This window comes from Patescibacteria group bacterium (assembly GCA_041659765.1).
Classification (GTDB): Bacteria; Patescibacteriota; Patescibacteriia; order UBA9934; family UBA9934; genus JAGORL01.
Map to the genome: position 1 here is coordinate 54,974 of JBAZXR010000001.1, position 115,343 is coordinate 170,316.

The window sequence follows — 115,343 nt, forward strand, 5'->3', positions numbered from 1 at the left end:
AAGTGGCGGACATTGCTATTCTAGTTGTCGCAGCGGACGACGGCGTACAGCCCCAGACCAAAGAAGCGGTAGATATTATTAAGGCCGCCAAGCTGCCGTTCATTGTTGCGATTAACAAGATCGATAAAGACAACGCGAACATGGAGCTCGTGAAGAGCCAGTTGGCAGAACTCGGCCTGGTCCCAGAAGATTGGGGAGGGAAGACGGTTTGTGTTCCTATTTCTGCAAAAAAGAATTTGCACATTGATCAGCTCCTCGACGTCTTGCTTCTCGTCACAGACATGGAGAAGGACAACATTGTTGCCAACCCAGAACGTAAGGCACTCGGAACGATTATCGAGTCCAGAATCGACAAAGGCCAGGGACCGGTGGCGACCATCATCGTTCAGACGGGAACATTGCGTGTCGGCGACGTGCTGTCTGTCGGCGGATATTTGTACGGCAAGGTTCGTGCTTTGACCACCTATGACGGCAAGACGATTAAAGAAGCTTTGCCTTCTACACCGGTGAAGATTCTTGGCTTCAAAGCTGCACCGTCCGTTGGCGATATTCTCGAGGTCCCTGAAAATCCAGCTGAACTTGAAGACGTGCGTGAAGACGTAAAGCGTTCTAAGAGCGGTGCGCAGGATATTGGTACAAAGACCGCTAAGCCTGCTGAAGGTGCTGAAGAGGGCAAGACTGACAAGGTCTTTTTGAACCTCATGGTGAAAGCCGACGTACTTGGTTCCCTTGAAGCGCTCGTGGGTATGATTGAAAAGATTGAGAACCCGCACGTTGGGGTGAAGATTTCATCTAAGGGTCTTGGTAATATTACGGATGTAGACGTGGCCAAGGCAGAAGCGACGAACTCCGTTATCTACGGTTTCAACGTGAAGTCCAGCACTACTGCCGCTGATGCTGCTCGCACAAAGAACATTGATCTCGAGTTACATACGGTCATTTATCGAATCTTCGAGAATGTCGTCGAGCGTCTCAAGAAACTCATTCCGTCTGAGAACATTTATACGGAACTTGGTACGGGTGAAGTCCTCGCACTCTTCAAGAAGACAGAAAAAGGACAGATTGTGGGCGCTAAGGTGAAGAAGGGCAAGTTTGTTCCTGGCGCTGTTGTCCGCGTGCTCCGTGCCGGCCAGATTATGGGCGAGGGACGCATTGAAGCCCTCCAGAGCGGCAAATCCACCGTCAAAGACGTTCTTGCTGGCCAGGATTGTGGACTTTCTTTCCAGGGCAAGACGAAGATTGAAGTTGGTGATACACTCGAAGCCTACAAAGAAGAACTGCAGGCCAGAACGCTTGCGGTATAAACTCTATGGAGCTCACTACAGCGAACTTTGATTCACAGATCACGCAGTCTACAACCCCAGTTGTCGTTGATTTCTGGGCCGTTTGGTGCGGACCATGCAAAGTCATGGGTCCACTCATTGATGAACTCGCCGCAGAAATGCCCGAGGTCTCCTATGCCAAAGTGAACGTGGATGAGAACTCCGAACTCGCTATGCGTTTCAACGTTCTCTCCATTCCCACCTTTGTGGTCATGAAGGGCGGCAGCGAGGTTGGCCGGTTTTCCGGAGCGATGAGTAAGGATGCGTTCAAGGAGAGAGTGAAACAAATCACGGGTTAGTTATATTCCAACCGCGCCCCGCAAGGGGCGTTTTTGGTTGACGAAAGTCATTTTTTACTATTCAATGCTTCAGCATTTCCTGCGCTGGAGGTTTTACATGCATCAAGCAGAAGGCTTTGACGGTCCTGTCCAACCGAAAGGAACGCTTTTCGTGTTGGAGTCATTGTATCGGGCACATGGTGCTGAGGTGATGAGCGACTACATCATGGGAAGAGTGCGTCTTGGGGTGGGTCTTCGGCAGGCCGAGACACCTGAGGAATTCGCTACGGTTCTTCCGGCTTGGCGAGGCTGTCTGCTTCCTCCATCGACGTCGAGGTCGAGCTGGCGGTTTTGCAGACCCGAGCTCAAGCAGGGAAAATCGGATTCGCGTTATGGACGGTGGTTCTTCGGATCTTCTGTCTCGTACTTTGGGGTGTTGCGCGGGTTTTCCGGGTATCTCACTTGGACTCACCGCACCGGGGATTCTATTGGAGCGGGGATTCTGTGGGAGGAAGGTTGCTCTCCCGATCACGAATTTGCTTGGGAGATGTTCGGCTCATGATCCATGACGTTCGCCTCAAGTCTTCGGACCTGGGGCGTTTCTTTTTTTTGTTCACAGTAAGGGTCGACGCATGGGTCGACCCTTACTGTGAGTAGTGCTAAACTCCCTTCACTATGGATCATCAATCTCTTGTCATCATCGGTTCTGGACCGGCGGGGTATACGGCAGCTATTTATGCGGCCCGAGCTATGCTTAAGCCGGTTTTATTTGCGGGGCGTGAACCCGGAGGCCAGCTCATGCTGACGAGCGAAGTGGAGAATTGGCCAGGCGAGCCGACCGGGGTGATGGGGACAGACCTCATGGAGAAGCTGAAGAAGCAGGCTGAGAGATTTGATACGGTGATTTTCCAGGACGTGATTACGTCCGTAGATTTTTCGTCGAAACCTTTCACATTGAAGAGTGAAGGTGGCAAAGAGATGACAGCTGACGCGGTGATTATATCGACGGGCGCATCTGCGAAGTGGATCGGTTGTCCTGGTGAGCGAGAACTGCAGGGCAAAGGTGTTTCCGCTTGCGCCACCTGTGATGGCTTCTTCTTCCGCGGCAAGGAGATCGTCGTGGTCGGCGGAGGAGACTCGGCCATGGAAGAAGCGAACTTTTTGACCAGGTTTGCTTCCAAGGTAACGGTGATCCACCGCAGCGAATCATTCCGAGCCAGCAAGATCATGCTCGAACGCGCGCAGCAGAACCCGAAGATTTCCTTCATCATGGATACTACGGTAGAGGAAGTTCTCGGCGAAGAGAGCATTCGGGCGCTTAAACTCAAGAACACAAAGACCGGAGAAGTGAGCGAATTTCTGACACAAGGGTTATTCGTGGCCATTGGCCACAAGCCGAATACGGAGTTATTTGTCGGCACCGTCACGCTCGACCAGAAGGGTTATATTGTGACGGAGGGTAAATCTACAAAAACAAATATCCCCGGCGTGTTTGCGTGTGGAGATGTGATGGATCCGTATTACCGGCAGGCCGTTACGGCCGCGGGAACTGGGTGTATGGCGGCGCTAGAGGCAGAGCGGTTTTTGGCGGGGCACTAGAAAAGGCTATTTTTTATGGCTTTGGCGCCCCAGCGAGCTATCGTTTCACCGCGCCAAAGCAAGCTAAACAAAATGGCCGTAGCCGGGACAATTACATTTATAATTGGTTTTTTAAGAGGCGGGGCACTGATGGTTGCGGATACGGTTGCGGGGCTCGGGCAAATGACGGTTTCAGATATTTGTTCCGTGCTTGGAACGGCCTCCGTTGGGAGCGTTTCGGTTGGGCAGATGGTCGGGACAGTTTCCGGACAGACTAATTGTTCGGGTATCGGGGCTGCAGACTTTGGCTCTGGGACGTAAATAATCACTGGAGCTGGCGTGGTGGTAGGAGATGGTGTTGGTTGTGCGGGCGGTGGAGGGGGAGCTGGATTTAGCGTGAAAGTGGCCGAGCCTAGTCCGCTCAAGAGTTCTGAGGCTAGGCCGTCGCCAGATAAAACAGATACGCCCGAGTACGAGATGGTGGCTGACCCCGTTGTGATCGGCACAAAGGTTATGATAGCCAGCGTAATGTTTGAACCATTTAATCCAGGGCGAGGCTGGCCGCCCGTAAAAGTAATGGTTCCGGCGTTGTTATCGAACCGCGGATTCATCACCCAAAGTGAGACAGCTGAACCGGAAGTTGAGATAGAGCTAACTTGTAGTTTGCCGGCGGGGAAGGTGATAGAAGCATCAACGGCGTTAGCGATAATCCCGTTTGTGTTGAGTTTAGCCACGACGCTAAAGCTCGCGCCGACCGTCCCTGAACCGGTTACTGGTGAAAAAAATAGATCAGCAGCGTGACTGATATTCGGCCACGCTCCGAATACAAAAAATATAAGTCCAATAAAATTTAGGGCGAATATTTTCAGCGCTTTCGCCATACGATCTGTTTGGTGACGATTACGAAGGCAATTATACCAACGATGATGAACCAATAGGTCAAGCTAGCATACCAAGCTTTAGGATGAAGCGGCGAAACGTGAACTGTTCTGATGTTTCCGGCCTTATCTACGGCCCGTACGTTAAACGCCGAGCTGACCGATTGATCCTTGAGCGGGTAGGGATTAGTAACCCGCACCCACGGGGTGAAGAAGCCTAAAAGTCCGCCAGCTGGTTCTTGGATTTCATAATGGTCTATTCCAGTACCTTTGTCCTGCGCCACAAAGAAGACCGTCCAGGCATTTTTGTAGAGCGCTGGAATGTTTGATATTTCCGGGATAAATGGTTCCGGCGGAATGACGTCAGTAAGCGGAGGGATGGTGATGTTTCGGCGAACATCCGGTGCCAAGACATCTATGCTTGAGTTGCTGATGGAGATCTTTGCAGCTGTTCCTTGCCCGTCATTTTTAAGGAAGAGAGGATCTTTGATTTGAATAGTTCCTTGGCCTTGGCCAGCGGCGGTGAAGACGACAGAGAAGAGCAGTCCTCGAGCACCAGTGAACCCACCGGGCGTCATCCCGGCAAAATGAATTTCTTGGCCGTTGACTTTTGGTTCCTCGACCCAATAGTTAATGATTGACCCGGTGGTGCGAACTTCTTTCACTGCAATAATCTCTTGGGGAAACGACAAAATACCTGAGAATGTATTGATTGATTCATTTCCGGTGTTGATGGTGATGTCCGTTTGAAATTCGGCATTCTCGATGACTGATTTTTGTTCTGGGAGGACAGTAACTTGCGCAGCAAAAAGATTGAGCGGCGAGACAATCGCCGTGAGGGACATGACCACGATGATGTATAGGTATCGCATAGCTATCCTGTCCACCAATATGCAATGATACTTATATCAACCAAGTTCAAACGGCCATCGCCGTTACCGTGGCGAATTTCTAGAATTTTAAATGCGTCTGAGAGTTGCTCTTTGTACCAGTAGAGGCCAATGGAGAAATCTACTAAATTGACGCGTTGATCCTCATTGTAGTCGCCGGGCATGTAGATGATTGGGGCTGCGCCAAGGGTGAAAGACATGGGGAGACTGAGCGTGCTAGTCAGATTATTGAGGCTGGCCTGTGCGGTTACAGAGTATGCTCCTGCTAGTCTTAAGGCGGTCGTATTGAATGTAGCGGCGTAAGCACCGTTTGAATTTGCAGTTACCTGTTGCGTGGCTAGTAATGTTCCTGCGGGAGATGAGAGATTGATCGTGATGGCTGCCCTGGGGGTGCTTTGACCGGTGATTTTAAGCTGGTCTCCGGGCAAGATGACGGTGGAGACCGGGTTAATACTTGGAGAGATGAAGATATTTGGCGTGGTAACGGTGCCTCCGTTGGCCGTGAGGGTGACGGTTGTTAACGCCGAGAAGTTGCCAGCGCTATCCGTAGCTTGAAAACCAAAGGTATAGGTTCCGTTTATAAAATTATTCGCTTTAATCAAGAATTCGCCAACTGCATCCGCCGTAGTGGTGCCAAATTTTTGTCCGTCTTTAAGGAGGGTGATCGGGCTGCTTGGATAGGCTAGTCCGGTAAAGATTTCATTAGTTGAAGAAACCACCACGAGTGGAGTGGAACCGCCGCCGGTTGAGGCGATAGCTGAACATGAGGCAGTATTAAGTGTGCAGCTAGCTGAGCAGCTGATAGAGCCACCGGCGTAACCTTCAGTGACACAAGTATGGCTGTTCATGTTTGCGCCATCACAGTCTTCCCCAATCTGGATGATGCCGTCGCCACAGCCAAGCACTGTGGCCGTAACAGTCACAGTTTCCGTGATGTCTGCTTTAGTTAATTCAACAAAACGCCAAACTCCCGCCGTTAGTAATATGACAGCGAGAGCTATGACTAAAAAACCATGTGGCCTGTGATTAGACTTGCGTCTTCGCATGTGCCCTCTTAATAATCCAGCGGTTATACCGCGTTATAAAGATTATACCAAGAACTAGGGCCACGAAGAGCGCGGAAATAATGAGTATGAGTGCATGCCACGGAATCATCCAGAATGAGACCTTGGCGTCAGTAGTTTTCCCGTCGGTTCCGTATTCGAGATGAAGTTTTGCGGTGAATCGGCCGAGGTGAAAATGCGTCAATTCATATTTCACTTGGGATGCAAAACTTAATTCCTCTGGATACTTTATTTCGCTGCCCTGGGAATCCTTTTCGTTCCAGTATGTTGTTAGCCTCCGGATGCTATCGGGAAGCACGTTGCCATCAGTTGGGTTTGCGTTGAACTCCGTTGTTTTAAGACCGAAAGTATTCCTAATGGTGACGGTTCCGGATGGTTTTACACGGTCTATACCGGTATTCTTAAAACGATACCAGAAGTCGACCGGCGGGGCAGTGAAGAAAGTCTGATTATGTTTAATGCCGAATTCGAGAAGATTTCCTCCCTCCAGAATATCTCCAGAGATACGGAGAAGCATGAGTATTCCGACCTTTGCTCCAAGAGCAACTTCGCCGGTATTTAGTTCATCCGGTGGAACAGTATTCCAGAATATAGCGGCAAAATTTCCACCAGGGGCGGCGTCATTCGGAATCTCTACTGTGTACGGGACGGTGAGGCGCTCATGCGGCCCCAGGGTGACTGAGTCGCGGATGGTTATCCAGGTCGGCAGACCCTCTGTTACTTTGGAGAAGACGGGGTTTCCGGATTCTCCTTCGGCGTCAAACCGCTCGAAGGAAGAGTAATAGGTTATTTCTTTGTCTTCTTCATTTAAAAGAATGATTTCGCCGGTGATGGTTTTGCCTGGATCTCCAATTGTTTCAAGCTTAACTGGAGAAACGGTCAGCGCGAATGCATTTTGTGTTAACAGCAAAATGCCGATAACAGATCCAAACATGCCCAAAAGCATTTTTTTCATATCAGGTTACTGGTGATCCAGTCTAGACCTATACTCCCAATTCCATTGGGCGTTGTCCACGGAGCAGTCCACACGCCTGAAAAGAAAAAGGCCGCCACGGGCGGCATTTTTTGTGTTTAATTAGAATGTTCCGGTGGCTACGTAATTAATCGTAGTGGTGTATGTACCTGCTTCTGTGGAGCCGGTGATGTTCGCCACATAGATGGCGTCGTAGGTTGAGGTTGCAGACGGCCCGGTAGAAGACGCGACTTGGTCTCCAACGTATGTGCTCATGCTGGCCGTGTCATATGCGTATCCAGCTGCCGCGTAAGGCGACGTTACCGTGCCTGAGCCACCGGCGACTGTGTAGCGTACGCCGAACTGTTCGGTGCCAACCGAGGAAGCGCTATTGGCTGCGCCGATTGCGGTGATTGTGGGGTTGCCTGCGGATGAGGAAGTCAGGGTGGATCCGTTTATAGTGACCGCGAATCCGCTGACGGCGTTTGTGGCTACGGCAAAGGTATGGGCAGTAGCCGCAGTAGAAGATCCGTTGGTGTCGCCTGTTGCAAAACGGTCATCGGCTGAATCCAGGGGACCAAAACCGATAGTGTTATCGCTGACAGCGAAGGTGAGAGTTGAGTTCACAGTTGCCGTCACTACTACGTCAGCGTTAGTTTCAATGACTATTGCCCCCTGGCCACTGGTGGTGTTACCGGTGGCATATGTGATGGTGTAAAGAGAGGAATCTACATCAACATTATTTGAGATAGTGCCAGCGCCTGTGGCTGTTGTACCAAACACGCGAAAAGTTGTAGCGGTAGCGGCAGTATTAGCTACCCAACCGGAACAGAACGTGATAGTGAAGGTTTCATTAGTGTCATCAATTGTAACCATGTAATTATCTGTAGCTGTACAGGAAGGAGCTGCGCCCACTGTCAGCGGGGCTGTAGCAGTGTGGTTAGTGTCTGTAAAAGCAAAATCGGCCGTGACCCATGAAGCCGCTGCCAGGAATGAAAAATTGGCGGAGGCGAAATCAATTGTGATAGTGCCGCCGGTAAGGTTCTGTCCAGTGCTGGTCCAAGAAAGGGTGTGGTTTGAAGTGGCACTTGGCGCCTGATCCGTCATGACGTCTGAGATCGCGCTGATGCCGGCGGCGTAAGCGATCGGAGTAAACGCCCCAAGCAATGGACCTATGACCATGGCAGCGATCGCCACCATCAAGCTGAGGCTGGATTTTATACTTTTATTAAACGAATCCGTGCTCATACGTAATAATTTGAATCCAGCGTTTATCATTATTATTATATCAGCAATAGTTATTAACTATGGAGAGTGGGGAGTGAATGTTGATAACTAATTTATGTCAGTATGAGTGTGGATTAAGTAAAAGGTTAAAAAGTTCCAGTTACCACGTAATATAAGGTAGTGGAGTAGGCTCCGGATTCAGTTAGGCTGGTGATGTTGGCTAGGTATCTGGCTGAGTAGGTAGTAGTTACGTCGTCGCCGGAAGTAGCGCCAGCTACTTGGACGGCGGTTGAATCAGTGGCGTTATAAGCAAAACCGGAGGCCGCGTAGGGAGAGGTAACCGTGCCAACTCCGCCAGCAGCAGTCAGACGGAGACCGAATTGTTCGGTGCCGGCAGTCGGGACGGTGTTGGTTCCACCAATAGCGGTGATAGTACCGCCGGCGGCGGTCAGGGTTGCGCCCCGGACGGTTAGCGCATATCCATTATAGGCGGTGGTGCTGATAGCTAGCGTGTGAGCTTCGACTTCTGTAGTTGAGCCGTTGGTGTCGCCGGTAGCATAGGTCGATTGGCTAGTTGAAAGAGAGCCAAAACCGATTGAGTTATCGCTGACGCTAAAGGTTAGGGTTTGCGGGGGCAGAGCCGTCGCACAAATTTTTACGGAGTAAGCATTGCCATCACCAATATGACTGTTAGTTGTGGCCGTCATCGAACCGATTGTTGTATCGAAACCGGAGCAGTTAGTTGCTTGATAGCCGACTGAAACTGTACCACCAGCCGCGACCGACAGGCAGGCGTCATTGCCTGAGTAGTTTGCTTCCGTGTTTTGCTCAATATGAGCGTTGGTCGCGCCTGAAAGTTTTACTACGGTCGCATTTACACCGGTAACACAGCTGGTCCCAAGCCCGACAACATTCGAACAACAAACCATATAGGTATAGTTTGCTTGACTGGGTATCTCGGCATGGTTGCCATTTGGATCATACATTCGTAAAAGAACTGTTCCCGTTGGACAAGATGTAGTGACCGTGCAGGATAACGTGCCTGCGCGAGCGATAGGTGCACCAAAAAGTAGGCCGAGCGAGGCCAGGAGAAGAAAAACGGTGGGAGATAGACGGTGGGTTATAGATTAGGGGGAAATAGGAGGGGCGGCCGGTGCGGGCATTGGTTCTGGTGTCGGAGCTGGAGCTGGAGACGTTTCTGCTTGGGGCTCTTGGACTAAGCTTACGACAGAAATTTCAACCACTTTATTGGTTGAGGGTCGGTAGAGAATAGCTTTTTTCTCTTCTGGATAGACCAGAATCATGTCGCCTTTGAGTGCGGTGGGAAAAAGACCTTGTTTTTTCAGAATTTCTGGGTCTTCAACAGTGGCGATTGTTGGTACGACTCCTTGTGGTAATTCGACCAAATTGCCTACGGCGGCGAGAGTTTCAGCCATGATATCCTGCGTCGGGATAATTTGGGGCACTGACATTAGCCTTAGGCCAAGGTAAATGTTGCCGGCAGTTGAGAAAAGTGAGTAGACGATGAGGGCAATTACCGCGAGTATTTTCATAACAAGACCGCCTCCTTTGTCATTATTAGTATGACTAAATCTTACCATGCGATGTAAAAACAAAGGAAGTTTAAGGAGTCGTAGTTGTGGTTATAGTTGGATCCGTGACAGGTGCCGGCGCTGGTTCGGTGACTGGTGCTGGATCGGTAGTGGTTGTGGTTGGAGCTGTATCGGTGACGATGGTTGTTGTGTCGAGCGGTGTCGTGATGATGGTGGTATCTGTTGTTGTGGTTGCTAGAGGATCAACAGCGGTAACGGTCGTGTCGATTGGAACCGTGGTGGTATCCGTGATTGGGGCGATTGAAGCTGTTGTATCGATTGGGGCGGTAGTAGTGTCAGTTGTCACCGTTTCTACGGGAGCAGGGGTAGGAGCGGGAGCGGGAACAGGGGCAGGAGCAGGAGCAATGGTGGTAGCTGCCGTGCTCGATTCATCTGTGCGTGCATCAGTGATGGCTAAGGCAACCCAGTTGAACGTGAGATCAGCTGTAGCCGGTGCGTTTAACATGATGGTAAAGCCAGTCACATCTTTTCGGCTGACGACTGACTGAATACCGCTACTGAAGTAATTCGCTTCATCAAGCGAGGCAGCTATTTCATCTGGGATCTTCTCAAACGTGACGGAAGCTTGAACTACCGGGACGACATCATATGGTTTGTCAAAAGTAACCCGAACAAAGGTATCGCCGGAACGAATGACTGCAAAACCACCTGTGTCCTTATTAAAGTAAGGGCGGCCGATGATGCTCAGGTCACTCAAGATGCTGAGTCGGGCGCCGATTGAGCTGATCGAGTCTACTTGCAAACCACCGGTGAGAGTAGCAGTTCCGGTCACGTTTAACGTGCCAGGTAAATTAAGGCTAGTTATGGCTAGGCTATTTGATTCCAACGCAATTAAACGGCTCTGAATGTCAGCGATAGCTAAATTATTGGCTAAAACGCTTGTTTCCATGATGGTTAGGCGTGAATTAAGCCCGTCGAGGCCGGCCGAGAGAGCGTTGGTGACGGTCAGTTCTGCAGCTGTTTGAGCGGCGAGAGCGGCGGTGATTGTGGTGTTAGCCGTCTCGATCGCGATTGCCAGTTCTTCAGCTGTTACGTAGGCCGGGACGGTTGTAGTTGCCGTTGCTGGCGCTGTTGAGCCGTTAGTGATCACTGGGTCAGTTGCGCCAGCCACGAGTGGCGCTTCTGGAGCGTAGGAGTTATTTACGAAAGTGAGGACCGTACCTAGGCCTTCGCCGGAGAAACCTGATAATGCTTGACCGATGACTCGTCCCTGAAGTGTGGAACGCATGGCGACGCCGGGGGTTGAGGATGCGGTGAGCAGATCGCCTGGTTCAATGGGTCCATTTTCGCCCGTCACCTTAACTGGCACACGACCGGAAAGAGCTACCGGCAGAGCGGTGACGCCTTCATCGTCTACACCGCCCATGACTACGCCTGGACGAGTAGCAATAATTCCGAGCGTGTCGCGCTGATAGGCTGACGTTGTTTTCTTGACGCCTGCTTTGAGCGAGCCATCAAAAGCGACCACATCACCGGCTTCGATAGTCGAGTCTTTGGTGGTGTAGAATTCGGCCAAGTCAGCTCCAGAATCAATAACTGTAGCGACGGCCATCCCGCCAGCGGAGGCTCCGGATGCGGTGGATGAATAGGCGCAGAGCGCGTAGGTTTGAACGGCTGCACCGGCATTGGCCACCAGCGCGGCGGCGAAAATTGATGGACCGTTGGCATTGTTTGCGCTGGTGAGCGCGGCCGTACCGGAGTCAAGGAGCGTACCCGCGTTACACGAGCTGCCAGTTCTGATTTCGGCCGTGACTGTTTGGTCGGTGTTGCTGAGACTCTTGGTCCATAGATCGAGCGTGACGTAGACGTCGCCAGAAGGCGTGGACGGGGTAATGCTGACGGTGCTAATAAGATTAGCGGTGGCGCTCGTGGTTCCCGAGAGAGTTGTTTCTGTGAGTGAAGACTTACCGAGTTGCGTATCACCACCCAAACAATTTCTCCAAGCACCATTTTCATAGCAGCGATACTTATTCATGCTGGCGTTGTAGTACATGGCTCCATTTACGCCGGTGGGATCGCCCGCATCTGTTTTTGTATCAAGAACCAGGAGCGTGCCGGTAGTATCCGAATTACCGACGGCAACTTTCCCAGTGCCGTTGGGTTTTAACGCCAGGTCTCCATTGCTGCCCGTGGTGACATCAACGGCTCCAGCGCCAGTGTAAGCTTGGCCATTGCCAATCGTGACGCCGCTTGTGCCGGTTAATAATCCGGCCGAGGTAATAGTTCCAGAGCCGGAGGTTGAAATGTTCGAACTCGTAGTGATGTCGCTCGCGGTTGAAATTAGACCGAAGCCGGAGGCGATCGAACCACCCGTTAGTGTGCCAACCGCGGTTAGGCTCGAAGTAATGATTGATCCTGCTAATGTTGTGCCGCTCAAATCTCCAGCGGCATTGACTGTGATCGATGCATCCGGGAAGGTGATTGTGCGGTCAGCTGTTGGGTTAGTTATGGCTATGAAGGTTTCTGAGGTGTCATCAATCGAGCCTTCGAATATCAGTCCAGACATACCAAAGATACCGGCGTTAGCGGCTAGAGCAGGATCGCCAGATAAGGTTTGGGAATAATCTAATCCCATGAGTACATCAGAGCCTGAAGGGGTGCTGATGAGTCCGGTTAATGGCGAAGTCGTGACAGACCGAACATATGTGCCGGTTGCGCTACTGGTATCCTGACCGACGAACACTCTGATAACTCCTTGGCCACTTGCCCATGAATCAAGCGCCTGACCAATGATTACTCCGCCGCTGGTTGCTTTCATGGCGAGACCCGGGGTAGAGGAGGGGGAGAGGAGATCGCCAACTGCAACCGGTCCATTTTCATCAGTGATTTTTACCGGCACGCGACCTTTGAGGGCCACATATCGTCCATTGGTTGTGTCGCCAGCGCCGGTCGCCTCCGCTATACCGGTGAGTGCTAAACCGGGGTTGTCAGAAATAACCCCGATAGTCAGTGGGTCAGTTGGTGACGCCGTTTTTTCAACAAAGAGATTGCCGCTGGCAGAGAGCGCTACTACATCGCCAGCTTGCAGGTTGTCGGCCGGATTCGTGCTGTACATTTCGGCCAAGTCAGTAGAGGCGGCGGTAAAAGCTTGGGCGAACATAGTTAGCTGAGTCGTGCCGTTGGCTACACAGGCCAGACGACCAATCTGTGTTCCGCCATTGTTTTGGAAGATGATTCCTTCGGCTTGCGCGGTAGCGCAGGTGCCTTGGCCGGCACTATTAGTAGGCACTCTGATGATTCCAGTATTTCCGGCAGTCCCTGATGCTATCTGAATAATACTTCCGGTTGAGGTGATATCAATGGCATGGCCAGTTCCAACATTAATATCAATCGCGGCTCCAGAAGTGAGCGCCGTACCGTGGATTACCAAGAGGTTGCCGGTGGTAGCGCTGTCTGCTGTCAGGTTAATAAGACCTGCGGTAACGGCTGTAGGCGCATAAACTCCGGTTGTTTGGATAAGCAATCCGTTGCCGGTGGTCGCGGCTCCCATTTCAATGTCTACCACTCTTCCGGTAGACGCCAAGCTGGCGCCACTACCCGTTAGGAGCATCCCTGCACCTGAAGTGATAGCGCTGGCAGTTATTGAGTGAGCAGTGGTTGTGGTGCCGGCAAAAGCTTGAGTTACGGCGCCAGTGCTGGCAATTTGATAAAGATCGCCGTTGCCAACAGTGAAGAGCGAAGCTGGCGTGGTATCGCCGATTCCAATATTCCCCGCGCCAAGAATAGTAAGCCTCGGAGTTCCAAAGCTTCCGGTATACAACTGAAGACTTGTTGCGGCTGGAGTTCCTATGAGACCTGTGCCGGTGTTATCAACGGCCAGTTCGATTCCTGGGGTTACAGAGCTGTAAGTGTCATTAAACAGACCCATGAGGTACGGATTAAAATCGTCCTGATGGAACCCCGCTACGTAGCCGTTTGTGGCCACCGTTCCTCCGTCTATAACGGTGAATCGGTGCGCGGGTGCGGCGGAGCCAACACCAACAAATCCAGTGGATGTGTCTGCGTATAGTTGATTTGTGTTTACTGCAAAATCACCCGTTGTTGAGAGTACGATGTTCAGATTTGAGCCAGCGGCTGGAGTTACCGTCAGGGCTCCGCTGCCGGTTGTAAGGTCACCGCCATTGACGGTGAGATCACCGGTGGCGGTGACATTGCCAGCGTTCGTAATTATCAGTTGGTCAGTCCCAGCACTATTTTCAAAGACCGCCAGATTTGAAGTCTGCGTAGCATTACCTTGAACAAGCAATTGGATTTCATCCGTATCACCATCTATAGAAAACTTGCCAAGCGAAGCGCCGCCAATGCCCACGTTGTCTGTACTTGTCACGAGTGTCACATCTGTTCCACCATCTGTCCAACCAGCTGCCCCGGTGACGTCAGAGGTGAGGGCAATAGTGCCGGTTGCATCTGGCAATGTCCAAGTACGGCCTGCGGTTAAATCTGCAGAAGTTATAGATCCAGTAAAACTTGCTGCTGCGCCCGCCGACTGAGGGGTGATCGCTAAAATATCACTGCCAGCTGTAGACGAGCCGAACGTGGCGCTGCTCGTGGTGGTGAGCGTAGTAGCAACGGTTGAGCCAGCTAGGTTTAGAGTGTCTCCAGACAGACCAAGAGTAATAGTTCTAGCTCCTACTCCTCCAAGGCCATCGCCAGTGGCAGCTAATGAAAAACCCGTATTTCCGTCAATTTGGAAATTGAGAGTATGTGAGGCCGCGTCAGCTCCGGTTACGCTGATGTTGGTATTGAGGGTTGATTGGTTAGCGGCAGTGGTAATGGAGGCTAGAGCAACGATGGCACCGGAGGAATCCACTTGAAATAGATCTCCGCTACCAACGGTGAATAGGGAAGCTGGAGTGGTATCGCCAATACCTATGTTGCCGCCTACTGCAATTCTGATTGCTTCCGCGTTATTTTGGCCAAATATAACCGGATGACTGTCGAGGGTTCCCACCAGTAGCGAAGTAGTCCCGTTATACCCGAGCACAACCGCCGCGCCTCCGCGGGGGGCTCCAAACATTACTCCGGCTTGGGTATCACCGTAAGCAATTAAAGCCAGTTGTTTGTTGGAATTGTTCGTCACGCCGAGATACATGTAGTCAGCGGTATTTCCATTTTTAAAAGTTAGAACGTCACCACCGGCTTTGGTTGAGTAAACGTCAAGCACAGAGGCGGGAGTAGCGGTTCCAATACCCACGTTTCCACTAAAAATTGCCGCATAGTTATTTGTTGCTCCCGAGGCTGTTGCATAGAGGCCGACGTTCGTTGTGGACGCGCCAGTTTTGGAAAAATAACCAGCGTATCCAGTGCCTGTAATGGCGCCGGAGTGTGACACGTCAAGGCCTTTGGTTGAGGCGGTAGTTGATGTTGATGTTATGGAGAAAGCATTGCCTGTTCCAGCATATGACTGGGTTACGGCCCCGGTTCCAGCAATAGCGAAGAGATCAGTTCCCGCACTATTTTCAAAGACCGCCAGATTTGAAGTCTGTGTAGCATTACCCTGAACAAGCAATTGGATTTCATCTGTATCACCATCTATAGAAAACTTACCAAGCGAAACGCCGCCAATGCCCACGTTGTCTGTGCTTGTCACGAGCGTCACATCCGTTCCGCCATCCGTCCAGCCAGCCGCCCCAGTGATGTCAGAGGTGAGGGCGATAGTGCCGGTTGCATCTGGCAATGTCCAAGTACGGCCTGCGGTTAAATCTGCAGAAGTTATAGATCCAGTAAAACTTGCCGCTGCGCCCGCCGACTGAGGGGTGATCGCTAAAATATCACTGCCAGCTGTAGACGAGCCGAACGTGGCGCTGCTCGTGGTGGTGAGAGTGACGGCGAGCGTCGTAGCTGCGAGGTTGATGGTATCAAGCGAGTCGCCAATCGATACGGTGTCGGCATCAGTGTTAGTGGCGAGTGAGAGGGTGTCGCAGGTGGCCGTGTTACAGACGGTCATGGCTGCATTGGTTCCGCCAAAGTCAGTGGTAAGCGAGGTAAGAATAGTGGCATCTGCGTCAGGAACGGTAAAGGTTCGGAGGAGTGTGGGTCCGGTGATGGCAAATATTCCGTCCCCAACGCCGGTCCAAGGATGGCCAGGATTTGGGGTTGTGGCGCGCGCAATTAAAAGACCGGAAAAAGAAAGTCCGATAAGCAAACATGTGCTCCAGAGCAACCGGAAGGTTTTATTACGAAAACTCATGTTTTTTGCAGGCAAAATTTTGCCTCTCTATATTATATATTGGGCTAGGTTAATTTTATTGGTTTATCCCCTTGATTTTTGGGTATCTTTCTAATTATTTGAGGTATTTTTTGCCTTGGAGTTTTACGGGTAAAAATTCCTGCTTTGCATCTTCTTTGTTTTTAAAAGCGGGAGTGTATTTATAGTCTTTGCCGTAGCCAAGATTTTTCATGAGCTTGGTGGGTGCATTTCGGATGTGAAGCGGCACTGGCTCATTCGGGAGATCGCGAATATCTTGTTGAACGGCTCCGTATGCTTCATACAGGGCGTTTGATTTTGGTGCTTTGGCTAGATAGGCAACACATTGTGCGAGGACTACATTGCATTCCGGCAACCCAAGCAGATGGGACGCTTGATATGCTGCAACGGCTTGGACGAGCGCAGCCGGATCTGCGAGACCGACATCTTCCGCAGCGAACCGAACGAGCCGACGAGCCACGTAGAGCGGATCTTCTCCAGCTTCGAGCATTCGGCCCAGCCAGTAGAGGGCGGCATCCGCATCGTTTCCGCGCATGGATTTATGGAGCGCAGAAATGATGTTGTAGTGCTCCTCCCCGGTGCGGTCGTAGAGCAAATGCGTCTTCTGGAGAGCCTCTGACAGCACATCCTTCGTGATGTGTATGGCGTTATCCACAAGAGGGGATATTTTGGCGGCAATCTCCAATGTATTCAGGGCGTTCCGAGCATCTCCGTTTGCTAAAAGTGCCAGCGCTTGAACAGCCTCGTCATCCATGGCGATGGGCTCATTCCCGAGTCCTGACTCCTTGTCTGTGATGGCTCGACGGATTACTGCAGAGAGTTCTTTTTCCCCTAAACGTTCGAGCACCACAACGCGGGCACGCGAGAGAAGCGCGGAGTTCACCTCGAAAGACGGATTTTCCGTGGTGGCGCCGATGAGCGTGATAATTCCTTTTTCGACCGCGGGCAAAAATGCATCCTGTTGCGATTTATTGAAGCGATGGATTTCGTCGACGAAGAGAATGGTCCGTTCGCCATAAAACTTTCGGCGTTCTTCTGCGTCTTTGAGAATATCTCGTACATCTTTCACCCCGCCAGAGACTGCGCTTAACGGAAGAAAACGCGCTTTTGTCATTTTTGCAATGATCTGGGCGAGTGTAGTTTTTCCTACTCCCGGCGGTCCCCAAAAAATAAGCGAGGGGAGATTGTCTCGCTCAATCATGGTGCGCAAATATTTTCCTTCGCCAATAATCGCCATCTGACCTTCAAAGTCTTCAAGCGTCTGCGGACGCATGCGTTCCGCAAGGGGAGTACTCGGGAGTTTGGTTTTGAGCTGCACGTCAAAGAGATCCATATGGAGCTAGTGTACGGCATCTGTTCGGCTGCGCAAAGAAGCGTGGAGAACTCGGCGAATGTTCGCATAACATTGGTATACTGAAGTAAATATGCCTGAACCATGGTTGCCTTTTTTTGCAAATCATCGGCTTCACAGAATCATTCTCCTGATTCTCGTAGCAATTACGGTGCCGATGCTCAGTGTCTCGCTTTTTCTGAATCAAGTGTTGGCGGTCACTCGGACTTGGGATGGCGGGGGGACTGACGGAACATGCGGAGGCGGGGCAGGGGACGGTAATAAATGGTCCTGTGCGGCTAACTGGTCTGCGGACACGGTTCCTGTTTCCGGAGATGTCGTGGTTTTTGACGGGACGTCTACCAAGGATTCAACTATTGATGCTGGTTTTGCAGGGACCATCACTAGCTTGAGTATTAATTCTGGTTACACCGGAACGATTACCATGGCGCGTTCGTTAACGATGACGAGCACATATACCCAAGCCGACGGTACATTTTCGCAGGGTGCTCAGACACTCACCATAGCCGGCAATTTTGCTCACACCGCCGGTACATTTAACGCAAATACCGGAACTGTCGTTTTGACTGGGGCAACCCCGACACTTTCTGGATCCACGACATTTAACAATTTGTATGTAGCTACCACCACCACTAGTGATGTCACGCTAACTTTGCCAGCTTCGACTACTACAGTAGTTTCAGGTGCAACGCGATTGCTGGCGAGCACGCACAGTGATCCAGTGGTGAATATCCTGACAATTGTCAGCAGTTCCTCGGGTGTCCAGGCGAGTGTGGACTTTCAAGGAAGCCTCACGATTTTTTCGGCGCACGTGAAGGACGTTAACAACATTAACGCTACGCAAGTCCACTGTTATGTTGATTGTGTTGATGACGGAAACAATACGAATATTCGTTTTGGCGAGCCGGGGCTAGCTCGGACCACGGTTTCTGGCAATGTGACTGAAGCTGGGTCAACCGCCACATTTACCGTGGCGCTTCGTGGCAAGCCAACGGCGAACGTCATCGTTCCGCTTTCGGTGTCTGACGCTACGGAGGCAAGCGTGTCACCAGCCTCGCTGACGTTCACCGCTTTAAATTACACTACTCCGCAGACGGTGACCGTTACAGGAGTTGACGACTCAGAGGATGACGGGGGAGTCTCTTCGACAATTGTCTTTGGCACAGCTACTAGCGTGGATTCGCTGTATGGGGTATTGGATGCTTCGGATGTATCTATTTTTACCGAGGATGATGATCAGCTGGCTGCGCTCGTTGATTTTGATAATGCGGCCTTGTTAACGGAAGAAGACGTGAAGGGAACAGCCGTTTGGTTTGATCAGACAAACCAGGGCGAGGGCACATTGAAAACCGGCAGCGGCGGAGCGGCGGTGAGTCTTACCGGAACAAAAATACTTCCAGGTTGCCGCGCGACTATTGGCGGAGTAGATTTCATTATTTCTCGTTTAAGTCCCACGGTGACTGGCCAGGTACTTTTAACTGATGGTGTGACTCGTCCTGAGAATCTTCATCTGGTGTTGGCTGACGGAGCCGTTACAAAAATTGTTTGCACTATAAAGCCGGTGAATGATGTTCAATTAGGGGGTAGTTCATCAAGCATCGCGGTTCGAAGCACATTGTTTCCAGGCAGCGGTTACACGGAGGGGCGGGTTTTTACTGACAATACGAATGGACGTGTGTGGTTTACACAAACGAACTCCTTGCCTGCGCTGAAAGGGATTTCTATGACGACCGGGCTTGAGACCATCAGTACGGCGCTGACGGGAGAAACTGGTAATGCTGTAATCAGCCATGACTCTACGCGTGACACGTTGTGGCTTTCCGAGTATGCCTTAAACAAAGTTGTAGCTATTAATGCAGCCACGGGTGCGTACGCGTTTGGAACGCTCGGCGCGAGTAGTTTTACTATCGCTGGTTCCCCGTGGTCGATAGCCTATAACCCTGAGTTAGACGAAATTTGGGTTCTAACAAACGACGGCCATGAGGTAAAAAGAATCAATCCTGCTGATGGAGCGGTGGTCGGCACCGTGGCGCTCAGTTTTAGTCCTAATAGAATAGTTTATGACTCTACCCAGCATGCCATGTGGGTTGAAGTTGATAATACGTACAGCAGCTCACTTATAAAATTATCAGCCACTTCTGGTACTTTTGCGAACGTAACTGAGTCTGCAAGTTTGTTTCCGGTGCCGGATGTTTCCGCCAGCGATTACGGCAGCCTGCTTTATGACTCATCGAGGAATGTTCTTTGGGAGACGTCATATCGGGAGGCCGATGGTGTTGATAAACTGAACAAGATTGACGCCTCTACGGGAGCCGTGATCGGCTCGTATCCAACCGGTGCGTTCACTAATGCGGCCGCCCTGGATCCTGTAACCGGCAATGTGCTCGTCGCGTACTCAAATTATGTTACCCCGCCCGCAGAGGGCGGTTCGGCTGGCGTAATGGAGTTTGACGCGGCTACGGGAGAACGGATCGCTACCTACACATCGTCTACCGGTCTCGTTCAGAGTATGGCGCGCGGAACAGGGAATATCAACTGGATTCTTGACATTATTGAGAATGAACTGAGTCAATCCGTTATCGGCGGTGCGCCAGTCGGGAAGTTTTATACCACGCTTACTACATCTTCTTCTGATGTAGATATTGCGAGCGGCTCAACTCTTTCCTCGGTTTCTGCCTCGGCAAGCGAGGCCGGAGAAATTGTTTCTTTTGCCCTCACCTTTGATGGCGGAAACAGTTACAAGGTTTATGGTTCATGGCGCGTGATCGCTTCTAATAAAGCAGGAGACCACGGAGGTACTGACGGTGTTTGGTATTACCGGGATGATGCGGACGCATGGACAGCTGCACCGAGCAATGCTCCGGCCGAAGCAGTATCTCTGGCTGTAGAAAACGGCCCGACACATAACCGTATGACGGCCGGTACGTTAAACGGTTTGGGTGAAGATATTTTTCAGCAGGCTGGCGGTTTCTCAACCTCCACTACTTCTGTCGGGGTTTCGGTTACGTTATCTACGGCGGACTCATCGCATCATCCAAGCGCAGATACAGTGACCTTTAATTTTGCACCCGCTCCGACTCAGCGAGGCACGCCCGGTACCGGGACTCCTGGAGGACTGCCGCCGGTCACTGCCCCTACCCCTGAGACGCCAGAGCCGTTGCCAGAGCCGTTGCCGGAGATCGTTACGCCTATTAGTTCTTTTCCGGAGGGTACCACTCTCGTACCGGGCGACTATGTACGAAGTCTGAGTTCTTCGACCGTGTATTTGATCACCTCCGCGGGCACGCGCCGGCCGTTTATGAATGCGAAAGTATTTTTCACTTATATCTCGGACTTTTCGGCGGTGAAATTCGTGAGCGATTCGTTTATAGAGGCCTTCGTTGATGGCCAGCCGATGCCGCCAAAACCAGGAACTGTCCTCGTGAAAACGCCGAGCTCTGACAGGGTGTATGCGTTTGCACCAGAGGCGACTATTGAACATCCAGAAATCCGTTGGATTCAGGGCGAATCTCTCGCTCGAAATTTCTTTGGCCTTAACTGGGCTGACTATGTGATTGATCTTGACCAGCCGGCCATTGACCAGCTGCCTGTGGGCGAACCTCTGACGGAGACTGATGTTGTGGACTCGACTCAATTACTGCGCCGAGTAGATTTGGCTAGACGGGTTAGCGAGTTCATCAATTTTGCCTCTGTTCATCTTCCAGGCCTAGTTGAATGGGCTTCGATTGATACCGTTCACTTCCCATTCTGGCCGAAGTTCCACAAGTAAACTTGGGGTTAAGCTAGCTTTGTAAGTTTGGCGACGAAAAATCCTTCCATGCGTTCGTCCGGCAGCATGGTGATAGTTTTATGCGCAGTTTTTTTCGCATTTTGCAGCGGGAGCGAGATTTCAACGGGCTTCATCTGAGGGAACTCAGTAATGAGCCATTCAACCATTTGTTCGTTTTCTTCGGGTGCAAGGGTGCAGGTTGAATAGACAAGCGTTCCACCTGGCTTGAGGCAGCCCACGGCGGCCCGTAAGAGCCGACGCTGGAGCTTTGCGTGCTCGACGATGTTCTTTTCTGACCAAAAACCAAACGTCCGTTTTTCATTGATGTTGATCCGGCCTTCGGCTGAACACGGGGCATCGACCAGTATCTTATCGAAGTATTCCGGGAATTCTTTATGCAAAAGTGTGCCGTCCGTATGTCTCGCGTTCACTTTTGCGCTTTGAACGCGAATAGTGTTTTCGAGTTTTTGAAAGCGGACCTCATTGTCTTCTGTGGCAATAATCTCGGCGGCATTATTCGTCATCATGGCTATTTCTGTTGTCTTTGACCCCGGTGCAGCACAAAGATCGAGGATCCTTTCTCCGGCTCTTGGTTCAAGGATAACCGGAGGGATCATTGAAGAGATTCCTTGTAAATATATTTTCCCGTCTTTCGCGAGCGGGTGTCCTAGAAGTTCATCGTCTGTTCGATTCTTGATTAGAAACGCGTGTGGCACGGCCTTGATCCTTTCGAACATGATTTGTTCATCTCGAAACACAGCCATCACTGCTTCGTCTGAAGATTTGAGTGTATTGACGCGGAGGGTGGGTTTTTGGGCTACGCTAAAAGCCCGGAGCATCGCGGAATAGGTTCCGGTGCCCCATTGTTTGGTTAGTCGGTCGCGCAGGGCGTTAGGGAGAGGATCGCGCATGTTATTCGCCATGTTCGGGGAGAATCCAGATAACGTACGATTGTTCAATAGCGGTTGTTACGCCGGTTTTTCGTACTACGCCCCTAACTTTGACCCTCTTTCCTACCACAAGGTCTGTTTCTGTACCAGTGACGCTCTTGGGTTTTTGAATTTGTGTTTCAGCTGAATATGTCGCTTTCATCGTTATGTTCGATGGCAATATTTTGATCGAGAGTGACTTGCTTTGTAAATCGACGCTTAAAATTTCGCCCTCTTGAATGACCGGATCAAGAAACCAAAGATTATTATTAGTCACCGTTAATGCAGTCAGCGATCCGTCCCGGTTTCTGATTGAATAGATGGCCAGTTCTTCGTTCGATTTGAAATTACTGAGTGCCGTTCCACCGCCGTATCGCTGGAGAAAGGATGTCTTTGGGGTTAAAAAATAAGTGGTATGTATAGTTCCTCGGTCTGCATCCTGCCGGCTCACAAGGAGTGTTCCGGTGCCGGTTTTTTGATCTTGTTGCGCCGACACATAGGTGGCGATGGTCGTAAAGTACTCATAAGATGCTAGGCCTATAGATTGGGCACTGACAAAAACGGCACCCGTTAGGCAGAGTATGACTGACATGGTGACCGCTGTAGAACGAAAGTATTTGTGCACAGAAAATATATTTAATATAGTACAATCATACTATGCCCAACTTCTATCAGAATTTTCTCAAGCAGCTTGATCGGGCGCTCGTGCTTGATCAGGATATGCAGAAACAGAGCGACGACTTTAAGACGCCGCAACAGATTTGGGAGAGAACCATTCTTTTAAAAAAAGATAACGGGGAAACCATTGAATTGCCGGCGTTCCGCATTCAGCACAACAATTGGTGCGGCCCGTATAAGGGAGGAATTCGTTTCCACCCGGATGTGAATAAGGACGAGGTGAAAGCGCTCGCTTCACTCATGAGTTTTAAGACTGCGGTTGCGGGTATTCCAATGGGCGGCGGAAAGGGCGGTGTGGCGGTTGACCCGAAGACCTTGTCCGTGCGCGAGAAGGACGAAGTCGCGCGTGAGTATGCTCGGACATTCCGCGATGTGCTCGGACCAACAAAAGACGTGCCCGCACCGGACGTGAATACGACAAGCCGCGAGATGGATATTATTGCGGAAGAATTCGGTCACCCTGCAGTTGTCACCGGTAAGAGCATTGAACATGGAGGTTCGCTCGGTCGTGATACCGCTACGGCGCAGGGAGGCTGGTATGTGTTGTCGGCTTTGAAAGAAAAACTCTTTCTCGACCCTGAGACATTTACCGTAGCAATTCAAGGTTTCGGAAATGCGGGTGCGACATTTGCCGACATCTGTGTGAGGCACGAGGTGAGAGTAGTTGCTGTTTCTGATTCAAAGAGTGGTATTTACGCTGAAGCGGGACTTGATGTCGCCGCCGTCCACGCATACAAGGAATCGACCGGATCACTGGTCGGTTTTCCTGGGGCGCAGCAGATTACGAACGCTGAGTTGCTAGAGCTAGAATGTGGCGTGCTAGTCCCAGCGGCACTTGAGAGTCAGATCACCGAAGAAAATGCGCCGCGTATCAAGGCGAAGGTCATTCTTGAGCTCGCGAATGGTCCCACCACGGTAGAAGCGGACGATATTTTGTTCGGCAAGGGAATAGTTGTCATTCCTGATATCTTGGCTAATGCCGGGGGAGTGACGGTCAGTTATTTTGAGTGGGATCAGAACATGAAGAGTGAAAAGTGGACTGCCGAGCAGGTGGACGAGAAGCTTAAAACGCACATGGAAGAAGCTGCTCGCCGCGTGTGGGCGTTCAAAGAACAGTTCAAGACTGATCTACGCCGTGCCGCTTTTTATGTGGCGCTTGATAGAATGATTGCATCTAAACCGATTCACTAATATGGAAACACTTTCTGTCACGGATTTGAAAACAAAGTTAGACTCAGGCGAGACGCTCATGCTCGTTGATCTGCAGGACGCAGCTAACTTTGAGCATCGCCACATTCCTGGGGCAGTGAATATTCCGCTCGATGACAAGTGCGCCGAGACCTGCACCGCTGTCCTTAAAGACAAAGATGCCACTATTATTGTCTACGGCGAATTCGACGAACTCGGCAAGGGTTCGCAGGCAACAGATGTCCTCTCAGCTGCGGGGTACACGAAGCTCATCCGATTGACTGGCGGACTCATGGGCTGGATGGAGGCTGGGTATGCTGTTGAGGGCGGAAAAGCATCCTAGTATTACTTTACTCTTTAATCTTTACGCTTTACTCTGTTAGTCGTATGTCCTACGACCATTCTTCAGTTGATCCCAAATGGCAGAAGCGTTGGGAAGAGTCTGGCATTTTTCATGCTAAGGATTTCGGGAAAGAGAAATATTACATTCTCGTTGAATTTCCGTATCCATCTGGTGCCGGCCTGCACGTGGGTCACCCCAGGAGCTATACGGCGCTCGACGTCGTAGCTCGCAAGAAAAGAATGGAGGGAAAAAATGTTTTGTTTCCAATGGGCTGGGATGCGTTCGGTTTGCCCGCGGAGAACTACGCCATTAAAACGGGAATACATCCGAGCGTCGTGACCAAGCAGAACATTGATACGTTCCGCCGTCAGCTGCAATCCATCGGTTTTAGTTTTGATTGGTCGAGGGAGATCAATACAACGGATCCGAAATATTACCGCTGGACGCAGTGGCAGTTTTTGCAGTTTTTCAAAGCCGGACTCGCCTATAAGGCGAAGGCGTTTATTAATTGGTGTCCCAAAGATAAAATTGGCCTAGCTAACGAAGAAGTTATTGGCGGCAATTGCGAACGCTGTGGAACTCCCGTCGAGAAAAAAGAAAAAGAACAGTGGATGCTCGCCATTACTAAGTATGCAGACCGATTGATCGATGATCTGAAAGACGTCGACTATTTGCCGAAGATTAAAAAGCAGCAGGAAGATTGGATTGGCCGAAGCGAAGGCGCCGAAATTACATTTGGCGATATTGCTGTTTTTACAACACGTCCGGACACAATCGACGGCGTGACGTATGTCGTACTCGCTCCTGAACATCCGTTAGTCGAAAAAATGACAACCAACGAGCAGAGAAAGGAGGTTGCGAGTTATCTTGAAGATGTAAAGCAGAAAACCGAGATTGAGCGCGGTGATGATTCCAAAGAAAAGACGGGCGTATTTACGGGTTCGTTCGTGACAAATCCATTTAATGGCGAAAAAGTTCCAGTTTGGGTGGCTGATTACGTGCTTGGACATTATGGAACTGGTGCAGTGATGGCTGTGCCAGAGCATGATGAGCGTGATCGGACGTTTGCCGAGAAGTTCGAATTGCCAATTATCGATAAGCCATTGGTGACCTTCGACGAGGCAGTCAAAAAGTCTGGTGGTACAAAGAAAACCACCTACAAACTCCGCGATTGGGTATTTTCTCGTCAGCGTTACTGGGGCGAGCCGATTCCGCTCGTCCATTGTGAGAAAGACGGATGGGTTGCGGTTCCGGACGATCAACTGCCGGTCGAATTGCCACAGGTCGAGAAATACGAACCGACTGATAACGGCGAATCGCCGCTTGCTTCTATCGAGTCATTCGTGAACACCACGTGTCCTACATGTGGGGGAGTTGCGAAGAGAGAGACTGACACTATGCCGAACTGGGCGGGGTCTAGCTGGTACTTTTTGCGCTACGCGGATCCGCATAATGATGAGGCGTTCGCGTCAAAGAAAGCGTTGAAGTATTGGATGCCCGTTGATTTGTATAACGGCGGCATGGAGCACACCACGCTCCACTTGTTGTACTCGCGCTTCTGGAACAAGTTTCTGTTTGACCAGGGATTGGTGCCAGTCAGCGAGCCATATCAGCGTCGTCACTCTCATGGTTTGATCATGGCTGAAGACGGTACGAAGATGAGTAAGTCTGTCGGCAATGTTGTAAATCCTGATGATATCGTGAAGGAATTCGGCGCTGACACGCTCCGTGTTTACGAACTGTTCATGGGGCCATTCGAGGAGCCAGTGCCGTGGAGCATGAATGGCGTAGTCGGTGTGAAACGTTTTTTGGATAAAATAACCCGAATCGGTGATCGCGTAGGGGTCGACCCATGCGTCGACCCTCTCTCCGTGGATCGCGCATTGCACAAGGCCATCAAGAAGGTGACGGCGGATATTGAGGGTTTTAAATTCAATACCGCGGTCGCCACCATGATGACGTTTGTGAACGAGGCTCAGGATAAGGGAATTTCCAAAGAGAGCTTTGAGAAGTTCTTGCAGATTCTGGTTCCTTTCGCTCCTCACACTGCTAATGAACTTTGGGAAAAGTTGGGTCATGAAGGATTTGTAGAAGCGCAGTCTTGGCCGATGTTTGACCCGGCCATGCTGATTGAAGAAGCTGTGACCATGGCGGTCCAAATCAACGGTAAGTTGCGGGCGAATATCTCTGTGCCCCCGGATTCTGCAGATGATGAGGTTGTTGCGGTCGCGAAGGCCGACGAGAATGTAAAAAAGTATTTGACTGTGGAACCAAAGAAGACGATTGTGGTGAAGAATAAGATTGTGAATTTTGTGGTGTGATGAAGGTAACGCCGAGCAGAGCTCTCAGAGTTTTGCTCGGTGTTTTTATTTGTGGTGTAGCTATCTACTCGTTCTTTCCTGGATTTGCTCCTCGTCCAAACTCTGTTGCCTTTTATCTTGGGAAAGATGCGAGCGTGACGGGCGTTATCATGAGGCATCAGGCGGGGAAGAAGAGTGACAAAGTGACGCTTGAGCGATTAACCGTGAATGGGGAAGAGGTTCTTGATAAGGTGTTGCTTTATCTTCCGGCTGGTGCAAAAGCCGAGCTTGGGGACAAGGTGGGGGTTCACTGTAATTTGTATAAACCACATCCGTTTGCCGATTTTCAGTATGACCGCTGGTTAGCTGCCAGACAGATTTTTGCTTTGTGCAGGAGCAGTAATTCGCCCTTCGTGCTAGAGCGTGAAGCCGCGCAAGGTCCGCGAGTTTGGTTGGGCAACCTTCATACCACCGCGGTTGAGTATATTGACGCTTCGATACCAGACCCGCATGCCCAGTTACTTGCGGGTTTACTACTTGGCGATAATGCTTTTACTGACGAGTGGAAAGAACAGTTTATTCGTACTGGCACTTCGCACGTGGTGGCTGCGAGCGGATACAACGTGGCGCTTGTGTCATCACTCGCGTTTGCCTTTCTTGTTTATGCAGGCCTGCGCAGACAATACGCTTTTCCGTTCGTGATCGCTGCGGTTGCGGGATTCGTCATTATTGCCGGAGCCGAGGCGGCAGTGACGCGTGCGGGCATTATGGGCGTTATTGGCCTCTCGGCGACCCAACTCGGTCGGAAGAGCTCGGCGAAGACTGCATTATTGTTGACCGCTGCTATCATGCTTGCCCTTGAGCCGAGACTCCTTCGCGATGATCCAGGGTTTCAGCTGTCGGTCTTGTCGACCATGGGGCTCATGGCTTTTGCTAAACCAATCGCGCAGAAGATCGATTGGATCCCCGAGCGGTTTGGTATCCGCGAATCTTTTGCCTGCACCCTGGCCGCAACTTTGGCGACTCTGCCGATTTCTATTTTTAGTTTTCATCGTGTGTCTCTAGTTGGTCCGCTCACGAATCTAATCATTTTGCCTTTTGTTCCTTACGCCATGGCCACAGGAACGATCGGTGTTTTAAGCCAGGCTGTCCTTAACTCGCTTGACCTTCGCAGCCTCCCTAACCTTTTAGCCTTTCCCGGTTGGTTATTGCTCGAGATTATTCTCGACGTTATCCAGGCAATGGCGAACCTTCCATTCGCGGTACTTAACCTTTGAACTTGACCATCTTTATAAATCCCCGTATCTTTCAGGCCAATTAACCGAACTTTTATGGCCGAAGTACAAAAAACATTAGTGTTGGTGAAACCAGACGCTTTGCAACGCGAACTTGCTGGTGAAGTTATTCACCGCTTGGAACGAAAGGGCCTCAAGATTGTGGCGATGAAAATGGCACATCTCGATGAAGTCACGCTCCGCGAGCACTACGGCCATCTCCAAGAGAAGGTTTGGTTCCCGTCACTCCTCCAGTTCATGATGCAGACCCCGGTGATTGCCATGGTGCTTGAAGGACTCGACGCGATTGAAACGGTCCGCCTCATTGTGGGCGCTACAAATCCACGTGCCGCTGACGCCGGAACTATCCGCGCCGACCTGTCCATGAACGTCCCTTCAAACATGGTCCACGCTTCTGACTCTATCGAAGCCGCCGCCGCCGAGGTGAAGCGTTTCTTTAAAGATGACGAGATTTTTGCCTACGAAAAGCTGACCGATAAGTTCCACTTTGGTGAGGGTGTGTAAGAAGGGCTTGGAAGGCTGAAAAAGCGGCGCTATTGCGCCGTTTTTTGCTTTTTGTTAGGGTCAAAGTCTCGTTCTATCCAAGAAAACGTCTAACCGTATTGGGGGGGAGTCATGAATAAGGGGGCTGACGACGATTGGGTTGACGAGGCAGAGTTCGGCGATGGGTCGGAAATTGAATCCACCTTTCGTCCCTCGGATGCACTCCGGTTTCTGTCTTTTCAGCGCGAGCTTGAATCGATCGAACGCCTCTGGGCCGCCTACAAGCGGCACCGGAAGCGCGGGGCGAAGATGAAGTCCGCTTTCTACCACGCGTGGAAGACGGTGCATCGGAGCGGGGAAGACGCTCTACCGTCGCTCGGCGCCAGAGATTTCTGGAGCTTGATCGTTGGTCGGACGGACTATTCGCAGCTGTACGCCGACACCATCGTGAGCGAGTACGCTCATCCGTTCAGGAAGAAACTGCGGGCTCACAACGGAGCAGCCAACCGGGTGAGTCCGGTAAAATTGCTTCAGTTGTGGATCCGGACCCGCGACCGCGTAGATCGACTCGGCCGTTTGGCGTGTTTCGAGGCGAAAAGAAACTACGTCTTCGGTTCACAGTTCTCACAGATCCAGATCGCGGATCCTGACCAGTGGATTTCTGACGACGTCGTTGCCATCGACGAACTTTCACTCAACCGACTGTTCGTGCGCGACGCTTCTCAAGACGTGTATACGGTGTTTGTGCTTGATACGCGTAAATATAATCGGCTCGTCAAGAGCAAGGTTCGGGTGACGCTGTCGTATGACGAGGCAAAGCGGTGGTTTGACGAGTGGACTGCTGTGGCACCCACTCATCATCTCGTGAAGATGGAGGAGCGTACCTGTCGGGTAGTGCGGGTGAAGGCCAAGAAGAATCGTCCGGAGCGTCTGTACTACGTGGAAGATGATGATCGCCGCAAGCGTTCATTCTCCCGACTGCGGAAGTACGAACACCTCGCTTCCACTTGGGAGGAGGCGCACCCCGAAGAAGGCGTAGCGCACCCGCGCATCAACGACAGCCGCGGGATGCTTCTCACCGTTGTCTCGATTCACGAGGGTGATGAGCTCCGTCTCCCCACGCGTTCATGCGCGCTCGCACTCAAGCGGATCGCCAAACGGCGTATGTGGTCGAAGGCTCCGCTCTCGGTGCTTAGTGAGCAAGCACGGCCGCTCCGTCGTTTGAAAGACGCTGAAGGGACCCACCGCGACTCGAATCCTGATTACTGGGACGCGAAGATCATCGGCAACTACCGCTGGAAGGACGATGATCGGTTTGTCGAAGTGCTGGTGGAGCAGAAGTTCACCACGCTTCAAGACCGCATCAACGAGGAAAATGCCACGGACGACTTGAACCACGGCGTGCGTCGGGGGAAGCAGATCCTTCGGCTCCTCAAGTCCTACTTCCCGGTGGAGATCTATTCGGTCGATTGGGACTCCCAAGCGGTGCAGGACAGACTCCTCCGCTACTGGGAAGAGCGTTTCAGTGATTGATCGTAACCGTGCCCCGGGCTCGAAGCCTGGGGCGCGGTTCCTCTTTTTTTAAGGCTCGTGTACTCTATTCAAGGGCGCAGAAAGTATTCGAAAAAATCTGTTAGGAGGTAATCCGACTCCAGATTTTTGCGAATGCTTTCGAAGCCCGATATCTGTTGAACCCAATCCTATGAACATCGTCGTCTTACTTGGTACGGTTCGTAAAGGTCGTCAATCAGAAAAACCGTATAGAGTTATTTTAGATCTATTAAAAAAGAAAGGCGCTGAGGTGGTTGCGGTCGATTGCGCTGACCTCGACTTGCCGAGATTTGACGGCGAACGCTATGAACACGCAGGCGTAAAACTGCTCACGAGTGCGGTGGCCGCTGCTGACGCAATTATTGTTGTCACACCGGAATACAATCATTTCATTCCCGGGGTTCTGAAGGATGCGATTGATTTCTGTAGAAAGCGCGAAATCATGAGTAAGCCGTTGGCGACTGTTGGTGTCTCGAGTGGTGCGTTCGGGGGAGTGCGGGCTATTAAACAGCTCGAGGCTATTTGGATCGGTAGTAAGGGGATTGTCTTGCCGGTCTTTTTGCCAACACCGATGATCGAACAATTCGATGAACAGAACCCTCCTACGGATTGGTTGGCAAAGGCAGAATCTTTTGTAGATCTCGCCATTCAAATGTTCACTGTTATTGCTGAGGGAAAGAAAATCGTTGCGAAATAATATGAACATTTTGAAAGTCACGGGTGGAAAACCGCTTCACGGTTCAGTCAAAATTGCCGGTGCAAAGAATGCCGCATCAAAAATGATGATCGCGTGCTTGCTGACTGCTGACGAAGTCACGCTCGAGAACGTGCCACTGCAGCAGGAGTCTGAAATCGCTCGCGAACTCATTACCATGCTCGGCGCGAAGACTGAACTAGTCGACCACACCCTGAAGATTCAGGTGAAAGAGATCGCTACGACTTCAGCTATGCAACTGTCACGCAAGAACCGCCTGGCGATTCTCGCGCTTGCGCCGTTGCTTCATCGTGCGGGGGAGGGCTATGTCCCAACCCTCGGTGGCGACAAAATTGGGCCTCGACCAGTGAATTTTCATATTGATGTCCTTGAGAAAATGGGTGCAACTATTGAAGCGGATACTGAAGGGTACCGAGCAACGGTGAAAGGCGGTCTCAAAGGAACGCTGATTGAACTGCCATATCCATCAGTAGGTACGACTGAAACTGCGATTTTGGCTGGCGTGCTCGCGAAGGGTCGAACAGTGATTAAGAACGCGGCCATTGAATCCGAGATTCTCGATCTCATTTTGATGCTCCAGAAGATGGGCGCGATTATTGAGATGGGTGCTGGTCGTCATATTGAAATTACTGGGGTCGAAAAATTGCACGGCTGTACGCATCGCATTTTGCCGGATCGTATGGAGGCGGCGAGCTATGCTTCAATGGCACTTGCGACTCGTGGTGAGATCTTCTGCGAGGGTGCAGAACATCGAGATATGATCACTTTTCTGAATGCTGTCCGACGAATGGGCGGGGAGTACGTTGTTGAAGAAAGCGGTATTCGTTTTATCGGCTCAAAGAAATATAACGGTTTGCAGATTGAAACCGATACGCATCCCGGTTTTATGACTGATTGGCAGCAACCGCTTGTCGTGGCGTTGACGCAGGCCGAGGGAACGAGCGTGGTACACGAAACGGTTTTTCAGGAAAGATTCGCGTACGCAGAAGAACTCGTAAAGATGGGCGCGGATATTACGTTGTTCGAGAATTGTCTCGGCGAGGTGTCATGTCGCTTTAAGGACCAGAATTACAAGCACTCCGCAGTCATTAAGGGACCGACGGCGTTGAAGCCTGCGACTGAACTTAAAGTGCCAGATATCCGTGCTGGTCTTGCATATGTCATCGCCGCGCTCGTTGCTGACGGGGAGTCGACGCTGACTGGCATCGAGCATCTTGAGCGCGGGTACGAGGATTTGTTTGGTAAGCTTCGATCAGTGGGTGCCGATATCTCTGTTGAATAATTTTCTTCCTGGGACGCAGAATGTTTTCGGAAAAATTGTTAGGAGGTAATCTGACACCAATTTTTACGAGAACATTCGTAGTCCCAAAAAAAGCGTGGACAAAAACTATGTTCTTATCTCTTCTCTTCACATCGCCATTTCTCGCTTTGGCCTGGGCCACGGCGTTGATTTTGTCGCTCACTGTCCACGAGTTCGCGCACGCGCTCGTGGGGAAGTGGAGAGGAGACGATACCGCTGAACAGCTGGGGAGACTGACGTTGAACCCGCTAGCCCATCTCGATATCGCCGGCACGCTTATGTTACTTATTGTTGGTTTTGGTTGGGCTAAGCCGGTGCCATTTAATCCTACTCGCCTCAAGAATCCGCTGGCCGATGGAATTGCCATCGCGCTCGCTGGCCCCTTCGCCAACCTTATTTTGGCTGTTATTGCAGCCGGAGTTTTTCACGGACTCGCTAAGTCAGGGTCGCTCGATCCTAATTCTATCTTGCCGGCGTTCTTGATTTTTGTGCTGCTCGTGAACATGCTTTTACTTTTCTTTAACCTTATTCCAGTTCCACCGCTCGATGGCTCGAAGGTCCTCGATGCGGCGCTCGTGCATGGTAACGCGCTTCAGGCTCGCGACTGGTTGGAGGTGAATGGTCCGAAGATTCTGCTGGGTTTGGTTATTCTTTCTTTGGTGACTCCGTTTAATGTTTTTGTGGTGGTGCAGGCACCAGCCACCATCGCCTGCGATCAGCTCTCTCAAACGTCATGCCTGGGTCTTCTCGAGCAATATCTTGGAGAATAGCAGAGATTAGCGAAAATATTTGTTTTCTGCAGGGGGACAGTCCCGGTTGACCAATAATTTCTCTTATGTTAGAGTTTTGCCACTTTTATGCCCACCATCAATCAACTCATTAGAAAGGGCCGTACGTCTGCTAAGCGCAAGAGCAAGTCTCCGGCCATGCAGTACACGCACGATTCCCTGCACCGTTTGCGCACCGTTCTCCCTAAGGGGGCTCCGTTTAAGCGCGGCGTGTGTGTGAAGGTCACCACCATGACTCCAAAAAAGCCAAACTCGGCTTTGCGTAAGATTGCGCGTATTCGCCTTTCTAACGGCACGGAAGTCACGGCCTACATTCCTGGCGAAGGTCACAACCTCCAGGAACACTCCATTGTTATGATTCGCGGCGGACGTGTGAAGGACCTTCCTGGTGTGCGTTATCACATCGTGCGCGGACGCTATGACGCCACCGGCGTTGAGGGCCGCAACCGTAGCCGTTCACTGTACGGTACAAAGAAACCAAAGGCTGCCAAGGCAAAGAAGTAAGGTTTAACTAAATTATTCAATAGTTCTCGAGTACCGCACACCACGCGGGAAGAAAAAACGGGAACCCAAAACACTAATATAATATGCGTGGTAAAGCTGCTGTTAAGCGCGTTCTCATTCCCGACTTTAAGTATGGGAATGTTTTGGTTGCAAAGCTCATCAATTACGTCATGAAGGATGGTAAGAAGTCTACGGCCGAACGGGTCGTGTATGATTGTTTTGCGATTGTTGCCGAGGAAACAAAAGAAGACCCAATGGTTGTCTTTGATAACGCTCTCAAAAACATCACGCCAACCGTTGAAGTGAAGAGCAAGCGCGTTGGTGGTGCTAACTACCAGGTGCCTATGCCGGTTCGCGGTGATCGCCGCTACGCTTTGGCGTACCGCTGGCTCCTGGACGCCGCTCGCGGCAAGAAGGGCAAGCCAATGGCCGAGAAGCTCGCAGAAGAGATTATGCTCGCCGCTAAGAATGAAGGTGACTCCGTGAAGAAGCGTGCCGACGTTCAGCGTATGGCTGATGCCAACCGTGCCTTCGCTCACTTCGCTCGGTAATTTCCATTTTCTATGAACCGTGATTATCCGTTAGAGCGAGTTCGCAACATCGGAATCATTGCGCACATTGACGCTGGTAAGACCACTACCACAGAGCGCGTGCTTTTCTACACCGGTAAGAAGCACAAGATTGGCGAAGTGCATGAGGGCGAAGCCACCATGGACTGGATGGAGCAGGAACAGGAGCGCGGTATCACTATTACGGCTGCGGCTACTACCTGTTTCTGGAAGGATCACCGCATTAACATTATTGACACCCCAGGACACGTGGACTTCACCGTTGAAGTTGAGCGTTCTTTGCGCGTGCTTGATGGCGGCGTGACCGTTTTTGACGGTGTGGCTGGCGTTGAACCGCAGTCAGAAACCGTGTGGCACCAGGCTGATAAATACGGCGTGCCACGCGTTTGTTATATCAACAAATTGGACCGCACGGGCGCAGACTTCTATAAGGACTTGGCGAGCATTCACGCCCGCCTCTCTACAAACGCACATCCTATTCAGTTGCCGATTGGCGTTGAATCTGATTTCGTGGGTTTGATCGACCTTTTCACCCGCAAGGCCTACATCTATAAGGATGACCTCGGAAAAGAAATTGACGAGATTGAAGTGCCGGAGGAATACAAAGAGAAGGTTGAGAAGTTCCGCGCACAGCTTGTAGAGGCTTGTGTTGAGCATGATGAAACACTCATGGAGCGTTTCTTTGCTGGCGAAGAAATTTCTGTCCCAGAACTGAAGGCCGCGCTTCGCAAGGGCGTTATTGCCATGAAAGTATTTCCGGTTATTTGTGGTTCATCCTTGAAGAACAAGGGCGTTCAGCAGATGCTTGATGCGGTTGTCGATTTCCTACCGTCTCCGCTTGATCGTCCGGCCATTTCTGGTTTTAATCCGGACAATCCAGAGGAGTTGATTGAATGTCCAGCTAAGGATGACGCACCATTTGCGGCGCTCGCCTTTAAGATTGCCGCTGATCCATTTGTGGGCAAGCTTGCTTTCTTCCGCGTGTACTCTGGCTCTGTGAAGTCTGGTTCATACATCTTGAACTCTTCTACCGGTGAGAAGGAGCGCTTGTCCCGCATTGTCCGCTTGCACGCTAACTCGCGTGAAGAAGTGGACCAGGTGTATGCCGGTGAAATTGCCGCTGCCGTAGGTTTGAAAGGCACCGCTACCGGTCAGACGCTCTGTGATCCGGATCACCCAATTGTTCTCGAGTCCATCACCTTTGCTGCTCCGGTTATTTCCCAGGCTGTTGAACCAAAGACGAAGGGCGATCAGGAACGCATGGGCATGGCACTTGGAAAACTCATGGAAGAAGATCCTACTTTCCATGTGAACACTGATCCCGATTCCAATCAGACGATTATTGCAGGCATGGGCGAGCTTCACCTTGAAATCATGGTGGATCGCATGAAGCGTGAATACTCGGTCGAAGTGAACGTCGGCAAGCCACAGGTAAGCTACCGTGAAACCATTCGCGCTTCAGCTGAAGGTGAAGGACGCTACATTAAGCAGTCTGGTGGTCGCGGTCAGTATGGTCACGCATGGTTGCGTGTAGAACCGTTCATTGATCCTGAAGGCGAGAACTTCGTCTTTGAGGACGAGGTGAAGGGCGGTGCAATTCCGCGCGAGTTCATTACCCCAATTGGTAAGGGCGCGCGTGAAGCGTGTGATCGCGGTGTGTTGGCAGGCTTCCCACTCATTAACATCAAGGCCACTGTTTTTGACGGTTCGTACCATGATGTTGACTCTAATGAAGCCGCCTTTAAGATGGCCGGCTCCATGGCTTTCCAGGCAGCTATTAAGAACGCTAAGCCAGTCTTGCTCGAGCCAATCATGAAAATCGAGGTGGTAACACCAGAAGACTTCATGGGTACAGTGGTTGGAGACTTGAACAGCAAGCGCGGACAGATTCAGGAGATGGGCGATCGCGGAAACATGAAGACCGTCCGCGCTCTTGTGCCTCTCGCTGAAATGTTCGGCTACGCTACAAACCTCCGTTCGTTGACCCAGGGTCGCGCCTCCTCCTCCATGGAGTTTGGCGAGTACCAGGAAACCCCACGCAACGTGACGGAAGCCATTATCAAAGAAAGAACGGGCAAGCTATCAGAAAGAGTGTAGGAAAAAGCAAAGCACCCCTCACGGGGTGTTTTTGCTTTACAAAAGCTAAGTTTTTTGCTAGAGTTGCCGGTCCCTTTTATTGGAGGTAAACGTGGACGAACCAACGTTTCTTGTTGTCGATGACGACCAGGCTAAGCTAGCTGGCGCCGTGGAGGTGGTGAAGGAGATTTTTCCCGGAGCGGATATCAAAGAAAGGCTCATTGGGTTCATGGAACCGTGGACCAGGCAGACGCTCGCGGAATATGTCCGTACCGAGGATCGTGACGTGGTCATCATGGACAATAGCTTGGGAATGGTCTTGGGTGGTTCGATCGGCGGACCTCTCAGGAAGATGCTCGGTCCTGACCATTCCATGGAGCTCGTGATCTATAGCGGGGATCTCTCCGCTTGGAAGGGCTCACCGTTCGCCGGCGCACTTGGCCGTCTGGGCTGGCATTACGGAGCAACGCGTAAAGACGAGTTGCGGGAGACGCTCGTACAGTTGCGTCAAGACAAGTTCTCAGGCAAATAGCGTCGTTCGGATCCCGTCGTTGGCTTTGTGCCGACGGTGGGATTTTACTTTCCACCTATTTTTTTGACTTTGCGCACCTGAGTGTCTAAGCTTTCCGCATATGCAGAACTCCCAACTTGATCGATTGCTGAAATTAGCCAAGCGAACGGGCGACCGTCTCATAGTCACGAGTAATGACGGCGCCGAGCCGGTGGTCATCCTTCCGCTCGCTGAGTACGAAGGCATGTTAGACGCTATGACCTTTTTTCGCAGCGAAAAAGGGGGGAGCTCCAATCCCGCGTTTGAGGAAAATACAAACAACGAAGGCGGGTTTGACGCAGATGTTGAGAGAGGTCACGTGAGAAATGCCGTTACTGCTGAGGAGGCCGAAGGGGACTTCGATCCGGTGGCTCTTGAACGCCAGGTAATGGCCGCCATGAACCGGGAGGAGCCAGAGGTCGTGCCGGTCGAAACTTCAGCAGAAAGCCAGGCTACGCCAGTTCCGGAAGAAACCACAAGAAAACCCATTACTCGTAAGGTAAATCAGCCGGAAGACGGGGGAGAAGAGCGGTTCTATCTGGAAGCAGTGTAAACATTGGGGTTCTTCGTCCACCCAGCCCCTTGCGCGTTTTACTGAGCTTTGTTACACTCCTCCCGCATTTAAATCTTAGTATTTCATCATTCTTTGCGCCTTTTCTCCTCACCCGGGGAAAAAACGCTCCATAAACTTGTATGGCAGAGCAATTTGTGCGTGAAAAGCCACACGTTAACGTTGGCACTATTGGTCACGTTGACCACGGCAAGACCACTACGACCGCTGCTTTGACTGCTGTTTCAGCAGCCCGCGGCCTCGGTAAGACTAAGTCTTACGCTGATATCGCCAAGGGCGGTACGGTTCGTGATGCGTCCAAAATCGTGACTATCGCTACCAGCCACGTTGAGTATTCCTCAGCCAAGCGCCACTACGCGCACGTTGACTGTCCAGGACACGCTGATTATGTGAAGAACATGATCACGGGTGCTGCTCAGATGGACGCCGCAATTTTGGTGGTTTCCGCCGCTGACGGTCCAATGCCTCAGACTCGCGAGCACATTCTTCTCGCTCGCCAGGTTGGTGTTCCGTACATCATCGTCTTCTTGAACAAAGTTGACCTTGTTGATGATCCAGAACTCCTTGACCTCGTTGAACAGGAAGTTCGTGACCTTTTGACCAAGTACCAGTACCCGGGTGACACCACGCCAATTATCCGCGGTTCCGCCTCTAAGGCGCTTGAGAACCCAGCTGATGATACGGCTGCTAAGCCAATCCTTGATATTATCAAGGCCTTGGATGAATACGTTCCAGATCCAGTTCGTGATACCGAGAAGCCATTCTTAATGTCAGTGGAAGACGTGTTCTCCATTGAAGGACGCGGTACGGTGGTCACCGGTCGTATCGATCGCGGTGTAGTTAAGGTAAACGACGAAGTTGAAATCGTTGGTCTTAAGGATACCCAGAAGACGGTAGTCACTGGCATCGAAATGTTCAACAAGTCCCTTGATTCCGGTATGGCCGGAGATAACGCCGGTGTTCTGTTGCGCGGCGTGAAGAAGACGGACGTTGAGCGCGGTCAGGTACTGGCCAAGCCAGGTTCCGTGACCCCTCACACTAAGTTTGAAGCTGAAATCTACGCTTTGACTAAGGAAGAGGGTGGTCGCCACAAGCCGTTCTTTAAGGGCTACAAGCCACAGTTCTACATCCGCACTACGGATGTAACCGGTGAAATTGAGCTCCCAGCAGGAACCGAGATGGTTATGCCAGGAGACACGGTTAACTGTGTCGTAACCCTCATGAGCACGGTTGCTCTTGAAGACAAGATGCGTTTCGCTATCCGCGAGGGTGGCCGCACGGTTGGTGCTGGTGTGGTTGTAAAAATTATTGAATAATGTCCCACATGTAGGGGCGGGTTTAAAGACTCGCCCCTACCTCTGTAAACAATTGTCCTTTGTTCCCCTTGTATGGCCGATAAAGAAAAGAAAACTGAAGGTGAGAAGGAGCAGCGGATTCGTATTAAGATCCGCGCCTATGACCACAAGGTCATTGATGCTGCCACGGTGACTATTATCAAGACAGCGGAAAGAAGCGGGGCTAACGTGCTTGGTCCGGTGCCTCTGCCTACAGAACGCCGCCGCTACACGGTGAACCGTTCCACCTTCATTGATAAGCAGTCGCGTGATCAATATGAGATGCGTATCCATAAGCGTCTCATTGACATCATGAATCCTACGGAACGGACCATTGACGCTCTTATGAGCTTGAACCTTCCAGCCGGTGTCGACATCGAAATTAAAATGTAACGTGCGCGTTCGGGATTGCGATCTCAGCATCAGCTCCGCTGGTACCGCGATCGCAATCTCGAACAACCCCTCCTACAGTGAACCGGAAAGAAAGATCCTTTATTGGAAAACCTTCCCGACGCTTCATGCGGAGTTTGTGAGAGGAATTGCCTATTCACACCTGAACAAATCAACCTGAATGTATTAGCTCATTCGAGCATTACTTCAGGCTATAGCCCCCAACTTCCTTTGTGGAGTGACGTGGCTGTAGTCTGTTTTTGTTCAAAACGAACGTTCCGCCCACGGCTAACGTGGTGAACGATGATTCTATGAAATATATCATTGGTACAAAACTCGAGATGACCCAGGCTTTCCGTCCGGACGGATCGGCTGTGGCGGTGACTCTTATTTCTGCTGAGCCATGTACGGTGGCTCGTCTTGGAAAGGATGATTCAGGCCACTCCGTCGCCATCATTGGCGTCGGTAAGACCAAGCATCCGGCTAAGGCTCAAGCTAAGGAAGCGTTTGCACACATGCAGTCGCTTCGTCTCAAAGACGGCCAGACACTAGAAGTCGGTGCAGTCTTGTCCGTGAATGACTTTACCGTGGGCGACAAGATCACGGTCATTGGCACGAGTAAGGGCAAGGGCTTCCAAGGTGTGGTTAAGCGCCATGGATTCCATGGTCACCCAACCACCCACGGTCACAAAGACCAGGTCCGTAAGTCTGGTTCCATCGGTGCGGGTGGCGTGCAGCGCGTGTTCAAGGGCATGCGCATGGCCGGCCGAATGGGTGGAGATCGGGTTACGGTGCAAAATCTTGAGGTCATCACCATTGATACAGAAAAGAACATTTTGGGTGTGATGGGCGCAGTTCCGGGCGCGCGCGGAGGTTCGATCACCATTCATGAAACTGACGGAAATGTATGGCACAAGTAAAATGCTACACCTGGGATGGTAAAGATGCAGGCACGGTCTCCGTGTCTGACAAGCTTTTTGCTGTGACACCAAAGCTGTCTGTTATTCATGATGTCATCGTGGCACAGGATGCTAACAGCCGGGTCATTCATTCTCACGCTAAGGATCGCTCTGAGGTTCGCGGCGGTGGACGAAAGCCATGGAAGCAGAAGGGTACTGGTCGTGCTCGCCACGGTTCTTCACGCTCACCAATTTGGATTGGTGGAGGTGTGACCCATGGTCCGCAGAGTGACCAGAACTTCTCTTTGAAGATCAACAAGAAAACCAAGCGCTTGGCGATGGCTATGTTGTTGACGGATAAGATGAACGACGGTGCCTTTGTAGCTTTGGAAAACTATGCACTTCCAGAAGGGAAGACAAAGTTCGCAAACCAGATGCGCAAGGCGCTTCCGGGGGCAGGTAAATCCGCTCTCGTACTCTTGACTGTTGGCGACGACGTTATGCTCCGCGCAGCCAAGAACTTGCCTAAGACAAAGACTATGTACGCCCACAGCTTGAACGCTCGTGATTTGGCTAAGTATGCTTTCGTCTTGGCTTCCAAGACCGCTATTGAGACTCTTGAACACACTTTTGCTCTCTAATATGGCGATCTTCAAAAAGAAAACAGCAGTGCCAGTGGAAGCCGATGTGAAGACAGAGGCTCCGAAGGAGGTTAAGAAAACAGCTCCTAAGGCGAAGAAAGAAGAAAAGCGCGATGTACTTAAGGCACAGGGTGGTGCAGTTTCTGCTTTGGCCGCCCGGACGCTTTTGGCTCCGCTCGTAACGGAGAAGACGGCACATTTGGCTGATGCTGGTGTTTACGCTTTCCGTGTTCCGCTTAATGCTAATCGTGTAGCTGTACGCGCTGCTTTTAAGGAGCTGTACAAAGTGGCACCAGCTAACGTGAATATCATGCGTGTGCACGGTAAGGAATCTAAGTCTGGACGTTTCGCTTCTCGGGCTTCAGATTGGAAGAAAGCTATGATCACTCTTCCAGCTGGTTCTCGGGTAGACATTTTTGCGCTCTAGTATGCCAATCACCAACTATAAACCAACAACTGCAGCTCGCCGGAAGTCCAGCGTGCAGTCATTCAAAGACGTCACGAGCTCAACGCCCCTGAAGTCACTTTTGAAGTCCCGCAAGGAACAGGCTGGCCGCGGTGCCGGTGGTAAGATCACCGTTCGTCATCGTGGCGGTGGTGGACGTACGCACGTTCGCGTGATTGACTGGAAATTTGATCGCTTGAATATTCCAGCCAAGGTCCAGACCATTGAATACGATCCAAACCGCGGTGCTCGTTTGGCGCTTCTGGCCTATGCCGATGGTTTGCGCGTTTACGTTCTTGCTCCACACGGTCTGACAGTCGGGATGACCGTAGTATCTAGCAAAGAGAAGGGCGAGCCGTCCGTTGGCAACCGTTTCCCGCTTGAAAAAATTCCAGTCGGTATGCAGGTTCATAACATTGAACTTCAGCCAGGCGGAGGCGGACAGATTGTCCGTGGTGCCGGTACGTCAGCTGAGCTCCTCGCTATTGAGGGAGATCACGCGACGCTCCGCTTGCCTTCCGGCGAAGTTCGCCGAGTACTAAAGGTTTGCATGGCGACCATTGGTACTGTTTCTAACCCAGATTGGAGCTTGGTGCGCTGGGGCAAGGCTGGTCGTACGCGTTGGCGCGGTATTCGCCCAACCGTTCGTGGTAAAGCCATGAACCCGGTTGATCACCCACACGGTGGAGGTGAAGCTAGAAACTCTATTGGTCTCAAGCATCCGAAGACGCCAACCGGTAAGCCGGCCCTCGGAGTGAAGACTCGCAAAGAGCAGGCTTCAGACAGAATGATTGTCCGCCGTCGGAATCACGATAAGAATCGCGCAGTGTAAACCCCTATGACCCGAAGTCTAAAAAAAGGCCCGTTCGTAGCCGACCACCTTCAGAAGAAGGTGGACAAGCTTCGCCCAGGAGATAAGACGGTCGTGAAGACCTGGTCTCGCTCCTCCACCATCACTCCACAGATGGTTGGGTTTACGTTTGCTGTGCACAACGGTAAGGATTTCATTCAGGTGCGAGTTGTTGAAAACATGGTCGGCCACAAGCTAGGCGAGTTTTCTCCAACGCGTAAGTTTGTTCGCCACGCTGGCAAGATGGTTGCTGCTGAAGCAGCACCAGCTCCGGCCGCGGCCGCTGCCCCGGCAGCAGCTAAGAAGATCAGCCGATAAATTGCCATATGGAAGCTATCAGCAAAGCAAAATTTATCCGCATCGCTCCTCGAAAGTCTCGCCTGGTGGTGAGCCTCATTCGGGGGATGTCTATCGGCGCTGCTCGCCGCCAGCTTATGGTGTCTGACAAACTCGCGGCGACGCCAGTTTTAAAGGCGCTGAATTCGGCCATTGCCAACGCCGTGAACAACCTCAAGATGGATGAATCCACCCTGGTTGTTTCTAAGGCGTACGTGGATGAGGGGCCGAAGATTAAGCGTTCCACGCCCCGCGCGCAGGGTCGGGCTACACCGATTCGCCTCCGTATGTCGCACATCACCATTGCGGTCTCTGGACCGGATGAAGCGACGAAGGTGAAAAAAGTGACGGCGAAGAAATCTGTAGTAAAAGCTCAAACGACAACCGCCTAATATGGGTCACAAAGTCCATCCAAAAGCATTCCGTCTCGCCACCATTTACACTTGGGATTCCAAGTGGTTTGCCCGTGGCGGACAATTTATTTCTCAACTGAAAGAAGACGTTGAGCTCCGCGAATTCCTCCGCAAAGAACTGAAGGAAGCCGGTCTGAACGATGTCGGTATTGAGCGTACGCCGAAACAGTTGACCATCACGGTCCATGTTGCAAAACCAGGTTTCGTGATTGGCCGTTCCGGTGCCGGCATTGAGGATCTAAAGAAGAAGATCATGAAGGCCTTCTTCCGCGGTCGCCGGGTCACGCTGAACATCAACGCGACTGAGGTTTCTCGCCCGTCTCTTTATTCACAGATTATTGGCGAACAGATCGCTCAGGACATTGAACGCCGTCTCCCGTTCCGTCGGTCCATGAAAATGGCCATTGAACGCGTCATGAAGGGCGGAGCCAAGGGAGTTAAGATGACCCTGTCCGGACGTTTGAACGGAGCAGAAATCGCTCGTACGGAAACGCTGTCCCAGGGTTCTATCCCGCTTCATAACTTGCGCGCCGACATTGACTTCGCTCGCGTGCGAGCGAACACGGTTTACGGTGTCATTGGTATCAAAGTGTGGGTTTACCGCGGCGATGTTTTTGAAAAGGATAAGGCCGCTGAAGCTACCCAGTCCGCAGAAACGGCTCCGGAAGCCTCAAAACGTGCAGCTCCTACTCGCTACCGCGCACCTCGCGCCTAACTGACCCTGTCCTATGCTACTCCCCAAAAAAATGAAATATAGAAAGTGGCAAAAGCGACGCACCGCTGGTGATCGCGTTGCCACCCAGAAAACGGACGTTGCTTTCGGCTCCTTTGGCTTAAAAGCTATTACGGAGGCCTGGGTAACGGCTCGCCAGATTGAAGCTGCCCGCCGCGCGATGACGCGTGCGATTAAGCGCGGTGGAAAAATTTGGATCCGTATTTTTCCTGACCATCCGGTCACTAACCATGGCGCAGAAGCTCCGATGGGTAAGGGAAAGGGTGGAGTGGACTACTACATGGTTCCTGTCCGCGCCGGCACTGTCATGTTTGAGATGGACGGGGTGACGCCTGAGGTAGCTAAAGAGGCTTTCCGTCTGGCAGCTTACAAGCTCCCGGTTAAGACAAAGATTATTTCCCGCTAATATGCGCTATAAAGAACTTGACGGTAAAACCGAAAAAGAGCTCCAGGCGCTAATGGCGGAGGGGAGAGCCAGAATCCACGCGCTCAGATTGAGCCGTTCCATGAACCAGCTAAAAGGCGTGCGGGAAATCAGACAGGTTAGAAAAGATACGGCTCGCATGATGACCAAGTTGTCCGCTTTGAAGAAGTAATATGCCTAACGAAACCAAAAAAATCACCCGCCGCCGCTTGATCGGTACGGTCGTCTCTACTAAGATGATGAAAACCGTATCCGTTCGAGTTGACCGCACCGTGATCCATCCTAAGTACGGTAAGCGCTACGCTGTGAGCGCTAAGTACTTGGCGCACAACGAATCTCCAGACATCCAGGCTGGTGATAAGGTTGTGATTGAAGAAACCAGACCACTGTCTGCGCTTAAGCGCTGGAGAGTAGTCAGTAAAGCCTAAGCCCTATGTTGCAACACCGATCAATGATCGCCGTGGCTGACAACAGCGGCGCCAAAAAGCTCCAGGTCATTCGTGTCCTGGGTGGCTACAAGAAGCGTTATGCCCGTTTGGGCGACGTCGTGACTGCTGTCGTGAAGGTCGCTGACCCGCACAACCCAGTCAAAAAGAGCGACGTAGTGCACGCGGTGATTGTCCGCTCACGCAAAGAAGTACGCCGTGAAGACGGCTCCTACATCCGCTTTGATGAGAACGCAGCTGTTCTGATCAATCGTGAAACAGGAGATCCTCGCGGAACACGTATCTTTGGACCAGTGGCTCGCGAGTTGCGCGCTGGTGGTTTCACTAAAATTGTGTCCTTGGCCCCTGAAGTCCTCTAATCCATCTACTATGAAAATCAAAACAGGCGACATGGTTCGCGTCATGGTAGGGAAGGATAAGGGTAAAGAAGGCAAAGTGACTCAGACGTTTCCAGAACTTGGTCTGGTGGTAGTAGAGGGCGTGCGCCTCACGGTCAAGCACATCTCGCCTAAGCGGATGAAGCAGCAGGCGGGGGCAGCTAAACCAGAAGGACAGAAGGTGACTTACAGCGCTCCGATCCGAGTAGAGAACGTGGCGGTGGTGTCTGGCGGTACGGTTGGTCGGGTTGGCTACAAAGTGACGGAAGGCGGTCAGAAGACACGCGTCCTTCACTCAAAGAAATCGGTCAAAGACATTGGCTAATTATGCAAACTCTTAAGGAACAATTTACGACCGTAGTTCAGCCGGCTCTCCGCCAGGAGTTTGGTTTGACTAACGTTCACGAAACCCCAACCATCTTGAAAGTGACGCTGAATGCCGGCTTTGGCAAAGGCAAGGATGCGAAGTTTTCTGATGTGGTGGTAGACACTTTCCGTCGTATCACTGGCCAGCAGCCAGTCAAAACCAAGGCCCGCAAGTCCATTGCTGGATTCAAGGTTAGAGAAGGTATGGTGGTTGGCGTGACAGTTACCCTGCGCGGTAAGAAGATGTGGGACTTCTTAGAGAAGCTGTCTCGCGTGTCATTCGCTCGTATTCGTGACTTCCGAGGTATCCCGGAATCGGCGGTAGATAAGGATGGAAACTTCAACTTCGGCATGAATGAACACACGTCGTTCCCGGAGATTCTGCCAGATGAAGTAGAATCACTGCACGGTCTCCAGATCACGATCACTACTACCGCCAAGAATCATGCGGAAGGAGTAGCGCTCATGAGGGGCCTCGGGTTCCCATTTGCTACGAAAGAGAAAATCAGCCGAGCCTAACCTATGGCAACAACGAACCAAATTGCTAAGTCCAAGAAGACGCCTAAGTTCATGACCCGCCACGTACTACGGTGCTGGCGCTGTGGCCGAAAGCGTTTCTTCATGCGGGACTTCGGCTTGTGCCGCATCTGTTTCCGTGAACTTGCAAACGTGGGCGAGATCCCAGGCATTCGGAAAGCTAGCTGGTAATCCTATGATGACAGACCCAATCTCAGACATGCTCACCCGCATCCGCAACGCCGCCATGGTGAAAGCGGAGGTGGTCACCATGCCCCTCTCACAAATGAAATTCGCTTTGGCGAAGATTCTAGAGAGCGAGGGCTTCCTTCAGGCTGTCAGCCGGGAGGAGCAGGGCGGACGCCCCATCTTGAAGGTGGAGCTTCGCTATGAACCGAATGGTTCACCCCGCGTCTCGGACTTGAAGCGCATTAGTAAGCCAGGCCGCCGTGTTTATGTGAAGGCGACTGAGCTGACTCGTGTCCGTTCAGGTTTTGGTATTGCGATTCTTTCAACCCCGAACGGACTCATGACGAGCGACGAGGCAAAGAAACGGCATTTGGGCGGAGAACTTATTTGCGAAATTTACTAATATGTCGCGAATCGGCAAAAAACCAGTTTTCCTCCCCGCCGGTGTAACCGCGGAGATCGCAAACGATAAAGTTACTGTAAAGGGTCCAAAGGGGGCTTTGACCTTGGCTCTTCACGCTCACGCTCACGTGGCCCAGTCTGCTGATAGCACTGGCATGGCTCAGCTTGATGTTACGGTGAATGATCCGGAGAATGACGACCGAGCCATCTGGGGTACCATGCGCGCACTTCTGAATAAGATGGTGAAGGGCGTGACTGAAGGCTACGCTAAGACACTCGAGCTCAATGGAGTTGGTTTCAAGATGAACTTGAAAGGCAAGGGACTCCTCATGTCACTTGGCTTCTCCCATGACGTAGAATACGAATTGCCAGAAGGCGTCGTAGCTAAGATCGAGGGGAACGTTCTGACGCTGTCCGGCATTGACGCGGAGGCAGTCGGTCGAGCAGCGGCAGAGATTCGCTCGCTCAAGAAGCCGGAACCATATAAAGGAAAAGGCTTTAAGTACTCTGACGAAGTGATTCGTCGTAAGGCTGGAAAGGCTGCGAAGAGCGAGAAATAAGCATATGACCCCAAAGAACATCCAAAAAAAGCGTGCACAGGCTGAACGCCGCGCTATCCGCACTCGCGCTAAGATCTCCGGAACCACGGAGCGACCGCGCTTGTCTATCTTCCGATCTTCTAAGCACATGAGTGCTCAGGTTATTGATGATACAAAGGGCAAGACTTTGGCCTCTGCTTCTGATCTGAAGATGGATGCCAAGAAGACAGGCCTGGAATTAGCGGCGATGGTTGGCCAGGAAGTGGCCGCCAAAGCCAAGGCTGCCGGCATCACGAAAGTCGTTTTTGATAAAGGCCAATTCCGTTTCCACGGGCGCGTAAAGGCGCTCGCTGAGGCGGCTCGTGAAGGCGGACTTGTATTCTAATCCTATGGAAGAACCAACAAAAATTGTTACTCCAGTAGTTGCTCCGGCTCCTGCCGGACAAGCTCCTCGCACGACTGATCGTCGCGGACCTCCGCAGCGCGGTGGTGCTGGTGCTGGCCGTGGTGGTCAGGGTCAAGGTGGTCGGGGCGGAGATAGCCGCGGACGCGGACCTCGCACCGGTGGCCGCCCAGAACGTGAACCACGCGAATTCGAGCAGAAGATTCTAGAACTTGTTCGCGTTACTCGCGTGACCAAGGGCGGTAAACGCATGCGTTTCCGCGCCTCTATTATCATCGGCGACCGTCGTGGTCGGGTGGGCTTTGGCGTAGCAAAGGGTGTTGACGTGGCTATGTCTGTAGAGAAAGCTTTCCGTCAGGCTAAGAAGAACATGATCACAGTGCCGCTCGTCAACGAGACTATTCCGCACGAGGTATATAGCAAGTACGCCGCAGCTAAAGTGCTTTTGAAGCCAGCACCTAAGGGTACTGGACTCAAGAGCGGCGGCCCGACCCGCATGGTGCTTGAACTGGCTGGTGTTCCGAACGCAGTTTCTAAGCTTCTTGGAGCCAAGAACAAGATCAACAGTGCTAAGGCCACCTTCTTGGCACTCAGTGCTTTGAAAATGCCTCTGCCAAAGGAGAACGCAAAGAAATAATATGGCAATTACTCTATCTAATTTACGCTCAGCTAAGGGTGCTCGCGCCCTGCCTAAGCGTGTAGGCCGCGGTCTTGGTTCTAAGGGAACCACCGCCGGTCGTGGTCAGAAAGGTCAAAGCTCTCGCTCCGGCGTGGGTGGACTTAAGCGTCTTGGTATGCGCCACACGCTGTTGGCCACTCCAAAGAAGCGTGGCTTCACGTCTTTGAGCGAAAAGCTGGTGTCTGTGAATATCGGCGAGCTCGAGAAGAAAACAATTGCTAATGAAGTAGTTACTCCAAAGACACTCGTGGCTAAGGGATTGATTCCGAAGGGTTCTCACGCAGCTAAGATCCTGGGCGGTGGTGAGTTGACGCACGCGATTGTGGTCAAGAACTGCGAGGTTTCAAAATCCGCAGCCGAGATGATCGCGAAGTTGGGCGGAAAGATTGAGTAACCATTCTTTTGAACGGTATGAACGTATTCCTGCGGATCCTGAAGACGAAAGAGCTCCGGAACGGTCTGCTCTTCATGCTCCTCTGTGTCACGGTATTCCGTATTGCCGCGCACATTCCGGTGCCGGGGATTGATTCGTCCGGTCTTGAATCTCTTCTGGCAGGAAACCAGTTTCTTGGGCTTTTGAACGTTTTTTCCGGCGGCACGCTGACGAGCTTTTCGATCGTGGCGCTTGGTGTTGGTCCCTATATCACGGCATCCATCATTTTCCAGCTGCTCGGAATGATTTTTCCGTCTGTAGAGGAAATGCAACAGGAAGAACAGGGTAGACAGAAGATTAACCGCTGGACGCGTTTGCTGACGGTTCCGCTTTCGTTCCTTCAGGGCTACAGCATCCTGAAGCTTCTTCAGCAGTCCAGCGCATCGCTCGGAACTCAGCTGACCTTCTCTACCATGGATTATTTGCTCGCCATGCTTTCCATGATGGCTGGGACGATTTTTCTTATGTGGTTGGGGGAGCTTATCAGCGAGCGCAAGATGGGGAACGGTCTTTCGATCATGATTTTCTCCGGTATTATTGCTTCCATGCCAGGTTTTGTGGCGAAATCGTTTGCGGCGAGCACCAGCGCGGACACGACGAATATTATTCTCTTCGTGGCGTTGACGCTCGTGACGGTTATTGGCGTTGTCTACGTGAGCGAGGCCGTGCGTAACTTGCCGGTGCAATATGCCCGCGGTGGTGGCGCAGGTTCAACCGTGAACTCGTCCTTGCCACTCCGTATCAACATGGGCGGTATGATTCCTATTTTGTTTGCCCTCTCCTTGATTGTGCTTCCTCCGCTTGTGGCGCAGTTCTTTGTGAATGCTCGAACGGAGATCATACAGCAGATTGCTACACAGACCGTCACGCTTTTTGGGAACAATTTGTTCTACGGAGTTGTTTACTTCATTCTAGTGTTTTCCTTCACCTTCTTCTATTCATCGGTGGTGTTTAAGCCAGAGCAGGTGGCCGAGAACCTCCAGAAGCAGGGTGGATTCATCCCCGGTGTTCGGCCCGGAGAGCAGACGGCTAAGTATCTCCAGTGGGTCACTAATCGTCTCTTGCTGATTGGCGCGCTTTTCTTGAGCATAATCGCGGTTCTCCCAGTCTTCATGCAGGAAATCACCGGTACTCAGAATCTGGTGGTTGGCGGTTCGTCCGTCATCATCGTTGTGTCTGTCATTGTCGATATGGTGAAACAGGTTGAGGCTCAGCTGACCATGCGTAGCTACGACAACAAGTAATATGGAAGCAGCCCTTCAGGGCTGTTTTCTTTTTTACTATTAGCAGTTATCATCCCCCAGTAGCTTATGCATAGAATATTCATCTTGGGGCCGCAGGGGAGTGGGAAGGGGACGCAGGCCAAGAAATTGTCAGCCTTCCTCGGGATACCGTACCTATCCATGGGCGATCTTTTGAGAGAAGAGGCAAAGGGAGAGGGCGAGCTTTCTCAAAAGGTGCGGGCAATCGTGGAGACTGGTAGTTTAGTATCGGACGTTGTGGCTGAAGCAGTACTCAGGAAGCGTTTGGCAGAGCCGGATGTGGCGAATGGATATATTTTGGACGGCTTCCCGCGGAACTTTGAACAGATGAAGGCGTTTGTGGGATTTGATCAACCAACAGCAGTTATCGTGATCGACATACCAAAGCGTGAATCACGGGCTCGCTTACAGAACCGAGCAATCACGGAAGGCCGCACGGATGACACACCAGAGGTCATCGAGAAACGACTCGGCATCTATAGTACAGATACCGTTCCGATTATTGAGGAATACAAGAAGCTTGGTGTCGTGCGAGAAGTTGACGGGATGGGAACCATTGAAGAAGTAGCTGAGAGAATTCAACGGCTTTTTGTTTTATAGGGTCTACGAATGTTCTCGTAAAAATTTGGAGTCGGGTTACCTCCTAACAAATTTTTCCGAAAACATTCTTCGCCCCTAACCAATACCAATATGGCGCTAATCAAAACTGCAGAAGAAATCCAGGCGATGCGTGAGGGCGGGGCGTTGCTATCAAAGGCGCTTCAGGCCGCGGTAGACATTGTGAAGCCGGGCGTGACGATGCGACAGCTCGACGATATTGCTCGAAAGACTATTGAAGATGGTGGCGGAAAACCGTCATTCTTGGGGTATAAAGGCGGTAACAAAATCCCGTTCCCTTCGACTGTTTGCATCTCGGTTAATGAAGAAGTTGTCCACGGGGTAGGCTCGCGCGAGATAGTGCTAAATGAAGGCGACATTGTCGGACTCGACATTGGCTGTTGGTATAAAGACATGTGTACAGATATGGCTGTGACGGTACCGGTTGGAAATATTTCTAAGGAACTCAAGGAGCTTCTCCATGTTACTCGAGATTCAATGCGTGCCGGTGTTGAAGCAGCTAAGGTTGGCGGAGTAGTGCGTGACATCAGCCAGGCTGTTGAAGGCGCGGTGAACCAAAAGAAGTATGGAATTGTTAAGGCGTTGGTCGGCCATGGCGTAGGACATGCGGTACATGAATCGCCACACGTGCCGAATTACGTCGATAGCTCCTTTCCGAAGACGGCGCTTAAAGAAGGAATGTGTTTGGCTATTGAGCCTATGTTGACGCTCGGGACTGATGACGTAGTTACCGCGAAAGATGGTTGGACGATTGTTACCGCAGACAATTCACTCGCTGCGCATTTTGAGGTGACCATCGCACTGCTTCCAGGCGGCCCAGAAGTATTGACGCCAGAGCCTACCGTCAAGATCTAAAAAAGAAGAGGTCCCTTCGGGGTTTAAACCCGAAGGGACCTGAGATGCACCCTATCCTGCGCTGGCCAGCGTCCAAGATTTCTACGATATCTATTCGTCCCCATCCCATCGAATTGGCACCCGATGGACGTGTGGACGGAGATGATCCTGCGGGCCCGGGTGTGGGGGACCCATCCTCTTTATGAGATTTTGAGCTGAGTACCGGCGGCACTCGAAGCTGGCCGATCTCGACCCCTGTTGTCTTTGCGTTAAGACTGACAGGAGCTCGCCTCCACGGGGGATGTCCGTGTTTTTTCCCTTGCAATCACTCCGACTCTCCATGCGGGAACCAGGATTGACTGCAAATTGAGGCATTCACGATATGGTGACAATATGCTAGCATTAGGCGAGAGTTTTGTCAATAAAATCGCTAATATTCGCTATGCACGAGCGTAAAGAGATCCATGAGGCCTTTCTTCGCCAGGCCCTGCAGGCTATGGGAGTAGAAGACGCGGTCTATGTGACAGAGAATAGTTATGATGGCGGATATGAGATTCGGGTAGGTTCTTGTGACTTTTTTGTAGATTACGAGACGGCAGACGAAGAAGACGCGGAGTATATTAAGAAGCAACTGAACTTATGTTCATAAAAAAAGAAGATGCAACTGGGTTAGTAATTTTGTTCGTGATGATGGTGATAATCGCCACTTTTTTTGTGCTTGCGCCAAACGCGCCGGAGATCAGCTATAGACCCGTGGAGGAAACAGGAAGCGCCTTAATCGTCGTTGACCCGACGCTCGATAACCTAGGCGAGATTCACGTGAGCGCCACGGTGAAGACGCCTGGGTTTATTACGTTCCATGAGGCAATCGGCCAGGCGCCGGGAGGAGTAGTTGGCGTTTCAGAATACTTGCAACCTGGGGAGTATAAAGATTTGGTTATTACGCCTTTAAGACCGCTCGAAAGGGACAATCAATACTTCGCTCTGATGTTTAAGGATGGAGGTAATCATAAATATGATCTTGGTGTAGACCTTCCTATAATGAGCAATGGGGCAGTGATTAAAGTTCACTTCATAACTCCCGCGATGTGAAATATCTCGGCGTAGATTTTGGATTTAAGAAAATTGGGCTCGCGTTAGGGGATGATGGCGCTCGCGTGGCCGTTCCTTTTAGCGTCATCTTTGGCGGTCTCAAGGAGCTGCTCGAAGTTATTAAGGAGGAGCAGATTGAGGCCTTGGTGATCGGACTCGCGGTCCCAGAGGCTCATCAAAGCCAGACGCAGCTTGAGCGCACGTTAGCCTTTGCCGAAAAACTTAGAGCCGAGAGCGGACTCCAGGTACATGTGGTTGATGAACAATTTACGTCAACGGAGGCACGACGCGTGCAGAAAGAGACAGGAACTAAGGCGGATGAAGACGCACTCGCGGCCATGTTGATCCTGCAGGCGTATTTTGACGAAGGCTCCATGGGCGTAGAGCAGTTCTCCGTGAAGCCGTAAAACCCTATGTGGTCGTCCCTCAAGACCGAAGCCATGATTCTGACCATCTCGCCTTTTCGGGAGGCGGATAGGCGCTATTCGGCGTTGACTCGGGACCATGGCAAGATTGAGTTCATTGGCCGGGGCGCGCGGAAGGGGAAGGCTAAAGTAGCACCACATCTTGATCCCTTTGCGGTTATCACCCTTGAGATTATTAAGGGCCAGCGGGGCATGACGGTGATTGGGGCTGAACGAGCGCATGCCTTCCGTGAGCTCGCAGGATCGCTCGACGGCCGAATGCTAGCTCATGCCGCGGGCGCGTTGTTAGAAAAAACAGTTCAGCAGGATTTACCAGACCTTGAGCTTTACGAAGAGTATAAAGCGTTGCTCCAGTTTTTGAATGATACGAGCGCGCTTTCGCCCATGCGTACAACTTTTGTGCTGGGCGGGTTTCTTTTGCGTCTTCTTTCGATGCTCGGTTACGAGGTTGAGCTGAACTCGTGTCTGGCATGCAAGGGCGACATTCTTCCGTTGTCATTTCGCTGGCATGATGGCCGGGGCGGACTTGTCTGTACTGGCTGTACGTTGGCCGAGCCTCAGGAATGGGTGGCGGCGCGAGTTTTGGAAGAGGAGATCGTGACCCTAATGCGTTTTGCACGCGAAGCTCAGTATTCAGACTATGTGCGGCCAGCGCTTAAGGCAGAGCATGTCAATGCGTTTGCCGCGTGCGTGCATGACCTCATGCGCCACCATGTTCCTGGCTATCAAATGGACGAGCCGTTTTGGAGTTTGCTTTTTCTTTATTAAAATGGCGAACCGCTCCTCCGACGAATCAGAGGAGCGGTACAGAACGGACGACTGCGGCGTGATTAGCCGCGGTGACGGAGCTCGATCATGAGCGAGCGAATACGAACCTCCTGGATGATGTGGATGTCTTCGCCCTGAAGGAGACGGCGAACCGCACGACGGAACTGGCTGAGTGCCAGCTTGTTGTCGCGGTTTTCCACATCTATCTTCACGATGCCTTCTACTTCGAGTAACGCGAACGCTTCGCGATCAGCCTGGGTGACTTCCTCTGGCTTGACCCAAAGGACGCGATTAGCGCTCTTCACGATCTCAATGATTTTCTGGAGGAGCTTGCACGCCTCCATGATCTCCTCGTGGTTGATGACGGCGCTATCGCCGGAGTGGATTTCTGCGGTCGCGGGGAGCGACGTGTCGAGGTTCATCAAGGCGGGACTCCTGCTAAAAGGCCTTTTTAACATATCACGCGTGGCGTTTTCCGCGAATATTTATCCACTCTAGCCAGGTCGTTCGCGAAACGACGTGGCTTGCAGGAAAAAAATGATTGCGCTATGGTTTCTTGGTAACTGCTCGCGACTGACAACCGCGATGGGCTAAAACTTCATAAAAAGTACAAAGCAAGGTGGCACCGCGGAGTGAAATTCGCCCTTAGCACATAATTCTTTAACGGAATTGTGTTGTGAGGGCGAATTTTTGTTCTCCCTCGACACAGAAATTTTATGCAACGTATTCTTACATCAGAGACGGTTGGAAAGATTGGTGAAACAGTGACCGTGGCAGGCTGGATCCACGCCCGCCGCGACATGGGAAAAGTGGCGTTTTTTGACCTTCGTGACAAGGAGGGCTTGATCCAGGTAGTTGCCGTTCCGGCAGAACTTGGTGACTCGGCGGAGATCTCGACCAAGCTACGTTCTGAATGGGTGGTCGCTATCACCGGTATCGTTCAAGCACGAGGAGCTAAGCAGGTGAACGACAAATTGAAGACCGGCACCGTTGAGCTCTTGGCGAAGTCGATCGTCGTTCTGAACGAAGCAAAGACGCCTCCATTCGAGATAGACAAGGATACTCGACCAGTCAACGAAGAGGCTCGGCTCACCTATCGCTATCTTGACCTCAGAAGCGAGCGCATGCAGAAGAACCTGCGTACGCGCCATGCGGTGTTCCAGGATATGCGTCACTATTTCAACGAGAAAGGATTTATTGAGGTTGAAACTCCGATCTTGACGAAGGGAACCCCGGAGGGTGCTCGCGAGTTTATTGTTCCTTCACGACCGCACCCGGGGAACTTTTACGTGCTCCCGCAGTCTCCCCAACAGTTTAAGCAGCTCCTCATGGTTGCTGGCGTAGAACGCTATTACCAGCTGGCCAAGTGTTTCCGTGATGAAGACCAGCGCGGCGACCGTCAGCCGGAATTCACCCAGCTCGACCTTGAAATGAGTTTCGTTGAGAGAGAAGACGTGATGGGCATGATCGAAGAGTTGCTGATCCAGCTCGTGAAAACGCACCGTCCTGACGCGAAGATCCAGCAGTTGCCATTCCCACGGATGACCTACAAGGAATCCATGGAAAAGTACGGCAATGATCGCCCAGACATTCGTGAAGATAAGAATGACCCGAACCTGTTTGCGTTCTGCTGGGTGATTGATTTTCCGTTCTTCGAAAAGACGGAAGACGGTGGTTGGACTTTTACGCACAACCCATTCTCCGCAGCACTTCCTGAGTGGCGCGAGAAGCTGGCGAACAAAGAAGACATTGGCAATATTATTACGAGCCAGTACGACATTGTGCTTAACGGTTTCGAAATTGGCGGTGGTTCTATCCGCAATCATCAGCCCGAAATGCTCCGTCGAGTCTTTGAGATCATGGGCTTCCCAGCTGAGACTATCGATTCCCAGTTTGGCCACATGATGAAGGCCTTTGAGCTTGGCGCACCGCCTCACGGCGGCATTGCGCTCGGTGTAGACCGCGTCATGGCCCTCTTCCAGGGCGAGGCCAACATCCGCGAAGTCATGGCCTTCCCTAAGGACGGAAACGCCCGCGACCACATGATGGGCGCGCCGTCACCACTCCCTGAAAAGGCGCTAAAGGAAGCGAATATTAAGCTTTCATAGAGAAAACAAAAGACCACATATCGCTCGAAAATGGAGTCGGATTACCTCCTAACATTTTCTCGCGACATGTGGCTTTTGTTTTTGGGTGAAAATTAAACGCCCGAGCTAGGCTCGAGCGTGTAGGGCGAGGGGCATCAACCTTCTGAGTTCTTCGTGAGAAGCCAGGCGGCGACTGCGCCGAGGATGTAGCCGATGATTTTCTCCTTCGTGAGCGGCTCTCCCAGGATGAGAATGCCACCGAGAGATGTGACAACAAGGATGAGGATCACGTTCGTACTCATGAGGCCGGAGAAGGAGTACTTGCCTCCCAAGAGCATCGTGAACGTAATGAGTCCGATGATGTCCAACACGGCGCAGACGAAGATGAGGGCGAACTTTCGTTTATCCGGGACCTCGTTTAAAGTTCCCCGATTGATAATGAGGCTCACCACGGCGGCCGGGATGAAGATCAAGAGTGAGACCCACCCCTGGCTCACGCCAGCGTAGCGGGCGAGGAGAGGCCACAGGCTGATGCCAATGGCGGAGATGATACAAAGCGTAAGACCGGTGTCCATGGATGCTCCCAGGGTTGGTAAGACGGACGGCGAAGATTACCCAAAAATTGGACAATGGTCAATCTCCCGGGTTCTCTAGTAGAATGTGGGGTATGGAATTCGCTGTTCAGCAAGAGGCGTTTACGGGGCCACTCGGGCTCTTGTTGGAGTTGATCGAAAGTAAGGAACTATCGATCTCGAAGGTTTCACTCGCCCAGGTGACGGACGAGTATCTGAAGCGGATGGAGACGGAGAAGGTGCCGATTGATGAACTTGCCGATTTCCTTCTCATTGCCTCGCGTCTCATTTATCTGAAGAGTCGTGAGCTGATGCCGTACTTGATGCGGGATGACGATGCGGAAGAGGGAATTGATGAGCTGGAAGAACAGCTCCGAGTCTATAAAGAATTCGTCGAGGCCTCGAAGAAACTTGAGGAGCGATTCGGCAAGACGACGATGATGGCTCGGCCGTTCGTGAGAGTGAAGCTGACCGAGCCGGTATTTTCGCCGCCGCCATCACTTGATGTCGCGATTCTCTTTGACGCCTATCGGAACGTGATCAAGAGACTCGAGCCATTCTTTGCACTGCAAGAAACGTCGATGGAGCGCATCAAATCTGTGGAGGAGCGAATCGAAGAGATGAAAGGCGCGCTTGAGGCGAGGGCTAAAGTTTCATTTTCAGAGGTTGTGAGCGGAGCCAGGAGTAAAATGGAGGTCGTGGTAAGCTTCTTGGCGCTTCTGGAACTTTTACGTCGGCAGATCGTGACGGTGGATCAGAAAGGTGCCTTTGGCGAGATTGAACTATCTAAAGTATGACCCAGGCTAAGATTTCCGCGCTCCTTTTCCTTTCTACCAAGCCGCTTTCTGTGCGGTCAATTTCGCAATCTTTGAACCAGAAGGCGAGTGATGTTGAGGCTGATCTGATTACGCTCGCAGAGAAGATGAATGTGGAGGAATCCGGTATTCACCTTGTACGCACGGGCGACGAATGGCAGCTCGTGACAAACCCGTCTTGCGCCGATGTGGCGAATGCGCTCGTGAAAGATGAGGCGGGGGAGCTGACCCGGCCGTCACTTGAAGCGCTGACGATTATTGCGTATCGCGGTCCCATTACGAAGCCGGAGATCGAGGCTATTCGTGGCGTGAACTGCACGCTCATTCTTCGCAACCTGCTTATGCGTGGGCTCGTGACAGAGAAGGACGATTCGCTCAAAGGCCAGCAGGTGTATTCGCTGTCACCGGACGCGATGCGGTACTTGGGCCTGCACGACGTGGCTGAGCTTCCGGAGTATGGCGAGCTGCATGCGAACGCGAAGATTGATAAACTGCTCGCGTCTTTGACGGCGAGTATGACGGACACCGTATGATCGCTCGCGCTTTAGCTCAACTTATTTTTGCGGCCAGTTTATTTTCGGTGGCACCAGTAGATGCTTCTTTGCTTGAGAACCAGGTGTCGGCCGCGCCTATTCCGCTTGACGCCGCTCATTTCTTGCTAGCCAGCGGTTATTCTCATCTGTCCCCAGCTGCCGAACGGACAACTCCGCCGCCAAAGAAGGTAGTGAGCAACAGTTTTGGCGTGGTGACGAGTGCTGATAGCTCTATTGTGGTTGATGCGAAGAGCGGTGCAACGCTGTATGCAGAGAAGCCGGACGATGTTCGCCCGATGGGTAGCATAACCAAACTAATGACTGCCGTAGTTTTTCTTGATACGCATCCAGATCTCGCCTCGACGGTGAAGCTAGTTTCTGATGACTATGTTGGGGGTGGCCGAACATACCTCAAGTTTGATGACGGGGTGAAACTTCGCGATGTTCTTGGGACTGCGCTCGTGGGCTCTGATAACACCGCCGCGCATGCGCTCGCTCGACTTTCCGGGATGACGGATGAAGATTTTGTAAAAAAAATGAATGAGAAAGCGCGCGAGCTTCGTATGGCGCAGTCAGTTTTTGTGGACCCGAGTGGTATTTCTTCGGAGAATGTTTCCACTGCTCGTGATTTGAGCCAACTTCTATTAGCCGCCCAACATTCCGAGGTGCTTAGAAAGTTTATGGTTTCGCCTACGTTTACTCCGACTCAATCGAGCGGTTTTAGCGTGAACATTGAGAGTACAAATCTTTTGCTTGGATCTGGCGCTAACAGTGCCTACCAGGTCATGGCGGGAAAAACGGGCTACATCCCGCAGGCTGGCTACTGTCTCGCGACGGTCATTGAACATGACGGCAATAGCGTGGTGATCGTAGTCCTAGGGGCGCAAAAGATTGACGACAGATTTACGGACGCTAAGAACCTGGCCGTCTGGGCCTTTAAAACTTTTGTATGGCCGAAGCCGTAGCACATTTTGTCCTGTCGGTTCTTTCGGGGGTTCCGGCTTGGCTCAAGATAATCGTGCTAGCCATGGTTCCGGTTACCGAGTATCAGTTGGCCATCCCTTATGCGGTTGAGCGGTTCTATTTTTCACCGGCCGCGGCCTACGCCCTAGCGCTTGGCGGTAGTGCCCTCTTATTTTTTCCGCTTTTCTTCGGATTGGAGTTACTTCGGGCAGCGCTCACTAAAGTTTGTCCACCGCTTCTGCGGCCTTTGGACGCATTTCTTTTACGCGCGGAGCATAAGCTTAAGAACAGTTATGAGAAATATGGCGCGCTGGCCTTGTTCTTTTTTCTCGCCATCCCTTTTCCATTTACGGGTATTTGGACTGCGACCACGGCGGCGGTTGTACTAAAAATCCCCTTTCGCGGAGCCGCGGTGGGGATTTTTTTAGGGGTGCTTGTTGGGCAGGCAATCGTGCTGGCTGCGACGCTCGGAATCGGGACCCTCTTGGCGTAACTCTTACGCAATCTGTTCTATAAGTTTGACCACCAAGAGAACGAAGACTGCTTGTGCTACTAGCGCGTAGCGGAGTTTCACGTCACCATAGCTGCGGGAGAAATAATCGTGGAAGTAGAAGTGGAACTGTCGGTAGGATTTTAAAATACGATTCTTCTTCATGACGTCAGCGACCCCAACCATGAGGTCTGGGAGGACACTGCCGATCACCGCTGCCGCAAATGGAGTGTTAGCGATGCTATCTGGCTTGACGGCTACAAAGACCATCAATAAAACGATGGACAGAGCGCCGTCTATAGTGGCGTAGGCTACGGGAGCTAGTTTCTCGTGATTATTGTAGTACCGATCTGCTAACCCTGTATCTCCATGAGGGATCATGTCTACGAGAAAATGGGAAATGGCGCCCAACACAAAGCCGAGGGCCGGTTCGCCCGCTAAAACGCCAATTCCTGCGCCAATTGCTACGTGTGTCGTAAGGGTCATATTCGCCACGGAGAATAGCACAATTTAGAGAAAATGTGAAGGGCGCGGAGGTTTTTTTGACTCGCCCTTGGCGGGGCTCGTTCAGAACAAAAAAGATTCGTCCAAGGACGAATCTTTTTTGGTTGCGGGAGCTGGATTTGAACCAGCGACCTCCGGGTTATGAGCCCGACGAGCTGCCTGGCTGCTCTATCCCGCGACAAAATGATAGCAGAATGTATTTAAAAATGCAACTTTGGTGGCCGGGGTGGGAATCGAACCCACGACCTAAGGCTTATGAGTCCTTCGCTCTAACCGACTGAGCTACCCGGCCAAAATTGAATATCTGTGGTACCACGGGAGGGACTCGAACCCTCAATCCCTTACGAGAAACGGATTTTGAGTCCGTCGCGTATACCATTCCGCCACCGTGGCACAGATGGGGCACATGGTAGCAGAACTTAGTAAAAAGGCAAAGTATGTTAGAATATCCCCGACTATGGTCCATGTAGTATCAGTTGTGAATCAAAAAGGAGGGGTAGGGAAGACCACCACGAGCATGAACTTGGCGGCTTTTTTGGCTGACTTTGGCAAACGGGTGTTATTGGTCGACCTCGACCCCCAGGGCAATGCCACGAGCGGACTCGGCTTCCAACCGTCTGAACTTTCGGGTACCTATGAGGTGCTCTCCGGCGAAAAGCAGATTCGGGATGTGATTATCCCCACTGCCCATGATCGACTATTCCTCTTGCCAGGAAATCCCGACCTCGCCGGCAGTCAGGTTGAGCTTGTGAACGAATTTAATCGCGAGCGAAAACTCCAGAATGCGATCGCGCCTCTGAAGGATGACTACGACTACATTCTTGTGGATAACCCGCCGTCCCTCGGGCTCCTGACCATTAACGGTCTTGTGGCGAGCGATAGCGTGCTTGTTCCTGTGCAGGCGGAGTATTATGCTCTTGAAGGACTTGGCCAACTTTTACAAACCGTCGAGCTCGTAAAAACAAACATTAAGCCGGAACTTGCCGTCATGGGGGCAGTGATTACCATGTTTGACCCGCGGACGAACCTGGCAAATCAGGTTTTGCAGGAGCTTTACAAGCATTTCCCCGGAAAGATCTTCCGCTCGGTCATTCCCCGCAGCATCAGACTCGCCGAGGCGCCAAGTTACGGTAAGTCCATCATCCACTACGATCCGCTGAGTAAAGCAGCTAAAGCGTATGAGCGATTGGCTCGTGAGTTCCTGGAACGTGAAAAAACCGACTAGTTAGACAAAGCGGGGTTTCAAACCCCGCATTTACCATATGAACAAAGCCAAAGGAGGTTTGGGCAGGGGACTTGGATCACTACTGTCGCCAATGAGCGTCCCTGTTCAAGCACCGAGTGCTCCAGCTCCCGCCGACTTCACACCGGAACCGATCGATGTAGTGGCCGAGGGTGATTTGCGTATCAAGCAGGTTTCACCGAAGGATATCGTCGAGAATCCCCGCCAGCCACGCCGGCATTTTGCTCAAGAGGAACTCGCAGAGCTTGAAGAGAGCATTAAAGAGCACGGCATTCTACAGCCACTCATCGTCTCTGAAATTTCCCCTGGCAAGTACGAGCTCATTGCCGGTGAACGCCGTCTGCGCGCCTCACGCGGTCTTGGACTCGATAAGATTCCAGTGGTCATCAGGCCCATGGAGGATGACCGGAAGAAGCTCGAGCTCGCCTTGATCGAAAACATTCAGCGCTCAGACTTGAACCCCGTTGAAGAAGCACAAGCGTATCGCGCTTTGATTGAGGAGTTCGATCTCCGTCAGGAAGACGTAGCTAAGCGCGTCGGCAAGAGCCGTCCGGCTGTGGCTAACGCCTTACGATTGCTTGAGCTCGACGAAGAGATGCTTCAGGCGCTCATCGATGGTCGCATCATGAAAAGCCACGCTCGCACCCTCATGGCCGAGCCCGTTCTCAGCCGCCGCCAGGCTATTTTTCAGGACCTCTTGAAAGGCGGCGTCACCGTTCGCGAGGTGGAGGCTCGTGCCGGTTCGGCCCGTAACCGCGCCCGCTACGCCAAAGACCCCAATATCGGCGCCCTAGAAATGGAACTCCGCGAAAAGTTCGGCACAAAGGTTACTATCGACATGCAGAACAGCGGGGGCAAGATTTCTATCTATTTTTACGCGAAAGAGGATTTGAAGAGCTTAGTTGAGAGATTAGCGAAAGACTAGAGTTGTAAAGTTATAAAGTTGTAAAGAAAGAGGCTAATATTGGCCTCTTTTTTGTATTAAATCATTGACAAAAGCCCATTTTTCTGCTATAATTTCTTGTCAGAGTAACTCCAACATTCATCTATCGGGAGAAGCCAATGTTTCATAACGTTGTTGAAGTGATGCCGCTCGCCCTCGGGCTTACCGTACTGCTCAGCGCCTCAATGACGACGATCTGTACTCTGTCGCCGCTTGCGACGGGTCGAACGTGGGGATCGGCGATGAAGGAGATCGGGTGGCTGCTTCCGGGGTCCCATATTCACTTCTGCTACATGTTCGCAATCCTGATCGTGCCTACCGTACTCGGCGTCATCGTCGGATCCACTCGATAACCGCATCACTTGCAACTCTTTACGAAGAGCCGCAAGGGAGGTGCGGTTTTTCTATTAGCCTCGATACTTTTTCACCTTTTCAATCTTTTTAACTTTTTTATCTAGTATTAGCTTAATTTTCGTATTATTCCATTGACAAAAGGCCATTTTTCTGCTATACTAGAAGGGTTTTCTGATAGCAAATTTCACATCCTTTTGGAGGCATCATGAAGAACTGCATTTGGTGTGGCGGGAGTCTCGTACCTGTGGACCTGCTCATCAACCAGCCGGAGAACCGTCGCCACTACTCGAACGCTGAGCTCATCGGATTCACTGATTCGAATGGGTTCCGTTGTGAGAACAGCGAGACATGCGGTGCGTTCTACTGTACGTCGCCGGGCGGTACCATTGAGGTCCTCGTGGGCAAGGCACGCTACGAACCGCTCAAGGACGGTGACTCGGACTACATCTGGGAGATCGTGGACTCGTGGACCATGTTCATTGACACCGAAGCCGGAAAGCGGGTCCTCGAAGACGTCCAAATCGAACGGGATTTCAAGCGGTACGGCACGATGGTTGATGACTGCTGGGACTTTCAAGATCTCGACGACTACGATCCTCTGTAGCGGTAACTGACCGCACCCGAAGAGCCTCACCGGCCTTCGCGGTGCGGTTCTTCTTTTTATTTAACCCCTATACTTTTTAATAAGACTCGAAATGATGCCCGTCTTGGAGTCCTTGAGGGCGTCTTTTATTTTGTCGCGGGCGTGGCGGGTTTTTACAAATTTCAACCAATCCTCGTTCGGAAATTTTCGATTCTTATCCGTGATGATTTCGCAGAGGTCGCCGGATTTGAGGGGAGTTGAGAGCGATGCGATTTCGCCGTTGATGCGAGCCTGAACCGCTTTGTTGCCGATTTCGGAGTGTACCGAGTAGGCGAGGTCGACCGGTGTCGATTCCTCAGGAAGATCGAGCACGTCACCACGGGGAGTAAAGACGAAAATGCGATCACGGAACATGTCGAGCTTGAGCTCGTTCAAGTGCTTCATGAAATCGCTCGCAGAAAGTTCTTTTTGAATAACGGCCAGCTCTTCCATCCAGCGGACTTGGCGGGCTTTTTGATCGTCGCCGGACTTGTACTTCCAGTGTGCGGCCACACCGTATTCGTTTTCTTCGTGCATCTGGCGGGTGCGAATCTGAAACTCAAGGATCGAGCCCTCGTTGTCGAATACCGTGGTGTGCAACGACTGATAGCCGTTTGGCTTAGGTTGGGCGATGTAATCCTTAATGCGTCCAGGCAGCGGCGTGTACATGCCGTGAAGAATGCCGAGCACGGCGTAACATTCCGGAATGTCCTTCACGATTACTCGTAAAGCCACGATGTCATAGACTTTACCAATGTCCTGTTTGTAACGGTCCAGCTTACGGTGCAGCGAGTACGCGTGTTTGACGCGGCCATGGACGTCAGCACCCGTGATTCCATGTTTTTTGAGCTCTACGTCAACATCGTGCAACGCGCGATCTAGCGCCGGTCCGAATTTTTTTACCCGCTCTTCCAGAAGATGCTGCGTCCAGCTGTACTCTTTTGGCTCTAGATATTTAAAAGCGTAGTCCTCAAATTCTCCGCGGTATTCACCCATGCCAAGGCGGTTAGCAATAGGCGCGTAGATTTCTAGAACTTCTTTGGCTATACGCTGACGCTTGGCTTCTGGTAGGGCGTAAAGCGTTTCCAGGTTATGCAAGCGGTCCGCAAACTTGATAAAGATTACGCGGACGTCTTCCGCCATAGCCACGAACATTTTTCGGAGGTTTTCCGCGTAACGTTCCTCGCCTCTATATTTTACTTTTCCGAGTTTCGTAATGGCGCCCACCATGCTCCGGATGTCTGCGCCGAATTCCACTTCAATGTCGTCCAGCGTTTTTTCTGTGTCTTCCGGAACGTCGTGCAAGAGACCTGCGGCAATGACTTCGCTTGGCAGTTTCAGGTTTGCGAGTTTTGTGCCGACGTTTGCACAGTGCGCAAAGTATGGTTCGCCAGTGTGACGAGCCTGTCCCGTATGGGCCATCTTGGCAAAATCAAACGCGCGTTCAACTAACCGGACATCCTCTTCGGAGTACCGGTCATCAAGCGCTGCACGTAAAGTTGAAAATTCTAGTTCAGGCATATTTCAAACATAACTCGCCCTTGTTATCCCGTAAAGGGGAAGCGGTGGGGACGGAAACTGCGGTACAATAGCGCGGTATGATGGGACACGGATCAGGGAAGGATTCCATGCAGAAAATAGCACATGACGCTCGCGCCACCGGTGAAGAACTGGCGCAGCTTCTTTTGGATTCCCCGCTTCCTCCTTCGGAAAAGAGCGCTTGGGCTGAACTTGTGCCTTTTATGACTGTGGAACAGATCGGAAAATTCAGAGATATGCTGCTTTCTCACATGGAGCGTCAGATTTTTGATGAAGCCGAAGATATTATTTTGGCTATGAAAGCTGAGGAATTGAAGCGCCAGTTTGCGCATGCACATATCTTGGCAGATGCAAATAAAGCACTCGGCGTACTAGAGAAGGAAGTTGATGCTCTTGAGGGAGCTGTTAAATAGTATGGTTAAGAAGATGTCGAATATCGGCAGGGAACCCGTATGGCGCGGTTCCAATCGTGAGACGGAACCCGGCGAACCGGATGTATTAGAAGTGACAGAGGTGATTCATCGGCGAGATCTAAATACCTTAGCTCGGAAGCAGGAAGCTTTGGCTCGAGAGACGGATAATGAAAAAGAAACTGAACCATCCCTGGAGGGCGAGCTTTATGGACTTGAGCGTAGGGCGCGGATTTTGCAGGCTCACCGGCATGAACCAGCTGATTACGCTCATTTGCGGGAGCAGAAGAAGGCGCTGGCCAAGCGGATCAAGGGAGATAAAAAGTTAGAAGAACGACTTAGCCGAATCACGTTTAGCGAGATTGTTGGACAAGGCGAGCCGGTCGTGGGGCAAGATGTTGAACGGCCTAGATCTAAGGAACTTGAACAGGCCGATTCGGCATATCGGGCCAAGCTAGATTATCTGGCTAACATGCTGGTTACCGTTGATCAGCTGCTTAATGCCGATGCTCCATCAAAAACAAAAATAAAAAAGATGCTGGATGGCGTGGTGAATGCGCTCGGCGGCGCTCATTTGACGTACGCGGCTGAGACGGAACGGGCGTTAACGAAGTCTTTGATTGAGCGGGCTGACATGCTGGCTAGAAAAATTATTCTTGATCAGCACCGGTTAGAAAATATTTTGGAAGTTGCACCAGCGCGGGAGACTAAGCTAAGAAAGCTTCCACGAAAAACGCGCCAAGGAAACCGAAAGAGGATATTGCCGGGGATGGTGCCAGAGCATTTACTTCGTACTGGCGTGACACTTCCGGAGAAACCAGACATCGCCCAGATCGTTCTTCCGTCTGAGGAGAGGCTAGGGAAGAAAACAGAGGGTTTTGGTGAGCGGTTGCGCCATGGTTTTGCATATTTATGGAATCGTGGGAAGCGTGAGGGCGCGGAGAAGGCTGAACTCAAGGAGATTGAGACATTCGGTGAAACCGCTAAGATGACTGCGGCCCTCGCGAGGACTGCGGTGACGTTTGGCGGTGCATATTTGGATCCGGAGCTCGTGAAACACATGCCCGCGTCTTTGTTGTCCAAAAAAGAAACTGAGCAGTTGGAACTGATGCTGCGGGCTGTTGCGGAAGGTGGAACGAAGAGTCCGGATGAACAGGGGTATGACTCGTATAAGGAAGGAGTTCGCAGACTAGCAGAGCGCGTCAGTGCGTCGCGTTATGGTACGCCCAAAGAGAAGGGAAAAATTCTGGGGGACATCATGCGGGCAACCATTACTCCGCAGGATGATCGTACGCGTGCGGAGCGTGAACAACTCAAGGTTTCTGCTGAGCTTTTGACTAAGCCACGCGAGGAAATGACGAGCAATACGACACTTATTTTGGGTGAGCATTTGCTCCGCGCGCCAGCATATGACGGTGAGGCACTTATCGCTCGATTTAAAACTGTTGCGAGAGATGGTGCGACGGACGCAACGGCTCGCGAGCGCATTAGGAAATTCATCGCAGATCAGTTTGCGGAAACTGCTAAGACGTGGAACGGAGGCAGTACGAGACAGAAGGCATACGCAGGTCTGAAGACCATTGGGAAAGCGCTCGGTGCTGCTGGTTTTGCATATGCTACCCGCGAATTATGGGAAGTAATGCCGACGGTGGACACCTTAACGCAGGACGAGCTTCGCGTGCGGATTGACGACGCGCTTGAGGCTTCTGAAGCTCGCGATGACGTTCACGTGCTGCAGGAGCTTTCCGCTCATGAGGCGCTGTGGTCTGGTGCAGAAACGCTTGGCGAGCACGGGACCGTGAGCGTTCCCTTGGCTGAAGCGGAAATATCTGAATATTCTGCGGGGCAACTGGCGGCGGGCACGGTTAGGAAGGGCGATGGTATAACGCAGGCTTTGATCCGTGTGATTGCCGAGAACCCAAAACAGTTTGGCTATGTACACGACCAGTTGGCGTTTGATCTTAATGCCAGAAAACTCGCTCTTACGATGGTGAAGAATGACGGGCTCTTACGTACATGGCTGAATGATCAAGCCGTAGGGAATTTGCTAGTACTTCCGGTGATGAGATCGGACGGTTGGCATGTGGAGTTTTTAGACGCCAAGACGCACGAGGAAATTTCTGGTAAAGCCTTGAAGGCATTTACAAAAGCACAACCGAGGCCTTAAGCCTCGGTTGTTTCTTTGGGTTTGCGGGTAAATTTGCGTTTGGGCGCTTTACGCTTTTTGATCAGCATTTCAATGGCCATTTCGCGGGTGACTGTGGCGGGGTCAACATCTTTTTTGATTGTGACGTTTGTCTTGCCGTCAGTTACGTAGGGACCGAAGCGACCATCTTTTACAAGTATTTTTCCCTTCGTTTCCGGGTCTTCGCCAAGGTCAGCGAGAGGCGTCATCTGTTTGATTTTTTTCTCGACGCCGGTCGTGCAAAGTTCTATAGCCTGCTCAAGGGTGATCGTTTTCGGATCCGTCCCTTCCGGCATGGAGATGTTCATTTCGCCGCACTTTAGATAGGGGCCAAAACGTCCGGTGTTCGCTACAATCTCATAGCCGTTTGGATGTGCGCCGAGCGTGCGGGGGAGGACAAGAAGGTGCAGCGCATCAGCAAGAGTGATAGTTTCCAGTGCTTGATGTTTTTCAAGCGAGGCGCGTTTGGGTTTGATTTCATCCGTCACTGGTCCTAACTGGACGAAGGGACCGAAACGGCCGTTTCTGGCAATAACTTCCAGCCCTGTTTTGGGATCAATACCGAGTGAACGTTCTTTCATGACATCTGAGCGGGAGAGATCCTTGGTCTTTTCCTCGATGCGTTCGTGAAAGGGCGTGTAGAAATCGCCGATGGCTTTAACCCATGACTCCTGGCCGTCAGCGATATCGTCGAATTGCTTTTCCATCTTGGCGGTGAATTCCAGGTCGACAATTTGTGGGAAGTGTTCGACGAGAAGGTCGATAACTATCATGGCGATGTCTGACGGGAATAATTTTTTATTGTCGTCGCGCAGGACGTACTCGCGCGCCTCGATAGTCGAAAGAGTCGGCGCGTAGGTTGAAGGCCGACCAATTCCGTGTTCCTCGAGTGCCTTAATAAGGGTGGCGTCTGAATATCTGGCCGGTGGTTCAGTGAAATGCTGTTCTGGTTTTATTTCTTTTGCTTGGCCAATGTCATCGCCCTTCATCATGCTTGGCAAGAGTTTATCTTCAGAGGCCTGCCAAACTTTCATGTAGCCGTCAAAAACAACCGTTGAGCCAGTGGTGCGGAAGGTGTGGCTATTGCCTTCAAGGTCAATAGCTGTACGACGAATTTTGGCAGCTGGCATCTGAGAAGCGAGCGTACGACGCCAAATGAGGTCGTAAAGTTTAGCCATGCCGGGATCCAGCGTCGCCTTGGCGTCATCAGGGGAGGCGTCAGCGTTTGTAGGCCTGATAGCTTCGTGGGCTTCCTGAGCGCCCTTCTTAGACGTGTGGTACGCTACGGAACCCTTGGCGTACTCTGTGCCGAATGACTTTTTAATGTACGCCTGTGCACCATCTAGGAACTGCGTGCTCAGGTTCAATGAGTCTGTACGCATGTAGGTGATGAAACCAGTTTCATACAGCTTTTGGGCGAGCGTCATGGTCTGCTTGGCACTCATTCCGAGTCGGTTGTACGCTTCCTGTTGGAGCGTCGAGGTCGTGAGCGGAGTAGGCGGTTTCTTGCTTGCATCTTTTTCTTCAACCGAAATAATCGAAAAGTTTGCATCTTTTACCGCGTCAACAATTGCTTGCGCATCCTTCTCATTTTTAATGTCGAGTTTATCGAGTTTCTTGTCTCCGATAGCATGAAGCTTGGCAGGGAATTCGGTGCCAGCTTTTTCGAACAGCCCTTCAATAGACCAGTACTCGTCTTGTTTAAAGGCGAGGCGCTCGCGTTCACGTTCAACCACTAGCCGAACAGCGACGGATTGTACGCGACCAGCGGAGAGGCCTCGGCGCACTTTTTTCCACAGGAGGGGAGACAACTCGTAGCCTACTAGACGATCCAAAATGCGGCGCGCCTGCTGGGCGTCCACTAGGTTCATATCCAGTGTGCGGGAGGTTTTGAGGGCGTGTTCAATAGCGCTCTTGGTGATTTCATGGAACGTAATGCGCTTCGCGGTCTTTTCATCTAGATCCAATACTTCAGCAATGTGCCAGGCAATAGCTTCCCCTTCGCGGTCTTCGTCGGTTGCGAGGTAGACCTCTGTGGCTTTTTTGGCTGCATCCTTGAGCGCCTTCACCTTATCTTTTTTATCATCAGGGACGATGTAGGTAGGCGCAAAATCATGTTCAATATCAACCCCCATTTTCCGTTCTGGGAGGTCACGGATGTGCCCGTAGGAGGAAATAACCGTGTAACTTGAGCCAAGAAACTTGTTAATGGTTTTGGCTTTGGTGGGTGACTCTACAATAAGGAGTGGCGGCATAGAAGCAAAATTGATAGCCCGAATGATACCTCATCGTCAAGCTGTGGTCGGGGGATCCGCACATTCCCTCCCGAAATTTGAGTCGGGTTACCTTTTTCGGCGGTGCACCCGTTTCCGTAAAAATTGGAGTCGGATTACCTCCTAACAATTTTTCCGGAAACGGGTGCACCGCCGAATGGGATCCTAAGCCGAAGGGTGATATCCAAAATAAAATGTTAGGAGGTAACCCGACTCCATTTTATTTTGGATATCACCCGCAGGCGAATTACACGCGCTCATATCGTGTACCCCCGAGACTGCGCACAACACCCATGAGCTCGAGTTCGAGGAGCGCGCGCGACATGTCAGAAGCTGTCGAGCCTGTTTTGAGACATAGTTCATCGGCAAAGAGCGAGCTATGTTCGAGATAAGCGCAAATACTCCTATGAAAGGGAATAAGTTCAGGTAGAGGTTTCTTGAGTGCGACGGGCTGTGGCGCAGGCGCGCCATCTGTTTTTCGCGGCGTAGCTATTCCAAAGGCTAAGAGGAGATCGTCGGGGCTCGTAGCTACGAACGCTCCATCTTTGATGAGATTGTTTGTTCCGGCCGAGGTGAGGGAATCAATCGGCCCCGGTACTGCAAAAACTTCTCGTCCAGCGTTAATCGCTGCGTGAGCGGTGAGGAGCGAACCAGACGGAAGACCGGCTTCCACAACGAGCGTGATTCTGCTCATGCCCGCAATAATTCTATTCCGCATGGGAAAGTGAAACCTGAGGAATGGCGAGTGAAGACCGTACTCCGTGACGAGCGTGCCTCCAGTTTCGATAATTTTTTCGGCGATATTTTCCTTGTCCATGCTGTTATGTGCGAGGAGCCCGCCGCCGAGGACGGCCGTAGTATGTCCTTTTGCTTCGATTGCACCCTTATGTGCAATGGTGTCAATTCCTAGCGCTAGCCCAGAGACAATCGACACACCGTGTGCGGCCAGTCCGTACGCAAAAGTTCTGGCGGTTTTCTTTCCGTATTCGCTGAGATTTCTGGAGCCGACAATAGAGACGCATTGTTCTCTCATTAACTCGCCCTGTATAAACAGTGCGAACGGTGGGTCATAGATCGTTTTGAGAAGTGCAGGATATTCGGTATCATCTTTGGTGATGAGTCTGATACCGTGTTGTTCCATGCTTTTGACGTATACGTCGGGGCGGGCGGCTTGGCGGAACGTAAAAAATCCCGCCAGACGGGATTCGGGGATGCCGAGCTCAAGAAATTCGTGTTCGGGCGCTGCCCAGATAGCTTGCGCTGTCCCAAATTTGGCGAAGAGTTTTTCAAGTGTTCGCGAGCCAAAGACCGGACAGTTGGCGAGAGCGACCAGAAACGGATCCGTCATAGCTTGCTGGTTCGGGGGGAGATACCGGCCTCTACGGCGTCGATCAATTCATCGACTGCCAGTGAGATCACTGGCGCGAGCAGCTTCATTTCGTCTTTTGAAAATTTTGAAAGAACCCAGGCGTCTAGCGGAACGTTTGCTGGCTGCGGATCAACGCCAATTTTTACTCGCGGAAATGCGTCGGTCTTGAACTGTTCAATCACGGACTTTAGTCCATTATGTCCTCCAGCGGAGCCCCCCGTTCTGACACGCAGGGTGCCAAGTGGCAGTGCGACGTCATCTGATACCAGAATTACTTGCTCGGGTTTTACTTTGTAGAAATGAGCGAGGGCACTTGCGGATCTGCCGGACGCATTCATGAACGTCCAGGGTTTAGCGATAATGACTTTGTGTTCGCCGATTCGTCCTTCAGCAACTTCGGCTTGAAATGCGTCCATGTCCTTAAAAGAAGCGTCGAGTTTCTTGGCTAAGGCCTCGATCACGAGAAACCCGGCATTATGCCGTGTCCGTTCGAACTCGTCACCAGGATTGCCAAGGCCGACAATGATGAACGTCATACTTTGCGCCATTCTACCATCTAGTAGGTGGTGTGTGACTTACGACCCGCATCAATGCGGATTCTGATGGGTGTGCCAGTGAACTCGTAGTGCTCACGCATGACATTCTCTAGGAAACGAATATAGGAATCGGCTAGCGAGTCTTTTCTTGAAAGGTTCACGGACAGCACAAAACGCGGCGGGTTTACGCCCACCTGAACAAATTTTTCAATCTTTGGATGTTTGACTCCCTTGCCCTTTACTGGGCGGTGGCGTGAAATTGCTTGAGACATGAACTTTTTAGCTTCGTCATCGGATAGTTCTGTGAAGCGGCTCTTGAAGACACCGTCAATCATCGGAAAAACCTTCTTGGCTCGCTGGCCAGTTAAGGCTGAAGTAAAGAGAATGGGGGCGTACTTGAGCTGGGGCAGCCAACCGCGGACTTGAGCTTCGAAATCATTAACAGAGTTTGTTCCCTTGTTCTCGTAGAGATCCCACTTGTTTACCACGATGACCGTAGAGACGCCCGATTCCGCGAGTACGCCCGCTAGATGTTTGTCTTGTCCGGTAATCCCTCGGGTTACGTCAATAACAAACAGCGCAACTTCAATACGGCGGAGAATATCCAGCGTCTTTTCTACCCCCTGTGCCTCGAGCTTAGTGCCGGATCGGACCATGGCGGCATGCTTGCGAATGCCGGCGGTATCAATAAAAATGTAAGTTTTTCCGTCGAACTCAACTGTTGCATCGTTTGGTTCGCGGGTGGTGTGCGGGAGGTCTGCGGCGATGAATCTTTTCTCTCCGAGAATAGCATTTAAGAGAGTGGATTTGCCGACGTTTGGTTCGCCAAGAACGGCGACGCGCATGGGTAGAACCTCTGTGATTTCGGCTGGAGCCTTGCCGGTCTTCTCAAGCGCCACGTAGATTTCGTCTAGGAGATCGCCTACGCCTGTTCCTTGTTTGGCAGAAATGGCTAATGGTTTATTGAGTGGCCAGTTGGCCCACTCTTCAGAATTTGGCTTGGCGCGAATGGCCGCTGAGTCTGCCTTGTTGCCCACTACGATGACCGGCTTTTTTCCTGCTACGAGTTCTTTGGCGATGGTTAGATCGTCTGCTGTACAGCCAATTGTAAGATCAACAACCAGTAGAATGACATCGGCTTGCTTCATTGCTTCCCGCGATTGATCGATGACGTTCTTTTCGATTTCATCCGCTTTGTTCACATCGAGTCCACCAGTGTCGACCACTGTAACTACGTGTCCGCGCCACAGGCAGGGTGCTTCAAAACGGTCGCGGGTGGTGCCAGCAACATCCGAAACTAGAGACTTTTCTTCTTCAACGAGTTTGTTAAAAAGAGAAGATTTGCCAACGTTCGTTCGCCCAATTAGAGCGACTTTCGGTGGTTTGACCATACTTGTGGGGTTATCTGAAGGAGAGTGACGTCGAATCCTGCCCTAAGACCACCAGAAAGTCAATTGGACTCGCGCTTTTTTTTATCGCTTCGAGGGCTGTCTTTTCCATGACGGCATCCGGGATGACATCATGGGTTTTCATGGAACCAAGTTTGGTCATGACCACGGCAGCTTTTAAATAGCTCTTCAGGGCGGATAATTCCGCGCCTTTAGTGCCGTCAGTGAAATCGTAGATGGTAGTTTTGGCCGTGTCACGCTTTTCAGCGTTGGTAACTAGCGAAACGGTGAAGCCTGAGGATTGCAGGAGCTGAGCGGTGTCTCCGCCCAGTCCGGTGGTCAGTGTTCCGTTTTGAATCTCAATAGTTAATGACTCTGTGGGGGCTTGACCTGGGGAAGGGAGAGGCGTTCGAGTACCGGGAATGTCATGCGCGTAGATATTTGTGGCGAGCGATTTTAAATCGCTCCAGTCTTCCTCGTACGGCAATAGTACGTATGCGCCGTTGATGTTTGTCTCATAGAGCAAGCCGCCGGTGGCGTCAAGCACGTGGAGAGAGATTCTCTCGGTTGAAATGTCCGGGATATATTTGGCAAATTTAATCATCTCAAAAGCGCTCATGTTCGTTTGAACATTTTTCTGGATGATGGCCATGATCCGTGAGAGTTTAGTGGGATTCAAGATGACGTCCATGCTGAGCGCGCGTTCTTTGAGTGCTAGGAGAATCTTTTGTTGCCGAGCTGCTCGAGCGAAGTCCGTACCCTCTCCGCTGCCGCCGTGGCGGGAGCGCGCGTATTCCAAAGCGAGAGCGCCATCCATGTGCGTCCAGCCTTTTACGAAAGCCACGGTCTTCACACTGCCCAAGTCATCGTCAACGGGATAGGTGCTGTCCGTAAAGCTTCGGTCCACATAAACATCTACTCCGCCCAAGGCGTCAATTACATCGGCGAAACCGTGAAAGTCGATTTTGACACTGTAGGGAGCTGGCTGTCCTAAGATGCCGCTGACTATTTTGGCGGACGCATCCCGACCAGTGCCGGATTTCTCTTGTTCTGCGAGTGCGTTGACGGCGTTGATTTTGCGGTAGCCCTGGCCAGGTACAAAGACCGTGAGGTCTCGGGGAATGGAGATGAGTCCCAGCTCCTTGGTGCTTGGCCGGTAACTCCCAAAAATCATAGTATCAGTAAGCTCTGCGCCGTCATGTCCAGCTCCGCCAATGCCTAGAAGTAGGATATTTACGCGGTCTTCGGTTTCACCTGAAATAGCCTTTTCACCGGACCGGACGAGACGGGCGAGTGTGTCAAAGATGGAGAGCGGGGCGCCGTCCTCGTAGTTAGTGCTTTTGGCGATGCCGGCAAATAACAGGAAACCTCCTACCCCTATAATGCAAGCACCAAAAAAGAACAGCTGAAAAATGGACTGAGATTTTTGTTGTTTTCTAACGGGCAGCGCCTCGGCCTGAGCTGAGACCAGCAGTTCGTCTGAAGGATGAAGAAGATCCATGGGTTTGTGATCCATAGCGGTAGCAATGAGTATAGCTTGCTTTTTATGTCTTGAGAAGGACTCTCGACAAGCGTGAAAAATTACGATAAACTGCCACACGCGGATGTTTAGCTCAGCTGGTTAGAGCGCTGTACTCACACTGCAGAGGTCGCAGGTTCGAGTCCTGCAACATCCACCACTTGATTCGCTACGCTCGCTCATGGTCTTTGACCATAAATGTCGGAGCTACGAGTTGACTGCTCGTGCTATTATTCGCTTACTATGCTGTTTAGAAAAAGATCGGAGCCGGTTGGTCCGAGCACCCTCGAAAGAATGTTTGGTCCAACAGTGGGTGCGGTTGGTAATTTTTTTCTAGAGATCGCCCAGATTGCCATCTTGGCTTTGGTCATTATTCTTATCACTCGGCATTTTCTCATTTTGCCTTTTATTGTGAAAGGTGCGTCCATGGAGCCGAATTTTCATGACAATGAATATTTGATTGTGGACGAGGTGACTTATCGGTTTCGCGCGCCTGAACGTGGCGAGATAGTCGTGTTTCATCCGCCCGAAAACGAGGGTCAGTATTACATCAAGAGAATTATCGGCTTGCCAAAAGAACGGGTTGAAGTTAAGAACGGCAAGATAACTATCTATAATGATAAGTATCCGTCCGGAATTGTTTTACCGGAGGAGTACTTGACGGAAACCACGACCGGTAGCGATAGTGTGACGCTTGGGCCGGACCAGTACTATGTAATGGGAGATAACCGCAACGCTAGTCTTGACTCCAGATCGTTTGGTTATGTGCCCAAGGATCATATTATTGGCCGAGTGTGGATCCGTGGTTTGCCACTTGAGAAAGCAGGAACTTTCATGACCCCGGTTTATCAGTATTAACCATCTTCTTCCCTATGCCGTCTAAACCGACTTCCGCCCCGAAAGTTGAAAAACCTGTTGCTCCGGTTACCAGCGCCAAGAAAGCGAAAGTACCTGAAACATTGCGCGGCTTCCGAGATATACTCCCGGAAGAGCAGGCTGCTTGGGATAAAATGGATGCGGTCATGCAATCCCTTTCTAGGGCCTATGGTTTTGGGCGTATTCGCCTGCCGGTAGCTGAACAAACAGCACTTTTTGAGCGAGGGGTTGGTAAGGATACGGATGTGGTAGAGAAAGAGATGTTTACGTTTACTGATCAGGGCGGCGTGCGCATGACCATGCGTCCAGAAGGCACGGCCCAGATTGCCCGCGCCTACATTGAGCACGGTATGTTGAACCAACCGCAACCGGTGAAGCTGTGGTATGCGGAACAGTTTTTCCGCCACGAACGTCCGCAGGCTGGCCGCTACCGCCAATTCTGGCAGTTCGGTTTGGAATCTATTGGTTCTGATGATCCGGTGCTTGATGCACAGATCATCCTCATGTGCGAGCGTTTTTGTCGGGATATGGGGCTCGATGTCACCATTCAGGTGAACTCGCTTGGTACGCCAGTTTCTCGCCGTTCTTATGTGGCGGAGTTGGTAAAGTTTTTTAAAGCGAACAAGAAGAAGTTGTCCGAAACTGATCAGAAGCGTTTGGCGAAGAATCCGCTTCGCTTGCTCGATTCGAAGGAGCCGGGCATGGAAGAATTGAAGGCGGAAGCTCCTCAGATTATTGACTACCTTGATGATGAATCCAAGCAGCACTTTATGAAAGTGCTTGAGTACCTTGATGAGGCTGAGGTGCAGTACACCTTAAACCCGTACTTGGTACGCGGACTCGACTATTACACGAAGACTGTGTTTGAGGTTGTACTTACTAACCCAACTGCCGAAGAGGGCGCGCAGAGCTCACTCGGTGGAGGCGGACGGTATGATGGGTTGATCCCACTTTTTGGCGGACGCGAAGGCACGAGTGCGGTAGGTGCAGCAATTGGACTGGAACGGGTGCTCATGGCGGCACGTGCCGCGGGGAAACTTCCTGATCCTCGCCGTCGGTCGGAAGTATTTTTCTGCCAGTTGGGCGAAGCTGCCCGCCGCAAGGGTCTTAAGACATTCGAAAAGTTCCGCGAGGCCGGAATCGATGTAGCTGAAGCATTCTCGAAGTCGAACCTAAAGGCACAGCTTGAAATCGCTGATAAGGTAAAAGCGCCTATTGCGGTCATCCTTGGCCAGAAAGAAGTGCTTGATGGCACGATCATTATCCGTGACATGGAATCCGGCGCGCAGGAGATTGTGGACGTAGAAAAGGTGGTGAGTATTGTGGCGAAACGGCTCATGGAGCTTAAGGCCAAGGCTCTCGCGAAAGCAGAGGTTAAGTAATTTGCCATGTTTGGGGCCTTGTGCTAACCTTCCGCCAACCTTGAAAGGAAGGTCAAAATATATTGTGGCATCATCTATAGAAGTCAAACGAAAGAAAGGGGAGAGCTTTGAAGCGGTTTTTCGCCGTTTCTCCCGCCGTCTCCAACAGAGCGGTAAAGTATTAGACGTCCGCGCCGGCCGCTTCTTTGAGAAAACTCCAAAGAAGAACCGCGTGCACGGTTCCGCACTCCGCCGTCTTGAAATGGGCGAGAGACGCGAATTCCTTCTCAAAACAGGCAAGATTAAAGAAGAAGATCTCCGCGCTAAAAAGCACGGAAGTCGGTAGGCATAAAGGAGCCGCAAGGCTCTTTTGTGTTAATATACCCATCATATGAAACTCATCGACAAACTCTCAGAAGACATGAAGGCGGCCATGAAGGGGAAGGACGTGAAAACGCTTGAGGTTCTGCGTATGGTCATTTCCTCTATTCGCAACAAGGCGATCGAACTCAACAAGGAGCTTGAGGATGCCGAAGTTATTGCGGTTATTAAGAGTGATGCGAAGAAGATCAGGGACGCCATGGAGACGTTTGCGCAAAATGCTCGACAAGATTTGGCTGACGAAGCGAAACGCGAAATTGCAATTCTTGAAACATACTTGCCGGAACAGATGCCGGATGCTGAGCTTGAAGCAAAGGTGAAGGCGAAGATTGAAGAGTTGGGTGCTAAGGCATCGAGTGAAGTTGGAAAAGTTGTCGGCGCGCTCGCAAAAGAATTGAAGGGATTGGTTGACGGCTCCCGGATTAAAGAAAAAGTAGAAAAGTTTTTGAATGAGTAATCCTGCCGGGGCGTACAAGGCAATTTTAGCCGACGTAGTTCATTTTTCGGTCACTAAAGCGGAAGCGCTGGAACGGATGGCCGAGCTTGAAGCTCTGACGCAAACATACGGTGGTATTGCGGTGGTTAAAGCTATTCAGCGCCGGGACAAGCCGGATTTTCAAACCTTTATTGGTAGTGGAAAATTGGAGGAGATAATTGCTGAGGCCAAGGACACTGGGGCGAACGTACTTATAGTGAATGACATTCTAAAACCCGGTCAGCTGTTCAGGCTCGAAGAAGCGCTTGAGCCCGTAAAGATGAAAGTCTGGGATAGAGTTGATCTCATTTTGCATATCTTTGACCGTCATGCCACGAGTGCGGAGGCGAAGCTCGAGATCGAATTGGCTCGCTTGCGCCATATTGGCCCGCGTATTTACAACATGGGGGCGCAGTTGGGCAAGCAGGGTGGAGGAACGGGCGTCCGCGGAGGTGCCGGCGAAAGTAACACGGAAAAGATGAAGCGCCATATTAAGGAGCGCGAGCGGGCGATTGTGAAGAAGCTCGAGGGTTATGAGAGCGGTCGAGCAGAACACCGGAAAAGCCGGGTACGGGCGGGTTTTAAGACGGTGGCGTTGGTCGGCTATACAAATGCTGGAAAGACGGCGCTGTTAAACGTGCTGACTAAGCGTAAAGAGATTTCTGCAAACAAACTATTCGCGACGCTTGATACTCGCGTCGGCGAGATATATCTGCCTGAGCTCGGAGCCTCGGCGCTCTTGTCTGACACTATTGGTTTTATCCGCGATCTTCCGCCTTCGCTCATTAAGGCCTTCCGCTCTACTTTGTCTGAGGCAGTTCATGCTGACCTTCTTTTGCATGTTATTGACTCCGCAGACCCGAAGCTTGATCTCAAGCGCGCGGTGGTTGAAAACATCTTGGCGTCTCTTGGGCTGGCTGATCGCCCGACCATTTTGGTTTACAACAAGTGTGATTTATTGCCTAAAAATTTGAAAAGAGAAGATGGGATTTGTGTTTCAGCGGTCACGAAAGACGGTCTACCCACACTTAAGGAAAAAATTGCAGCCATGCTTCGATAGTTCGTGGTAAAATGTGTGGGAGTTATGCTAAGCCGTTGGGCTCAGAATACGTTTGCAGTAATCCTTGTTATGGCAGGGGGCTTTTTATTTTCTGCGCCACAGGTTTTCGCTCAAGCTGATCAAACGGCTCAGGTGGCTGCTACGGCCGGGTTTGGGACAGCTGATCTACCGACTATTATTGGCCAGATCATCAGTGTTTTTCTGGGACTACTTGGCGTAGTTTTTCTGGTCCTGACTATTTACGCCGGCACCATGTGGATGACGGCCGCCGGTGATCCTAAGAAAGTTGAGAAGGCTAAGAATATTTTGATTCAGGCGGCCGTTGGGTTATTAATTACGATCAGTGCTTACGGAATCACCACCTTTATAGTCAATGCGATTACGGGCGGAACTGGCGGCGGTGGGGGCGGGACAGGCGGTGGAAGTAATGGCGGAGTCTCGGTCGAGAGCCTGTCTGGTGCTTTGGGCGCCGGACCAATTCGCGACCATTACCCAACCAGAAATCAGACTGATGTGGCCCGGAACGCTAAAATAATGATTACGTTTAAGGAGGCCATTGACCCGGCCTCGGTGACGGTTAATTCCGTGAAGATTTTCCCTGCCTCCACGGGTGTTACTGGTGCGCTCACGGACACGGTTATTAACTTTACAGACGATCACAAGACTTTTGTCTTTAGGCCGGCCGCCTATTTGGGCTCGCCGACCGCTAAGGTCCAGTACACCGTCCAATTAACTACTGACATTAAAAATGCCGGTGGTGCCAAGCTGTTCTCCGGCTCATACAGCAGTGGGTATAAGTGGTCATTTGAAACTGGCACGGTGCTTGATCTGACGCCGCCGACAATTGTGTCCGTTACTCCTGCTAACTCTGGCGCCTATGCTCGGAACATCGTAGTGCAGGCTACTTTTTCCGAACCGGTTGACCCAACTTCTGCTTCGGGCGTCCGAACATCTTCCGGAGGTTTCTCGAACATTGGGATTACAAGTAATGCGACTGTGCAGGTGCCTGGCGAATATCAGATTTCCAATGGCTATACTTCTGTAACCTTCATCTCGGCTGAGCCTTGTGGCACTAACTCTTGCGGAGAAAAGATTGTCTGCTTGCCGGCTAGCAGCAGTTTGAATGTCACCGTTAAGGGTGCAAGTACTACGGCTAATCCTCCGCAGGCAGATACCTTTCCGTATGACGGTGTGGTAGACATGGCCGGTAATTCTTTTGATGGCAACCACGACGGCACGGCTGGAGACTTTTTTGGCTGGAGTTTTACGACCACCGGGGATATCGCGCTCGCGGGGCCAAAGATTGTGTCTGTTTCGCCGAATATTTCCGAAGAAGATGTGCCGCTTGATCAGCCGGTCACGATTACGTTTGGCGATGTCCTGATGACCTCTAGCGTTTCTCAAGACACAGTCCAGTTATCTAATAAAGAACAGGTGTCTGGCATTTCTCATGAAATGTGGTTTTCGCCGAGCACCTCCTATTTGACGAGCGATGATCAGGTGGTGACTTCGGCTGCTCAGATTCCGGCCAAGACGGTGGTTGAAGTGACTCACGGAACGTTCTTGCAGTCGGTGGACGGCAAGTCATATTTGTATGGCTCGACAGTCACGAGTGGTTTGTTGAACCAGTATCAAAATTGTTATGTGCCCGGAGCGGGACCTGATGCGGTTGGCGGATTGTGCGGTGTGTCGGCCGCAGAGCCGTACTGCTGCAACGGTATCCCATCTTCCTCGGCTTGCATCCTCTTCTAAAACATTGTGAACATAAACCGCTTAAAACACTTGGTTGTCGGGTTACTCGTCGCTACGAGCTCGGCTTTGCCGTTGGCTTTGCCAATGATCGCTTCCGCGCAGACGGACACGGTGACGAGCGGGCTTGAGACCGTGGGTACAGCTACTGGTTTAGGAAATGAGGATCCGCGGATTATAGTGGCGAGAATTATTAGAGTAGTGATTTCTTCGCTCGGCGTAATCGCCGTGGTTATTGTTCTTTACGGCGGTTTCGTCTGGATGACCTCGGCTGGCAATGAAGAGAAGGTGAGTAAAGCTAAGAAGATTTTGTTGAGCGGCGGTATCGGTCTAATGATTATTCTGATGTCATGGTCCATCACCACCTTCATTATTAGTTCACTTTTGAGTGCAACTGGCGGTGGTGGTGGCGGTTCTGGCGGCGCAGGTGACGGTGTAGGCGGAACTAGTCTGGGTGGCGGTTCTGGCAGTGGCTTTGTAGTAACCGGTATTGTTCCTAAGGGTGAGGTGACGATTAGAAATGTGCAGGTTCGTGTAACATTCTCGAAGAATGTTGATCCTGCAAGCATTGCTAACGCCTTTACGGTTAAAAATACCCTGACGGGTGCAGTCATTGCTGGTACGCCATCTGTTTCCGGAAACACCATTACTTTCAAACCTAGCACGCCTTGTTCGGACGCGGCACCAGCTCCGCTTTGTTTTGACGCGAGCACTCAGTTTACGGTCACCATGACTACGGCCATTAAGAGTACCTCGGCGGTTGCTTTGACGTGTCCGACTAGCCGTCCCTGTGCTGGCAGCTTCACGACTGGAACTATAGTCGACGAGGTTCCGCCAACAGCTTTGATTACTGACCCTGACGCTGGACAGCGCGTGCCAGCCAATAGCTTTCAGAACGTTCAGGTGGTTGGTACTGATGATGTTGGTGTCGCTAGTGCTACCTTCTTGGCCGGTACTGTCAGTTTTGACGAAGTTCCGGCTACCGGAGCGGATCTCACGAGCGTAACAATTAGCGCTGATTGGGATACGAGCAACGAGGATGCTGGAAACTCGGTAAAATTGTCTTCCACTATTACTGACCTGGCTGGTAACACGGCTGAAGACTCAGTTGGGGTGCTCTTAGCACCAGCTTCATGCCAAAATAACGTCTTAGATTCCGGCAGTGGAGAAACGGGGATTGATTGTGGCGGTGATCCGACTAGCGCGAACTATTGTGGCGCGTGTGACGGCTCGGCTTGTACTTCTTCTACTGATTGTCAGTCCGGTTCTTGTGTGAGCGGTGTTTGTCGGGCTACGACCGTTATTAGAGCGGTTTCGCCATTGTCGGGTGCGCCTGGTACTTACGTCACAATTTCTGGTAATTCTTTTGGGGCAACGCCGGGCAAAGTTTTGTTTGTTGGTCCGGGCGCGCCAGTTGAGGCGGTTCTAGCTCCGTGTGCTGATGGTTGGACAGACCGCCAGGTAGTAGTCATGGTGCCGCCAGGTCCGGCTGGAACTGGTCCGATTACTATTGTGCGAGCAAATGCGGTAGATGATTTTGATAAGGATTTAACTAATGATAATCGGGGTCCGCTCATTGCTAACTTCGTCGTGAACACGGTGGCGCATCCAAATCTGTGTGGTCTTTCGGCTACCAGTGCCAAAGCTGGCGATTCGCTCACGCTTACCGGATCCGGTTTCGGCGCTAGTCGAGGGACTTCGGTAGTGGCCTTTGGTAGTAATCGTCCCGCCTCCACCTATTCGTCATGGTCTGATTCTTCCGCTCAGGTAGTGGTGCCGGTCGTAGCCTCTCGTGATGGCTCGTACGCTGTACATGTGGTTTCCGACGCCGGCATTTCGTCGAATAGCATTAGCTTACGCTTTACCTCGGCCGCTTCTTCTGGCGGATCTACAACCTCAGGTGGGACAACTACGCCGGGAGGCGTGACTACACCAGGCGGGACTACTACTCCCGGTGGAACCACAACTCCAGGCGGAACCACTACGCCTGGCGGTTCAGCCGCCTCTGCACTTGTTCCGTCGCTCGTTTCGATTGATCCTGGTCAGGGTGGAATAGGGCGTTACGTTAGTTTGACGGGCACAAATTTTGGTTCCGCTAAGGGGATTGTCAAGTTCACTAATACCGCGACCGGCGATACTGCGGTGGCTAGCTTGGATGTTTCTGCAGCCTGCGGTGCGGAAAACCCATGGGGTAACACGCTGATCAGATTTGTCGTTCCCGGCACCTATACAAATGGCACGGCCATCGCGGTCGCCGCACATACTGTGTCTATCACCTCAGCCAGTGGCCAGATTTCTAATACTGTTCCATTTACTATAATCGCTGATGATACAAGACCGAATGTGTGCGGAATCGTGCCCGCTACTGGCCAGGCCGGGGATACGATAAAAATTGTTGGCGATCGGTTTGGCTCAACCAATGGCGCGGTTACTTTTTCGTCGAGTGTGACTTCAGTCATCACCTCTTGGAGTAATACCGAAGTCAAAGTGACCGTTCCGGCCAGTGCTCAGAGCGGCAGTGTCACCCTAGCCAACGCCGCCGGAGTAAAAGGTAACAATGTTTATTTCAGCGTGGCTTCGCCTACTTCATCGGCTGGCGCGGTGGGCGGCGGCTATGCTTGGAGTTTTTCTTCCGGTTCCATTCCTAAAGTTCCAAGTTTGGTAACTGAGTGTTCGGCTTCGGTCGTTTCTGCTGTGCCGAATAACCGGTTTACGGACTCGGTTTGTACCAATGCTGTGGTGTATGCCGAATTCACTCAGCCGATGAACCAGGCCACAGTGCAGGGTGCGGTGAAGGTTGACCGCTGTACCGGCGAAGGCTCTAACCCGTGTTCTTCGGTGATGGCGGTGACAGGTCAGACGCTCACTACTTTAAAATCTTTTACTTTTACGCCAAGCACGCCGCTGGCTATAAGTTCAACTTACCGCGTGACCGTGGCCGCTACGGCTGAATCCGCCGATGGGGCAACTTTGGCTAGAGACGCTGAGTGGACTTTTGTGACAGCATCAACTAATACAGCTTGTTTAGTTGATAGTGTCAGAGTGTCACCGGCCAAGGCGACTATTAACGTAAAGAACGGGACGGAAAGCTTCTCGGCCCTGCCGACGGCTGGTTGTGTGGTGCTTGACCCAGCTGGGGTTGAGTGGGATTGGGCACTGAATCCTAGTTTTGCGGCTCGTAATACAACGGCCAATCCGTCCTGTGTGGGCGGGTCTACGGCTTGTTTGACTGCTGAGGCTTTGGCCGAGGGTGTGACACCGGTCACGGCCACGGTGAGCAATACAGCGACAAACAGTTCAGCTAGTTTGACAATCGAGTTTACAGATCCGTACGTCACCGGCGTTTGGCCTGATTGTGACGCCGCCTGCATGAACGCACAGATTGGGGCGAGCTTTAACATTCCAATGAATAAGCAGAGTCTTGAGGCCTCGGGGAACGTTCGGCTGTTTGAGTGTACAAACGAACTTTGCTCCGCTACTTCAGAGATTACGAGCCCGGACGCTAGATGTATGACGGTGACCGGTCAGTCTCCTGAGTGTACGGGCTTCGCCTTGAAGACCGTTACGCTCAACCCCGGTAAGTTTTATAAAGCACGGATTAGCGGCTCGGTTAGAAGCGTAAGCGGGGTGCCGTTGACTAGAACTAATGACGGAGGCGATTATTCTTGGGTGTTCCGCGCTCGGGAAGACGCTAGTGCTTGCGTGGTCAGCCGAGTTTCTATTTCTCCGGCCACTGCTCTAGCCAAGGCGGTTGGTGACAAAACAACCTTTACGAGTACGGCCTTTGGCGAAGCTGATAGCTGTTCACAGTCTGGTCAGCGACTAACCGGCTTCTCTTACTCATGGACCTGGGCCAACCCGATTATTGATGAGGATCTGGATAGCAATCCGGCTACTAAAGTAGCAGAGTGGCTAGGTTCTTCACTTCGAGACACTTCTCCTTCAGCTATTCCATCTGCCTGCTCCGCATCATGTACTCCTGGTGGCAGCGTGCCTTATGAAGCGATTTGCGGTGACGGGGTGCTTGATCTTACAGGCGGCGAGGAATGTGAAGATGGCAACGTGGCCAATGGCGACGGTTGTTCAGCTTCTTGTTTGCATGAGGGGACTAGCGCGCCAACTTGTGGCAACGGCCTTATTGATACCGCCGAGGATTGCGATGACCGTAATCTGATTGATGGTGACGGTTGTTCAAATAGGTGTCAGTCCGAAGGTTCGCGCTCAGTTGGCGCAACCTGTGGAAATAATGATATCGCTCGTAACGCCACCACAAAAGCTGGCGAAGAATGTGATGATAGTAACGCTAAAAATGGTGATGGCTGTTCTTCCAACTGTACCAATGAGGGGACACCGTCATTAGCGTCTATCGGCGGGGCGGTTTGCGGTGACCGCGTAGTCAACATACCGGGCGAGGGTTGCGACGATGGAAACATTATTAACGGCGATGGTTGTTCGTCGGTTTGTTTGCATGAAGGCTCGCTTACGACTTGTGGAGTTGGCGGGGTTGACGCTGGCGAGGATTGTGATGATGGAAACGGGTTGAACGGTGACGGCTGTTCCTCCAGATGTTTGTTTGAGGGCTCTTCGGTGGCTTACTCGCTGCCATCTTTCTGTGGCGATGGCGTGGTTGGAACGGGCGAATATCCGGCCTGCGAAGCTGGTGTAACAGGTGACGGTCGAATTGATCCTTTGCAAACCGCCATCATCAGTAGTGATGCAGCTTTTGAGGTAGACTTGGCGACCAAGCGGGCGCACGCTACGGTTGAGGTTAAAGAAAACTCCTCTGGTCTATCTACTACCGCTGATCTTTCTTTGTCGTGCGTAGCCACCTCTGATGCCAGCTGTTCGGACCCTGCTCACAACGGCGTCGGTTCAGCTAGCTGCTGCATGCCACGGCCAACGGTGACGCTGATCCCAACCTCTGCTTCTACAACCTGCCGTAATCCGGCCTTGTACGGTATCTTTTCTCAGAAGATGGATCTAGAATCATTTACTACTACCAACACTGACAGAGCGCTGACGGTTGAGACTGACCACTTGTACCTGCAACTGGACTTGCCGGCTACCACTGCTCTTCCTGGAATGCCAGGTTCTGAGATTAGGTGTCCAAGTGGGTATCGCGTAGCTTTTGGTCATGATCCAAAGGGCTTCTTAGCTCGGGCAAAAAATACCATCGTTCGCTTCTTCGTTGGTGATTCAGCAGTCGCCGCGGAAGGTAAATGCTTGCTGCCGGTTACTGGCTACGAGCAGGTTGAACAGGACGATGGAACGTACAAAATTTATCTAAAATACGCTAAAGCGCTTGAGCCAAATGCGTCTTATACCCTTGTGGTTGATGGTGATCCAAATGTTCAAGATGGAGTAATAGTTGGAGTTACTTCAGTTTCAGGTGTTGGTTTGAACGGCACGGCCTCGTCTACATTTAGAACTGGCCCGAACCTATGTTCGTTAGATGAGGTCAAGGTGACCGACAACTACCGTGCGTCGCCCTACCTCTTTACGCGGGGTGATGAGGTGCATGCGTTTACGGCTGCAGGTATTTCTCATACGAATGGCCTAATTCAGGAAATCCAACCGATTCTCGGAGTCTACGATTGGGATTTTGATAAATGGAAGATTGCTGATGAGACCCTGTTTGGAGTGTCAGCTATCGGACCCAATATTCCTCATGACACTGTTGATATTAAATCCTTAGCGAAAAACGGCTCGACGAGTCTTTCAGCGCAGGCCACTATTGGAGCAGACACGTTTGGCGGCACGACAGGCAAGAAAGTGATCGGTTCGACTGGGATAACGGCATTTTTATGTGAGAATCCTTGGCCGCCTCTACCTAAGTTCCCGTGGTCTGATGACCCGGCGGGCGAAGCTAACGGACTCGCATCGCAGGGGACTGAGGGCTGGATGAACATTTCTAGTTATTACTGTCGCGATCAGGGAGCGGTGGGCGTAGCTGCTGATCTGCCGACTGTTACGCCGGTTCGTCCGCCGGTAGCCGGAACTTCAAATATTATCAAGCAATACTTGTTTGAGGTGAGTGATGGTTCTGGCGACGCAATCGGCCTTCGAGTGGTGAGCAATCCGGGCTACCTCTCGCCGATGGCTTGGTATCGGGCTCAGAACTTCAAGGGCGGTCCCAAGGAGACTGTAGTGGATGGTTTTGCGGCGGTACAGGACGGCAGTACGGTGTATGTGGCTGCTCCTAACTATGCCAATGGCAAGTTCTATTCCAATATCTACGTTTTGTCTGCCAATGAGGGGGCGAACGAAGCGACGCTAAAGATTTTTGCGAGCATGCTTGAGAATCTTAAGTTTGCGATTGACCTGAATGACGTGACTGTCTGTACTATTGGCGGATCCTTGTCGGATACAAGCTGCTCTTCGGATGATGATTGTCTGGCTCTTGGGGCTGGTGCAGTTTGTCCGTCTTTAAAGGCGAAGGTGCGCCGTGATACTCAGAGACTATCTGATTTGACGACTATCCGTTCAGCTATTACAGCCTACGGCGTGGATAATAGAGTATGTTCCATCACCAGGTCTCAGTCTTGCGCTTCAAATATTGAATGTCCGGTTGGCGAGTCCTGCGCATCAATTATTCCGGCGCTGTCTGCTGGAACCTTCGTGCGCAATTTCTCTGCTAGCCCGTGGACTAGCTGGGGCGACATGCTGGGTGGCGCGCTTGGCGCGAAGGAACTGCCAGTTGACCCGTTGAATGCCTTCACACCTAATACTTGCGGAGTAGTGGGTGGGCCATTAGCTAGTTTTGATCAGGCCAACTGCGTTGACCAGTCAAAGGGAACGTATACATGTCCGTTTGGTTCTCACGTGTACCAGTATTTGGCGCAGGGAGACAGCTCGGTGAAACTATCGGCTAACCTTGAATTCTTTGAGGTGTGGGCTAGTCCAATTGATAATAATGGTTCGGCCGATGGAGTGGATATTACAGTTGGTAGAGCTAACGTGTCGGCTGATGGCTTTAGCACGGGGGACGTATGTTCAGGCGCGGTGCTTGGCAGTTCTGCCGTTTGCGGCGACGGCGTAGTGGGCAGTGGCGAGGCCTGTGAACTTGGTCAGCGTGAGACTACAGTCGCCATCTGTGATGGTAATAATGATGGAATTATTGATGGTTTCAAGACCAGGGTTTGTAATTCATCCTGTACCGCTTTTGTGGATGATCCTCAAGCCGTCTGCGTTTCACCTACTTGCGGGAATGCGGTCAAAGAGGGTTCTGAAGAGTGCGATGACGGTTCAAAAAATGGCTCGTACGGTTTCTGTGGAGCTGACTGTAGACGAGCCAGCGCCTTCTCTTGCGGAGATGGCTCTTTGGCCGGTGGCGAGAAATGTGATTGTGGCTCAAGCGGATCTCTGACTGGTCGTCGGGCTAATGGCAACGGCATCTGTCAGGTTTATAACGGCGTGTATCAGTCCAGTCCTTCAGCCTCATGTGCTTGGGATTGTTCCGGTCCAGCGCCATACTGCGGCGACAAGCATGTTGATAGCGGCGAACAATGCGATGGTACAGATGAGTTCTGGGACGGAAAGTTGTGTTCAAGCGGCTCGCTGATTGGCCAGCCATGTACATCTGACAGTATGTGCGGAACCGCTGGCTTATGTGGCGGAACTAGCGCCTATGCGGCTTGTCCGGTCGGGGAGACGCGCACTCATGATTGTAATGACGCCGTGGGTGCTAGCTGTGCCTACTCAAATACTTGGCTAGCTGCTACCTGCGTCAGGGTAGGAACTTGCGGAGATGGTGTTGTCCAGAGCGGTCTAGAGCAGTGTGACGACGGAAATCAAAATGACACTGACGCCTGCACTCATTTGTGTAAGGTTAACGTTTGCGGTGACGCTGCTCTTAACCCGCAGACAGAAGAATGTGACCTGGGCACGCAGAACGGCGGTTCTTGCAGCTCATCTTACGGCTCTACTTGCACCGCTTGTTCTGTGACCTGCCGCAACGTTATTTCATCCGGCGCGTTCTGTGGTGACGGCGTGAAGAATGGCACGGAGTTCTGTGATGGTTCTGACGTGCCACTGACTTACTTCGATTCTGCCACCATGAAGGCCGGTGGGTCATGTGCTACGGACGGGGCAACGTCCAGCATTTATACCTGTCGTAGTTTAGGCGTGTGTAACGGTGGAGCTAAGAATGGTCAGCTCTGTACAGCCGGATATATTGGTAGCACTGGTCCTGATTCCTACGCTCTTGATGTAGCTGACTGTACAGATTTAACCGGCAGTTACGAATGCGTTAAGCCGGCTTGTTCCGGTACTTGTTCTTCCTCCTGCCCGCTAACCTTTGCTAGTACCAGCTTGCTCATGACAGCTAATCAGCCAGGTTCGCGCCCAAGCCCAAGTGTCGATCTCTACTCGTACAACACGAGCTCTACCTCAACTCTGCCCAACGCGGCTACTATTACGGTTCCTGCTTGTACGGTATTGCCCTCGGTTTCCGCGAACATCCGTTACGCCGAGAACTATGAACCACCGCAGGTGTACGTGATGTTCATCACTGATCTTTCGCAAACGATGAAATACCGGGTCCGTGACGATGTTCTTCCTGGTTCAGGCGAAAAATCTCGGTTGGCTGTGGCGCAGGCTTCCATGGACTCAGCAACTGCAAGTTTGTATGAGAAGTTTGGTGCTAACGTGCATATCGGTTCGATCGGCTTCAAAGGTTTGGCGCAAGGAACTTGCTACAATAAAACCAACACATCCTGCACGGCGGGGACGGCTGCGGGCGATACTACTTGTTCAAACTTAACTCCGGGTGACTTCTGCTTGGACAAAACATCTCAGATTTCTGCTTCAACTATTACCTATCCGTTCGGTGATATCTATAGCTATAAGCTTGCTGATAGCACGGGGGCGTATTCGTTCGCTGATCAGCCGCAGATGTCTTCGCTAGTTTCGGCTATTGACTCAATGTTCGTTGACAAAACGGGACCAACTGGTTGTACATCTAGTCCTTGTCAGTCAACAAATATCCATGGGACGAGAACTTATGAAGGTTTGGTTGAAGCTCGTCAGATGTTTAAGAAGATTAATGATTTGTCGACCACGGATAAGACTAATACCCGGTACATCGGGATCCTGCTATCTGATGGCGAGTATACGAACACAGACCCGCTCATTGAAGCAGCTGCATGGAAGGATAAATACGAGCTTTATACGGCCACAATCGGCAATGATTCGGCGTTCATTGCGCAGATGAACAGGTGGTCGACGAATAGTTGGGATGGAACTACGGCCAACACGAGTTCTGACACGTACAATGGCGTTGATTATTCCTTTACGGCATCAACGGATACGCAATTAACGGGCATTTATAGCCAGATAGTTAATACGATCCAAAATATTAGCGTTAAACTGGTTGTTGATAGTGGAGCTGCCTCGACTAGCGTGAATACTGGAAACGGAATCTCGCTCGTTTTGCCGCAAGGCTTTGCCTGCGACAAGCTTCACTCACAGAACGTGCCTATTCAGGTGACCTTTGCAGGCAAGGGGCAAATGACTATTAGTGACGTGCGTGTAAATTATTGTGCGGCTCCATAGTATGGAAGACCTAGAGACCCAACAACCGCCAGTTGCCCAGCCAACGGTAGCTACTACCGCGCCGGTCTTTTATTCGCTCGCTCCAGAAGAAGCCCCAAGACCGACTCCGTGGTACAGGAAGCGTCAGCTGGTGGTGATGGCGGTTTCGTTCGCGGTTGCCCTTTTTGTGATCGGAGGGGTGGTGATCTTTGCGTCTAATTGGTTCGCTCAAAAAAATGCCCCGGCTAAAATAGCGGCTGAGGAAGCTTCCTCTATGTTGGCTGATAAAGTGTCGGCTTGTGATCAGGCGCTGGATCCAGAGACATGCAAAAACGGAGCCGGGATGCAGGTGGCGAACGCTACGGGTACGGCTGAGGTTTGTAACGGTTTGACGGGGGAGCTGCTTGATTCTTGCGTGTCCTTGGCCGCTCGGGCTGCGGCGAGCATCTCTGCCTGCGGTAAGCTAGATGGAGCTGCTAAGACGGCTTGTGAAGACGGTGCTTATAACGCTGAGGCTCAGACAAAGAATGATTTGACCTTGTGTGCCAAGATTGTAGACCAGGCTTTGGCTCTCGGTTGCGGATCTCGTGTGACGGAGGCAGCTTTGGCGAATAACTCCTGTGTTGCATCACACGTTGACCCGGTTCTTTGTTCCGATAGGCAGAGTTTATTAACAGCTATGAATTCTGGATTAGAGAGCGCCTGCACGGCACTATCTGATGAAGAAGCGAGGATAGATTGCATAAACGGTATCCATTCACTTGATGTAGACGGCGATGGTCTATCCGTTTTTGACGAAGTAAATACCCACCACACAGATCCTGTAAAACCGGACACTGATGGAGACGGGTATACTGATGGAGACGAGGTATCCACCGGACATGATCCTTTAAAGAAATAATATGTTTGACCAAGAACCTCAGGATATCTTTGCTGGAACGGATAAAGCTCCGGCGCCAGTTCAACCGCCAAGCGCAGTAGAGCGCGCTTCGGTTAATGCGTCACCAAGGCCGGCCCCAGCTATGGCTCCTGCTCCGGTTATGTCTGCTCCAAGGCAGCCTATGGAACCTTCGCCAACCTCTCATTTAATGAGAAATTTGGTGATCATCGTGATCGTAATTGCGGCTGTAGGCGGAGGAGCATACTTGGCTTATGCGCTTATGATTAAGCCGATCATGAATGCTAGCGTAGCGCCGGTGATTCCGTCGGCCGTTAAGACTCCGGTTGTGCCAGCGGAGGAGACGCCACTCGCACCAGTTGAAACTCCGGTGGAGACTCCAGTGGCGGCTCCAGCCGAGCTAAACCCAAATTTCCTTGATAGTGATGGTGACGGTTTAAATAACGCCGCTGAACTTGAGGCGGGAACTTCGTCAACCAATCCTGACACTGACGGTGATGGTTTGGGAGATAGAGAAGAGGTGAGGGTTTATGGAACTGACCCTAATCGTACTGACACTGATGGCGATGGCTTCCTCGATGGGGCCGAAGTTCAGGGCGGTTATAATCCGAACGGACCAGGCAAGCTCATGCAGATTCCAACCACCCCATAAATTATGTTCGGATCTAAGGAGGCTCAACCGGTGACTCCAGCGGTGCCGGCAGTTAAAACTGACGACATGATTATTCATGTCATGCCCAAGGATTTTGCGGGAAAGCCGGCGTCTGCGGCAAGCGCGGGGTTGCAAACCCCGCCTTCTCAGGCGCCGATTCCGGCCCCGCAGCCTATGCCCGCACCAAAGCCGGTGGCAGCTCCCGCCCCGGCTGCACCAAAGCCGGCCGTGATTCCGCCTCCTAGGCGGAAGTTTGGCTTTGTTATCTTCCTGTTTGTTTTTCTTTTTGTCCTGTCACTTGGGGCTGCCGGAACCGTTTACTATCTCTATTTTATGCCGGTCGCGCCGTCTGAGAACGCGGGGTTAGTAACCCCGCCTTTACCGGCGCCTATTCCTGAACCCACCCCAATTCCGGTCGCGACGGAACCTGAGCCAGGCAAGGACACGGACTCAGACGGGCTGACTGATGTTGAAGAATTGCTATACGGAACTGATTACCGCAATCCAGACACTGACGGCGATACCTTCCTGGATGGCAACGAAGTCTTCCACCGCTATAACCCGAACGGCCCGGCGCCGTTGACGCTCCTTGATACTGGCGCGGTGCGGGTGTTCGAATCGCCTGACATGCCGTTTACTATTTATTATCCGTCGGCTTGGACTCCGGTGGCTGACCCTATTGAAAAGAAGGTCACGTTCCGATCGCCCTCAACCGCGTCCGTGCTCATTACGGTTGAACTCAAAGATGCGACCGCTAGCCTGGAAGGTTGGTATCAACAGAACGTACCAGACGAAAGCTCGCAGAAGCTTGAGGCGACATATACGTCTGAGGGCCTGCTCGCGCTGGCTCGTCGAGACCAGAGAATCGCGTATATTGATGGTGGTAGTAACGTCTTCACGCTCACTTATGACCTTGGAGATGAAAAAACCATTGAATTCCTATCTACCTTCCAGATGATGCTCAATGGTTTAAATCTTCTCCCATGATTACTTTCGACGTCGAGCAAGAGTCTATCCCGAAGGGGAGCCGATTCTCTGGAGCGAGACTTAAGAAGATCGCCGGCGAGTTTGACGTTGCTCTGCGGAAGAAAGTAACCGGCATTGTTTCCTTGAGTTTTGTCGACGACCTAGAAATTCGTCGGCTTAACCGCATGTACCGCAAGAAGGACAAGGTAACCGATGTTTTATCGTTTGGTTCCCCAGATGGCGATCGATCCGGGTATCTCGGTGACGTGATCATTTCGTACGAGCAGGCGGTGCGGCAGGCCGAAGACGAAGACCTCGAGCTTGAGCTGACTGATCTTCTCGTTCACGGCATCCTTCATGTGCTTGGTTACGACCACGAAAAGGCGGAAGATGCGGATGAGATGTTTCCTCTTCAGGATAAAATTGTGGCCGAAGTCCTATGATTTCTTTGCGAGCATTTTTCAAAAGTTTCCACCATGCTCTTCGCGGTCTCGCCGAATTATTTAAGACCGAACAAAGTTTTCGCCTTCAGGTGCTGGCGACAATTATCGTTGGCGGTCTCTTGATTGGGCTTGATCTCGCCGCTTGGCAAAGAATTCTGCTTATTTTGTTATGTTCCGCCGTCTTGATTCTCGAAATAATCAACAGCATCATCGAACGGGTCGCTGATGCAGTCCAGCCTCGGTTGAGTCCGATGGTGAAGGATGTTAAGGACATGATGGCGGGCGCAGTTCTTTTGACGGCGCTAACCGCGCTCGTGGTCGGGACGGCGATTTTGTACCTCCCGGTATGGGAAAAGGTCTGTGCTATAATTCAGTACTGTAAGCCCTAAACTTCTCTTGATTGCTCCTTTTTTGGCTATGGCCGATGAGATTATCACGGGCTTGGACATTGGAACCTCCTCCATTCGTATTGCTATTTGCAAGGTTTCGCCAGGGGAAGATGGTAAACCGGCCCTCCATGTGATTGGGGCGGTTTCTTCACCGTCTGCAGGTATGCATCGCGGAGCAGTCTCCAGTATGGAGGATGCAGTTTCGGCGGTGTCTAAAGCCCTTGAGAAATCTGAACGCATGACAGGAATCGGCGTGAACACCGTTTGGGCGAGCATTGCCGGGCAGAGCATTTTGGTTCAGGAGAGCCGTGGCGCCGTGGCGGTTGCACGTCCCGAGGGCGAGATTTCTGAGGGGGATGTGGAGCGATCTATGGAAGCAGCTCGTACAGTAGCTGTTCCTTCGAATTATGAAATTCTCCATGTTATTCCGAAGGGCTTTGCCGTTGATGGGCAGCGTGGGATCAAGGACCCAGTAGGGATGTCCGGCATTCGGCTAGAGGTCGATGCAGTGATCATCGAGGCGCTCAATTCGCACATGAAGAATCTGACTAAGTGTGTTTATCGCACGGGTCTTGATATTGAAGATTTGGTCTACGCTCCACTTGCGACCGCGGAAGCCGTGCTTACGCAGCGGCAAAAGGAGCTTGGCGTGTGCCTGGTGACGGTGGGTTCAGCCACGACGTCTCTGGCTGTGTTTGAGGAGGGCGATCTGTTGCATACCGCTGTGCTTCCGCTCGGCGGTGACCACGTGACGAATGATATTGCTATCGGCTTGCGTACCTCCATTGATATTGCTGAGCAGGTTAAGATAGCTTATGGCCACGCCGTGCCAGACGCTGTAGATAAAAAAGACCAGTTTATTCTGCGTGACTTTGGAGCTGAGGCTGATGATGAAGTGAAGCGCCGATTTGTCGCAGAAATCATGGAAGCTAGAATGGAGGAGATCTTTGAGGCGATTGATAATGAACTTAGAAAGATTGATCGTTCGGGAATGCTTCCTGTCGGTGTTGTCTTTACCGGGGGAGCTATGAAGACTCCAGGTGCAATTGAAGTAGCGAAACGCGTACTCCGGCTGCCGTGCGCTGTAGGCGCTCCGGTCGGCGTTACGAGTGTTATCGACGAGGTTCAGGATCCTGCCTTTGCCACGGCTATCGGTCTGGCTGCTTGGGGTTTTGGTATCAGGCAGGTTTCGGGCAGTAAGTTTAACTTTGGAAAAATGATCCCGCTCAAGTCAATGGACAAAGTGGCCGACCAATTGCGAAAGTGGATGAAATCCTTGATTCCTTAGATGGTGTACTATACGGTAGGGTACGAAACGTACTCATAGAAACAGAGGACTGAACACACTTGGTGTTCAACATCTACTGCCGTATGGCTGAGTTCAAGCCGGAAATAGAAACCTGTGCAAAAATTAAAGTGGTGGGGGTAGGCGGCGGAGGAGGCTCCGCCATTAACCGCATGATCACGGAGAAAATCCGTGGTATTGAGTTTTTGGCAGTAAATACTGACGCCCAGGCGCTTCACGGCAGTTTAGCAAGCACGAAAATTCCGATCGGTAAGACGGTCACGAGGGGTCTCGGTGCTGGCATGAACCCGGAGATGGGTCGCCGAGCGGTAGAGGAGAACGCAAATGATATTCGGAACGCCATCACCGGTGCGGACATGGTTTTCTTGACTGCCGGCCTTGGCGGAGGAACTGGCTCGGGGGCTGTCTCTGAGATCGCCAAAATCGCTAAGGAGATCGGGGCGTTGACCGTGGCGGTTGTGACTAAGCCTTTTTCTTTTGAGGGGGCTCAACGTCGAAGAATCGCTGAAGACGCACACCATGAGCTGGCTCAGCATGTAGACACTATTATCACCATTCCGAACGACCGAGTTTTACAAATTATCGATAAGAAAACATCTTGGGCTGAATCTTTTAGAATTATTGATGACGTTTTGCGGCAGGGCGTGCAGGGCATTGCGGAGATGATCACCGTTCCTGGGCAGATCAATGTGGACTTTGCTGACGTAAAAGCCATCATGCAGAACGCGGGCAGCGCCCTCATGGGTATCGGCAAGGCGTCTGGCGAGTCCAGAGCTGTTGACGCTGCTAAGCAGGCTATCGCGAGTCCGCTCCTCGAAATCTCGATTGATGGTGCGAAGGGCATTCTCTTCACTGTCGCAGGCTCATCGGACGTGACTATGTTCGAGGTCCAAGAAGCTGCGAAGATTATTACTGGTTCAGCTGACGACGACGCTAAGGTAATCTTCGGCATCATCCAGGATGACACCCTCGGCGACGAGGTTCGCATTACTGTTGTGGCCACCGGATTCGATAGTCGGGATCACCGCCGAGCTCCGTCGCTTGGCGGGGAGATTGGTATTGCGCCGAAGTCCGGCTGGCGCCCGCAGGCAGAACTAGAGCCGGTTAGACGCTATACACCTCCGCCACCGCCATTTAACCCGCCACCTGAACCAGTCCAGAAGCAAGAAGCACCTGCTTCCCCTTTTGGTCGCCGGCCGGTTTCACAGTTTACCCCATCGGAGCCGTCTCCTGAGCCGTCAGTTTCCTCATTTAACCCATCTCCAGTTTCTCAGCAGAATAGAGTGACCCCGGCTCAATCTTCGCCTTCCGCCCAAAATTCCCAAAAAGAAGATGATGGAGAGTTTGGCATCCCGGCTTTTATTCGCAGAAAGATGATGTAGCCGTATGCGCTGTCCAGTCTGTAACTTTAAGTCCACCCGCGTCGTTGATTCCCGCTTGTTGTCGGATGGACAAGGAGTTCGTCGGCGCCGGGAGTGTGAGAAAGAGAAATGCGGTTTTCGGTTTTCTACAGTAGAAGAAATTGAATTGTTGGATGTAACCGTAGTGAAGAGGAACGGCAAGCGTGAAGCATACTCGCGCGAGAAGCTGATCAATGGGCTCAAGCAAGCCTTACAGAAGCGCCCTTACACGGATATTCAGCTGCAACATTTAGTGCATGCTATTGAGCGTGATATTCAGAAGATTCGCGGGGGGGAGCTGACGAGTACTGAGATCGGCGAGATCGTGATGAAGCGACTTAGGACTTTCGATAAGGTTGCTTATATTCGTTTTGCTTCAGTCTATAGATCATTTGAAGACGTGGGTGCTTTTGCCAAAGAATTGAAGAACATTTCTTGAGGTATACTTTGAGGGCTCTATGGAGGATGCCCGAACACGTATTGTATGCACAGTTGGGCCAGCGTCAAACACCCGCGTCATGCTGGCTCGCATGATGAGGGAAGGGATGGACGTGGCGCGTTTGAATTTCTCCCACGGAACATATCCTCAGCACGCAGCACTTTTACGTGAGGTGCGTGGAGCGGCCAAGAAGACGGGGAAAACCATTGCTATTCTCCAGGATCTCCAGGGGCCAAAGATTCGCGTTGGGGACTTGGGCGAAGGGATTCAGCTTCATGCGGGGGAAACGGTGACGTTTTCGGCGGCCAAGAATGTCAAAGCGGGGAAGGGAATTATTCCGTTGTCGTATGATCGACTCGGTAAGGACGTGAAGGTGGGGGATCGAATCTTGCTCGACGATGGCTATTTGGAAGTCGAGGTTATTAAATCCGGCGGGATGACGGCGACAGCCGTAGTAAAAGTAGCGGGACTTTTGAAATCTCATAAGGGGGCGAATTTTCCCGATTCAACGTTATACGTCAGCTCGTTTACTGAGAAAGATAAGGCAGACCTTTTATTCGGTGTTGAACATGGAGTTGATTATATTTGTTTGTCGTTTGTGACTGGTCCTGAGGTACTGCACAAAGTGAGAGCCCTTATTTTGAAGACTGCGAGATCGTTCGGCGTTCGTCCGCCACTGTTGATGGCTAAAGTTGAGCGCAAGGCTGCTTTAGCTAGAATCGACGAAATCATTGACGCGTCTGATGCGATTATGCTCGGTCGAGGCGACCTTGGAGTCGAGATCCCACCGGAAGAAGTGCCAGAAGTGCAGAAGGACATAGTCGAGCGTTGCCGGTTGTCTGGGAAGCCGATTATTGTCGCTACACAGATGCTCGAGAGTATGCGAGAGGCGCCGAGAGCCACGCGGGCCGAGGTTTCCGATGTTGCGAATGCTGTTTTCGATCATGCCGACGCCGTCATGCTGTCCGCCGAATCTGCTGCGGGTAAATATCCGGCCGTCACCGTTAAAGTAATGGCTTCGGTTATTAGAGAAGCGGAGGCATCTCGGTTTGACTCGGTTCACGAAGATGATGCTGACGTGAATTGTTTGCCTTCAGCCATCGCTCATACGTTGTCCATGATGGCGCGGCTGGAGATTATTCGCGCAATCGTTGTCGCATCCTCGCTTGGCCAGGCTGCGGGGGCGCTTTCCATGTTCAGACCAAGAGCACCGCTTATCATTGTTGTTCCTGACGAGGCTGCGGCTAGGCAGGCAATCCTCCGAGCCGGCGCAGTTCCACTGGTGCTAGACGACCACGGTGGCACGTTTGTCCCGCGCCTGCACGCCATCCTTCACGCTCGACTCAATCTTCCAAAAGGGAAGTGCGTGGCGTATTTAACGAAGACTGGATACGGCGGGATATCACTGACCCTCATTCCTGTTTAGTATGAAGACCGTCTGGCTCATTCCTGGATTTGCGGTGCTCCTCTTGGGCGCCGGTTGCGCGTTGTCAAAATCGCAAACGAACCAGGTACCCTCAGAGACAACCCCCATCGCTGAAAAGAAAATGGATGCTCCGGTGTCCGGTGTCCGAGCTCCGGATCCCGGATCCAGGGAATCGGAAGAAGCTTCTTCCGAGCCTTCTTCCCCTCACATCGTCACCGTTGACGGCGGAGAGTTCTTTTTTGATCCTTCGAGCATTACTGCAAAAACCGGAGAGACGTTGATGATCAATTTCGGGACAGTCACTGGTCACCATATTTTCACCATTGACGAACTCAATATCGCTCAGGCTATGACTCCAGGAGGGTCTGTGACGTTTACGGTTCCCTCCACGCCCGGTCGATACACCTACTATTGCTCAGTCGGACCACATCGCACGCTAGGGATGACGGGAACGTTGATTGTTGAGTAACCCGATCTCCGCGAGTTCCGGGACACCTGTAAGCGCTAATGTTGGCGAGTCTTGCCAATAATTGGCGGTATGTTAAACTACTGCCGTTCGAAAAACAGGTTGGGACGGTAGCTCAATTGGTTAGAGCGCTGCCCTGTCACGGCAGAGGTTGCGGGTTCGATCCCCGTCCGTCCCGCCAGAAAGTCGCTTCCTTTACGGAGGCGATTTTCATTTTCTTCAAAAGCAGATGAATATCCTGTTGAGAAAATGTTAGGAGGTAATCCGACTCCATTTTCGAGACAGGAGATTCATCTGCTTAAAAAAAGAAGTCGGAGATCCGCGTGGGGATCTCCGACCGTTACGTTCTGGTCACTTGCGGGTGCAGGCCGTTTGGCCTTGAGTAGTGGGGCAGTACACGGTGGCGCCGAGGATGTTGATTTCCACGAGCTCGCCGCTTTTCTGCTTGCGCATCTCGTCCACGATCGCTTCGGGGGCGAGTTTGGCGCCATGCAGCGTGATCAGACCTTTGCCTGTGGCGCTGGCCGCTACTCCCTGGCCGCAGATGGTGATTTCCTCCTGCCCGTTGGTGGTGACATCCACGTTTTTGAGCGTGGCTACCACACAGTTCTGACCGTCGCCGAGCGCATAGCTTGAGATCACCGTGAAGGTGGGTTTAGCTGCGGTCGTTTCAGGCGGCAGTGTCGGGAGGCTGATCTTCGGCGGTTCGGCCGGGGCCACGGGTGCGGTAGGCACTTGCTCCACGTTGGTCGGCTGAGCTGTGGTGGCTTGAACCTCCGTGGCCGGTTTCTCGGTTAGGCTGATGCCGTAACCAATCAACCCGAGCGCTCCGATGACGGCTATCACCCCCAGGCTGATGCCGAGGATTGCGCCGAGGTTACTTACTTCCTTCGACTCCGGGCGGATCAGACGAGTCGCTGGAGCGACCGGCGTTTCAAGGTCGCTCGCCAGGTCAATCAGGGTAATGTTCTGATCATCCTGTTGCTCTTTGAACCGGTTACGGGTGGTGGGGGAGACTTCCTTGTCGTCCAGACCCGGTTCATCTTTGGGGAACTGCCGGTGCGGTTTGACCGGCGCAATGGCCGGGGCAGCCGTCGCTGCTTCCGCCTTGAGCGTTTCCACCATCTTCGCCGTTTGTTCTTCCAGTTCGGCCTTGGCTTGATCCACCGCCGATCCCAGGGTAGGGGCGGGCATTTGTACGGCCCTTGGCTGGGCTGGTGCCGGGGTCGGCTCCATCATGGGCGGGGCAATGTCCGGCGGTACCGTGTCCGTTCTGGCTGCCGAGGATTGCACAGACCTGAGCCTCTCCATAAAATCCACGAGGTTGTCTCGGGGCTCAATTTTTTTACTGACTGGCTCAGTGGTCGAGATAGGTCCGACCCGTTCCACCATCTCAGCTGGTGAGCGTGCAGCACCACCAGAAGGTGGCGACATGACAGCGTCATCCCAGACGACATCTGATGAACCAATGTACTCGGTCGTTACGGGATGTTGACCCGTGTACGGACTTGGACCAGGGTCGTCATCGTCAGGAATCCTGGTCGGTTTCCGTTCGATGATCTGTTCCGCCTTTTTCTTGAAGTGCTCAAGGCGCTCCAGCTCTTTGGGGCTAAGCTTGCTCACGAAGATGATGGCCCCCATGAGAATAGTGGCATTCGGGGCGGGCGTACCTTCTTCCCCCGCCTTCCCGGTTACCACGAGCTCCTCAATGAATTCAAGACAAGCTTCTCGGTCATCGGGGTTGAACCCGTCATCGCTGATGATCGTTTGACCATTGGAATTGCTGGACATGGTCCACCTCAGAGTGAAAAAGGACGCAAGTCGCGCCCAAATGGTTATTGGGCAGTTGACTTGACCGCCAATATTAGCAACAAAAAAGTGATTTTGTCAATCAAAAAGTCCCCAATCGGGGACTTTTTGCTGATCTTAGCTTTTTACTGAAGAAACTACTTTCGAGAAGATGGCTGGATGGTTTTCTGCCAGATCGGCCAGTACCTTGCGGTCCAAACCTACGTTTGCCTTCTTGAGCATATCAATGAAGCGGGAGTAGGAAAGACCAAATTCACGAACCGCGGCATTGATCTTCAGGTTCCAGAGGCCACGGAAAGTGCGCTTCTTGGCCCGGCGATCGCGGAAAGCGTAGACACCAGCTTTCAGCATGGCTGGGCGAGCGAGACGGATCTTGCTCTTACGTCCCCACTTGTAGCCCTTAACGCGCTTCAAGAGTGACTTTCTGCGCTTTACATGTTGTGTACCTCGTTTGACTCTTGGCATAGATTAAAGGCTATAAGGGAGAGAAGTCTTGATTATTCCCCGGAGGGCTTTTGACACGGAGACATCCGTGCGCTTGGCGCGGGTGGTATCTCCGCTTTCGCGAGAGTTAAAGTGGCCTTGGCCGGCTTTTCGCTTAATGATTTTGCCGGTGCGCGTGATGGTGATGCGCTTGGCCATTGCTTTGTGCGTTTTCATTGCCATATGGGGGTCAAACAATAGTGGGCGGAGTGTACGTTAGAGGCAAACTTCGGTCAAGTTAGCTTTCCCGAGCCAGGATCATACTCATGCGGCCTTCCTGGTTTTTGATTGGCTGTTCAACTTTTACAGGGTAATGCACCTTGAGCTTAGCTAGGAAAGAATCAAAGACGGCACGGGCCACGTCCATGTGGGCGCGTTCGCGTCCGCGGAGGATCATTTCGGCCTTAATCTTATCTCCCTGTTCAAAGAATTTCTTGGCTTGCTCAACGCGGATATCCAGGTCTCCTACGCCAATACGTGGCGTCAAACGGATACCCTTAATTTCAACTTCCTTGCTCTGAGCGCGCTGTTTTCTGGCTTCCTTCTCCTTTTGATATTTGAACTGGCTGTAATCGCCAAATCGGCAGACCGGCGGTTCGGCCTTAGGTGAAACCTCAATCAAATCAAGTCCGCGTTCTTTGGCTTGAGAAACGGCATCTTTAGTGCTCATCACGCCGAGTGACTTGTCTTCCTCGTCAATCACTCTGACCTCTTCCGCTAAAATAGCCGCATTGGCGCGGTACTCAACAACGGAGAACTTTGGCTTTTGAAAACGTCGGTGTCTATGAATGCGCATGGCCGTGGGGTTAATTGGTCGAAAGTATAGGTAAGGAATGTGTTTTTGTCGAGCTGGAGGATATGTTCGAAAAATTTGTTAGGAGGTAATCCGACTCCAAATTTTTTGGACATATCCGTAAGCTCTAACAATTGGTGGACCACGTCGTTCGCGAACGACGTGGTGGACCTGGCGGGAGTTGAACCCGCGTCCGAAAGTGATTAGAGAATGACTTGTTACATGCTTTGCCCGGCTGGGTAATGAAATCGCTCGAGCCGAGCAAAAGACGATTTCATATGTCTCTGAACCGTAATCGCAGTGAAGGCAGAGACGCCCTATACTGCACAGTCAGTCTTTATAGCACCCGGACTCTTCCCGATTGACATGGAAGGCGGATGTGGCAAGGGCGCTTAGGCCGTGGCCATGGAAAGTGATGGGGCAAATGCGAAACGCATTGCTTCCTTCACCTTAGAGAATACATTGGCGTGTATGTCGTTGTACCAGGTGATACGGAGTCCGGTACCTCTCCTGCATGATCATTTCCCCTCACAGCTTTCGTCGAAGCCTGGCAGGCCCAGCATCTATACATCGAACTCACTATGTCGTCGCACGTCGCGGTCAAGGTCTCGCTGTTTGATGCTATCCCGTTTTTCGAATTGCTTCTTACCTCGGGCTAGCGCGAACTTGACCTTAACAAGCGACCGCGCAGTATAGAGCGAAAGTGGGACAATAGTCAACCGTTCAATTTCCCGTTTTGCTTGAAGTTTAGCAATTTCTTTTTTGTTGACCAAGACCACTCTATCCCTGATGGGATTATAGGCTTCCAGATGTCCGGCCGGAGCGTATGCACCTATGTGCATGCCTTTGAGAATCAACTGTCCTCGTTCGACTAATAGAAAAGCGCCTTTGAGGTTTACGTTTCCACCTTTGGCTGATTTTACTTCCGCGCCAGTCAGCACTAAGCCGCCCTCGAAAGTTTCCAGGATTTCAAAGTCGTGCAGGGCTTTGCGGTTTTGGGCTAAGTCAGCCATACGGGTGCTACAATACAGTCATCTATGGCACAAAGCCAAATTAAGGATAGTCGGGAGCGAGTTCTGGTAGTTTCGTCGGGGACTGTCATTCGTGTTTGTTTAACTCTCTTAGCGATCGTGGTTATTTACTTGATAAGGGATATTGTTGCCTTATTTTGTGCCGCTTTATTTCTGGCAGCGCTGATTGACCCCTTTGCTGATTTTTTTGAGGATCATAAAGTACCAAGAGGTTTGGCCGTACTTTTGGTGTACATAGTTGGGATCGTGGCGCTTGCCTCGGCTATTGTCCTCCTTTTGCCTCCGGTCTTGAGCGAGCTAAAAACGGTGTCGACTATCTTTGCGCCGCTCCTACCACAGGTCTTTGGCCAAAACGCCGATCTCTCAGTTATCCTCCAGGGCTCGGTCACTGAGTCGGTTACCAAGTTTATAAACACTTTGCGCGGGTCAGGCATTTCAGCAGCTGTCCCTCAGTTATTGGCGATTGGTTCCACTGCCTTCGGGGCGATCGCGGCCCTGCTCGTTGTGCTTATTCTCGCCTTTTATTTGGTCAGCGAAAAAGAAGCCTTAGTGAAAGCGCTGTCATCTGTTACTCCGGACGACTATCAATCATTCGTGTCTCAGGCTGCGATGAAAATTCGGGTCCGACTAGGCGCTTGGCTGCGGGGAGAACTGATGCTTATGACGAGCATTTTCTTGTTGACGTATATTGCGCTGTCCCTCATTGGCATTCCGTATGCGATCGTGTTAGCACTACTGGCTGGGCTGTTTGAAATCATTCCATTTGTGGGGCCGTTGCTCGCCGGTATCCCATCGGTAATTCTAGCTTTCGCCATTTCGCCCATCCTCGGAGTCGTCACCATCCTTGCCTATATTCTTATCCAGGTGCTCGAGGGCAACGTCCTGGTGCCCAAAATTATGCAACGGGCAACCGGGCTCAATCCCATCATTACTCTCTTGGTTGTCTTGATCGGACTAAGATTGGGCGGTATTGTGGGGGCGATCCTGTCTATTCCACTAGCTAACGCTGCCGCTGTCTTTATTCAGGAAGTATATAGAGAAAGAAAATCCCATCTAGCCTAACTATATGAATCATCGCTCGTGGTTTCCCTCTATTCTCATGGGTCTGTCACTAATGTTGGCTTTAGTATTTTTAGTCGTGATGAAAGGCTCGCCTATCAGTTTTTCAGGCGGGTCTATTAGCGAGTCCATCCCTACAGTGACAGTCGGTGATTATCGTACCGCGGTTAATTCCATTCTTGATGCTTACGCTGTTAGCCACGATGCCGGTAAAACACACAGTGCTTTAATTTTACTGCGCGTGCCTAAGGAAGATCAGATTGTGCATTTTGATCTGGTGGTCGCCTTCGGTAAACTTGTCACCAAAGAAACTAAAGACGGGGAAGCGCGCTTGGCTGCGGTTAAAGCTGCAAATTCCTGGCTTCATCTGTGATCCTTCTTCACCGCTTCACCCCCTTTGCCATAGCTCTCGCTTCTTGCGTGCTTTTTTTGGTCTTGTCCGTGGCGCCGTTCACCCTCTATCCGGTAGCGATCGTGGCTGGTTTGCTCGTGCCTATTTTGTTCGCACGTCTCTTGCTGTTTGAAGTTAAGCGTCCGGCATTTTACGTTTTTCTTGGGACGCCTTTTCTTCTTTTATTGTCTTCACTCATGTTTTTTCTGCTACTCGAATCTTCGGAGGCAAAGTGGGTACTGGGAGGAATCGTGACCATCGCTTTGTTCCTCTACGCTGAGAATCTGTTTGCGTTCTATCACTTGCCTAGTACTTATCAGGCCTATTCTCTCGAGTACCTGACACTCATGATGTACATCGGGAGTGCGTTCTTCTTCACGAGTAGCGCCTATATGGGCCAGCTCTTCTTGGAACTGCCTCTCTGGGTGCCGGCTATTATGGTTTTTGCGAGCATCCTGTATGCTATGCTGGCGGTTTTTTGGGTCAGTAAAATTGGTTTTGAAACTGGTATTCCGTACGCAGTACTCGGAGCTATCTTGATGACCGAGCTCTATATCTCGCTCGCTTTCCTGCCGGTCAGTTTCATCGCTAACGCCGCCGCCTTTTCGGTCTGTTTGTCTACGTATTTTGGTCTAACACGGGCGCACGTGCTCGAAAAACTGTCGCCTACGGTTACTAAAAGGTATTTAGCTTTTGGTCTTTTGCTCTTGGTCGTAATTTTTGGTACAGCTACCTGGATATAACCTATGAAAACAGATCAACGAATATTTGGCGCGGTCATTGTCCTGTCCATTATTTTAGGCGGGGGAGCGGGCATTATTAGCTCGACTATGACGTCTAGAGCTATCGAGTCTTATGCGGCTCAACTGCTAAATGATCAAAAGTTGATTTCACTTATTCCTCGGAAGTCACCGGCCATTCCGGGAACTTTTGAAGAAGCAATGAAGAAAAATAGAGAAGCGAGTCTTCGTTCGCTGGCTGTTTTGCTTCCGGCGAGTACGCCAAGCACCGCTGCTTCCGGTTGGATTTTTCCGGAAGGTGCTTTGAAACTGGGCGTGCCAGTGACGAGTGACGGTTGGATTTTGACCTCCAGCGCTACTTTTAGTTCTAAGCTTTTGCCAAAAGATTGGGATGTTTATGTAGAGGGTAAGAGATTTGTGATTGATCGAGTCGTCCGGGATCCGCATTCAACCTTGGTTCTATTAAAACTGCAGAATGCGAGTGGACTTTTAACCGTTAGCTTTGGTAAACCTGAAGATGTAGAAAGCGGCAGTACGGTTATTGGTTGGGGCGGGGAAGAAGATGTTCGAGCCACCCTGCTCGAAGCTGCCGATGCTGACACCAGACAGGGTCCGCAGAGCGCTGAGGTTTTTGCTACTACTTGGCGAGTTGGTTCGAGCTTACCGGCCGGCGTGCCAGTTTTTTCTTCTGACGCTGAACTCTTAGGCTTTGTGACTAGCGGAACGGATATCTTCCCGCTCCATCACTCCGGTGAGTTTGTGCAGGATGTACTTAAGAGCGGTTCGCCTAAGCTGGCTAAACTTGGGGTGACGGTACTTGATCTCTCGCGCTCCTATAATGTGAGCGCTGAGGTGACTCAGGGCAGAGGGGAGGGCGCGTTGGTTCTGAATGCGGTTGGTCTGCTCCAGGCGTTGGACATCATTCTGGATGTAGACGGCCGGGCGGTCACCCATGCGGATACGCTGGCTGAGATATTGGCCGATTATGAACCGGGCGAAATAGCTAACATTCATGTACTTAGAGCGGGCCAAAATGTGCAATTGGCCGTTACTTTGGGAGAATTATAGTCCCCAGCCTCTCTTGCGGGTTTTTTGCATCCCTGTTAATTTTCTGCGGACATGCCCCTTTTGAGGGCCCGATGGAACGGTCGTGACGCCTCCTCCTCGTCGCGATTTGTGACCGTTGGGCCTTCAAAGGGGGTATTGTAATTTTGGCTAACAATAGCCTATAAAATCGTTTTCGGGATCCGGTTTCCGGTTTCATGGATCCGGAGTCCCGGACATCGGACACCGGACGCAAATACTTGACAAAAGCCTGTTTTTTTGCTATTATAGGTTGTTCTTTCAAACGAAAGAATTGGCTAACAAAACCTCCAGAATCGTCGCTCCGACGGCTTGGTATCCTTTGGCGTTCCTCCTCCAAACGCTAAGGTTGATGCCAGGTCATTGGAGCGCCGATTGCAGGCGCCGGTAAACTGACGTGTTGTCAGAACCGTCTTGCAGCGGACTCAAAAATCCCTTGGAGGGTACATGTTGACCATGATCCTGTGCGTCTTGACGAATTTTGCTCTGGCGACCGGCCCTGCGCCGACGCCTCCGGCCGCCACCGAGCCGGCCCCTGCGGTTTTGGTCGAGCCCCCGGATGAAAAGCCGGAGTGCAAGATCCAGGACGCCTGCACGGAGGCCGAACTGGCCGCGATGAAGCTGTGGATGGCGGACATGGATGCCTGGCGCGCCCGTATGGGCAAGCCGAGCGCCACGACCGTCGAATTCCGCAAGAAGGTGGCGTGGTTGTGCGCTCAGCACAACGACTGCCTCGACCCTGTCGCGGCAGCCCCGGCAGTCACGCGGCCGCCGGTGGTCACGCCCGTGGAGCCGCCCAAGAAGACCCCCCTCGAACAGCTCAAGGGGATCGTGACCGGTACGCCGAAGCCCGACGAGGGCGGAACGCGGCCGAGCCCGGACATGCCGACGACCATCGATCCGACGCCGACGATGCCGAGCGCAACTGCGACGGGTGGCCAGGCCACCGCCACGAACATCGTGGAAACGGTGGAACCAGCCACGACGGTCGAGCCCGGTCCGTCGAGCGCCTCCATCACCCGCACGGTGACGGAAGCGGACGGCCCCCGGCTCGGTCCCATCGCTGGGATCGAGTTCGTGCGCCAGGCTGAGATCCGCGGCGTGACCGCTCCGAGCATGCTCACTGAGCTGATCGGTGCGTCCCTCCGTCTGGGTGACAGCCATGGTCCGTTCGTGTCCGGTCGAGGCGCAGGCTTCGTCGGTTCGGAAGGGGCGCAGGGCGCGCTCGGTGGTCTGACCATCGGTGCCGGCCTGGACGGCCTGCTGGAATTCGGGGTTCTCTCCGAGTTCTACGTGTACGAGGTGCGCGGTGCTGGCGAACGGAGCAATCCGTACGTCCAGGCCAAGTACTCCGGCCTCCGTAACGGCTTGAGCCTCTCGCTCTCGCCGGGTTCGGAAGACCGCGTCCTCCTCACCGCCAGTGGCTCCGTCGACCTGTTCCATGGTCGGGTGGAGACCAAGGACGGCCGGTGGGCGGACCTGTCGCCCACGCTCGGCCTCAGCCTCACCTGGTTCCCGAAGATCAGCGATCGGACGGAAACGGTGACGGTCACCGGTATGGCTTCGGACTCGAAGCCGCCCCGTGGTCAGGAAGTCCCGCTGCACTAGCGGGCAATCGAATGGGCGGCGGCTCTGGTGAAGGATCGAATCCTTGTCACCAGAGCCGTCGCACCTCTCTTTCAATGATTGACAAAAGTCTAAAAATCTGCTATAGTAGTTCGTTACAGAATTAGTGAAATCCCGTGATGTTAGCGCATGAAGTTCATGCCCTGACATCGCCGGATTTCTCTCACGGCGATAAGCGAGTAATCGCGAATTGCTTGTGAGAGAGTGTTCCGGAGTGTTCCTTTCCTGCTAGACAAACAACCCGGGCCATCGTGCCCTATACGAGGTGACTAATGTCACGCTTTGCAACGATTGCTGTTCTGTTCTTGGGTGCGTGCGGTGGGCAGTTCGCCCCCGACGAAATCGAGACCGGCGGCAACGACACCGGTTCCAACGCTGACGCCGACACCGACGCCGACTCGGACTCCGATACGGACTCCGATACGGACGCCGACGCCGACGTCGACACGGGCACCAACGAGGTCCCGTTCTACGACATCGACGGCGACGGGCGCGAGGACAAGCCGGCCACGGACGGCCTCATCCCGGTTGGGATGAACGTCTCGATCGCCGAGTTCAACACGCCGCCCGCGTTCCTGGACGAGTTGTACTTCGTTCCGTACGGCGAGAACTGCAGCACCAGCTACAAGCTGTGGCGCGTCACGACCGTCGACGGCGCGGGCTACTTCGCCTGGACGCTCCGGAGCAATACCGGAACGATCGCAGGGAACGTCCGCAAGGTCACCTGGAACGAAGACGGCAGCTGCTACCTGGACGACGGATCGCTCGACTTCTGGGGCAACCTGGAAGCGGACAACATGGTCGGTGATCCGGCCATCGTTCCGAGCCTCGTGGACACCTACGAGGACGAGCAGACCCACGAGGTCAAGCACCGCATGATGGTGTGCCTCGAAGTCCGCGGCATGAGCACGATCCCGGGCAACCCGCTCGCCTGCCAGCAGATGCAGCAGGACGCTGGGCCGGTCGTGGATCCGGTCGAGACCATCTGGTACCGCGACTTCGACAACGACGGGTACGGCGATGCGGGAACCACCAAGTGGTCCGTGGCGCAGCCGGCAGAATACATCGGAGTCCCCGGCGATTGCTGGGATGACAACGACGAGGTTCACCCCGGTGCGACCGAAGTGGTCGATGGCCTCGACAACGACTGCGACGTGGTCAAGGACTGCGCCGACGCGAACGTGTCGAAGGTCTCGGAGATCACGGGCGACGGCTACGACAACGACTGCAACACGTCGACGTCGGACACCGTTCCCTCGGCTACCCCGACCGACTGGTACCTGGACTCGGACGGCGACGGCTTCGGCAGCGCAGTCTCGAAGCTCTCGGCCGTGGCGCAGCCTGCGGGCTACGTCAGCAACGGCACCGACTGCGACGATGCGAAGAGGGACCGCTTCCCCGGCGCGACCGAGATCGCGGGCGACGGCATCGACCAGGACTGCAACGGCAGCGACCTGGCGACGGTACCTTCGGGTGACGGCCGCACGCTCGGCACGTGGACCTTCACGTTGGATTCCAACGTGTCGGCGAGCGTGACCCAGTTCGAGATCCGGAACACGACCGCGAGCACCGTGGTCAGCCAGCTCAGCCGGAGCGGCAACGTCTTCACCGTGCAGATCATGGGGAAGACGGGGGACGATCTGTCCGCGCAGTGCTGGTACACGAAGCCGGACGGGGTCACCGAGTGGTGCGCAAGCAACAACCACTCGGGCAAGATCCTCTCGGCCACCGGTCCCGGCGGCGCGTACACGGTCGGTCAGCTCACGGGCGACTTCAAGTACGCCTCCGTGGACTCCGGTAAGCGGTACAACGGCAAGGTCAAGTAAGCTAGGCATTCGGCCTGGCACGTAAAAGGGCGGCTATCGCGAGACATCATCGCGAAGCCGCCCTTCTTCTATTTTAGGGGTTGTCAGGCTTGACGAAAGCCATTTTTTAGACTACAGTTCTCGGTCCGTTCGGATAGCATCCGTCGGCAAGGAGGACTCATGAATCGCATTCTGTTCTTGGCCGTTCTGGCCTTCACCGCGCTCACTGGTTGCCAGATGCATCCGGATGCGCCCAATGGGAACCAGTCCGGCGGCGGCAACAACGATCAAGGCGACGACATCATCCAGCAGGAGCCTGCGCTCGTCGAGATCATCGCCACGCAGGAGGACATCGACGGCACGAACGTCAGCCTCTACGCGAAGGGCGAGGGCAACGACAACGTCAACTGGATCGCGAACCCGAACGCCGTCCCGATCGACACGGACTCGGACGGCCGCGGCGAGATCGGCAACTGGACCCAGTTCGAGGTGGCCTGCGGGGAGGAAATCACCCTCCAGTGCAACTTCCGCGACCGACAGGGTCGCGAGCGTTGGTGCTTCGAGAACGACCCGGACGACGGCGGGACCAACCAGTTCCTCGCGGACGACGTTTGGGTGGACGGCGTGGTGTCCAGGCTCCGGCCCGTCTTCAACGAGTGGACCGGCGCCAACGACTCCCACGGCTACAACGCCGTCATCACCCGGAACTGCCGGTAGATCGTCACGTTCGGCTCGTCCCCTGGGGCGCTGTGCAGCAATGCATGGCGCTCTTTTTTATTGGGCGTGGCGAGCCACGCCCTTACAGCGAACTTGCTATGTACAGCTCGGCTTGCCCGTTTAGCTCGTTCTGCTACCCTCAACAGAGATATCTTAGAGGAGGCTTTTTATGACTACACGCTTGATTGCAGGGATTATTACTAGCGCGGTGCTTTTGACGGCGGGTTGGGGATGTGCAAAGACCACCCCCTCTATCCCCCTGGAAGGGGGAAGCGGCGAACCCGAGGTGAAGGGCGTAGTCGACGAGTTGCCCGACGGAAAGGGGCCGGCGCCTTTTGAACTGTGCATCAGTACTGATGGCCCGGTTACCGGCGCGGTTTGGTTGTACGCCGCAAACAATACGGCGCCTCGTCTTAACTGGACGCAGTGGTTTTCTGCAGACCCAGTTGCGGCTGGGGATGCCGGCCAAGAAATTTGCGGAGCCCTTAATTTCTCCATTGAATCTGGCGATACCCTTTATTTGAACGGCACCTGGTCCAAAGGCAAGAACTTCCTAGTTAACAATCGCGGCGAGCAGGGCACACCAAGCGATCAGATCAAAGAAATTTGGCTTGATGATCAATTCTACGAGATTGGTAGGGATTGCGCTTACGAGAATAATAATATGGGAGGATATAACCTAGCCTGCACGGTTCGGTAAGGAGTTCGGTATACTGTCAGCATGAAGATTCTACACGTTCATAAATACTTTCATGCCAAAGACGGTGCTGGGCGCTATTTGTTTGATTTGATGCGGTTGCAGGAGGGCGCGGGACATACCGTTGCAGGTTTTGCGATGGAGGATCCGCGGAATGCACCGAACGCCTGGAGCAAGTATTACGTCTCTAACCTGGATACCACAGGAGTGGGAGGAATAAGGAGCTCGCTGAAGCAAATCGGCCGAGCTTGGTGGAGCTTGGAGGCTAAGGATAAAATGGAGGACATGCTGGAGGCGTTCCGGCCAGATATTGTGCACATTCATAACATTTACACGCATCTTTCGCCGTCCGTTCTCGTCCCTTGTAAGAAGCGTGGGATTCCCGTGGTGATGACCGTCCATGATTACGCACTGTTATCCGCGGACTATACGCTGAGCGGTGACCAGCGGTTCATTAAGGGATCGAGGCTGGCTACTTTAGTTTTGAATTTCATCACACAGGCTCAGCGAGTATTGAAACTGTACGACAGAGGGATCGCGCGATACTTTCCGGTGTCAGCATTTGTGAAGGGTAAACTGGTTCACGGCGGATATCCTGAGGAAAAGATGGCGGTGATTCAGCCTGCAGTTTCTCCAGCGCTGTATGGCCGAACATTCGACCACGTTCGTGAAGATGCGGTGTTGTTCGTCGGGCGCCTTGAGGCGTATAAGGGTGTGGGTGTGTATCTGGAGGCGGCTGCCTTGCGGCCGGACCTGACGTTCTATGTGGTCGGTACCGGTCCGCTTGCTTCTACGGTTCAAGCCTTCTCCCAAAACCACACGAACGTTTCATACTTAGGATATCTTGAGCCGGAAGAGGTTTATAAAAAAATGGCGAGCGTGAAAGCTGGTATTTTCCCGAGTGTGTGGCAAGAGCCTTTTGGAATGGTGGCGCTTGAATCTCTGGCCGTTGGCACGCCGATTATTGTGAGCGACATTGGCGGATTAGGCGAGCTTGCGGTAAAGAGCGGGGGAGGCAAAGCGTTTACACCGGGGAATGCAGACGCACTCGTGGGCGCCATCGATGCCATGCTTTCGGATCCCGATTACGAAAAGATGGCAGAGCAGGGGATTGCGTACGCCAACAAAGAACATTCGCCGGAAGCATTCCTCAGAAAGATTATGGTTGAATATGGACGAGCCGAAGATTTTATCCGTTAAAGATTTCTTAGCCCTGGTAAATGACACGCTGGCGATGATTCCGTCAGAGGCTTTTGTGATTGAGGGTGAGGTTTCGGATTTTAAGATTAGTCAGGGCAAGTGGATCAACTTTGATCTGAAGGACGAATCCGTAGACATGAAAGTGCCGTGTTTCACGACCATCTACAAGCTGGGTATTCCTATTCAGAGCGGCATGCGCGTGCGGGCCAGGGGGAATGCGCGGGTCTTTGAGCGCTTCGGCAAGTTCTCGCTCAACGTTGACGAGGTAATTCCGGTGGGCGAGGGGGCTCTCCAAAAGGCCTATCTCGAATTGAAAAAGAAACTCACCGCTGAAGGGATTTTCGATGTACGTCGCAAACGACTAGTTCCTCAGTTTCCGGAGCGGATCGGTCTCATTACCTCGAAAGAAGCTGCGGCATATGGTGACTTCATGCGATTACTCGGCAACAGAATGGGGGGTTTAACCGTCATCCATGCTGATTGTCATGTGCAGGGTCAACACGCGGTCTCCGAAATCCTCGGCGCGTTTCAATCGCTCGCCGCGTTGCCGGAAAGCGAACGGCCACAAGTGATTGTGCTCACGCGTGGGGGAGGCAGCCTTGAGGATCTGCACGCCTTTAATGATGAGCGAGTAGTGCGTGCTGTGTTTTCGTCGAGCATCCCGGTCATTGTCGGCGTAGGGCACGAGCGCGACGAGAGTTTATGTGACTTCGCTGCTGATGTTCGAGCCTCGACACCGTCTAATGCGGCCGAGCTACTAGTGCAGTCACGCAGCGAGTTGCTACGACTCGTTCATATTAGTGAAGACCGCATGTGGTACGGGATGAGTGAGCGGATTCGAAAATACAATAATAGAATTGAGCGCTCGCTACAGGTTTTTGACCACGCAATTTCTCGGACTTCGCACGGCATTCACGACACGATTATGCGGTTCACGAATTCGTTTGACCGGTATCGGTTGAGCGTCGTTCAGACTCGCGATCACATTGAACGTCGAGAGCGGGCGGTCATGACGCTGTTCGAGTCTTCGGTGATGCAAGTGAGGGCGAAGGTAGATGGGCTTGCTCGGCTGATTAAGAATGTTGACCCTACGCTTGTCCTTGCCCGAGGTTACTCGATCATTCGAAAGAACGGGGAATTAGTGCGCTCAGCTTCGGCGCTTGCTCCCGGAGACGCTTTCTCGGTACAGTTGTCACAAGGGACGCTCGACGCTGAAGTAATCGGCAAGCGAAGACAAGAACGATTATTGTAGTATTATGGCAAAGAAAGCAGCATCATTTGGCGAGGCATTTCAGGAGCTGGAAGAAATCACCGCTTGGTTTGAGCGTGGCGATGTAGATCTTGATGAAGGCTTGAAGAAATTTGAGCGCGGACTCGAGCTCGCTGGAGTGTGTAAGGCAAAGTTGTCCGAGGTAGAAAATACCGTCATTGCTTTAAAGAAAAAATTCGCAGTTCTCTCTCTAGAGGACGATAACCAAACGATCGTATGATGAAACTTCTCTTGCGTTGGGTCATTACTGCCTTGGTACTTTTGGCGGCGACGCAGTTTGTGACTGGTTTCCATGTAGCTAACTTCTACGCAGCGCTCGTCGCAGCATTGATTCTAGGGCTCTTGAACGCCATCGTTCGACCAGTCCTTGTCGTTCTGACCTTGCCGGTGACGGTGGTTACTCTCGGCCTTTTCCTCTTTGTTATCAACGGCCTTCTTATTTGGTTCATGAGCTCCTTTGTAAAAGGTGTGACAGTTGAGGGATTCCTTCCGGCCTTGTTCGTCGCAATCCTCCTTTGGGCCACGGGCGTGGTCACGAACTGGTTTTTGAAGGCGGACAAGGAATAATGGGTGTTTGGCTAGGTTGACAAGATTTTTGTAATTGGGTAATCTCCTCGCACCATCGAATTCGTAGAACGCCAGTAGTGGTTAAACCCACGTAAGCCTGGTCGAGAAATCGATGAATCCACCATCTGGTGGGTTCATATTCTACGGCCTCATGGCCGTAATTTTTAATCTCCGCGTATGCCAAAATCACGCGCTCAAAAAGCCGGCATCGTGGAAGAGATCGCCGCTCGTTTCCGTGGAATGAAAGCCGCCGCCTTTTCGGAGGTGTCGGGACTGACCATGGAAGACGCAGACAAGCTCCGCGCTAAAGCAGCGCTCCAGAACGTAGAGGTCTTCATTGCCAAGAAGACGCTCCTCGCGATGGCCGCTAAAGAGGCAGGAATTGAAGGTCTCTCCGCGAACACGCTTTCAGGTTCTATCCTGACAGCGGTCGGTATGAGTGACGAAGTCTCCGCAGCGAAGCTCTTGAAGGAGCTCATGAAGGAGAAAGAAACGATTAAGCTGGTAGCCGGCGTCCTAGACGGACGCATGATGAGCAAGGAAGAAGTCACGCAACTGGCGTCGCTTCCGTCCAAGCAGGAACTCCTCCAGAAGCTGGTGGGAACCCTGAACGCTCCGGTTTCTGGTTTCGTCAATGTCCTTGCAGGTAACCTGCGCGGGCTGGTCACGGTACTTGGTGCAATTAACGAAAAGAAAGCTTAACTTTATCTTATGTCCGACGAAATGAAGTCAGTTGAGGTGCCAGCTAAGTTCTCCGCTTTGGTCGAATCTATTGAAAAGATGTCCGTTCTTGACTTGGCAGAACTCGTGAAGGTTTTGGAAGGAAAGTTTGGCGTGTCCGCTTCCGCTCCAGCTATGATGATGGCTGCTCCAGCTGCTGGTGGCGCCGCTGCCGCAGAAGAGAAGTCCTCTTTCACGGTTGAATTGACCTCCGCTGGCGAGAGCAAGATCAACGTGATCAAGGTCGTTCGTGAAATCACGGGTCTTGGACTTAAGGAAGCTAAGGACATTGTAGACGCTGCTCCAAAGGCAGTGAAGGAAGGCGCAAGCAAGGCAGAAGCAGAAGACATGCAGAAGAAGATCGAAGCCGCTGGCGGTAAGGTCACCTTGAAGTAAGCAAAACAAAATAGCACTCTCTCTCGGAAATGGAGTCGGATTACCTCCTAACATTTCCTCGAAAGAGTGCTTTTTGTTTTGCTTACTTCACCAGGTGGTCGGCGGTAAATCCGAGTGCTTTGTCGCCGGTGACGACTATGATGCGGTTTGCAGATTCCTCGACGGTGAAGCCGACGGCGTTTTTGAAGCTGTCATTTGTGTATTGTGCTTCTAGGTTGCCTGTTGTTTTATCAAGGACCACTACGCGACTAGTGCCTGGATCGAGGACGTATAGATATTTACTAGCAACGTCTGTCCAGATGTCTGTTGGATTTATGAGAGCCGGATCAAAGCTGGCGTGAGTCCAGGCGACTTCTTTGCCAGCATGGAACTTCACGACGTCATGCTTGAGGAGCACATATACGTCGCCGTCAATCGTCAGCGCTTGGGCGGTAGAAAGATCGCTGTCCTTGGAGATGATCCAAGGTGTACCCGCTTCATAGGCGGTGCCGATGGGGCGCATCTTTACAATCTGTCCGCTGCCGGCCGAGAGCGCGTAGAGGTTTGAGCCGTAGGTAATGATGTCTTCAACGCTGAGCATGGCGTTCGTGCCGCTTTGGAGCGGGTTTACGGTGTGGGCGGTGAGATCAACGCGGCCGAGCTGTTTGTTCAAATCCATGACGAGCGCGTTGCCGCCTTCCGGGGTCATGCTACGGACGGATTCCAGGATTCCCTTCGTAGCTTCTTCTTTTGTCCAGGCACTCTTAAGTCCGTCTAAACGGTAAACGTCCAGATTTGAGGTAATGGCGAATAGCGAACCGCTGGTTTCCGTGATGCTCGTGATCCCGTTGCCGTTCGCGCTATCCGCCATGGTGGCGAGTGTTTGCGGACTGACGGCGATGATGCCTCTGATTTTATCTTCGACCACGTGAAGTTTGACTAACAGATCAGTCACCTGCTTTTTTTGATCGGCAGTATTTTTTGGCAGTGTTTCTAAGATGCTTTGGGCTTCTGTCAGGGATTTTCTCGCTTCTTCCGTGTTGCGGTAGATCAAGCTAGCTTGAGCGGCCAGAATTCGGTCATCAATGCTCTTAACCGTCTGTGAGAACTGGAGCTCGGCTTTGGCTCGTTCGCCTCTGCCTTTTGAGAGGTAGAAGAGGCCGGTACCGAGCACGATGACGAGCAGGATAGAGAAGAGAATGCCGGCCCGGAGGGGAGTTATTACGGGAGCGCCTTTTCGGCCCTTGGTGTTGGCGAGGAAGATATTGGAAGCTAAGGCGGCTACTGCAGTGAAGGTTTTTTGAGCCAGAGTGAGCATTAACGCTAAGCCGCGTTTTAAAATGGCTACGGCGCCTCTAGTTCCCGGCGCGGAGAGTGATTGGCGAATGCTTTGGGTGACATTTTTTACCAGACTGGAGAGCTCGGTGTTTGATTCGCCGAGCACATTGGCGGTTCTGTCTTTTGATGATTGCAAAGCGGTTAGTGAACCGATCGGGTTGGCTTTTTTTGGAGGGCCGGACGGTTTTTCTTCTTCCGCAAAGGAGAAGCTTACGGCCGCGTAGACATCCCCCGGCGGAACGAACTGTTTGATTCGTTGGAGGGCTGAGGCCGGGGGGAGCGTGACTAAGATGTCATGCAGTTCGTCTGATCTGAGAGCGTGAGTCGAAACGGGCGTGGCGACATAAAAAACATCACCGCCGTGGGTTTCGCCGTCTAGGATAGTGTGAAAATACCTAGGGTCATCCGGGGTTCGTCCCTCTCCAAACTGATCATGAAGCTCGTAGACGCTAAAGCGCTTATCTGCGGTTTTGTGCAGAAAGAGAGCATCGATATTGCCGATGCCGGAGAAAAAAATCTGGTCTCTAGTGGCCATGCCAACCACGCCCTGCACTTGAATCATTTTCAAGTTCATCTCATGGGCTGCGGCGAGTAAATCTGTGTTCAAAGCACCTAACATTTGTTCGAATCTACGGGCCGAGTTTAATTCCGAGGAAGCGTCAGCGGAAAGATGTTCAAGATGACTGGCGGTC

The 115,343-nt window shown here is 52.1% G+C and carries 113 protein-coding genes, 5 tRNA genes and 1 other RNA gene (2 of these 119 running past the window's edge); 89 read left to right on the forward strand and 30 right to left on the reverse strand.

Annotation, left to right across the window (positions count from 1 at the left end):
- The 3 genes from infB to trxB form a co-directional block, all read left to right on the forward strand.
- Window positions 1-1,304 carry the 3' portion of a translation initiation factor IF-2 gene (gene infB, locus WC813_00335; GenBank protein MFA5946455.1) on the forward strand. 721 nt of this gene lie to the left of the window's left edge, so the window shows 1,304 of its 2,025 coding nt (coding positions 722-2,025); the start codon falls outside the window, past its left edge; the stop codon is at window positions 1,302-1,304.
- 5 nt (window positions 1,305-1,309) lie between these two features.
- Complete coding sequence (gene trxA / locus WC813_00340; GenBank protein MFA5946456.1) at window positions 1,310-1,621, forward strand: thioredoxin; 312 nt, start codon at window positions 1,310-1,312, stop codon at window positions 1,619-1,621.
- A gap of 654 nt (window positions 1,622-2,275) precedes the next feature.
- Entirely contained in the window at window positions 2,276-3,199 is a 924-nt protein-coding gene (gene trxB, locus WC813_00345; GenBank protein ID MFA5946457.1) for a thioredoxin-disulfide reductase, read from the forward strand.
- On the opposite strand, the gene WC813_00350 is transcribed toward trxB, so the two are convergent.
- The 9 genes from WC813_00350 to WC813_00390 all read right to left on the reverse strand — a co-directional run bounded on the left by WC813_00350 (window position 3,196) and on the right by WC813_00390 (window position 17,343).
- Entirely contained in the window at window positions 3,196-4,059 is an 864-nt protein-coding gene (locus WC813_00350; protein MFA5946458.1) for a cohesin domain-containing protein, read from the reverse strand. The genes trxB and WC813_00350 overlap by 4 nt on opposite strands.
- Window positions 4,044-4,928, reverse strand: coding sequence for a hypothetical protein (locus WC813_00355; GenBank protein MFA5946459.1), 885 nt, complete (start codon window positions 4,926-4,928; stop codon window positions 4,044-4,046). Before WC813_00355 ends, WC813_00350 begins: the two co-directional genes overlap by 16 nt.
- Window positions 4,929-4,930: 2 nt before the next feature.
- A complete protein-coding gene (locus WC813_00360) occupies window positions 4,931-5,992 on the reverse strand; it encodes an Ig-like domain-containing protein (GenBank protein MFA5946460.1) in 1,062 nt (353 codons plus the stop codon).
- On the reverse strand, window positions 5,973-6,965 hold the full coding sequence (locus WC813_00365) for a hypothetical protein (protein ID MFA5946461.1): 993 nt from the start codon (window positions 6,963-6,965) through the stop codon (window positions 5,973-5,975). The genes WC813_00360 and WC813_00365 overlap by 20 nt, the downstream gene beginning before the upstream one ends.
- Window positions 6,966-7,085: 120 nt before the next feature.
- A complete protein-coding gene (locus WC813_00370) occupies window positions 7,086-8,210 on the reverse strand; it encodes a hypothetical protein (GenBank protein ID MFA5946462.1) in 1,125 nt (374 codons plus the stop codon).
- Window positions 8,211-8,335: 125 nt separating this feature from the next.
- Window positions 8,336-9,118, reverse strand: coding sequence for a hypothetical protein (locus WC813_00375; protein MFA5946463.1), 783 nt, complete (start codon window positions 9,116-9,118; stop codon window positions 8,336-8,338).
- 198 nt (window positions 9,119-9,316) lie between these two features.
- Window positions 9,317-9,742, reverse strand: a complete 426-nt coding sequence (locus tag WC813_00380) for a hypothetical protein (protein MFA5946464.1) — start codon at window positions 9,740-9,742, stop codon at window positions 9,317-9,319.
- A gap of 70 nt (window positions 9,743-9,812) precedes the next feature.
- Complete coding sequence (locus WC813_00385) at window positions 9,813-15,992, reverse strand: hypothetical protein (protein MFA5946465.1); 6,180 nt, start codon at window positions 15,990-15,992, stop codon at window positions 9,813-9,815.
- 94 nt (window positions 15,993-16,086) lie between these two features.
- Window positions 16,087-17,343, reverse strand: coding sequence for a replication-associated recombination protein A (locus WC813_00390; GenBank protein MFA5946466.1), 1,257 nt, complete (start codon window positions 17,341-17,343; stop codon window positions 16,087-16,089).
- Window positions 17,344-17,434: 91 nt separating this feature from the next.
- Here WC813_00390 and WC813_00395 point away from each other — a divergent pair, with 91 nt between their 5' ends.
- Entirely contained in the window at window positions 17,435-21,130 is a 3,696-nt protein-coding gene (locus tag WC813_00395; protein MFA5946467.1) for a hypothetical protein, read from the forward strand.
- A gap of 8 nt (window positions 21,131-21,138) precedes the next feature.
- Here the strand turns inward: WC813_00395 and WC813_00400 are convergent, their stop codons facing one another.
- Together WC813_00400 and WC813_00405 are read right to left on the reverse strand one after the other, a co-directional pair.
- Window positions 21,139-22,041: an RsmB/NOP family class I SAM-dependent RNA methyltransferase gene (locus WC813_00400; protein ID MFA5946468.1), complete on the reverse strand. Its 903-nt coding sequence runs from the start codon at window positions 22,039-22,041 to the stop codon at window positions 21,139-21,141.
- A 1-nt stretch (window position 22,042) separates the two neighbouring features.
- Window positions 22,043-22,684 (reverse strand): hypothetical protein, encoded by a 642-nt coding sequence (locus tag WC813_00405; protein MFA5946469.1) that lies wholly within the window; start codon window positions 22,682-22,684, stop codon window positions 22,043-22,045.
- Between the two features lie 32 nt (window positions 22,685-22,716).
- Here WC813_00405 and WC813_00410 point away from each other — a divergent pair, with 32 nt between their 5' ends.
- The 42 genes from WC813_00410 (at window position 22,717) to recO (ending at window position 52,784) form a co-directional block, all read left to right on the forward strand.
- Window positions 22,717-23,928, forward strand: coding sequence for a Glu/Leu/Phe/Val dehydrogenase (locus WC813_00410; GenBank protein ID MFA5946470.1), 1,212 nt, complete (start codon window positions 22,717-22,719; stop codon window positions 23,926-23,928).
- 1 nt (window position 23,929) lies between these two features.
- Complete coding sequence (locus WC813_00415; GenBank protein MFA5946471.1) at window positions 23,930-24,268, forward strand: rhodanese-like domain-containing protein; 339 nt, start codon at window positions 23,930-23,932, stop codon at window positions 24,266-24,268.
- A gap of 44 nt (window positions 24,269-24,312) precedes the next feature.
- Window positions 24,313-26,589: a class I tRNA ligase family protein gene (locus WC813_00420; protein ID MFA5946472.1), complete on the forward strand. Its 2,277-nt coding sequence runs from the start codon at window positions 24,313-24,315 to the stop codon at window positions 26,587-26,589.
- A complete protein-coding gene (locus tag WC813_00425; GenBank protein MFA5946473.1) occupies window positions 26,589-27,845 on the forward strand; it encodes a ComEC/Rec2 family competence protein in 1,257 nt (418 codons plus the stop codon). Before WC813_00420 ends, WC813_00425 begins: the two co-directional genes overlap by 1 nt.
- A gap of 54 nt (window positions 27,846-27,899) precedes the next feature.
- Window positions 27,900-28,367 carry a nucleoside-diphosphate kinase gene (gene ndk / locus WC813_00430; protein MFA5946474.1) on the forward strand — a complete coding sequence of 156 codons (468 nt, stop codon included), beginning with the start codon at window positions 27,900-27,902 and terminating at the stop codon, window positions 28,365-28,367.
- Between the two features lie 111 nt (window positions 28,368-28,478).
- Entirely contained in the window at window positions 28,479-29,879 is a 1,401-nt protein-coding gene (locus WC813_00435) for a hypothetical protein (protein MFA5946475.1), read from the forward strand.
- Window positions 29,880-30,048: 169 nt separating this feature from the next.
- A complete protein-coding gene (locus tag WC813_00440; protein ID MFA5946476.1) occupies window positions 30,049-30,594 on the forward strand; it encodes an NAD(P)H-dependent oxidoreductase in 546 nt (181 codons plus the stop codon).
- A gap of 1 nt (window position 30,595) precedes the next feature.
- Window positions 30,596-31,894 (forward strand): UDP-N-acetylglucosamine 1-carboxyvinyltransferase, encoded by a 1,299-nt coding sequence (gene murA / locus WC813_00445; GenBank protein ID MFA5946477.1) that lies wholly within the window; start codon window positions 30,596-30,598, stop codon window positions 31,892-31,894.
- Between the two features lie 107 nt (window positions 31,895-32,001).
- Entirely contained in the window at window positions 32,002-32,682 is a 681-nt protein-coding gene (locus tag WC813_00450; protein MFA5946478.1) for a site-2 protease family protein, read from the forward strand.
- An 87-nt stretch (window positions 32,683-32,769) separates the two neighbouring features.
- Window positions 32,770-33,204, forward strand: a complete 435-nt coding sequence (gene rpsL, locus WC813_00455; protein MFA5946479.1) for a 30S ribosomal protein S12 — start codon at window positions 32,770-32,772, stop codon at window positions 33,202-33,204.
- An 83-nt stretch (window positions 33,205-33,287) separates the two neighbouring features.
- Window positions 33,288-33,755, forward strand: a complete 468-nt coding sequence (gene rpsG / locus WC813_00460) for a 30S ribosomal protein S7 (protein MFA5946480.1) — start codon at window positions 33,288-33,290, stop codon at window positions 33,753-33,755.
- A gap of 12 nt (window positions 33,756-33,767) precedes the next feature.
- Complete coding sequence (fusA, locus tag WC813_00465) at window positions 33,768-35,870, forward strand: elongation factor G (GenBank protein MFA5946481.1); 2,103 nt, start codon at window positions 33,768-33,770, stop codon at window positions 35,868-35,870.
- Between the two features lie 91 nt (window positions 35,871-35,961).
- Window positions 35,962-36,381, forward strand: a complete 420-nt coding sequence (locus WC813_00470) for a hypothetical protein (protein ID MFA5946482.1) — start codon at window positions 35,962-35,964, stop codon at window positions 36,379-36,381.
- Window positions 36,382-36,481: 100 nt separating this feature from the next.
- The gene (locus WC813_00475; protein MFA5946483.1) at window positions 36,482-36,952 is read left to right on the forward strand and encodes a hypothetical protein; all 471 of its coding nucleotides are present in this window, start codon (window positions 36,482-36,484) and stop codon (window positions 36,950-36,952) included.
- A gap of 140 nt (window positions 36,953-37,092) precedes the next feature.
- Window positions 37,093-38,286 carry an elongation factor Tu gene (tuf, locus tag WC813_00480; protein ID MFA5946484.1) on the forward strand — a complete coding sequence of 398 codons (1,194 nt, stop codon included), beginning with the start codon at window positions 37,093-37,095 and terminating at the stop codon, window positions 38,284-38,286.
- 72 nt (window positions 38,287-38,358) lie between these two features.
- On the forward strand, window positions 38,359-38,697 hold the full coding sequence (rpsJ, locus tag WC813_00485; protein MFA5946485.1) for a 30S ribosomal protein S10: 339 nt from the start codon (window positions 38,359-38,361) through the stop codon (window positions 38,695-38,697).
- Between the two features lie 308 nt (window positions 38,698-39,005).
- A complete protein-coding gene (gene rplC, locus WC813_00490; protein ID MFA5946486.1) occupies window positions 39,006-39,614 on the forward strand; it encodes a 50S ribosomal protein L3 in 609 nt (202 codons plus the stop codon).
- Entirely contained in the window at window positions 39,602-40,234 is a 633-nt protein-coding gene (gene rplD, locus WC813_00495) for a 50S ribosomal protein L4 (protein MFA5946487.1), read from the forward strand. The genes rplC and rplD overlap by 13 nt, the downstream gene beginning before the upstream one ends.
- Window position 40,235: 1 nt before the next feature.
- Window positions 40,236-40,661: a 50S ribosomal protein L23 gene (locus WC813_00500; protein MFA5946488.1), complete on the forward strand. Its 426-nt coding sequence runs from the start codon at window positions 40,236-40,238 to the stop codon at window positions 40,659-40,661.
- A 1-nt stretch (window position 40,662) separates the two neighbouring features.
- Window positions 40,663-41,511: a 50S ribosomal protein L2 gene (gene rplB / locus WC813_00505; protein MFA5946489.1), complete on the forward strand. Its 849-nt coding sequence runs from the start codon at window positions 40,663-40,665 to the stop codon at window positions 41,509-41,511.
- Between the two features lie 6 nt (window positions 41,512-41,517).
- Window positions 41,518-41,847 carry a 30S ribosomal protein S19 gene (gene rpsS / locus WC813_00510; protein ID MFA5946490.1) on the forward strand — a complete coding sequence of 110 codons (330 nt, stop codon included), beginning with the start codon at window positions 41,518-41,520 and terminating at the stop codon, window positions 41,845-41,847.
- An 8-nt stretch (window positions 41,848-41,855) separates the two neighbouring features.
- Complete coding sequence (gene rplV / locus WC813_00515) at window positions 41,856-42,257, forward strand: 50S ribosomal protein L22 (protein ID MFA5946491.1); 402 nt, start codon at window positions 41,856-41,858, stop codon at window positions 42,255-42,257.
- 1 nt (window position 42,258) lies between these two features.
- Window positions 42,259-42,993 carry a 30S ribosomal protein S3 gene (gene rpsC, locus WC813_00520; GenBank protein MFA5946492.1) on the forward strand — a complete coding sequence of 245 codons (735 nt, stop codon included), beginning with the start codon at window positions 42,259-42,261 and terminating at the stop codon, window positions 42,991-42,993.
- Between the two features lie 13 nt (window positions 42,994-43,006).
- Entirely contained in the window at window positions 43,007-43,417 is a 411-nt protein-coding gene (rplP, locus tag WC813_00525; GenBank protein MFA5946493.1) for a 50S ribosomal protein L16, read from the forward strand.
- Window position 43,418: 1 nt separating this feature from the next.
- Window positions 43,419-43,607 (forward strand): 50S ribosomal protein L29, encoded by a 189-nt coding sequence (gene rpmC / locus WC813_00530; protein ID MFA5946494.1) that lies wholly within the window; start codon window positions 43,419-43,421, stop codon window positions 43,605-43,607.
- Between the two features lies 1 nt (window position 43,608).
- The gene (rpsQ, locus tag WC813_00535) at window positions 43,609-43,863 is read left to right on the forward strand and encodes a 30S ribosomal protein S17 (protein MFA5946495.1); all 255 of its coding nucleotides are present in this window, start codon (window positions 43,609-43,611) and stop codon (window positions 43,861-43,863) included.
- A 5-nt stretch (window positions 43,864-43,868) separates the two neighbouring features.
- Window positions 43,869-44,240, forward strand: coding sequence for a 50S ribosomal protein L14 (gene rplN, locus WC813_00540; protein MFA5946496.1), 372 nt, complete (start codon window positions 43,869-43,871; stop codon window positions 44,238-44,240).
- A gap of 10 nt (window positions 44,241-44,250) precedes the next feature.
- Window positions 44,251-44,583 (forward strand): 50S ribosomal protein L24, encoded by a 333-nt coding sequence (gene rplX, locus WC813_00545; GenBank protein MFA5946497.1) that lies wholly within the window; start codon window positions 44,251-44,253, stop codon window positions 44,581-44,583.
- Between the two features lie 2 nt (window positions 44,584-44,585).
- The gene (gene rplE, locus WC813_00550) at window positions 44,586-45,143 is read left to right on the forward strand and encodes a 50S ribosomal protein L5 (GenBank protein MFA5946498.1); all 558 of its coding nucleotides are present in this window, start codon (window positions 44,586-44,588) and stop codon (window positions 45,141-45,143) included.
- A 3-nt stretch (window positions 45,144-45,146) separates the two neighbouring features.
- Complete coding sequence (locus tag WC813_00555) at window positions 45,147-45,332, forward strand: type Z 30S ribosomal protein S14 (protein ID MFA5946499.1); 186 nt, start codon at window positions 45,147-45,149, stop codon at window positions 45,330-45,332.
- A gap of 7 nt (window positions 45,333-45,339) precedes the next feature.
- Window positions 45,340-45,732, forward strand: coding sequence for a 30S ribosomal protein S8 (gene rpsH / locus WC813_00560; GenBank protein ID MFA5946500.1), 393 nt, complete (start codon window positions 45,340-45,342; stop codon window positions 45,730-45,732).
- Between the two features lies 1 nt (window position 45,733).
- Window positions 45,734-46,291, forward strand: coding sequence for a 50S ribosomal protein L6 (rplF, locus tag WC813_00565; protein ID MFA5946501.1), 558 nt, complete (start codon window positions 45,734-45,736; stop codon window positions 46,289-46,291).
- Window positions 46,292-46,295: 4 nt separating this feature from the next.
- Window positions 46,296-46,655: a 50S ribosomal protein L18 gene (gene rplR, locus WC813_00570; GenBank protein ID MFA5946502.1), complete on the forward strand. Its 360-nt coding sequence runs from the start codon at window positions 46,296-46,298 to the stop codon at window positions 46,653-46,655.
- Between the two features lie 4 nt (window positions 46,656-46,659).
- Window positions 46,660-47,310 carry a 30S ribosomal protein S5 gene (gene rpsE, locus WC813_00575; GenBank protein MFA5946503.1) on the forward strand — a complete coding sequence of 217 codons (651 nt, stop codon included), beginning with the start codon at window positions 46,660-46,662 and terminating at the stop codon, window positions 47,308-47,310.
- Between the two features lies 1 nt (window position 47,311).
- Window positions 47,312-47,746: a 50S ribosomal protein L15 gene (gene rplO / locus WC813_00580; GenBank protein MFA5946504.1), complete on the forward strand. Its 435-nt coding sequence runs from the start codon at window positions 47,312-47,314 to the stop codon at window positions 47,744-47,746.
- A 17-nt stretch (window positions 47,747-47,763) separates the two neighbouring features.
- A complete protein-coding gene (secY, locus tag WC813_00585; protein ID MFA5946505.1) occupies window positions 47,764-49,029 on the forward strand; it encodes a preprotein translocase subunit SecY in 1,266 nt (421 codons plus the stop codon).
- Window positions 49,030-49,095: 66 nt separating this feature from the next.
- Entirely contained in the window at window positions 49,096-49,647 is a 552-nt protein-coding gene (locus WC813_00590; GenBank protein ID MFA5946506.1) for a nucleoside monophosphate kinase, read from the forward strand.
- 90 nt (window positions 49,648-49,737) lie between these two features.
- Window positions 49,738-50,520, forward strand: coding sequence for a type I methionyl aminopeptidase (map, locus tag WC813_00595; GenBank protein ID MFA5946507.1), 783 nt, complete (start codon window positions 49,738-49,740; stop codon window positions 50,518-50,520).
- Between the two features lie 421 nt (window positions 50,521-50,941).
- On the forward strand, window positions 50,942-51,148 hold the full coding sequence (locus WC813_00600; protein ID MFA5946508.1) for a hypothetical protein: 207 nt from the start codon (window positions 50,942-50,944) through the stop codon (window positions 51,146-51,148).
- Window positions 51,139-51,591 (forward strand): hypothetical protein, encoded by a 453-nt coding sequence (locus tag WC813_00605; GenBank protein ID MFA5946509.1) that lies wholly within the window; start codon window positions 51,139-51,141, stop codon window positions 51,589-51,591. Before WC813_00600 ends, WC813_00605 begins: the two co-directional genes overlap by 10 nt.
- On the forward strand, window positions 51,588-51,998 hold the full coding sequence (ruvX, locus tag WC813_00610) for a Holliday junction resolvase RuvX (protein MFA5946510.1): 411 nt from the start codon (window positions 51,588-51,590) through the stop codon (window positions 51,996-51,998). The genes WC813_00605 and ruvX overlap by 4 nt, the downstream gene beginning before the upstream one ends.
- Before the next feature lie 6 nt (window positions 51,999-52,004).
- Window positions 52,005-52,784 carry a DNA repair protein RecO gene (gene recO / locus WC813_00615; GenBank protein MFA5946511.1) on the forward strand — a complete coding sequence of 260 codons (780 nt, stop codon included), beginning with the start codon at window positions 52,005-52,007 and terminating at the stop codon, window positions 52,782-52,784.
- Window positions 52,785-52,846: 62 nt separating this feature from the next.
- Here the strand turns inward: recO and WC813_00620 are convergent, their stop codons facing one another.
- Entirely contained in the window at window positions 52,847-53,206 is a 360-nt protein-coding gene (locus tag WC813_00620) for a hypothetical protein (GenBank protein MFA5946512.1), read from the reverse strand.
- A 294-nt stretch (window positions 53,207-53,500) separates the two neighbouring features.
- Between WC813_00620 and aspS the strand changes: the two genes are divergently transcribed.
- Window positions 53,501-54,892, forward strand: a complete 1,392-nt coding sequence (gene aspS / locus WC813_00625) for an aspartate--tRNA ligase (protein MFA5946513.1) — start codon at window positions 53,501-53,503, stop codon at window positions 54,890-54,892.
- A 134-nt stretch (window positions 54,893-55,026) separates the two neighbouring features.
- Here aspS and WC813_00630 read toward each other — a convergent pair whose 3' ends face one another.
- Window positions 55,027-55,446: a hypothetical protein gene (locus WC813_00630; protein ID MFA5946514.1), complete on the reverse strand. Its 420-nt coding sequence runs from the start codon at window positions 55,444-55,446 to the stop codon at window positions 55,027-55,029.
- Window positions 55,447-55,538: 92 nt separating this feature from the next.
- On the opposite strand from WC813_00630, the gene WC813_00635 reads away from it, so the two are divergent.
- The 4 genes from WC813_00635 to WC813_00650 are packed head-to-tail and all read left to right on the forward strand — an operon-like array spanning window position 55,539 to window position 58,247.
- Complete coding sequence (locus WC813_00635) at window positions 55,539-56,240, forward strand: ScpA family protein (protein MFA5946515.1); 702 nt, start codon at window positions 55,539-55,541, stop codon at window positions 56,238-56,240.
- Window positions 56,237-56,791 (forward strand): SMC-Scp complex subunit ScpB, encoded by a 555-nt coding sequence (gene scpB, locus WC813_00640; protein MFA5946516.1) that lies wholly within the window; start codon window positions 56,237-56,239, stop codon window positions 56,789-56,791. The genes WC813_00635 and scpB overlap by 4 nt, the downstream gene beginning before the upstream one ends.
- The gene (locus tag WC813_00645) at window positions 56,788-57,756 is read left to right on the forward strand and encodes a serine hydrolase (protein ID MFA5946517.1); all 969 of its coding nucleotides are present in this window, start codon (window positions 56,788-56,790) and stop codon (window positions 57,754-57,756) included. The genes scpB and WC813_00645 overlap by 4 nt, the downstream gene beginning before the upstream one ends.
- On the forward strand, window positions 57,741-58,247 hold the full coding sequence (locus tag WC813_00650) for a small multi-drug export protein (protein ID MFA5946518.1): 507 nt from the start codon (window positions 57,741-57,743) through the stop codon (window positions 58,245-58,247). Before WC813_00645 ends, WC813_00650 begins: the two co-directional genes overlap by 16 nt.
- A gap of 3 nt (window positions 58,248-58,250) precedes the next feature.
- Here WC813_00650 and WC813_00655 read toward each other — a convergent pair whose 3' ends face one another.
- The 4 genes from WC813_00655 to WC813_00670 form a co-directional block, all read right to left on the reverse strand.
- Complete coding sequence (locus WC813_00655; GenBank protein MFA5946519.1) at window positions 58,251-58,730, reverse strand: hypothetical protein; 480 nt, start codon at window positions 58,728-58,730, stop codon at window positions 58,251-58,253.
- Between the two features lie 119 nt (window positions 58,731-58,849).
- Window positions 58,850-58,926: transfer RNA gene (locus WC813_00660), tRNA-Met, on the reverse strand.
- A gap of 37 nt (window positions 58,927-58,963) precedes the next feature.
- Window positions 58,964-59,040: transfer RNA gene (locus tag WC813_00665), tRNA-Met, on the reverse strand.
- Between the two features lie 15 nt (window positions 59,041-59,055).
- Window positions 59,056-59,141: transfer RNA gene (locus WC813_00670), tRNA-Leu, on the reverse strand.
- Between the two features lie 64 nt (window positions 59,142-59,205).
- Here WC813_00670 and WC813_00675 point away from each other — a divergent pair.
- From WC813_00675 to WC813_00685, 3 genes are all read left to right on the forward strand, one after another.
- Window positions 59,206-59,973 carry a ParA family protein gene (locus tag WC813_00675; protein ID MFA5946520.1) on the forward strand — a complete coding sequence of 256 codons (768 nt, stop codon included), beginning with the start codon at window positions 59,206-59,208 and terminating at the stop codon, window positions 59,971-59,973.
- Between the two features lie 37 nt (window positions 59,974-60,010).
- Window positions 60,011-60,916 carry a ParB/RepB/Spo0J family partition protein gene (locus WC813_00680; GenBank protein ID MFA5946521.1) on the forward strand — a complete coding sequence of 302 codons (906 nt, stop codon included), beginning with the start codon at window positions 60,011-60,013 and terminating at the stop codon, window positions 60,914-60,916.
- A 616-nt stretch (window positions 60,917-61,532) separates the two neighbouring features.
- Complete coding sequence (locus tag WC813_00685; protein ID MFA5946522.1) at window positions 61,533-61,892, forward strand: hypothetical protein; 360 nt, start codon at window positions 61,533-61,535, stop codon at window positions 61,890-61,892.
- A 60-nt stretch (window positions 61,893-61,952) separates the two neighbouring features.
- On the opposite strand, the gene WC813_00690 is transcribed toward WC813_00685, so the two are convergent.
- Complete coding sequence (locus WC813_00690) at window positions 61,953-63,431, reverse strand: RelA/SpoT family protein (protein MFA5946523.1); 1,479 nt, start codon at window positions 63,429-63,431, stop codon at window positions 61,953-61,955.
- A gap of 77 nt (window positions 63,432-63,508) precedes the next feature.
- On the opposite strand from WC813_00690, the gene WC813_00695 reads away from it, so the two are divergent.
- Entirely contained in the window at window positions 63,509-63,862 is a 354-nt protein-coding gene (locus tag WC813_00695) for a hypothetical protein (GenBank protein MFA5946524.1), read from the forward strand.
- A 1-nt stretch (window position 63,863) separates the two neighbouring features.
- Window positions 63,864-66,026, forward strand: coding sequence for a hypothetical protein (locus WC813_00700; GenBank protein MFA5946525.1), 2,163 nt, complete (start codon window positions 63,864-63,866; stop codon window positions 66,024-66,026).
- Here WC813_00700 and topA read toward each other — a convergent pair.
- The 5 genes from topA to WC813_00725 form a co-directional block, all read right to left on the reverse strand.
- On the reverse strand, window positions 66,023-68,299 hold the full coding sequence (gene topA / locus WC813_00705) for a type I DNA topoisomerase (GenBank protein ID MFA5946526.1): 2,277 nt from the start codon (window positions 68,297-68,299) through the stop codon (window positions 66,023-66,025). The two genes, WC813_00700 and topA, sit on opposite strands and share 4 nt — an antisense overlap.
- Before the next feature lie 265 nt (window positions 68,300-68,564).
- Window positions 68,565-69,665, reverse strand: coding sequence for a DNA-processing protein DprA (gene dprA / locus WC813_00710; GenBank protein ID MFA5946527.1), 1,101 nt, complete (start codon window positions 69,663-69,665; stop codon window positions 68,565-68,567).
- Window positions 69,662-70,222, reverse strand: coding sequence for an aminoacyl-tRNA hydrolase (pth, locus tag WC813_00715; GenBank protein MFA5946528.1), 561 nt, complete (start codon window positions 70,220-70,222; stop codon window positions 69,662-69,664). Before pth ends, dprA begins: the two co-directional genes overlap by 4 nt.
- A 20-nt stretch (window positions 70,223-70,242) precedes the next feature.
- Entirely contained in the window at window positions 70,243-71,613 is a 1,371-nt protein-coding gene (der, locus tag WC813_00720; protein MFA5946529.1) for a ribosome biogenesis GTPase Der, read from the reverse strand.
- Between the two features lie 10 nt (window positions 71,614-71,623).
- Window positions 71,624-73,126 (reverse strand): LCP family protein, encoded by a 1,503-nt coding sequence (locus tag WC813_00725; protein ID MFA5946530.1) that lies wholly within the window; start codon window positions 73,124-73,126, stop codon window positions 71,624-71,626.
- An 86-nt stretch (window positions 73,127-73,212) separates the two neighbouring features.
- Between WC813_00725 and WC813_00730 the strand changes: the two genes are divergently transcribed.
- The 19 genes from WC813_00730 (at window position 73,213) to WC813_00820 (ending at window position 97,128) form a co-directional block, all read left to right on the forward strand.
- Window positions 73,213-73,289 (forward strand) — tRNA-Val (locus tag WC813_00730).
- An 83-nt stretch (window positions 73,290-73,372) separates the two neighbouring features.
- A complete protein-coding gene (gene lepB / locus WC813_00735; GenBank protein MFA5946531.1) occupies window positions 73,373-73,987 on the forward strand; it encodes a signal peptidase I in 615 nt (204 codons plus the stop codon).
- A 14-nt stretch (window positions 73,988-74,001) separates the two neighbouring features.
- Window positions 74,002-75,387, forward strand: a complete 1,386-nt coding sequence (gene hisS, locus WC813_00740; protein MFA5946532.1) for a histidine--tRNA ligase — start codon at window positions 74,002-74,004, stop codon at window positions 75,385-75,387.
- 64 nt (window positions 75,388-75,451) lie between these two features.
- Window positions 75,452-75,712: a 30S ribosomal protein S21 gene (locus WC813_00745; GenBank protein ID MFA5946533.1), complete on the forward strand. Its 261-nt coding sequence runs from the start codon at window positions 75,452-75,454 to the stop codon at window positions 75,710-75,712.
- Window positions 75,713-75,757: 45 nt separating this feature from the next.
- Window positions 75,758-76,204 (forward strand): GatB/YqeY domain-containing protein, encoded by a 447-nt coding sequence (locus WC813_00750; protein MFA5946534.1) that lies wholly within the window; start codon window positions 75,758-75,760, stop codon window positions 76,202-76,204.
- On the forward strand, window positions 76,197-77,282 hold the full coding sequence (gene hflX, locus WC813_00755) for a GTPase HflX (protein ID MFA5946535.1): 1,086 nt from the start codon (window positions 76,197-76,199) through the stop codon (window positions 77,280-77,282). Before WC813_00750 ends, hflX begins: the two co-directional genes overlap by 8 nt.
- 69 nt (window positions 77,283-77,351) lie before the next feature.
- Entirely contained in the window at window positions 77,352-79,034 is a 1,683-nt protein-coding gene (locus WC813_00760) for an Ig-like domain-containing protein (GenBank protein MFA5946536.1), read from the forward strand.
- Between the two features lie 6 nt (window positions 79,035-79,040).
- Window positions 79,041-88,583, forward strand: coding sequence for a DUF4215 domain-containing protein (locus tag WC813_00765; GenBank protein MFA5946537.1), 9,543 nt, complete (start codon window positions 79,041-79,043; stop codon window positions 88,581-88,583).
- A 1-nt stretch (window position 88,584) separates the two neighbouring features.
- Complete coding sequence (locus WC813_00770) at window positions 88,585-89,463, forward strand: thrombospondin type 3 repeat-containing protein (protein MFA5946538.1); 879 nt, start codon at window positions 88,585-88,587, stop codon at window positions 89,461-89,463.
- A gap of 1 nt (window position 89,464) precedes the next feature.
- Window positions 89,465-90,112 carry a hypothetical protein gene (locus WC813_00775; GenBank protein ID MFA5946539.1) on the forward strand — a complete coding sequence of 216 codons (648 nt, stop codon included), beginning with the start codon at window positions 89,465-89,467 and terminating at the stop codon, window positions 90,110-90,112.
- Between the two features lie 3 nt (window positions 90,113-90,115).
- Complete coding sequence (locus WC813_00780; protein MFA5946540.1) at window positions 90,116-91,099, forward strand: hypothetical protein; 984 nt, start codon at window positions 90,116-90,118, stop codon at window positions 91,097-91,099.
- Window positions 91,096-91,521: an rRNA maturation RNase YbeY gene (gene ybeY, locus WC813_00785; protein MFA5946541.1), complete on the forward strand. Its 426-nt coding sequence runs from the start codon at window positions 91,096-91,098 to the stop codon at window positions 91,519-91,521. Before WC813_00780 ends, ybeY begins: the two co-directional genes overlap by 4 nt.
- Complete coding sequence (locus WC813_00790; protein MFA5946542.1) at window positions 91,518-91,910, forward strand: diacylglycerol kinase family protein; 393 nt, start codon at window positions 91,518-91,520, stop codon at window positions 91,908-91,910. The genes ybeY and WC813_00790 overlap by 4 nt, the downstream gene beginning before the upstream one ends.
- 28 nt (window positions 91,911-91,938) lie before the next feature.
- Window positions 91,939-93,198 (forward strand): cell division protein FtsA, encoded by a 1,260-nt coding sequence (gene ftsA, locus WC813_00795; GenBank protein MFA5946543.1) that lies wholly within the window; start codon window positions 91,939-91,941, stop codon window positions 93,196-93,198.
- Window positions 93,199-93,281: 83 nt separating this feature from the next.
- Complete coding sequence (gene ftsZ / locus WC813_00800; GenBank protein MFA5946544.1) at window positions 93,282-94,598, forward strand: cell division protein FtsZ; 1,317 nt, start codon at window positions 93,282-93,284, stop codon at window positions 94,596-94,598.
- A gap of 4 nt (window positions 94,599-94,602) precedes the next feature.
- Window positions 94,603-95,055, forward strand: a complete 453-nt coding sequence (gene nrdR, locus WC813_00805; protein ID MFA5946545.1) for a transcriptional regulator NrdR — start codon at window positions 94,603-94,605, stop codon at window positions 95,053-95,055.
- A 19-nt stretch (window positions 95,056-95,074) separates the two neighbouring features.
- The gene (gene pyk, locus WC813_00810) at window positions 95,075-96,481 is read left to right on the forward strand and encodes a pyruvate kinase (GenBank protein MFA5946546.1); all 1,407 of its coding nucleotides are present in this window, start codon (window positions 95,075-95,077) and stop codon (window positions 96,479-96,481) included.
- Between the two features lies 1 nt (window position 96,482).
- The gene (locus WC813_00815) at window positions 96,483-96,950 is read left to right on the forward strand and encodes a plastocyanin/azurin family copper-binding protein (protein ID MFA5946547.1); all 468 of its coding nucleotides are present in this window, start codon (window positions 96,483-96,485) and stop codon (window positions 96,948-96,950) included.
- A gap of 101 nt (window positions 96,951-97,051) precedes the next feature.
- A tRNA-Asp gene (locus tag WC813_00820) sits at window positions 97,052-97,128 on the forward strand.
- A 170-nt stretch (window positions 97,129-97,298) separates the two neighbouring features.
- Here WC813_00820 and WC813_00825 read toward each other — a convergent pair.
- The 6 genes from WC813_00825 to smpB form a co-directional block, all read right to left on the reverse strand.
- Window positions 97,299-98,738, reverse strand: a complete 1,440-nt coding sequence (locus WC813_00825; GenBank protein MFA5946548.1) for a hypothetical protein — start codon at window positions 98,736-98,738, stop codon at window positions 97,299-97,301.
- A 135-nt stretch (window positions 98,739-98,873) separates the two neighbouring features.
- Window positions 98,874-99,221, reverse strand: coding sequence for a 50S ribosomal protein L20 (gene rplT / locus WC813_00830; GenBank protein MFA5946549.1), 348 nt, complete (start codon window positions 99,219-99,221; stop codon window positions 98,874-98,876).
- 3 nt (window positions 99,222-99,224) lie between these two features.
- A complete protein-coding gene (locus WC813_00835; protein ID MFA5946550.1) occupies window positions 99,225-99,422 on the reverse strand; it encodes a 50S ribosomal protein L35 in 198 nt (65 codons plus the stop codon).
- A gap of 55 nt (window positions 99,423-99,477) precedes the next feature.
- The gene (gene infC / locus WC813_00840) at window positions 99,478-100,035 is read right to left on the reverse strand and encodes a translation initiation factor IF-3 (GenBank protein MFA5946551.1); all 558 of its coding nucleotides are present in this window, start codon (window positions 100,033-100,035) and stop codon (window positions 99,478-99,480) included.
- 160 nt (window positions 100,036-100,195) lie between these two features.
- Window positions 100,196-100,590, reverse strand: a transfer-messenger RNA (tmRNA) gene (gene ssrA, locus WC813_00845).
- Window positions 100,591-100,595: 5 nt separating this feature from the next.
- Window positions 100,596-101,045, reverse strand: coding sequence for an SsrA-binding protein SmpB (gene smpB, locus WC813_00850; GenBank protein MFA5946552.1), 450 nt, complete (start codon window positions 101,043-101,045; stop codon window positions 100,596-100,598).
- 24 nt (window positions 101,046-101,069) lie between these two features.
- Here smpB and WC813_00855 point away from each other — a divergent pair, with 24 nt between their 5' ends.
- From WC813_00855 to rplL, 14 genes are all read left to right on the forward strand, one after another.
- Entirely contained in the window at window positions 101,070-102,125 is a 1,056-nt protein-coding gene (locus WC813_00855) for an AI-2E family transporter (protein ID MFA5946553.1), read from the forward strand.
- Window positions 102,126-102,129: 4 nt separating this feature from the next.
- Window positions 102,130-102,495, forward strand: coding sequence for a hypothetical protein (locus WC813_00860; GenBank protein MFA5946554.1), 366 nt, complete (start codon window positions 102,130-102,132; stop codon window positions 102,493-102,495).
- Window positions 102,492-103,256, forward strand: coding sequence for a hypothetical protein (locus WC813_00865; GenBank protein ID MFA5946555.1), 765 nt, complete (start codon window positions 102,492-102,494; stop codon window positions 103,254-103,256). The genes WC813_00860 and WC813_00865 overlap by 4 nt, the downstream gene beginning before the upstream one ends.
- A 3-nt stretch (window positions 103,257-103,259) precedes the next feature.
- Window positions 103,260-104,321: a hypothetical protein gene (locus tag WC813_00870; GenBank protein ID MFA5946556.1), complete on the forward strand. Its 1,062-nt coding sequence runs from the start codon at window positions 103,260-103,262 to the stop codon at window positions 104,319-104,321.
- 462 nt (window positions 104,322-104,783) lie between these two features.
- The gene (locus tag WC813_00875) at window positions 104,784-105,944 is read left to right on the forward strand and encodes a hypothetical protein (protein ID MFA5946557.1); all 1,161 of its coding nucleotides are present in this window, start codon (window positions 104,784-104,786) and stop codon (window positions 105,942-105,944) included.
- A gap of 290 nt (window positions 105,945-106,234) precedes the next feature.
- Window positions 106,235-107,788, forward strand: a complete 1,554-nt coding sequence (locus WC813_00880; protein ID MFA5946558.1) for a putative metal-binding motif-containing protein — start codon at window positions 106,235-106,237, stop codon at window positions 107,786-107,788.
- A 159-nt stretch (window positions 107,789-107,947) separates the two neighbouring features.
- On the forward strand, window positions 107,948-108,484 hold the full coding sequence (locus tag WC813_00885; GenBank protein MFA5946559.1) for a hypothetical protein: 537 nt from the start codon (window positions 107,948-107,950) through the stop codon (window positions 108,482-108,484).
- 169 nt (window positions 108,485-108,653) lie between these two features.
- Complete coding sequence (locus WC813_00890) at window positions 108,654-109,184, forward strand: hypothetical protein (GenBank protein ID MFA5946560.1); 531 nt, start codon at window positions 108,654-108,656, stop codon at window positions 109,182-109,184.
- Between the two features lie 21 nt (window positions 109,185-109,205).
- The gene (locus WC813_00895) at window positions 109,206-110,381 is read left to right on the forward strand and encodes a glycosyltransferase (GenBank protein MFA5946561.1); all 1,176 of its coding nucleotides are present in this window, start codon (window positions 109,206-109,208) and stop codon (window positions 110,379-110,381) included.
- Complete coding sequence (gene xseA, locus WC813_00900) at window positions 110,353-111,633, forward strand: exodeoxyribonuclease VII large subunit (GenBank protein ID MFA5946562.1); 1,281 nt, start codon at window positions 110,353-110,355, stop codon at window positions 111,631-111,633. Before WC813_00895 ends, xseA begins: the two co-directional genes overlap by 29 nt.
- 4 nt (window positions 111,634-111,637) lie before the next feature.
- Window positions 111,638-111,871: an exodeoxyribonuclease VII small subunit gene (gene xseB, locus WC813_00905; protein ID MFA5946563.1), complete on the forward strand. Its 234-nt coding sequence runs from the start codon at window positions 111,638-111,640 to the stop codon at window positions 111,869-111,871.
- A complete protein-coding gene (locus WC813_00910; GenBank protein ID MFA5946564.1) occupies window positions 111,871-112,218 on the forward strand; it encodes a phage holin family protein in 348 nt (115 codons plus the stop codon). Before xseB ends, WC813_00910 begins: the two co-directional genes overlap by 1 nt.
- Before the next feature lie 177 nt (window positions 112,219-112,395).
- Window positions 112,396-112,920 (forward strand): 50S ribosomal protein L10, encoded by a 525-nt coding sequence (rplJ, locus tag WC813_00915; protein ID MFA5946565.1) that lies wholly within the window; start codon window positions 112,396-112,398, stop codon window positions 112,918-112,920.
- A gap of 9 nt (window positions 112,921-112,929) precedes the next feature.
- On the forward strand, window positions 112,930-113,334 hold the full coding sequence (rplL, locus tag WC813_00920; GenBank protein MFA5946566.1) for a 50S ribosomal protein L7/L12: 405 nt from the start codon (window positions 112,930-112,932) through the stop codon (window positions 113,332-113,334).
- Window positions 113,335-113,416: 82 nt separating this feature from the next.
- Here rplL and WC813_00925 read toward each other — a convergent pair whose 3' ends face one another.
- Window positions 113,417-115,343, reverse strand: the 3' portion of a protein-coding gene (locus WC813_00925; protein MFA5946567.1) for a hypothetical protein. It continues 173 nt past the right edge of the window; only the last 1,927 of its 2,100 coding nucleotides appear in the window; its start codon lies beyond the right edge, outside the window; the stop codon is at window positions 113,417-113,419.

Bases quoted from the DNA above. Each gene is read 5' to 3' on its own strand.
- trxA (MFA5946456.1), top strand. From the start codon at position 1,310: ATGGAGCTCACTACAGCGAACTTTGATTCACAGATCACGCAGTCTACA.
- trxB (MFA5946457.1), top strand. From the start codon at position 2,276: ATGGATCATCAATCTCTTGTCATCATCGGTTCTGGACCGGCGGGGTAT.
- WC813_00350 (MFA5946458.1), bottom strand. From the start codon at position 4,059: ATGGCGAAAGCGCTGAAAATATTCGCCCTAAATTTTATTGGACTTATA.
- WC813_00355 (MFA5946459.1), bottom strand. From the start codon at position 4,928: ATGCGATACCTATACATCATCGTGGTCATGTCCCTCACGGCGATTGTC.
- WC813_00360 (MFA5946460.1), bottom strand. From the start codon at position 5,992: ATGCGAAGACGCAAGTCTAATCACAGGCCACATGGTTTTTTAGTCATA.
- WC813_00365 (MFA5946461.1), bottom strand. From the start codon at position 6,965: ATGAAAAAAATGCTTTTGGGCATGTTTGGATCTGTTATCGGCATTTTG.
- WC813_00370 (MFA5946462.1), bottom strand. From the start codon at position 8,210: ATGAGCACGGATTCGTTTAATAAAAGTATAAAATCCAGCCTCAGCTTG.
- WC813_00375 (MFA5946463.1), bottom strand. From the start codon at position 9,118: ATGGTTTGTTGTTCGAATGTTGTCGGGCTTGGGACCAGCTGTGTTACC.
- WC813_00380 (MFA5946464.1), bottom strand. From the start codon at position 9,742: ATGAAAATACTCGCGGTAATTGCCCTCATCGTCTACTCACTTTTCTCA.
- WC813_00385 (MFA5946465.1), bottom strand. From the start codon at position 15,992: ATGAGTTTTCGTAATAAAACCTTCCGGTTGCTCTGGAGCACATGTTTG.
- WC813_00390 (MFA5946466.1), bottom strand. From the start codon at position 17,343: ATGGATCTCTTTGACGTGCAGCTCAAAACCAAACTCCCGAGTACTCCC.
- WC813_00395 (MFA5946467.1), top strand. From the start codon at position 17,435: ATGCCTGAACCATGGTTGCCTTTTTTTGCAAATCATCGGCTTCACAGA.
- WC813_00400 (MFA5946468.1), bottom strand. From the start codon at position 22,041: ATGCGCGATCCTCTCCCTAACGCCCTGCGCGACCGACTAACCAAACAA.
- WC813_00410 (MFA5946470.1), top strand. From the start codon at position 22,717: ATGCCCAACTTCTATCAGAATTTTCTCAAGCAGCTTGATCGGGCGCTC.
- WC813_00415 (MFA5946471.1), top strand. From the start codon at position 23,930: ATGGAAACACTTTCTGTCACGGATTTGAAAACAAAGTTAGACTCAGGC.
- WC813_00420 (MFA5946472.1), top strand. From the start codon at position 24,313: ATGTCCTACGACCATTCTTCAGTTGATCCCAAATGGCAGAAGCGTTGG.
- WC813_00425 (MFA5946473.1), top strand. From the start codon at position 26,589: ATGAAGGTAACGCCGAGCAGAGCTCTCAGAGTTTTGCTCGGTGTTTTT.
- ndk (MFA5946474.1), top strand. From the start codon at position 27,900: ATGGCCGAAGTACAAAAAACATTAGTGTTGGTGAAACCAGACGCTTTG.
- WC813_00435 (MFA5946475.1), top strand. From the start codon at position 28,479: ATGAATAAGGGGGCTGACGACGATTGGGTTGACGAGGCAGAGTTCGGC.
- WC813_00440 (MFA5946476.1), top strand. From the start codon at position 30,049: ATGAACATCGTCGTCTTACTTGGTACGGTTCGTAAAGGTCGTCAATCA.
- murA (MFA5946477.1), top strand. From the start codon at position 30,596: ATGAACATTTTGAAAGTCACGGGTGGAAAACCGCTTCACGGTTCAGTC.
- WC813_00450 (MFA5946478.1), top strand. From the start codon at position 32,002: ATGTTCTTATCTCTTCTCTTCACATCGCCATTTCTCGCTTTGGCCTGG.
- rpsL (MFA5946479.1), top strand. From the start codon at position 32,770: ATGCCCACCATCAATCAACTCATTAGAAAGGGCCGTACGTCTGCTAAG.
- rpsG (MFA5946480.1), top strand. From the start codon at position 33,288: ATGCGTGGTAAAGCTGCTGTTAAGCGCGTTCTCATTCCCGACTTTAAG.
- fusA (MFA5946481.1), top strand. From the start codon at position 33,768: ATGAACCGTGATTATCCGTTAGAGCGAGTTCGCAACATCGGAATCATT.
- WC813_00475 (MFA5946483.1), top strand. From the start codon at position 36,482: ATGCAGAACTCCCAACTTGATCGATTGCTGAAATTAGCCAAGCGAACG.
- tuf (MFA5946484.1), top strand. From the start codon at position 37,093: ATGGCAGAGCAATTTGTGCGTGAAAAGCCACACGTTAACGTTGGCACT.
- rpsJ (MFA5946485.1), top strand. From the start codon at position 38,359: ATGGCCGATAAAGAAAAGAAAACTGAAGGTGAGAAGGAGCAGCGGATT.
- rplC (MFA5946486.1), top strand. From the start codon at position 39,006: ATGAAATATATCATTGGTACAAAACTCGAGATGACCCAGGCTTTCCGT.
- rplD (MFA5946487.1), top strand. From the start codon at position 39,602: ATGGCACAAGTAAAATGCTACACCTGGGATGGTAAAGATGCAGGCACG.
- WC813_00500 (MFA5946488.1), top strand. From the start codon at position 40,236: ATGGCGATCTTCAAAAAGAAAACAGCAGTGCCAGTGGAAGCCGATGTG.
- rplB (MFA5946489.1), top strand. From the start codon at position 40,663: ATGCCAATCACCAACTATAAACCAACAACTGCAGCTCGCCGGAAGTCC.
- rpsS (MFA5946490.1), top strand. From the start codon at position 41,518: ATGACCCGAAGTCTAAAAAAAGGCCCGTTCGTAGCCGACCACCTTCAG.
- rplV (MFA5946491.1), top strand. From the start codon at position 41,856: ATGGAAGCTATCAGCAAAGCAAAATTTATCCGCATCGCTCCTCGAAAG.
- rpsC (MFA5946492.1), top strand. From the start codon at position 42,259: ATGGGTCACAAAGTCCATCCAAAAGCATTCCGTCTCGCCACCATTTAC.
- rplP (MFA5946493.1), top strand. From the start codon at position 43,007: ATGCTACTCCCCAAAAAAATGAAATATAGAAAGTGGCAAAAGCGACGC.
- rpmC (MFA5946494.1), top strand. From the start codon at position 43,419: ATGCGCTATAAAGAACTTGACGGTAAAACCGAAAAAGAGCTCCAGGCG.
- rpsQ (MFA5946495.1), top strand. From the start codon at position 43,609: ATGCCTAACGAAACCAAAAAAATCACCCGCCGCCGCTTGATCGGTACG.
- rplN (MFA5946496.1), top strand. From the start codon at position 43,869: ATGTTGCAACACCGATCAATGATCGCCGTGGCTGACAACAGCGGCGCC.
- rplX (MFA5946497.1), top strand. From the start codon at position 44,251: ATGAAAATCAAAACAGGCGACATGGTTCGCGTCATGGTAGGGAAGGAT.
- rplE (MFA5946498.1), top strand. From the start codon at position 44,586: ATGCAAACTCTTAAGGAACAATTTACGACCGTAGTTCAGCCGGCTCTC.
- WC813_00555 (MFA5946499.1), top strand. From the start codon at position 45,147: ATGGCAACAACGAACCAAATTGCTAAGTCCAAGAAGACGCCTAAGTTC.
- rpsH (MFA5946500.1), top strand. From the start codon at position 45,340: ATGACAGACCCAATCTCAGACATGCTCACCCGCATCCGCAACGCCGCC.
- rplF (MFA5946501.1), top strand. From the start codon at position 45,734: ATGTCGCGAATCGGCAAAAAACCAGTTTTCCTCCCCGCCGGTGTAACC.
- rplR (MFA5946502.1), top strand. From the start codon at position 46,296: ATGACCCCAAAGAACATCCAAAAAAAGCGTGCACAGGCTGAACGCCGC.
- rpsE (MFA5946503.1), top strand. From the start codon at position 46,660: ATGGAAGAACCAACAAAAATTGTTACTCCAGTAGTTGCTCCGGCTCCT.
- rplO (MFA5946504.1), top strand. From the start codon at position 47,312: ATGGCAATTACTCTATCTAATTTACGCTCAGCTAAGGGTGCTCGCGCC.
- secY (MFA5946505.1), top strand. From the start codon at position 47,764: ATGAACGTATTCCTGCGGATCCTGAAGACGAAAGAGCTCCGGAACGGT.
- WC813_00590 (MFA5946506.1), top strand. From the start codon at position 49,096: ATGCATAGAATATTCATCTTGGGGCCGCAGGGGAGTGGGAAGGGGACG.
- map (MFA5946507.1), top strand. From the start codon at position 49,738: ATGGCGCTAATCAAAACTGCAGAAGAAATCCAGGCGATGCGTGAGGGC.
- WC813_00600 (MFA5946508.1), top strand. From the start codon at position 50,942: ATGCACGAGCGTAAAGAGATCCATGAGGCCTTTCTTCGCCAGGCCCTG.
- WC813_00605 (MFA5946509.1), top strand. From the start codon at position 51,139: ATGTTCATAAAAAAAGAAGATGCAACTGGGTTAGTAATTTTGTTCGTG.
- recO (MFA5946511.1), top strand. From the start codon at position 52,005: ATGTGGTCGTCCCTCAAGACCGAAGCCATGATTCTGACCATCTCGCCT.
- WC813_00620 (MFA5946512.1), bottom strand. From the start codon at position 53,206: ATGAACCTCGACACGTCGCTCCCCGCGACCGCAGAAATCCACTCCGGC.
- aspS (MFA5946513.1), top strand. From the start codon at position 53,501: ATGCAACGTATTCTTACATCAGAGACGGTTGGAAAGATTGGTGAAACA.
- WC813_00630 (MFA5946514.1), bottom strand. From the start codon at position 55,446: ATGGACACCGGTCTTACGCTTTGTATCATCTCCGCCATTGGCATCAGC.
- WC813_00635 (MFA5946515.1), top strand. From the start codon at position 55,539: ATGGAATTCGCTGTTCAGCAAGAGGCGTTTACGGGGCCACTCGGGCTC.
- scpB (MFA5946516.1), top strand. From the start codon at position 56,237: ATGACCCAGGCTAAGATTTCCGCGCTCCTTTTCCTTTCTACCAAGCCG.
- WC813_00645 (MFA5946517.1), top strand. From the start codon at position 56,788: ATGATCGCTCGCGCTTTAGCTCAACTTATTTTTGCGGCCAGTTTATTT.
- WC813_00650 (MFA5946518.1), top strand. From the start codon at position 57,741: ATGGCCGAAGCCGTAGCACATTTTGTCCTGTCGGTTCTTTCGGGGGTT.
- WC813_00655 (MFA5946519.1), bottom strand. From the start codon at position 58,730: ATGACCCTTACGACACACGTAGCAATTGGCGCAGGAATTGGCGTTTTA.
- WC813_00675 (MFA5946520.1), top strand. From the start codon at position 59,206: ATGGTCCATGTAGTATCAGTTGTGAATCAAAAAGGAGGGGTAGGGAAG.
- WC813_00680 (MFA5946521.1), top strand. From the start codon at position 60,011: ATGAACAAAGCCAAAGGAGGTTTGGGCAGGGGACTTGGATCACTACTG.
- WC813_00690 (MFA5946523.1), bottom strand. From the start codon at position 63,431: ATGCCTGAACTAGAATTTTCAACTTTACGTGCAGCGCTTGATGACCGG.
- WC813_00695 (MFA5946524.1), top strand. From the start codon at position 63,509: ATGATGGGACACGGATCAGGGAAGGATTCCATGCAGAAAATAGCACAT.
- WC813_00700 (MFA5946525.1), top strand. From the start codon at position 63,864: ATGGTTAAGAAGATGTCGAATATCGGCAGGGAACCCGTATGGCGCGGT.
- topA (MFA5946526.1), bottom strand. From the start codon at position 68,299: ATGCCGCCACTCCTTATTGTAGAGTCACCCACCAAAGCCAAAACCATT.
- dprA (MFA5946527.1), bottom strand. From the start codon at position 69,665: ATGACGGATCCGTTTCTGGTCGCTCTCGCCAACTGTCCGGTCTTTGGC.
- pth (MFA5946528.1), bottom strand. From the start codon at position 70,222: ATGACGTTCATCATTGTCGGCCTTGGCAATCCTGGTGACGAGTTCGAA.
- der (MFA5946529.1), bottom strand. From the start codon at position 71,613: ATGGTCAAACCACCGAAAGTCGCTCTAATTGGGCGAACGAACGTTGGC.
- WC813_00725 (MFA5946530.1), bottom strand. From the start codon at position 73,126: ATGGATCACAAACCCATGGATCTTCTTCATCCTTCAGACGAACTGCTG.
- lepB (MFA5946531.1), top strand. From the start codon at position 73,373: ATGCTGTTTAGAAAAAGATCGGAGCCGGTTGGTCCGAGCACCCTCGAA.
- hisS (MFA5946532.1), top strand. From the start codon at position 74,002: ATGCCGTCTAAACCGACTTCCGCCCCGAAAGTTGAAAAACCTGTTGCT.
- WC813_00750 (MFA5946534.1), top strand. From the start codon at position 75,758: ATGAAACTCATCGACAAACTCTCAGAAGACATGAAGGCGGCCATGAAG.
- hflX (MFA5946535.1), top strand. From the start codon at position 76,197: ATGAGTAATCCTGCCGGGGCGTACAAGGCAATTTTAGCCGACGTAGTT.
- WC813_00760 (MFA5946536.1), top strand. From the start codon at position 77,352: ATGGCAGGGGGCTTTTTATTTTCTGCGCCACAGGTTTTCGCTCAAGCT.
- WC813_00770 (MFA5946538.1), top strand. From the start codon at position 88,585: ATGGAAGACCTAGAGACCCAACAACCGCCAGTTGCCCAGCCAACGGTA.
- WC813_00775 (MFA5946539.1), top strand. From the start codon at position 89,465: ATGTTTGACCAAGAACCTCAGGATATCTTTGCTGGAACGGATAAAGCT.
- WC813_00780 (MFA5946540.1), top strand. From the start codon at position 90,116: ATGTTCGGATCTAAGGAGGCTCAACCGGTGACTCCAGCGGTGCCGGCA.
- ybeY (MFA5946541.1), top strand. From the start codon at position 91,096: ATGATTACTTTCGACGTCGAGCAAGAGTCTATCCCGAAGGGGAGCCGA.
- WC813_00790 (MFA5946542.1), top strand. From the start codon at position 91,518: ATGATTTCTTTGCGAGCATTTTTCAAAAGTTTCCACCATGCTCTTCGC.
- ftsA (MFA5946543.1), top strand. From the start codon at position 91,939: ATGGCCGATGAGATTATCACGGGCTTGGACATTGGAACCTCCTCCATT.
- ftsZ (MFA5946544.1), top strand. From the start codon at position 93,282: ATGGCTGAGTTCAAGCCGGAAATAGAAACCTGTGCAAAAATTAAAGTG.
- nrdR (MFA5946545.1), top strand. From the start codon at position 94,603: ATGCGCTGTCCAGTCTGTAACTTTAAGTCCACCCGCGTCGTTGATTCC.
- pyk (MFA5946546.1), top strand. From the start codon at position 95,075: ATGGAGGATGCCCGAACACGTATTGTATGCACAGTTGGGCCAGCGTCA.
- WC813_00815 (MFA5946547.1), top strand. From the start codon at position 96,483: ATGAAGACCGTCTGGCTCATTCCTGGATTTGCGGTGCTCCTCTTGGGC.
- WC813_00825 (MFA5946548.1), bottom strand. From the start codon at position 98,738: ATGTCCAGCAATTCCAATGGTCAAACGATCATCAGCGATGACGGGTTC.
- rplT (MFA5946549.1), bottom strand. From the start codon at position 99,221: ATGCCAAGAGTCAAACGAGGTACACAACATGTAAAGCGCAGAAAGTCA.
- WC813_00835 (MFA5946550.1), bottom strand. From the start codon at position 99,422: ATGGCAATGAAAACGCACAAAGCAATGGCCAAGCGCATCACCATCACG.
- infC (MFA5946551.1), bottom strand. From the start codon at position 100,035: ATGCGCATTCATAGACACCGACGTTTTCAAAAGCCAAAGTTCTCCGTT.
- smpB (MFA5946552.1), bottom strand. From the start codon at position 101,045: ATGGCTGACTTAGCCCAAAACCGCAAAGCCCTGCACGACTTTGAAATC.
- WC813_00855 (MFA5946553.1), top strand. From the start codon at position 101,070: ATGGCACAAAGCCAAATTAAGGATAGTCGGGAGCGAGTTCTGGTAGTT.
- WC813_00860 (MFA5946554.1), top strand. From the start codon at position 102,130: ATGAATCATCGCTCGTGGTTTCCCTCTATTCTCATGGGTCTGTCACTA.
- WC813_00870 (MFA5946556.1), top strand. From the start codon at position 103,260: ATGAAAACAGATCAACGAATATTTGGCGCGGTCATTGTCCTGTCCATT.
- WC813_00875 (MFA5946557.1), top strand. From the start codon at position 104,784: ATGTTGACCATGATCCTGTGCGTCTTGACGAATTTTGCTCTGGCGACC.
- WC813_00880 (MFA5946558.1), top strand. From the start codon at position 106,235: ATGTCACGCTTTGCAACGATTGCTGTTCTGTTCTTGGGTGCGTGCGGT.
- WC813_00885 (MFA5946559.1), top strand. From the start codon at position 107,948: ATGAATCGCATTCTGTTCTTGGCCGTTCTGGCCTTCACCGCGCTCACT.
- WC813_00890 (MFA5946560.1), top strand. From the start codon at position 108,654: ATGACTACACGCTTGATTGCAGGGATTATTACTAGCGCGGTGCTTTTG.
- WC813_00895 (MFA5946561.1), top strand. From the start codon at position 109,206: ATGAAGATTCTACACGTTCATAAATACTTTCATGCCAAAGACGGTGCT.
- xseA (MFA5946562.1), top strand. From the start codon at position 110,353: ATGGACGAGCCGAAGATTTTATCCGTTAAAGATTTCTTAGCCCTGGTA.
- xseB (MFA5946563.1), top strand. From the start codon at position 111,638: ATGGCAAAGAAAGCAGCATCATTTGGCGAGGCATTTCAGGAGCTGGAA.
- WC813_00910 (MFA5946564.1), top strand. From the start codon at position 111,871: ATGAAACTTCTCTTGCGTTGGGTCATTACTGCCTTGGTACTTTTGGCG.
- rplJ (MFA5946565.1), top strand. From the start codon at position 112,396: ATGCCAAAATCACGCGCTCAAAAAGCCGGCATCGTGGAAGAGATCGCC.
- rplL (MFA5946566.1), top strand. From the start codon at position 112,930: ATGTCCGACGAAATGAAGTCAGTTGAGGTGCCAGCTAAGTTCTCCGCT.